This is a genomic window from Providencia sp. PROV182 (assembly GCF_028480325.1).
Taxonomy (GTDB): domain Bacteria; phylum Pseudomonadota; class Gammaproteobacteria; order Enterobacterales; family Enterobacteriaceae; genus Providencia; species Providencia hangzhouensis.
Map to the genome: position 1 here is coordinate 1 of NZ_JAMPOL010000027.1, position 115343 is coordinate 115343.

General features: G+C 40.6%; 99 protein-coding genes, 2 tRNA genes and 1 other annotated feature (1 of these 102 running past the window's edge). Of the genes, 35 read left to right on the top strand and 66 right to left on the bottom strand.

Annotation, left to right across the window (positions count from 1 at the left end):
• Positions 1-19: 19 nt before the first annotated feature.
• From yedF to exbB, 4 genes are all read right to left on the bottom strand, one after another.
• Complete coding sequence (yedF, locus tag PR834_RS17930; protein WP_004905598.1) at positions 20-259, bottom strand: sulfurtransferase-like selenium metabolism protein YedF; 240 nt, start codon at positions 257-259, stop codon at positions 20-22.
• Positions 256-1470, bottom strand: a complete 1215-nt coding sequence (gene yedE / locus PR834_RS17935; RefSeq protein ID WP_004905600.1) for a selenium metabolism membrane protein YedE/FdhT — start codon at positions 1468-1470, stop codon at positions 256-258. The genes yedF and yedE overlap by 4 nt, the downstream gene beginning before the upstream one ends.
• 1530 nt (positions 1471-3000) lie before the next feature.
• On the bottom strand, positions 3001-3429 hold the full coding sequence (exbD, locus tag PR834_RS17940) for a TonB system transport protein ExbD (protein WP_094961939.1): 429 nt from the start codon (positions 3427-3429) through the stop codon (positions 3001-3003).
• A gap of 5 nt (positions 3430-3434) precedes the next feature.
• Entirely contained in the window at positions 3435-4379 is a 945-nt protein-coding gene (gene exbB / locus PR834_RS17945; RefSeq protein ID WP_004905606.1) for a tonB-system energizer ExbB, read from the bottom strand.
• 413 nt (positions 4380-4792) lie between these two features.
• Between exbB and metC the strand changes: the two genes are divergently transcribed.
• Both metC and PR834_RS17955 read left to right on the top strand, forming a co-directional pair.
• Positions 4793-5977 (top strand): cystathionine beta-lyase, encoded by a 1185-nt coding sequence (gene metC, locus PR834_RS17950; protein WP_110592413.1) that lies wholly within the window; start codon positions 4793-4795, stop codon positions 5975-5977.
• A gap of 158 nt (positions 5978-6135) precedes the next feature.
• Entirely contained in the window at positions 6136-6813 is a 678-nt protein-coding gene (locus tag PR834_RS17955) for a DedA family protein (protein WP_004905610.1), read from the top strand.
• Between the two features lie 204 nt (positions 6814-7017).
• On the opposite strand, the gene PR834_RS17960 is transcribed toward PR834_RS17955, so the two are convergent.
• The 9 genes from PR834_RS17960 to ribF all read right to left on the bottom strand — a co-directional run bounded on the left by PR834_RS17960 (position 7018) and on the right by ribF (position 19978).
• Positions 7018-8043 carry a MerR family transcriptional regulator gene (locus PR834_RS17960; RefSeq protein ID WP_004905612.1) on the bottom strand — a complete coding sequence of 342 codons (1026 nt, stop codon included), beginning with the start codon at positions 8041-8043 and terminating at the stop codon, positions 7018-7020.
• A gap of 203 nt (positions 8044-8246) precedes the next feature.
• Positions 8247-11468: a carbamoyl-phosphate synthase large subunit gene (carB, locus tag PR834_RS17965; RefSeq protein ID WP_004905617.1), complete on the bottom strand. Its 3222-nt coding sequence runs from the start codon at positions 11466-11468 to the stop codon at positions 8247-8249.
• Between the two features lie 14 nt (positions 11469-11482).
• A complete protein-coding gene (gene carA, locus PR834_RS17970; RefSeq protein WP_153673989.1) occupies positions 11483-12646 on the bottom strand; it encodes a glutamine-hydrolyzing carbamoyl-phosphate synthase small subunit in 1164 nt (387 codons plus the stop codon).
• 445 nt (positions 12647-13091) lie between these two features.
• Positions 13092-13913, bottom strand: coding sequence for a 4-hydroxy-tetrahydrodipicolinate reductase (gene dapB, locus PR834_RS17975; protein ID WP_110592416.1), 822 nt, complete (start codon positions 13911-13913; stop codon positions 13092-13094).
• A gap of 297 nt (positions 13914-14210) precedes the next feature.
• Positions 14211-15164, bottom strand: coding sequence for a 4-hydroxy-3-methylbut-2-enyl diphosphate reductase (gene ispH, locus PR834_RS17980; protein WP_004905626.1), 954 nt, complete (start codon positions 15162-15164; stop codon positions 14211-14213).
• A complete protein-coding gene (fkpB, locus tag PR834_RS17985) occupies positions 15145-15615 on the bottom strand; it encodes an FKBP-type peptidyl-prolyl cis-trans isomerase (RefSeq protein WP_094961935.1) in 471 nt (156 codons plus the stop codon). Before fkpB ends, ispH begins: the two co-directional genes overlap by 20 nt.
• An 82-nt stretch (positions 15616-15697) precedes the next feature.
• Positions 15698-16201 (bottom strand): signal peptidase II, encoded by a 504-nt coding sequence (lspA, locus tag PR834_RS17990; protein WP_004905631.1) that lies wholly within the window; start codon positions 16199-16201, stop codon positions 15698-15700.
• Entirely contained in the window at positions 16201-19011 is a 2811-nt protein-coding gene (ileS, locus tag PR834_RS17995; RefSeq protein WP_110592418.1) for an isoleucine--tRNA ligase, read from the bottom strand. The genes lspA and ileS overlap by 1 nt, the downstream gene beginning before the upstream one ends.
• A 28-nt stretch (positions 19012-19039) precedes the next feature.
• Complete coding sequence (gene ribF / locus PR834_RS18000; protein ID WP_096864532.1) at positions 19040-19978, bottom strand: bifunctional riboflavin kinase/FAD synthetase; 939 nt, start codon at positions 19976-19978, stop codon at positions 19040-19042.
• 588 nt (positions 19979-20566) lie between these two features.
• On the opposite strand from ribF, the gene rpsT reads away from it, so the two are divergent.
• The gene (gene rpsT, locus PR834_RS18005) at positions 20567-20827 is read left to right on the top strand and encodes a 30S ribosomal protein S20 (protein WP_004914688.1); all 261 of its coding nucleotides are present in this window, start codon (positions 20567-20569) and stop codon (positions 20825-20827) included.
• A 55-nt stretch (positions 20828-20882) separates the two neighbouring features.
• Here the strand turns inward: rpsT and nhaR are convergent, their stop codons facing one another.
• Positions 20883-21803, bottom strand: a complete 921-nt coding sequence (gene nhaR / locus PR834_RS18010) for a transcriptional activator NhaR (protein ID WP_004914690.1) — start codon at positions 21801-21803, stop codon at positions 20883-20885.
• A gap of 189 nt (positions 21804-21992) precedes the next feature.
• Positions 21993-23168 (bottom strand): Na+/H+ antiporter NhaA, encoded by a 1176-nt coding sequence (nhaA, locus tag PR834_RS18015; RefSeq protein WP_004905642.1) that lies wholly within the window; start codon positions 23166-23168, stop codon positions 21993-21995.
• A gap of 389 nt (positions 23169-23557) precedes the next feature.
• On the opposite strand from nhaA, the gene PR834_RS18020 reads away from it, so the two are divergent.
• Together PR834_RS18020 and PR834_RS18025 are read left to right on the top strand one after the other, a co-directional pair.
• Positions 23558-24406, top strand: a complete 849-nt coding sequence (locus PR834_RS18020) for an EamA family transporter (protein ID WP_094961932.1) — start codon at positions 23558-23560, stop codon at positions 24404-24406.
• A gap of 121 nt (positions 24407-24527) precedes the next feature.
• Positions 24528-25928, top strand: coding sequence for an amidohydrolase (locus PR834_RS18025; protein WP_094961931.1), 1401 nt, complete (start codon positions 24528-24530; stop codon positions 25926-25928).
• A 67-nt stretch (positions 25929-25995) separates the two neighbouring features.
• Here the strand turns inward: PR834_RS18025 and dnaJ are convergent, their stop codons facing one another.
• Positions 25996-27132: a molecular chaperone DnaJ gene (gene dnaJ, locus PR834_RS18030; protein WP_112307826.1), complete on the bottom strand. Its 1137-nt coding sequence runs from the start codon at positions 27130-27132 to the stop codon at positions 25996-25998.
• Positions 27133-27243: 111 nt separating this feature from the next.
• A complete protein-coding gene (gene dnaK / locus PR834_RS18035; protein WP_004905650.1) occupies positions 27244-29160 on the bottom strand; it encodes a molecular chaperone DnaK in 1917 nt (638 codons plus the stop codon).
• A 336-nt stretch (positions 29161-29496) separates the two neighbouring features.
• Here dnaK and satP point away from each other — a divergent pair, with 336 nt between their 5' ends.
• Positions 29497-30063 (top strand): acetate uptake transporter, encoded by a 567-nt coding sequence (gene satP / locus PR834_RS18040; RefSeq protein ID WP_196725265.1) that lies wholly within the window; start codon positions 29497-29499, stop codon positions 30061-30063.
• A gap of 78 nt (positions 30064-30141) precedes the next feature.
• On the opposite strand, the gene mog is transcribed toward satP, so the two are convergent.
• Both mog and tal read right to left on the bottom strand, forming a co-directional pair.
• Positions 30142-30723 (bottom strand): molybdopterin adenylyltransferase, encoded by a 582-nt coding sequence (mog, locus tag PR834_RS18045; RefSeq protein WP_262960880.1) that lies wholly within the window; start codon positions 30721-30723, stop codon positions 30142-30144.
• A gap of 190 nt (positions 30724-30913) precedes the next feature.
• Positions 30914-31867: a transaldolase gene (gene tal, locus PR834_RS18050; RefSeq protein ID WP_036958561.1), complete on the bottom strand. Its 954-nt coding sequence runs from the start codon at positions 31865-31867 to the stop codon at positions 30914-30916.
• Positions 31868-32253: 386 nt separating this feature from the next.
• On the opposite strand from tal, the gene yaaA reads away from it, so the two are divergent.
• The gene (yaaA, locus tag PR834_RS18055; RefSeq protein WP_004905658.1) at positions 32254-33030 is read left to right on the top strand and encodes a peroxide stress protein YaaA; all 777 of its coding nucleotides are present in this window, start codon (positions 32254-32256) and stop codon (positions 33028-33030) included.
• A 191-nt stretch (positions 33031-33221) separates the two neighbouring features.
• A complete protein-coding gene (locus PR834_RS18060) occupies positions 33222-34214 on the top strand; it encodes an aldo/keto reductase (RefSeq protein WP_094961928.1) in 993 nt (330 codons plus the stop codon).
• 48 nt (positions 34215-34262) lie between these two features.
• Here PR834_RS18060 and PR834_RS18065 read toward each other — a convergent pair whose 3' ends face one another.
• From PR834_RS18065 to PR834_RS18085, 5 genes are read right to left on the bottom strand one after another with little or no spacing between them, the layout of a single operon-like run.
• On the bottom strand, positions 34263-34685 hold the full coding sequence (locus tag PR834_RS18065) for a DUF411 domain-containing protein (RefSeq protein ID WP_004905661.1): 423 nt from the start codon (positions 34683-34685) through the stop codon (positions 34263-34265).
• A 45-nt stretch (positions 34686-34730) separates the two neighbouring features.
• The gene (locus PR834_RS18070; RefSeq protein ID WP_272536840.1) at positions 34731-37868 is read right to left on the bottom strand and encodes an efflux RND transporter permease subunit; all 3138 of its coding nucleotides are present in this window, start codon (positions 37866-37868) and stop codon (positions 34731-34733) included.
• A 3-nt stretch (positions 37869-37871) separates the two neighbouring features.
• On the bottom strand, positions 37872-39140 hold the full coding sequence (locus PR834_RS18075; RefSeq protein WP_004905663.1) for an efflux RND transporter periplasmic adaptor subunit: 1269 nt from the start codon (positions 39138-39140) through the stop codon (positions 37872-37874).
• Positions 39141-39157: 17 nt separating this feature from the next.
• Positions 39158-39499 (bottom strand): copper-binding protein, encoded by a 342-nt coding sequence (locus tag PR834_RS18080; RefSeq protein WP_144140925.1) that lies wholly within the window; start codon positions 39497-39499, stop codon positions 39158-39160.
• Positions 39500-39507: 8 nt separating this feature from the next.
• Complete coding sequence (locus tag PR834_RS18085) at positions 39508-40902, bottom strand: efflux transporter outer membrane subunit (protein ID WP_144140922.1); 1395 nt, start codon at positions 40900-40902, stop codon at positions 39508-39510.
• A gap of 154 nt (positions 40903-41056) precedes the next feature.
• Between PR834_RS18085 and PR834_RS18090 the strand changes: the two genes are divergently transcribed.
• The 6 genes from PR834_RS18090 to PR834_RS18115 all read left to right on the top strand — a co-directional run bounded on the left by PR834_RS18090 (position 41057) and on the right by PR834_RS18115 (position 45474).
• Positions 41057-41740, top strand: a complete 684-nt coding sequence (locus PR834_RS18090) for a heavy metal response regulator transcription factor (protein WP_004905666.1) — start codon at positions 41057-41059, stop codon at positions 41738-41740.
• Positions 41733-43121 (top strand): Cu(+)/Ag(+) sensor histidine kinase, encoded by a 1389-nt coding sequence (locus PR834_RS18095; RefSeq protein WP_004905667.1) that lies wholly within the window; start codon positions 41733-41735, stop codon positions 43119-43121. Before PR834_RS18090 ends, PR834_RS18095 begins: the two co-directional genes overlap by 8 nt.
• 107 nt (positions 43122-43228) lie before the next feature.
• Positions 43229-43693, top strand: coding sequence for a hypothetical protein (locus PR834_RS18100; protein WP_262960885.1), 465 nt, complete (start codon positions 43229-43231; stop codon positions 43691-43693).
• Between the two features lie 209 nt (positions 43694-43902).
• On the top strand, positions 43903-44094 hold the full coding sequence (locus tag PR834_RS18105; RefSeq protein ID WP_004905671.1) for a hypothetical protein: 192 nt from the start codon (positions 43903-43905) through the stop codon (positions 44092-44094).
• 419 nt (positions 44095-44513) lie between these two features.
• Positions 44514-44744, top strand: coding sequence for a hypothetical protein (locus tag PR834_RS18110; protein WP_165879981.1), 231 nt, complete (start codon positions 44514-44516; stop codon positions 44742-44744).
• Between the two features lie 61 nt (positions 44745-44805).
• Complete coding sequence (locus PR834_RS18115) at positions 44806-45474, top strand: hypothetical protein (protein ID WP_228677479.1); 669 nt, start codon at positions 44806-44808, stop codon at positions 45472-45474.
• A gap of 126 nt (positions 45475-45600) precedes the next feature.
• Here the strand turns inward: PR834_RS18115 and thrC are convergent, their stop codons facing one another.
• The 4 genes from thrC to thrL form a co-directional block, all read right to left on the bottom strand.
• Positions 45601-46896, bottom strand: coding sequence for a threonine synthase (thrC, locus tag PR834_RS18120; protein ID WP_272536841.1), 1296 nt, complete (start codon positions 46894-46896; stop codon positions 45601-45603).
• A gap of 3 nt (positions 46897-46899) precedes the next feature.
• A complete protein-coding gene (gene thrB / locus PR834_RS18125) occupies positions 46900-47829 on the bottom strand; it encodes a homoserine kinase (protein WP_272536842.1) in 930 nt (309 codons plus the stop codon).
• A gap of 3 nt (positions 47830-47832) precedes the next feature.
• Positions 47833-50292: a bifunctional aspartate kinase/homoserine dehydrogenase I gene (thrA, locus tag PR834_RS18130; RefSeq protein ID WP_094961920.1), complete on the bottom strand. Its 2460-nt coding sequence runs from the start codon at positions 50290-50292 to the stop codon at positions 47833-47835.
• A gap of 24 nt (positions 50293-50316) precedes the next feature.
• Positions 50317-50438 (bottom strand) — a sequence feature (Thr leader region).
• A complete protein-coding gene (gene thrL / locus PR834_RS20460; RefSeq protein ID WP_071548816.1) occupies positions 50377-50445 on the bottom strand; it encodes a thr operon leader peptide in 69 nt (22 codons plus the stop codon). It overlaps the preceding feature by 62 nt.
• 1089 nt (positions 50446-51534) lie before the next feature.
• Here thrL and arcA point away from each other — a divergent pair.
• Positions 51535-52251 (top strand): two-component system response regulator ArcA, encoded by a 717-nt coding sequence (gene arcA, locus PR834_RS18135; protein ID WP_004905684.1) that lies wholly within the window; start codon positions 51535-51537, stop codon positions 52249-52251.
• A gap of 62 nt (positions 52252-52313) precedes the next feature.
• On the opposite strand, the gene creA is transcribed toward arcA, so the two are convergent.
• Positions 52314-52790, bottom strand: a complete 477-nt coding sequence (creA, locus tag PR834_RS18140) for a protein CreA (RefSeq protein WP_004905686.1) — start codon at positions 52788-52790, stop codon at positions 52314-52316.
• Between the two features lie 185 nt (positions 52791-52975).
• Here creA and robA point away from each other — a divergent pair, with 185 nt between their 5' ends.
• Positions 52976-53890, top strand: a complete 915-nt coding sequence (gene robA / locus PR834_RS18145) for an MDR efflux pump AcrAB transcriptional activator RobA (RefSeq protein ID WP_004905689.1) — start codon at positions 52976-52978, stop codon at positions 53888-53890.
• Between the two features lie 43 nt (positions 53891-53933).
• On the opposite strand, the gene gpmB is transcribed toward robA, so the two are convergent.
• A complete protein-coding gene (gpmB, locus tag PR834_RS18150) occupies positions 53934-54581 on the bottom strand; it encodes a 2,3-diphosphoglycerate-dependent phosphoglycerate mutase GpmB (RefSeq protein ID WP_004905690.1) in 648 nt (215 codons plus the stop codon).
• Positions 54582-54633: 52 nt separating this feature from the next.
• Between gpmB and yjjX the strand changes: the two genes are divergently transcribed.
• Positions 54634-55170: an inosine/xanthosine triphosphatase gene (gene yjjX / locus PR834_RS18155; RefSeq protein ID WP_004914743.1), complete on the top strand. Its 537-nt coding sequence runs from the start codon at positions 54634-54636 to the stop codon at positions 55168-55170.
• Between the two features lie 362 nt (positions 55171-55532).
• Here the strand turns inward: yjjX and trpR are convergent, their stop codons facing one another.
• The 4 genes from trpR to PR834_RS18175 form a co-directional block, all read right to left on the bottom strand.
• Positions 55533-55850 carry a trp operon repressor gene (gene trpR / locus PR834_RS18160; RefSeq protein ID WP_004905694.1) on the bottom strand — a complete coding sequence of 106 codons (318 nt, stop codon included), beginning with the start codon at positions 55848-55850 and terminating at the stop codon, positions 55533-55535.
• 375 nt (positions 55851-56225) lie between these two features.
• A complete protein-coding gene (gene sltY, locus PR834_RS18165; protein WP_262960886.1) occupies positions 56226-58139 on the bottom strand; it encodes a murein transglycosylase in 1914 nt (637 codons plus the stop codon).
• A gap of 305 nt (positions 58140-58444) precedes the next feature.
• A complete protein-coding gene (locus PR834_RS18170; protein WP_112308145.1) occupies positions 58445-58750 on the bottom strand; it encodes a HigA family addiction module antitoxin in 306 nt (101 codons plus the stop codon).
• Positions 58751-58764: 14 nt separating this feature from the next.
• Positions 58765-59046 carry a type II toxin-antitoxin system RelE/ParE family toxin gene (locus tag PR834_RS18175; RefSeq protein ID WP_004905698.1) on the bottom strand — a complete coding sequence of 94 codons (282 nt, stop codon included), beginning with the start codon at positions 59044-59046 and terminating at the stop codon, positions 58765-58767.
• Between the two features lie 223 nt (positions 59047-59269).
• On the opposite strand from PR834_RS18175, the gene ettA reads away from it, so the two are divergent.
• A complete protein-coding gene (ettA, locus tag PR834_RS18180) occupies positions 59270-60937 on the top strand; it encodes an energy-dependent translational throttle protein EttA (RefSeq protein WP_004914750.1) in 1668 nt (555 codons plus the stop codon).
• A gap of 231 nt (positions 60938-61168) precedes the next feature.
• Here ettA and nadR read toward each other — a convergent pair whose 3' ends face one another.
• From nadR to serB, 3 genes are all read right to left on the bottom strand, one after another.
• Positions 61169-62404, bottom strand: a complete 1236-nt coding sequence (nadR, locus tag PR834_RS18185) for a multifunctional transcriptional regulator/nicotinamide-nucleotide adenylyltransferase/ribosylnicotinamide kinase NadR (protein ID WP_094962742.1) — start codon at positions 62402-62404, stop codon at positions 61169-61171.
• A 29-nt stretch (positions 62405-62433) separates the two neighbouring features.
• Positions 62434-63819 carry a DNA repair protein RadA gene (gene radA, locus PR834_RS18190; protein WP_110592434.1) on the bottom strand — a complete coding sequence of 462 codons (1386 nt, stop codon included), beginning with the start codon at positions 63817-63819 and terminating at the stop codon, positions 62434-62436.
• A gap of 215 nt (positions 63820-64034) precedes the next feature.
• Entirely contained in the window at positions 64035-65012 is a 978-nt protein-coding gene (gene serB, locus PR834_RS18195; protein ID WP_112307945.1) for a phosphoserine phosphatase, read from the bottom strand.
• Positions 65013-65327: 315 nt separating this feature from the next.
• Between serB and PR834_RS18200 the strand changes: the two genes are divergently transcribed.
• Positions 65328-66101, top strand: coding sequence for an AhpA/YtjB family protein (locus PR834_RS18200; RefSeq protein WP_110592437.1), 774 nt, complete (start codon positions 65328-65330; stop codon positions 66099-66101).
• A 26-nt stretch (positions 66102-66127) separates the two neighbouring features.
• On the opposite strand, the gene PR834_RS18205 is transcribed toward PR834_RS18200, so the two are convergent.
• On the bottom strand, positions 66128-66910 hold the full coding sequence (locus PR834_RS18205; RefSeq protein WP_036958564.1) for an energy transducer TonB: 783 nt from the start codon (positions 66908-66910) through the stop codon (positions 66128-66130).
• A 179-nt stretch (positions 66911-67089) separates the two neighbouring features.
• Between PR834_RS18205 and PR834_RS18210 the strand changes: the two genes are divergently transcribed.
• The 5 genes from PR834_RS18210 to PR834_RS18230 all read left to right on the top strand — a co-directional run bounded on the left by PR834_RS18210 (position 67090) and on the right by PR834_RS18230 (position 76049).
• Positions 67090-67626 (top strand): RNA polymerase sigma factor, encoded by a 537-nt coding sequence (locus tag PR834_RS18210; RefSeq protein ID WP_004905714.1) that lies wholly within the window; start codon positions 67090-67092, stop codon positions 67624-67626.
• Entirely contained in the window at positions 67626-68612 is a 987-nt protein-coding gene (locus tag PR834_RS18215; protein ID WP_110592438.1) for a FecR family protein, read from the top strand. Before PR834_RS18210 ends, PR834_RS18215 begins: the two co-directional genes overlap by 1 nt.
• Before the next feature lie 117 nt (positions 68613-68729).
• Positions 68730-71501, top strand: coding sequence for a secretin and TonB N-terminal domain-containing protein (locus PR834_RS18220; RefSeq protein WP_272536843.1), 2772 nt, complete (start codon positions 68730-68732; stop codon positions 71499-71501).
• A gap of 62 nt (positions 71502-71563) precedes the next feature.
• Positions 71564-73270, top strand: coding sequence for an ABC transporter ATP-binding protein/permease (locus tag PR834_RS18225; RefSeq protein ID WP_004905719.1), 1707 nt, complete (start codon positions 71564-71566; stop codon positions 73268-73270).
• The gene (locus PR834_RS18230) at positions 73260-76049 is read left to right on the top strand and encodes a M16 family metallopeptidase (protein WP_272536844.1); all 2790 of its coding nucleotides are present in this window, start codon (positions 73260-73262) and stop codon (positions 76047-76049) included. The genes PR834_RS18225 and PR834_RS18230 overlap by 11 nt, the downstream gene beginning before the upstream one ends.
• A 69-nt stretch (positions 76050-76118) precedes the next feature.
• On the opposite strand, the gene PR834_RS18235 is transcribed toward PR834_RS18230, so the two are convergent.
• Positions 76119-77051 (bottom strand): hypothetical protein, encoded by a 933-nt coding sequence (locus PR834_RS18235; protein ID WP_272536845.1) that lies wholly within the window; start codon positions 77049-77051, stop codon positions 76119-76121.
• Between the two features lie 5 nt (positions 77052-77056).
• On the bottom strand, positions 77057-77788 hold the full coding sequence (locus tag PR834_RS18240; protein ID WP_272525540.1) for a hypothetical protein: 732 nt from the start codon (positions 77786-77788) through the stop codon (positions 77057-77059).
• A 360-nt stretch (positions 77789-78148) separates the two neighbouring features.
• Here PR834_RS18240 and PR834_RS18245 point away from each other — a divergent pair, with 360 nt between their 5' ends.
• The 3 genes from PR834_RS18245 to PR834_RS18255 all read left to right on the top strand — a co-directional run bounded on the left by PR834_RS18245 (position 78149) and on the right by PR834_RS18255 (position 79236).
• A complete protein-coding gene (locus tag PR834_RS18245; RefSeq protein WP_262960895.1) occupies positions 78149-78643 on the top strand; it encodes a GNAT family N-acetyltransferase in 495 nt (164 codons plus the stop codon).
• Between the two features lie 84 nt (positions 78644-78727).
• Entirely contained in the window at positions 78728-78916 is a 189-nt protein-coding gene (locus PR834_RS18250) for a type II toxin-antitoxin system CcdA family antitoxin (protein ID WP_094962730.1), read from the top strand.
• Complete coding sequence (locus tag PR834_RS18255; RefSeq protein ID WP_112307951.1) at positions 78916-79236, top strand: CcdB family protein; 321 nt, start codon at positions 78916-78918, stop codon at positions 79234-79236. The genes PR834_RS18250 and PR834_RS18255 overlap by 1 nt, the downstream gene beginning before the upstream one ends.
• A gap of 71 nt (positions 79237-79307) precedes the next feature.
• On the opposite strand, the gene deoD is transcribed toward PR834_RS18255, so the two are convergent.
• The 10 genes from deoD to PR834_RS18305 all read right to left on the bottom strand — a co-directional run bounded on the left by deoD (position 79308) and on the right by PR834_RS18305 (position 91292).
• Positions 79308-80024 carry a purine-nucleoside phosphorylase gene (deoD, locus tag PR834_RS18260; RefSeq protein WP_272536846.1) on the bottom strand — a complete coding sequence of 239 codons (717 nt, stop codon included), beginning with the start codon at positions 80022-80024 and terminating at the stop codon, positions 79308-79310.
• 300 nt (positions 80025-80324) lie between these two features.
• Positions 80325-81548, bottom strand: a complete 1224-nt coding sequence (gene deoB, locus PR834_RS18265; RefSeq protein WP_004905728.1) for a phosphopentomutase — start codon at positions 81546-81548, stop codon at positions 80325-80327.
• Positions 81549-81600: 52 nt separating this feature from the next.
• A complete protein-coding gene (gene deoA / locus PR834_RS18270) occupies positions 81601-82923 on the bottom strand; it encodes a thymidine phosphorylase (protein ID WP_181489266.1) in 1323 nt (440 codons plus the stop codon).
• A gap of 48 nt (positions 82924-82971) precedes the next feature.
• Entirely contained in the window at positions 82972-83751 is a 780-nt protein-coding gene (gene deoC, locus PR834_RS18275; protein WP_094962728.1) for a deoxyribose-phosphate aldolase, read from the bottom strand.
• 474 nt (positions 83752-84225) lie between these two features.
• Positions 84226-85509: a NupC/NupG family nucleoside CNT transporter gene (locus tag PR834_RS18280; RefSeq protein WP_172412291.1), complete on the bottom strand. Its 1284-nt coding sequence runs from the start codon at positions 85507-85509 to the stop codon at positions 84226-84228.
• Positions 85510-85814: 305 nt separating this feature from the next.
• Positions 85815-86600: a TatD family hydrolase gene (locus tag PR834_RS18285; protein WP_036958567.1), complete on the bottom strand. Its 786-nt coding sequence runs from the start codon at positions 86598-86600 to the stop codon at positions 85815-85817.
• Positions 86593-87690: a patatin-like phospholipase family protein gene (locus PR834_RS18290; RefSeq protein ID WP_004905737.1), complete on the bottom strand. Its 1098-nt coding sequence runs from the start codon at positions 87688-87690 to the stop codon at positions 86593-86595. Before PR834_RS18290 ends, PR834_RS18285 begins: the two co-directional genes overlap by 8 nt.
• A gap of 132 nt (positions 87691-87822) precedes the next feature.
• On the bottom strand, positions 87823-88233 hold the full coding sequence (locus PR834_RS18295) for a BON domain-containing protein (RefSeq protein WP_004905738.1): 411 nt from the start codon (positions 88231-88233) through the stop codon (positions 87823-87825).
• A 191-nt stretch (positions 88234-88424) separates the two neighbouring features.
• Complete coding sequence (gene prfC, locus PR834_RS18300; RefSeq protein ID WP_094962725.1) at positions 88425-90014, bottom strand: peptide chain release factor 3; 1590 nt, start codon at positions 90012-90014, stop codon at positions 88425-88427.
• Between the two features lie 213 nt (positions 90015-90227).
• Entirely contained in the window at positions 90228-91292 is a 1065-nt protein-coding gene (locus PR834_RS18305; RefSeq protein WP_004905742.1) for a tartrate dehydrogenase, read from the bottom strand.
• Between the two features lie 102 nt (positions 91293-91394).
• On the opposite strand from PR834_RS18305, the gene PR834_RS18310 reads away from it, so the two are divergent.
• The gene (locus PR834_RS18310) at positions 91395-92309 is read left to right on the top strand and encodes a LysR family transcriptional regulator (protein ID WP_272536847.1); all 915 of its coding nucleotides are present in this window, start codon (positions 91395-91397) and stop codon (positions 92307-92309) included.
• A gap of 34 nt (positions 92310-92343) precedes the next feature.
• Entirely contained in the window at positions 92344-93249 is a 906-nt protein-coding gene (locus PR834_RS18315; RefSeq protein WP_004905746.1) for a helix-turn-helix domain-containing protein, read from the top strand.
• 45 nt (positions 93250-93294) lie between these two features.
• On the opposite strand, the gene PR834_RS18320 is transcribed toward PR834_RS18315, so the two are convergent.
• From PR834_RS18320 to PR834_RS18330, 3 genes are read right to left on the bottom strand one after another with little or no spacing between them, the layout of a single operon-like run.
• Positions 93295-94248, bottom strand: a complete 954-nt coding sequence (locus tag PR834_RS18320; RefSeq protein ID WP_272525541.1) for a PDR/VanB family oxidoreductase — start codon at positions 94246-94248, stop codon at positions 93295-93297.
• 16 nt (positions 94249-94264) lie between these two features.
• Positions 94265-95713: an NAD-dependent succinate-semialdehyde dehydrogenase gene (locus tag PR834_RS18325; RefSeq protein WP_272536848.1), complete on the bottom strand. Its 1449-nt coding sequence runs from the start codon at positions 95711-95713 to the stop codon at positions 94265-94267.
• A gap of 39 nt (positions 95714-95752) precedes the next feature.
• Complete coding sequence (locus tag PR834_RS18330; protein WP_094962720.1) at positions 95753-96880, bottom strand: aromatic ring-hydroxylating oxygenase subunit alpha; 1128 nt, start codon at positions 96878-96880, stop codon at positions 95753-95755.
• A gap of 318 nt (positions 96881-97198) precedes the next feature.
• Between PR834_RS18330 and PR834_RS18335 the strand changes: the two genes are divergently transcribed.
• The gene (locus tag PR834_RS18335; RefSeq protein ID WP_197739766.1) at positions 97199-98758 is read left to right on the top strand and encodes a BCCT family transporter; all 1560 of its coding nucleotides are present in this window, start codon (positions 97199-97201) and stop codon (positions 98756-98758) included.
• Positions 98759-98845: 87 nt separating this feature from the next.
• Here PR834_RS18335 and rimI read toward each other — a convergent pair whose 3' ends face one another.
• Positions 98846-99298, bottom strand: coding sequence for a ribosomal protein S18-alanine N-acetyltransferase (gene rimI / locus PR834_RS18340; RefSeq protein WP_094962719.1), 453 nt, complete (start codon positions 99296-99298; stop codon positions 98846-98848).
• A complete protein-coding gene (locus PR834_RS18345) occupies positions 99267-99677 on the bottom strand; it encodes a DNA polymerase III subunit psi (RefSeq protein WP_036958569.1) in 411 nt (136 codons plus the stop codon). The genes rimI and PR834_RS18345 overlap by 32 nt, the downstream gene beginning before the upstream one ends.
• Before the next feature lie 134 nt (positions 99678-99811).
• Between PR834_RS18345 and rsmC the strand changes: the two genes are divergently transcribed.
• From rsmC to PR834_RS18360, 3 genes are all read left to right on the top strand, one after another.
• Positions 99812-100825, top strand: a complete 1014-nt coding sequence (gene rsmC, locus PR834_RS18350) for a 16S rRNA (guanine(1207)-N(2))-methyltransferase RsmC (RefSeq protein WP_196725610.1) — start codon at positions 99812-99814, stop codon at positions 100823-100825.
• 195 nt (positions 100826-101020) lie between these two features.
• Positions 101021-101106, top strand: a tRNA-Leu gene (locus PR834_RS18355).
• Between the two features lie 64 nt (positions 101107-101170).
• A tRNA-Leu gene (locus PR834_RS18360) sits at positions 101171-101256 on the top strand.
• A gap of 194 nt (positions 101257-101450) precedes the next feature.
• On the opposite strand, the gene PR834_RS18365 is transcribed toward PR834_RS18360, so the two are convergent.
• The 6 genes from PR834_RS18365 to PR834_RS18390 form a co-directional block, all read right to left on the bottom strand.
• A complete protein-coding gene (locus PR834_RS18365) occupies positions 101451-101705 on the bottom strand; it encodes a DUF1435 family protein (protein ID WP_004905763.1) in 255 nt (84 codons plus the stop codon).
• A gap of 118 nt (positions 101706-101823) precedes the next feature.
• Positions 101824-102354, bottom strand: a complete 531-nt coding sequence (locus PR834_RS18370; RefSeq protein WP_228677486.1) for a GNAT family N-acetyltransferase — start codon at positions 102352-102354, stop codon at positions 101824-101826.
• A 207-nt stretch (positions 102355-102561) separates the two neighbouring features.
• A complete protein-coding gene (gene phoA, locus PR834_RS18375; protein WP_004905768.1) occupies positions 102562-104001 on the bottom strand; it encodes an alkaline phosphatase in 1440 nt (479 codons plus the stop codon).
• Between the two features lie 181 nt (positions 104002-104182).
• On the bottom strand, positions 104183-105751 hold the full coding sequence (locus PR834_RS18380) for an alpha/beta hydrolase-fold protein (RefSeq protein WP_272536849.1): 1569 nt from the start codon (positions 105749-105751) through the stop codon (positions 104183-104185).
• A gap of 58 nt (positions 105752-105809) precedes the next feature.
• Positions 105810-106424, bottom strand: coding sequence for a DUF3156 family protein (locus PR834_RS18385; protein ID WP_272536850.1), 615 nt, complete (start codon positions 106422-106424; stop codon positions 105810-105812).
• Positions 106399-107889 carry an APC family permease gene (locus tag PR834_RS18390; protein WP_094962716.1) on the bottom strand — a complete coding sequence of 497 codons (1491 nt, stop codon included), beginning with the start codon at positions 107887-107889 and terminating at the stop codon, positions 106399-106401. The genes PR834_RS18385 and PR834_RS18390 overlap by 26 nt, the downstream gene beginning before the upstream one ends.
• Before the next feature lie 397 nt (positions 107890-108286).
• Between PR834_RS18390 and PR834_RS18395 the strand changes: the two genes are divergently transcribed.
• The gene (locus PR834_RS18395; protein WP_272536852.1) at positions 108287-108952 is read left to right on the top strand and encodes a helix-turn-helix transcriptional regulator; all 666 of its coding nucleotides are present in this window, start codon (positions 108287-108289) and stop codon (positions 108950-108952) included.
• 163 nt (positions 108953-109115) lie between these two features.
• On the opposite strand, the gene PR834_RS18400 is transcribed toward PR834_RS18395, so the two are convergent.
• From PR834_RS18400 to PR834_RS18415, 4 genes are all read right to left on the bottom strand, one after another.
• Complete coding sequence (locus PR834_RS18400; protein WP_094962714.1) at positions 109116-110609, bottom strand: aldehyde dehydrogenase family protein; 1494 nt, start codon at positions 110607-110609, stop codon at positions 109116-109118.
• Between the two features lie 28 nt (positions 110610-110637).
• The gene (locus PR834_RS18405) at positions 110638-111006 is read right to left on the bottom strand and encodes a cupin domain-containing protein (RefSeq protein WP_004905783.1); all 369 of its coding nucleotides are present in this window, start codon (positions 111004-111006) and stop codon (positions 110638-110640) included.
• A 50-nt stretch (positions 111007-111056) separates the two neighbouring features.
• On the bottom strand, positions 111057-112361 hold the full coding sequence (locus tag PR834_RS18410; protein WP_112307778.1) for an NAD(P)/FAD-dependent oxidoreductase: 1305 nt from the start codon (positions 112359-112361) through the stop codon (positions 111057-111059).
• Between the two features lie 338 nt (positions 112362-112699).
• Complete coding sequence (locus PR834_RS18415; RefSeq protein WP_004905785.1) at positions 112700-113443, bottom strand: helix-turn-helix transcriptional regulator; 744 nt, start codon at positions 113441-113443, stop codon at positions 112700-112702.
• 264 nt (positions 113444-113707) lie between these two features.
• Here PR834_RS18415 and uriH point away from each other — a divergent pair, with 264 nt between their 5' ends.
• Entirely contained in the window at positions 113708-114652 is a 945-nt protein-coding gene (gene uriH, locus PR834_RS18420) for a uridine-preferring nucleoside hydrolase UriH (protein ID WP_094962712.1), read from the top strand.
• A gap of 44 nt (positions 114653-114696) precedes the next feature.
• On the opposite strand, the gene PR834_RS18425 is transcribed toward uriH, so the two are convergent.
• On the bottom strand, positions 114697-115343 hold the 3' portion of the coding sequence (locus tag PR834_RS18425) for a glycosyltransferase (protein ID WP_096865187.1). It continues 340 nt past the right edge of the window; 647 of the gene's 987 nt are visible here — the last part of the coding sequence; its start codon lies beyond the right edge, outside the window; it ends in the stop codon at positions 114697-114699.

Here is a 115343-nt window from a genome sequence, read left to right on the forward strand (position 1 = left end):
AAAATATGACGCGTATTCGTTATTTTTGGATAAGATAACGAATAGTCGGCCCATCTTGCTGAATATCCAACACCGTATAACCGTAGTTTTTCGCATCTAGAGGAATATTATTAATCGACTGCGGGCAATCACTTACCACTTCTAATATTTCGCCTTTTTTCAACGATGGCATTGCTTCTAGTGTTGCTACTGCTGGATATGGGCAAGGTTCTCCGACCATATCTAAACGATAATCAGGGATAATGTCTTTATTACTCATATTACCTCCACGGATACATTAGATGCTTTTTGAGAACGTTTACGGAAAAAATGTTTTTCCCAGACCAACATCAACACAAATGCTACCGCTAATAATCCATAAGTGACTAGCAATCCACCTTCTGGTCCAAAGGTTTCAAGTAAATTAACTTTGTCAAAATCAGTCGCCAACCAAGGACCTAAATCATCCCAGTAATAAGCCAGCACCGTAGCACCAATGATATTACCAAAACCAACCCACCAATAATGGACTTGGCCCTCGACCGCACGGTACATCCAGCCCGTTTCACAACCACCAGCGAGCACAATACCGAAGCCAAACAGTAATCCACCAATCACTGCATTCGGCCCAGCCCATAAAATTTTTGGCGTTGCGCCTAACTGTACATAGCTGAAGATACCAATTGCACTGACTGCCATACCAATAATGATAGCTTTGGCCATATGTGTGCGTCCGGTGATCCACAGATCACGGAATGCGGAGGTAAAACAAATTTGCGCTCTTTCAATCAGTAACCCGAAGCCAATACCACATAAGATAGCAAAACCCATCACAGGGGAGTCTAATAAAGTATAAAAACCCCAAGCTAGTGCTAATGTGAAAATCACCATTCCTAGTTTAAAGCGTCTTTTCGCCACATTATGATTTTGTGTTAACGGCGATGCGGTGCTGACTTTTTTCAGTTTCACAGGGATGCGAAACATTGGCATTAGTGTAAATTTCGCACCAAAATATGACCCTGCCGCAGTAGCAACAGCAAAGTACCACGCGTGTAATGAGAATTGAGGGATCCCAGTAAAGAATGCGGCTAAATTACACCCCATTGCCAAACGAGCACCAAATCCAGCGATAATACCACCCAAAATAGCTTGAAAAATACGGATACGGTGCTGAGGCATTCGTAATTTAATATTATTTGCCCATAAAGCAGCGGCAAAACACCCAGCAAACATACCAATAATCATCACACCATCAATGCGATCCAATGGTGTACCTTCAAAACCAATAACTTTGAAATAGCCCCATGTCTCTGGTTCAGCGCCAAATAATTGCATGATGTGCCCGCCCCAACGCGTAAACTCACCCGTAACTGCCCAAAACGTGCCAGTCAAGCCAAAATAATAGGTTGATAAGATACCTGCGGCAATAACTGCAGGTAATGGTTTCCAAAAACCGATGAGATAGCGAGATTTAAAATCAGACCAAGTCATTGTTACTTCCAATTCATTCACGCCAGACCTTGGCAGAGAAACTCGCCGTTGTATAATTATCGTTATAAGTATTTATATCGATCCCCACAGCGAAGTGGCAACATCATACTCCGATAAATTTTTTCGTGAAGTTATTTCATCATAAAACGAGAGGCAAATTGATCTCGAGCACAGCCAGATTTAAAGAGATAGTTAGGAATAAAAAAAAAGCGCTATCTCAATGATAACGCTGGAAGTGTAGTCTTATTTTATCTATAGAAGAGTATAATATGAAATTGCCGTATTACGGCGACGCTTGCTATGCGTAGTCTGTAGTCAGCCCATTTGACTCCAGTAATAACACTTATATCACGGTCTAAATACATTTACTTAGCTGAGCTAACTGTTAAGTAATTATATCTATTTTTAATGTTAAGACCTAAATATTCACTAACTTTGTATGATTCCCAAATTAGTGTTGACCTTATTAATTCCCTAGCATAAGTAAATTATAAAAATAGATAACTCAGTATAATAAAGTATTTAAAAGTGTTTCTAAATGTTATTGATTGCATTATAGCGCAACACTTTTGTTGCGCAAGTGTTTTTTCATTTTCATGACAAGATACAGGAGAAAACACAAAATCAATTTAAATCAAAGAGATACAGCAAAAACATAAGAATGAGGCAAAATATTTAACCTATAGTTAAGATATTACAAACAATTTACATTTTTTATAAAAAAGAATTCATTTCAAATTTAAAAATAAATTTAATATTAATTAAATATATAAATTAGCTTTAAAAATATATTCCCTGGAATAATAAAACTTTTTGAACATTAATAAAATTAACATATTTTTCATTATAATTTATTAGTAGTATTTACGTAATTAAGATTTATCAACCTAAAAATTAAAAATAAAAACAACCAGACCTATGATAAACAATCATTTTTTGACCAATCTCTCTTTTATTAAATAACCGCCCTATTAATAAGGGAATATACAAAAATAGATTAAAAATAATACTTATATAAATCCTTATTGGTAACATGGTTTATTTTTAATAAAGTTTTACATCATTATTGCATTGTCATTGATAAAATAACCAGAATTAATAGGTCATTTAACTCGTATTTATAAATTAAAAAACCAAGAAAATGAATCAATATGACTAATGAGTAGGTAGAAAAAAAGGTAATATCAATAGAAATTACTATGATAAGAAAGGAAAAACACACAATAATTCATTATAAAAATTAATGAAAATATTTATTACTTATCGGGAATACAAGCGAAAACATCCAAAATAGAGTAAAAAAATGGGCACAATGGTCAAGCTACCTTATCAAATTGCGAATAAAAAGCGTCAAATAAGAATAAAATTCTTTAAAAAAAAATTAATTAGATAAATAAATGCGCTTGGATTTTCACAAATAGTACCTAAGGGAGGTTAGTAAGACACGAACTTATCTTAGTGGTATGGTTAGATCATAAAAAAACGCGTTTTACCCTTAATGATAAAACGCGTTTATATGGCTTAATCAGCTTATTTTGAGGATGATGTCGCTTCCATTCCCACTAAACCAATCTTCAAGTACCCTGATTGACGCAATGCATTCATTACATCCATCATAGTTTCATAATCAACACTCTTGTCCGCTTGGAAAAAGATTGTTGTTTCCTTATTGGAACTCGTTGCTTGGTCAAGTGTAGAAGCAAGCTGTTCCTTTGTCACAGCTTGGTCACCAATAAAAAGCTGGCTATCCGATTTAACCGTTAGAAATACAGGTTTTTCAGGACGCGGCTGCGGCTTCGCTGTCGAGGCGGGTAAGTCGACTTTAATATCAACTGTTGCCAATGGTGCCGCAACCATAAAGATAATCAATAAAACCAACATAACATCAATAAAAGGTGTTACGTTAATTTCATGCATTTCACCGCTATCGTCTTGTTCGTCACCTAAACGCATTGCCATAATAATTACCTTGCTTTGCTATTTGCCAGATCAAGATCACGCCCCAGTAACAATGCGGACTGAGCAGCGACATCCCCTACTTGACCACGATAGTTGTTGATCATACGGGCAAAAATATTATAAATCACAACCGCAGGGATAGCGGCAATAAGACCAATTGCTGTCGCTAATAATGCTTCTGCAATACCAGGGGCAACAACAGCGAGGTTAGTCGTTTGCGAGTGGGCAATCCCGATAAAGCTGTTCATGATCCCCCAGACAGTCCCAAATAGACCGACAAATGGAGAAATCGCACCAATAGTCGCCAAATAGCCATTACCACGCCCCATATAACGGCTAATCGCAGCAACAGCTCTTTCTAAACGGAATGATGTGCGCTCTTTTGTGCCTGATAAATCAGAGCTATTGGCTGATAAAGCCCGCTCAGTAACAGCTTCATTTAATAACATACGTGTAATGCTATTTGCTTTGAAGCCTTCTGCGATACTGACCGCCTCATCAAGTGACTTCACCTCAGCAATCGCTTTTGCTTCTGCTTTTAAGCGGCGACGAGCGACTAATATTTCCAAACCTTTTGAGAAAAATAGAGCCCATGTAATGACAGAAGCAATCACCAAACCAATCATAACGGTTTTAACCACGTTATCTGCATTTTGGTACATTCCCCAAACAGATAAGTCTTGATCAAAACCCCCTGTTGGTGCTTCTGTTGCAATTTCAATGTTTTCATTAACAACTGTTGTGTTCACGGCTTCGCCTTGTGCAGGCTCAGCAGGTACTGATGCAACTTCAGCACTTGGTGTCGTTGTTGTTGGTGCGGCTGAATTTACTGCCGGTTGTGTTGATGGTGTGTTTTGAGACGCAGCTGGTGTTGTTGCAGGTGTGGTTTCAGCGACTGCCGTACCCATCAAGCCGAACGCCAATAGAATAGAAGCTGTTAGTTTACGCATCAGTTGGCCTTTACTCTCTTTTTAGTGTTGTATAATAAAATTCATATCGATGATTGTGCCATTCATCGACTAACCTTTAAAAGCGAAATTTGACTCGCGCTGTCCGTCTCTTTTCAAAAAGACGGTGCTGATGATATCAAACACAGCGCGAATTGATAGTAATTATCATTAGTATTCGCGATTTTTTTATATTTTTTTGCGTTTAGACAAACATGCCCTTTTCTATTATGCGGTTATTTTTCTTAATAATTCACAGCTCAATTAAGTGTTCGTACTTAACTTTACAAAATAAAACTCACCTACGATTTGAAAGTTGAAGAATACTCAAGTTACATTTCTATCAGGATCATTTAACGTCTTAGTATAAATCACCTTTGAATTTAGCCAGTTCACACTCTGTGTAGGGAAAAATCATGGCAGAAATAAAACCTGAAACACAATTAGTCCATATTGGTCGGAACCCTAAGTACACACAAAAAGGGGTAAATCCCGTAATTCAGAGAGCATCATCTATTATTTTTGATACGCTCGAAGAGAAACGTCATGCAACTCGCCATCGTGCAAATAGCGTATTATTTTATGGGCGTCGTGGTACGCAAACTCATTTCGCTTTTCAAGAGGCCATGACAGAATTAGAATCAGGTGCTGGATGCGTCCTTTACCCATCAGGCGCAGCAGCTATCACAAATGCCATTTTGTCGTTTATTTCTGCTGGCGAACATATCCTTGTTACAGGCTCAGCTTATGACCCAACTCAAAATTTTTGCGACAATATTCTCACTAAGTTAAATATCCAAACCACGTATTTTGATCCACTCATCGGAACAGGTATCGCTGATTTAATTCAGCCCAATACGCGTATTGTATTCTTGGAGTCCCCCGGTTCTATCACCATGGAAGTTCATGATTTACCAACAATCGTAAAGACAATACGTGCGAAATCCCCTGAAATTGTGATTATGATTGATAACACTTGGGCTGCTGGTGTTTTACTTAAACCTTTATTATTTGATGTTGACGTATCAATCCAATCAGCAACTAAATATATCAATGGCCATTCCGACGGTATGCTCGGCCTTGCTGTGGCAAACCAACGCTGTATTGAAACATTGCGCGAAAATTCATATCTCTTAGGCCAAACGGCTGATCCAGACACCGTTTATATGGCTAATCGAGGACTGCATACATTACCGACTCGCTTAAAACAGCATCAAATTAATAGCTTACAAGTCGCTAACTGGTTACAACAACGTCCTGAAGTTGAACAGGTATTTCACCCTGCACTTGAGAATTCACCGGGCCATGAATTCTTTATCCGTGATTTTACAGGTGCTAATGGCCTTTTCTCTTTCCAACTAAAATCACGCTTAACCACTGAGCAATTTACCGCTTTTCTTGATAATTTTAATCATTTTAAAATGGGTTATTCATGGGGTGGTTTTGAGTCGCTGATTTTGGGATACCAAAAAGAAGATTTACTCAATATGCGGCAGTATGATTTTTCACCAAAAGAAGGAACCTTCTTCCGAGTGCATATAGGCCTAGAGCACACCGATGATTTAATTCACGACTTACAATTAGCTTTCGAAAGAATTTAAATTAAAAATCAATATATTAATTGCAGGAGCTGCGTTAAATGTTTCCTGCAATTTTTTCACTAAATGATTAATTCTTCAAACAAATCAAACTTGAACCCTTTTTTTCCTGTAATATAGATAATAAAGAAATTCGCTTTTACGCAGATACAGGAATGATTATGGAAGTCCTACGCGAAATCGTACTGGCACTTTGGCACCACGATTTCCTTAAACTCTCCAACCCTGAAGTGCTTTGGGTTATTTATACCGTACTTTTTGTTGTCATTGTTTTAGAAAATGGCGTCCTTCCCGCCGCTTTCTTACCCGGTGATACCTTGTTGATCCTTTCTGGTGCATTAATTGCCAAAGGGGTTTTGCACTTTATACCCACGATATTATTGCTAACAACCGCAGCCAGTTTAGGTTGCTGGTTGGGTTTTCTGCAAGGTCGATGGTTAAGTGAAACTAAGGTTGTGAAGCGCTGGTTAGCGCAAATCCCTGAGGAATATCACACCAAAGCAAACAATATGTTTAATAAGCAAGGTTTATACGCGCTACTTATAGGGCGCTTTCTTGCATTTGTCAGAACGATATTACCTTTGCTTGCTGGGTTATCTGAATTAAGCCACCGCCGTTTCCAGTTTTTTAACTGGTTAAGTGGTTTGTTATGGGTTGGCTTGATTGTCACCTTAGGGTATGCCCTAAACCAAATTCCTTTTGTGAAAGAACACGAGCAAATTGTGATTAGTGCTCTGATGATTATCCCAGTTATCCTACTGATTAGTGGCCTAATTGGCTCAATTGTAATGTACTGGAAACACCGCAAAGCACTCTCGAGTAGCAAAGAGAAATCATAATATGACCGAGTAATGGCCGCTAGTCAGCGGCCATTCAGACTGCTGACAAACATATTATGTTTGGCGGCAAGTCGAATAGGTTTTGAAAATAAACTAGAAAAATCAATTTATTGATTTTCGGCTGATAACACAAAGCGGGAAAAACCACGCTTTTATCCCGCTTTGTCAACAACCTCAATGGCCGCTAGTCAGCGGCCATTTGGTTTATTCAGTCATCAAACTGCTAATAGCAGAAAATAAATACTGACCAATTTCTGCTGTCATCCATGTCCCTTGAGAAATTTTGGGATCTTCACGATAAATAGCCCGAATTCTCTCTTGTAGCTCAGGATCTCCCCCCGTAAACTGGTTGAACATCGTTAACCATGTTTGTGCTAATTGTTGTACTTCAGGTGAATCTGGGGATTTTTGGGCTTTTAATGCATTATAGAGACCCGCAATTAACTCAGGCCACACCTGCCCTGAAGCAAAATAATGTTGCTGAACAAAAGCAAATTGCTCCGCGGTTAAATGGGGTTTAAACAGTGATAATTGGTATTCACTAAAACCCTCTGCAACAAATTGGATCATTGCGACAGAAATGCCTGATGAATAAGCTAACGTGTTATCCGATAAATGAATTTGATTCAGTCGTGCAAAGAAATCAGGGTTTCCTCCGGTATCTCTTTCTAACGCTGTCATCCATTCATGTGCAATTTGTTGCACCTCTGTAGATTGAGGTGTTGCACCTTGTTCCATCAGCTTGCTTACCGTTGCTACTCGCTGTTGCCACTCTTGGTTTTTCAGCGTATGCGCCGTATATAATGGCAATTGTTCCAATTCTTGAGGGGTAAAATATTTATCAAACATCGACATCATCTCCAATACAGAAAACCAATCAGCCTGAGTTAAAGTATTCCCCGTTTGCATTTGCCTGTGTAATTGCTCTAATCGATTACGTAATGTCGCCATTTGCTCCATTTGTTCCGTTAATAATGCAATTCGCTCTTGCAGCAAACTCGTCATATCTCCACTCTGGCCATCCAGTAATTCACCGATGTTTTTCAGTTTGACTCCAACTTGCCGTAACAATTGAATTTGCGTTAAACGCTCTATGCATTGCATGTTGTAAAGCCGATAACCTGCATCGGTTCTTGCAGTTGGTACCAATAAGCCAATTTCTTCATAATGATGAAGTGTACGGATGGTTAATCCTGTTTTTTCCGCGATCTCACCAACTTGAAATAGCATATGTTCCTCCTGTAATTGCGACTAAGGTTAGTGCCTCACGTTACGTGAGAGTCAATCACCACTTTGCACTTTTTATTAAAATTCCATCTTATCCATTATATCAGCAGACAATTTCCCTCTCGTCAGGAGATGGCTTTATAGAATAGCAATAAAAAAGCCCCAGTAGATTGAATACTGAGGCTTATATAGATAACGTTAAATTATTACTTAATTAATGCATGCATTTCTTGTACAGAGATTACCGTATCTGTTGGGTCTGCACTGAGCGACATCGTAGTGGCAAACCCACCATTCAACGTCGTGTCATAGTGGACTTTATAACGCAATGCACTGCGACGAATTAATTTTGAGTCTTCAATGGCTTGACGCCCTGCGGTGGTATTCACAATGTAATCATATTCACCATTCTTAATTCTATCTTGAATGTGTGGACGACCTTCATGAACTTTATTGACGAGGCGTGGGTTAATACCAGCCTCTCCTAACACAATCGCAGTGCCGTGAGTAGCATCCAGCTCAAAGCCGTGTTTTAACAGCTTAGCAGCTAAATCAACCACGCGAGTTTTATCTCCCTCACGAACAGATAACAGTGCACGGCCTGATTTTTTCATCGTCGAGCTACTGCCTAACATCGCTTTAGCAAAGGCTTCAGCAAATGTCCGGCCGACGCCCATTACTTCGCCTGTTGAACGCATTTCAGGCCCAAGAATTGGGTCAACACCAGGGAATTTATTGAATGGCAATACCACCTCTTTCACAGAGTAATATGGTGGAATAACCTCTTCCGTCACCCCTTGCTGTGCCAAGGTTTGCCCTACCATCACACGCGCTGCAACTTTCGCTAATGGCACACCCGTTGCTTTAGAGACAAAAGGCACAGTCCTTGCCGCACGTGGATTGACTTCAATTAAGTAAACTTCATTATTTTTGACTGCAAACTGCACGTTCATCAAGCCACGCACACGTAACTCAAAGGCAAGGTTACGAACTTGTTCACGCATTACATCTTGGATTTCTTGGCTAAGCGTATAAGCAGGTAGAGAACATGCGGAGTCACCAGAGTGCACACCAGCTTGCTCAATGTGTTCCATGATACCGCCGATCAGTACCATCTCACCGTCACAAATCGCATCTACGTCAACTTCAACCGCATCGTCTAGGAAACGGTCAAGTAGCACTGGCGCATCGTTAGAGACACTTACCGCGGTTTGGAAATAGCGACGTAAATCGATTTCGTCATATACAATTTCCATTGCTCGGCCACCTAGTACATAGGATGGACGAACAACCAGTGGGTAGCCAATAACAGCTGCTTTTTCAACGGCTTGCTCAATCGCTGTGACAGTTGCGTTCTGTGGTTGCTTCAAGTTCAAGCGATTAACGGCCTGCTGGAAACGTTCACGATCTTCTGCGCGGTCGATGGCATCTGGGCTCGTACCAATAACAGGAACACCGGCAGCTTCCAACGCTCTCGCTAATTTCAATGGTGTTTGACCACCATATTGCACAATCACGCCTTTTGGCTGCTCGATACGCACAATTTCAAGTACGTCTTCCAGTGTCACTGGCTCAAAATAGAGGCGATCTGATGTATCATAGTCAGTTGAAACGGTTTCAGGATTACAGTTGACCATAATGGTTTCATAGCCGTCTTCGCGTAACGCTAAAGATGCATGCACGCAGCAATAGTCAAATTCAATCCCTTGCCCAATCCGGTTTGGCCCACCGCCTAATACCATCACCTTCGGTTTAGCATTATTTGGGTTTGACTCGCACTCATCTTCATAAGTGGAATACATATAAGCCGTATCTGTTGCAAATTCTGCCGCACAGGTATCAACACGTTTATATACAGGATGTAAATCATAGCCTTGACGTAATTTACGCAGTTCTGCTTCAGAAACCCCGACTAGACTAGCTAAACGGGCATCTGCAAAACCTTTCCGTTTGAGTACACGTAAGAAGTCTTTGGTTAGGCCATTGATACCTAATTCAGCCACTTCTTCTTCTAAACGTACCAGTTCTTCGATTTGCACTAAGAACCAGCGGTCAATATTGGTTAAATTGAAAACACCATCAACAGAAAGCCCCGCACGGAATGCATCCGCAATAAACCAAATACGCTCTCCACCAGCATCTTTTAATTCACGACGGATACGAGTCAGAGCTTCAGGGTCCTCTTGAGCCACTTTCGGGTCAAAGCCTGTTGCGCCCACTTCTAACCCACGTAACGCTTTTTGCATTGATTCTTGGAATGTGCGACCGATAGCCATCACTTCGCCAACCGATTTCATTTGCGTTGTGAGTCGGTCATTCGTGCCCGCAAATTTTTCAAAGTTAAAGCGCGGAATTTTTGTCACAACGTAGTCAATGGAAGGTTCAAATGATGCAGGGGTACGGCCACCAGTGATATCATTCATTAACTCATCAAGGGTATAGCCCACGGCTAATTTTGCCGCAATCTTTGCAATTGGGAAGCCTGTTGCTTTAGAGGCAAGCGCTGATGAACGCGAAACCCGCGGGTTCATTTCAATAACAATTAAGCGCCCATCTTTAGGGTTTACCGCAAATTGAACGTTAGAGCCACCTGTTTCAACGCCGATTTCACGCAATACTGCCATCGATGCGTCACGCATGATTTGGTATTCTTTATCAGTCAGTGTTTGAGCTGGTGCTACGGTGATAGAGTCACCTGTATGGATCCCCATGGCATCGAAGTTTTCAATGGAACAAACGATAATACAGTTATCTTTTTTATCGCGGACAACTTCCATTTCGTATTCTTTCCAACCAATCAGCGATTCATCTATCAATAATTCGTTAGTCGGGGATAAATCTAAACCGCGAGTACAGATTTCTTCAAACTCTTCACGGTTATAGGCGATACCGCCACCGGTGCCTCCCATCGTAAATGATGGGCGAATAATACAGGGAAAGCCTACCGCATCGGCAACAGCAAATGCTTCTTCCATATTATGTGCGATACCTGAGCGTGCAGTGCCCAAGCCGATTTTTTTCATTGCTTTATCAAAACGTTGGCGATCTTCTGCTTTATCTATTGCATCAGCAGTCGCCCCAATCATGGTGACACCGAACTCGGCTAAAACGCCTTTACGCTCTAATTCAAGCGCACAGTTCAATGCGGTTTGCCCCCCCATGGTCGGTAATACTGCATCTGGGCGCTCTTTTTCAATAATTTTACGCACAACTTCCCAGTGAATCGGCTCGATGTAAGTTGCATCCGCCATTTCTGGGTCTGTCATAATAGTCGCAGGGTTCGAGTTAACTAAGATTACGCGGTAACCTTCTTCACGCAGTGCTTTACACGCTTGGGCACCTGAATAGTCAAATTCACATGCTTGGCCAATCACAATTGGGCCGGCACCTAAAATCAGAATGCTTTTTATATCTGTACGTTTTGCCATTTTTTTGCTCCCGATTATTGTGCGTTTTGACGAGGTGTGTTTTGACGGTATTCATTAATTAATTCAATGAAATGGTCGAATAAATTTGCCGCATCATGTGGCCCTGAGCTTGCTTCTGGGTGGCCTTGAAAACTAAATGCTGGTTTATCCGTACGGTGAATACCTTGCAATGTTCCATCAAACAGTGACTTGTGAGTCACGCGCAGTGTGTCGGGAAGTGTCGATTCATCAACCGCAAAACCATGGTTTTGCGCCGTAATCATCACCACATCTTTGTCTAAATCTTTAACTGGATGGTTAGCACCATGATGACCAAACTTCATTTTCATGGTATTAGCACCGCTGGCCAAAGCGAGTAATTGGTGCCCTAAACAAATACCAAATACTGGGATTTCTGTGGTTAAGAATGTTTCAATTGCCTTGATTGCATAATCACAAGGAGCCGGGTCACCAGGGCCATTCGATAAGAAAATACCATCGGGGTTCATCGCCAATACAGTTTCTGCTGGTGTAGTTGCTGGCACCACAGTTAAACGGCAACCACGGTCAACTAACATACGTAAGATATTACGCTTTGCACCGAAGTCATAAGCAACAACATGTAGAGGGAGTTCTTCCGCAGTTTTCGCGCCTTGCTGGCCATTTTCCAGCGTCCATGAACCTTGGGACCAGTTATAAATCTCTTTAGTGCAGACTTCTTTTGCCAAGTCCAACCCATTCAAACCTGAAAAACTACGCGCTTTTTCCAGTGCGAGTGCAACATCAGGGTTATCACCCGCAATGATACAACCGTTTTGAGCGCCTTTTTCTCTCAGTAAACGTGTTAATTTACGTGTATCGATATCCGCAATCGCCACGACGTTATGGCGTTTTAGATATTCGGATAACCCTTCTTGCCCGCGGAAATTACTGTAAACCAATGGTAAGTCACGAATGATTAAGCCTTGTGCATGAACATTTGGGGATTCTTCGTCATCAGCATTAGTGCCGACATTACCAATATGGGGATAAGTGAGAGTAACAATTTGGCGGGAATAGGAAGGGTCTGTAATTATTTCTTGATATCCGGTCATCGACGTGTTGAAAACGACTTCTCCAACTGCAGCGCCTTCTGCACCGATAGCACGCCCGTGGAATTGGGTTCCGTCTTCCAGAACCAATATAGCTGACTTAATCAAAACACCCTCCGGAGAATAATAAATCACGTTTTTTGCATATTAATTCAGATTTTACGATCTAAATCAATGCCAAAATGAGTTTTTAAGCAAATTTTTGGCAAATTGCGCGCATTCTAATGATGAGATAGGGTCTTGTCTAGAAAAAAATGCATTTTTTTCACTTTTATCTTACTTTTTTACTTAACTACCTCACTTTTAGTTGGATGAGTAGTATAAATAGCAGTAAATATGAATAAGTAAACGGTTGCAAAGCAAGATAACTAGTTTATTGATAATAACCCAGCTAAAAGAAGGAAGAAAGGATAATTAACGAGCAAAATTGAAGATAAAAACCATGAAAACACCAATTAATATCGATTTGAATAAAAATAATTCAAATCGATATTATAATAATAAATATAGATTACAAGGCCATAATTTAAAAGACAAAATAAAAAATAAAAAACTACAAATCATCCAAACTAAGCACATCTTTCATATCATATAACCCATTATTTTTAGCACAAACCCACCCTGAAGCTTTTATTGCGCCATTTGCAAAGGTCATACGGCTAGAGGCTTTATGGCTAATTTCAACTCGCTCCCCAATATCTGCAAACATTGCAGTATGTTCACCCACAATATCCCCAGCACGGATAGTTGCAAAGCCAATAGTTCCAGGTTCTCGTTCCCCTGTGTAACCTTCACGGGTATATACCGCACACTCTTTTAAGTCTTTCCCAAGTGCACTAGCAATAGACTCTCCCATAGCCAAAGCCGTACCTGATGGCGCATCCACTTTATGGCGGTGATGTGCTTCAACAATTTCAATATCAGTGTAATTTCCCATCACTTTTGCTGCTTTTTCCAGTAATTTCAGCACCACATTGACACCAACACTGAAATTTGCCGCAAAGACAATAGGAATAGATTTCGCCGCTTCGGCAATGGCTTGCTTACCTTGCTCATCAAACCCTGTCGTTCCAATTACCATGGCTTTTTGGTTTGCTTTACAAAATGCAAGATAGTGTAAAGTCCCTTCTGGGCGCGTGAAATCAATGACAACATCAAAATCATTAACAACCTGATTAAGTGAATCAACAATGGCAATACCTAGCTTACCGATACCTGCGAGTTCCCCTGCATCAGTCCCGATAAGTGATGAGCCCTCGCGCTCAATCGCGGCACCTAATTGAATTCCATCTTGTTGTTGCGCGGCTTGAATTAGCTGGCGCCCCATACGCCCACCGGCACCAACTATTGCGACTCGTACCATTGAATTTGCCATGGCTTATCCTTTTTTAATTAATGCAAATCGATAAATTTGAACTGTTGTTTAGGATAAAAAAACTATTTTTACCCATAGTTTAGAAATGATTGTGATACAGATTAACTATCCTGACCCCATTCTGCTAGCAAAAATGCATCGTTATTAACAAAAGCGTAGAGAACACGAGGATTATCAGTAAAAGTATTAATGGAGAGAAACGATGAAAGGGACTATATGAGCGATGAGCGGATAAGTTACAACAGCCGCTAAGGAATAAATCATAAAGCGGCTGTTCCTATAATTGAAATCAAATGATTAATTAATCTCTTTAACCTCAACCCTTAATTCTTTAGGGACCTCAAAGACGATATTTTCTTCACGCCCTTGCAATTCAACAACAGAGTCAGCCCCTAATTCTTTAAGCCTATCAATAACTTGTCTAACTAGAATATCAGGAGCAGATGCCCCAGCAGTTAAGCCAATAATATTTTTATCCGCTAACCATTCCGTTTTAATATCTTCCGCACCATCAATTAAATAGGCAGGTTTTTGCATACGCGAAGCTAACTCCGCAAGACGATTTGAGTTTGATGAGTTTTTAGAACCGACGACTAAAACAACGTCAGCGCGTTCTGCAAGCTCTCTCGCTGCTTCTTGGCGGTTAGTCGTTGCATAACAAATATCGTCTTTACGGGGCCCAACGATACTTGGAAAGCGAGATGTCAGCGCATCAATGACATCAGAAGTATCATCAACAGAAAGCGTTGTTTGTGTCATGAAAGAGAGATTATTTTCATCTTTCACTTTCAGTTTCCAAACATCTTCTGGGCTTTCAACAAGATACATCCCACCTTCAGGGTTGCTATATTGCCCCATCGTACCTTCGACTTCTGGGTGCCCAGCGTGGCCAATTAAAATAGCCTCTTTGCCTTTACGGCTAGCTCGTGCAACTTCCATATGAACTTTCGTAACCAAAGGACAAGTCGCATCAAATAACATGGTGAGATCGCGAGAGCGAGCTTCTTGACGAATAGCTTGGGAAACGCCATGCGCAGAAAAAATCAAAATAGACCCATCTGGTACTTCTGAGATTTCCTCAATAAAGATAGCACCACGTTGACGTAAATCATCAACAACATAACGGTTATGAACCACTTCGTGACGAACGTAAATCGGAGCACCATATATTTCTAACGCCCTTTCTACGATGCTAATTGCGCGGTCTACGCCTGCACAAAACCCACGAGGGTTAGCCATTAATATTTGCATTGTGATTCTCCAATTGCGGGTCTACTTCAAGCACTTCGACATCAAAACTAATCTGCTGCTCTGCGAGAGGGTGATTAAAATCAATAGTAATCGACTCACCTTCAATTGATTTTACTACACCTGGCATTTCACTGCCATTCATCGCCGTAAATAGCATTATCGTACCAATTTCAGGAATGCCTGTTTCTATAAAATCACGCAATGAAAAATATTGAACTAAGTCAGGGTTATGTTTCCCGAAAACAGTATCTCCGGGCAGTGAAAAACTTTTCTTTTCACCTTCATTAAGGCCAATCAGTTGGGCTTCAAGTTCTGGCGATAAGGAGTCATTCCCTAAAACAAATAACGCAGGCTTTCCTTGTGCGTGCGAGGAGTCAGCCGTAGAGCCATCTTCCAATTTCAATGTGAAATGCAGTAAAACAGAGCTCTGTGCCTGTATTTGAGTAGACATAAACCAAACCTATTTATCATAAAATTCAGCCCAGAAAATCTGGGCTGTGAGTTATTACATTCTAACCTAGTACGCTGCCATCTTATTTGGCTTTTTCTTGCTTTGATTTATCAGGTAAAAAACCTTCAAAAATGACAAGTGCCGCACCAATACATATCGCCATATCCGCTAGGTTAAATGTCGGCCAATGCCAATTACCAACGTAAAAATCAAGGTAATCGATAACGAAGCCATGGACTAAACGGTCGCTTAAATTACCGATAGCACCGCCAATAATCAATGCATAAGCAATATTTGATAGGCGTTTTTGTGCACTTTGGCGATACATCATAACCATCAAGATTACAGATATCCCAATTGCAATACCCGCAAAGAACCAACGTTGCCAACCACCTTCATCAGCCAAGAAACTGAATGCCGCTCCGAAATTTTGTGCGTACATTATGTTGAAAAATGGCATTATCGGGTGTGGCTCGTACAGATTTAGATCACTAAGCACTAATTGCTTAATGCCTAAATCCGCAACGATGATCACAATGGTCAACCATAACCAACGCAAACCGGTAGAACAAACTGGCGTCTTCATTAAGCAAACTTACGCGTTTCGCCGTTACCGGCTACGTTAGTGACACAGCGACCACAAATTTCTGGTTGCTCGCTCGAAGAACCGATATCACTTGCATAATGCCAGCAACGAGGGCATTTTTCACCCGCCGCTTTACTGAAAGCAATTTTTAGGCCTTTCAATTCGCTTTCTTGCGCATCTGCTGGAGCCGTTGCAATATCAGCGACATGGGCTTGTGATGTCAGTAAAACAAAGCGTAATTCATCACCAAGGCTTTGTAGTTTTTCAGCCAGAGCTTTATCGGCATACAAAGTCACAGCGGCTTCTAATGAGCCCCCGATAAGCTTATCAGTACGCGCTTGTTCTAACACCTTATTCACTTCACCACGAACCGCTAACAACTCAGCCCAGAAGCTGTTGTTCATTTCATTTGATTCATCTAAACCAAATAAGCCGTCATACCACTCTTCGGTAAGAACAAATTGAGCGCGTTTTCCTGGTAACTCATTCCAAATTTCATCAGAAGTAAACGACAGAACCGGAGCCATCCAACGCACTAATGCTTCAACAATGTGGAATAACGCAGTTTGGCAGCTACGGCGCGCTAAGCTATCACTTTTCGCAGTGTATTGACGGTCTTTGATGATATCCAGATAGAATGACCCCATTTCAATGGAGCAGAAATGCATTAATCTTTGGATAACAGATAAGAAATCGTACTCATCATAAGCTTTGGCAATCTCTTGCTGAGCTTCTAAAGCACGGCTCACCGCCCAGCGGTCTAAAACCACCATATCTTCTGGTTTCACCATGTCGGTTTCAGGATTAAAACCATTTAAGTTAGCCAGTAAGAAACGTGCAGTATTACGAATACGGCGGTATGAGTCAGCCGCGCGTTTTAAAATTTCATCTGAAACCGCGATTTCGCCAGTGTAATCCGTTGATGCAACCCATAAACGTAAGATATCTGCACCCAGTTTATTCATGACATCTTGAGGGCTTACTGTATTGCCTAAAGATTTAGACATTTTGCGGCCTTGGCCATCAACAGTGAAGCCATGTGTCAATACTTGGCGATAAGGTGCTTTACCTTTCATTGCGGTTGATAACATCAATGATGACATAAACCAGCCGCGGTGTTGATCTGACCCTTCAAGGTACATATCCGCTGAATTACCATGGAATTCAGGGCGTGCGTCCACAACCGCAAAGTGCGTTGAACCTGAGTCAAACCATACGTCTAAGGTATCAGGTACTTTACGATATGTTTCGGCTTCATCACCCAACAGCTCAGCAGGGTCAAGATCCCACCATGCTTGGATGCCATCCACTTCAACACGCTTAGCCACTTCTTCCATTAATTCTAATGTACGAGGGTGTAACTCTTCAGTGTCTTTATGAACAAACAACGACATTGGGGTACCCCAAGTACGTTGACGAGAAATACACCAGTCTGGGCGGTTTTCAACCATTGATTCAATACGTGCGCGCCCCCAACCCGGGATCCATTGAACAATATCAATTTCTTTCAGCGATTGTTCACGTAAACCATTTTTATCCATACCGATAAACCACTGTGGCGTAGCACGGAAGATAACTGGAGTCTTATGGCGCCAGCAGCATGGATAGCTGTGTTGAATCGCTTGTTTGTATAGTAATGCGCCTTTTTCGTTCAATAATTCAACGATAAGGTCATTAGCTTTAAAAATAAACACACCATCTAATGTTGGGTAAGTATTTGGTAAGAAGCAACCATCTGGCCCTACAGGGTTCGCTGTTTCTAAGCCATATTTCTGACCAACCACATAGTCTTCAGGACCGTGGCCTGGTGCAGTATGAACAGCACCAGTACCCGCGTCTAATGTCACATGGTCACCCAAAATTGCAGGCACATCAAAGCCCATAAATGGATGATTGAAACGTAAAAGTTCAAGTGCAGAACCCTCACACTCCCCTAGAACTGCCCACGCTTCAACCCCTATCGTTTTCATTACCTCTTCGACAAGGTCAGCAGCTAAAATGAGTAACTCACCATTTGCTTCGATTAAATCATATTTAAACTCAGGGTTTAAAGAAATCGCGCGGTTAGCTGGCAAAGTCCAAGGCGTTGTTGTCCAGATGACTAACGAAGGTGTTTTTTCGCTAACAATGCCAAATTTTTCGCACACAGCCTTGCCATCTACGGCTGGGAAGCGAACATAGATAGATGGTGAGGTTTTATCATAATATTCAACTTCAGCTTCCGCTAATGAAGAACCGCAAGCAGTACACCAGTGAACAGGTTTTGCCCCCTTCACTAAATGGCCATTTGCAATGGTTTTAGCCAATGCTCGGATAATATGAGCTTCGGTTTTAAAATCCATTGTTAGATAAGGTTTATCCCACTCACCTAAAACACCAAGACGCATGAAATCAGCTTTTTGCCCTTCAATTTGCTCTTTAGCGTATTGACGGCATTGTGCACGAAATTCAGCAGCGGAAACTTTTTCCCCTGGCTTACCGACGATTTGTTCAACTTTATGTTCAATCGGTAATCCATGGCAGTCCCAACCTGGGATGTATGGGGAATCATAGCCCGCCAACCCTTTGGACTTAATAATAATATCTTTGAGAATTTTGTTAACTGAGTGACCAATATGAATACTGCCGTTAGCATACGGAGGACCATCGTGCAGAATAAAGGTTTTCTTGCCCGATTTTGCTTTACGGATTGCCTGATACAAACCTTCTTTGTACCAGCGCTCTAACATCTGTGGTTCGCGTTTAGCGAGATCGCCACGCATTGGGAACCCTGTTTCCGGTAGATTCAGGGTATTTTTATAGTCACTCATCGATTCTCAGTTCCAATTTTCCGCTAAATTATCTGATTCCTATTGCAGTAAGATACTCTCTCGCTGCAATTACATCATTAGCAATTTGCTCCTTAAGCGCTTCCAACGAAGCAAACCGCTGCTCATCACGTAATTTCTTACGTAACACTACATCGATATGACGCCCATATAAATCCATATTTGCATCAATCAGATGAACTTCTAACTGTGTTCCTTTTCCAGATACAGTCGGACGTGTGCCAATATTTGCCACACCCGGTAAAGGCTTATCACCTAAACCGTAAACTTCTACAGCATATACACCAGTTACTGGTGTGACTAAACGTTTTAACGGTAGGTTTGCCGTTGGAAAACCTATTGTTCTACCAAGTTGGTTACCATGAACCACTCGCCCGCTAATACGATAAGAGTGCCCTAACAGGCTTTCTGCTAATTCGAGATTATTTTCTTGAATAGCTTTTCGTATCGCTGTACTGCTGATACGGAGCCCTGAATCACAAAAGCTTTCTGTATCTGCAACTTCAAAACCAAATTCACTACCCGCTTGTTGTAAAAAAGCAAAGTCCCCCATGCGATTTTTCCCAAAGCGGAAATCATCACCTATAGCGAGGTACTTTACACCAAGCTTACTGACAAGTAAGTCAGAAACAAACTCAGCAGGTGTTAATGACGCAAAGTGCTGGTTAAATTCAACACATAAGAGGTAATCAATACCACTATCTGCAAGGTATTTAACTTTGTCTCGCAAACGCGTCAAACGCGCTGGCGCTTTGTCACCAATAAAAAATTCAAGGGGCTGTGGCTCAAATATCATCACGACAGTTGGCAACCCTAACTGCGCACCCTTAAGTTTCAAATTTTGAAGTAAAACCTGATGCCCACGATGAACACCATCAAAATTACCGATAGTCAGCACGCAACCATGGTGGCACGCCCGGATATTCTGTATACCGCGAATTAGCTCCATAACAGGCTCAATACCGAGGAAATTGCAGGATTATACCTTGTACGACGCATAAGGTTAACCTTAGTTCGCAAAAGGTTTCATTAAACCCTATTTTTTTGATCTCTACACGATTTTTTCCGCACTATTTTTATGCAATTAGTGGGTTATTACGCTCCCAAGCAGAGCTATTGGATTCGAATATCAAAAACTTTGGGGTAACCAATGGATTATCAATACAACAAATTTGTTCCAAGGTCTCTAAAAATATTATATTTTTATGTTTTACACTTCAATGGTTATAACCAAACGATTAAAAAGAACAAAAAGCAACCACAACATGTTTAATTTTCATACTACCCACTGATTGACAGACTAAAAAATATTTTTACCCTTAGTTCTTTTTAAATTTCTGCCATCAATTATGCATTTTTTCACGCTAAGATCTGTATTCTTCTTATATTTGCTGATAGAATCTTGCACCATTCACAACGCATGAGCATCGAAGTACACGATGTTTATTTGCACAAATCCATTGACAAATGAAGGGCGAAAGGGCATATTCCTCGACCTTTGAATTGTCCTCAATAGAATACATTTGGGAGTTGGACCTTGGCTAATATCAAATCAGCTAAGAAACGTGCCGTTCAGTCAGAGAAACGTCGCCAGCATAACGCTAGCCGTCGCTCTATGGTACGTACTTTTATCAAGAAAGTTTACCTTGCTATCGCTGCAGGCGATAAAGAAGCTGCTCAGAAAGCATTCAATGACATGCAACCTATTGTTGATCGCCATGCTACTAAAGGCCTGATCCACAAAAATAAAGCAGCACGTCATAAAGCTAACTTAGTTGCTCAAATCAAAGCAATGTAATTTTGCTTCTTGATTAGCTTAAAAAAACCGGCTTATGCCGGTTTTTTATTTGTTACTATTTTTTATCTAAGCTATCAAGCGGAACTGAAAATAAATCTGAGAAATCTTTATTACACACTCGCTGCACGGCTGGGTGCTGGATCATTCTTTCTGCAAAAATAACGTAGTACTCTTCTTTTACGCTCTCTAAACGGCCTAACTCTACAATATCTTCGCCACCTAAAAGGTCAGGTGTATACTGCGATGGAGCAACAAAAATCGCGTTATAATGCATGCCAAATGCTTTCATAAGCGCTGCGTCATCAAACTCACCTAACACTTCTACTTGCAGGTTTTTATTTCGTATCCAAGCTAAGATATGCCTACCTAACAAATATCGCCGCCCTGGAATCAATAAGCGACGTTCCTCTAAACATTCAGGAAATGGCTTTTTAGGGATCGGCTGACGACAAAAGAAACTCATATTGCACTCGCCCAACTTCACCGAGAACAAGCCTTCTTGTTGTGATGAGTCCACAGGGCAGTCAGACAAAATCATATCTAATTTATGTTGGCTAAGCTGTTCTAATAGTAATTCATGCGTTGATTCAAAACAACGTAAATGAATTTGTTCATGCTCAACAACCGTAGTCTCTAATATTTTACTAACTAGCTGTTTTGAGAGCGTGTCTGCGACCCCAACATCAAACAATAAATTAGATTCACGGCTGTAATTGACGATATCTAGCATTTCTTGGCTAAGCATGAACATTTTATCTGCATAGCGAAAAATTAATTGCCCAAGCTCAGATGGCACCAAACCTCGCCCCTGCCTTTTGAATAACTTTCCACCTAATCGCTCTTCCAATGCTTTTATTTGCCCTGTAATTGTCTGAGGAGTCAGGTAAAGCGCTTCTGCTGCTCCGACGACAGAGCCTTCTTTACATACATGCCAGAAGTAGTAAAGATGGTTAAAATTAAGATGTGAAACCCGCATATCGATTCCTTCGGTACCGTCACTAGCTATGTAACCGCTATTGACCATACACATTTACCCGCAGCTCATACTTTTCAGAGCCTTTAAAATGAATACCGTAGTGTATTAAAAAACACACTACGGTATATCATAGATTATTAGTTCGGAAATTCTTACTAATAATTTGCAAAATTACACAATAAACTTGTACTAGGTTAGTTCTTTTTGTTTCGGTAACACTACTCTTAACATAAAGTAACCTAAAAATGCAGCTAACGTAGAACCAATCAAGATTCCTAGACGTGAATAGGTACTATACACCTCATCCAACCCATCAAATGCGAGGCCGGTTATAAAAATAGACATAGTAAAACCGATCCCACACAGTACAGAAACGGCAAAAACTTGTTTTAAGTTAATCGACTCTGGCAATTTTGCAAACCCAAGTTTTACCGAAATCCAACTAAACAGAAAAATCCCAATTGGCTTACCCAAAATTAGCCCCGCAGCGACTCCTAATGGCAGTGGGCTCAACAAACCTTCAAAAGTCACACCTTGAAGTTGCACACCCGAATTAGCAAACGCAAAAATAGGTAGAATTAAGTAAACAACCCATGGATGTAAAACGTGTTCCAATTCTTCTGAAGGTTTGGTCTGGTTAGTACCATGTAAAGGGATCAAGAAGCCAACAATGACCCCTGCTAATGTGGCATGCACTCCAGATTTCAAAATGCACACCCATAATATTAACCCAATAACTAAGTAAGCCGCTGTATTCTCTACTCTACGCCAATTCATCATACAGAGAATGGCAATACACAGTGCTGACAGCCCCAATGCAACCAAGGAAACAGAACTTGTATAGAAAAAGGCAATAATCACAATAACACCAAGGTCATCAATAATAGCTAATGCTAATAAGAACACCTTAAGTTCTGTTGGTACTCGCTTACCTAATAAGGCCATCACACCTAGCGCGAAAGCAATGTCTGTAGCGGCAGGTATTGCCCAACCTTGCTGGGTAACTGCATCTCCACCATTAAATAATAAGTAAATTAATGCTGGGGCAATCATCCCTCCTAAAGCTGCGATTGCTGGAAATATCGCTTTATCACGTCCTGCAAGGGATCCTTCTAATAATTCGCGCTTTACTTCAAGGCCGACCACCAAAAAGAAAATCGCCATTAGGAAGTCATTAATCCATAATATCAGCGGCTTATCTAAACCAAACTCTGATATTTTAATGGATACAGGAATATCTAAAAATTGCTGATAAGCCCCTTGTAATGGTGAGTTAGCCATTATTAAAGCGACTATGGCAGCAATAATCAGAAGTAAGCCCCCTGCTGCTTCTAACCTTAAAAATTTACGAATAATTGCTGTCATATAGTTAACCCCAATGTTTTTTTGAATGTTAATACTATGCTAATTATTAATTCGTAAAAAATCGTTTATTTATCGCTTAACACTCGGAATTACCGACTTATTTGGGTTAGAGATCACGGCAAATGAGAAAAAAACGTTAATTTTACTATAGACAACTTTTATAAAAACAAATAATAAATTTTGTGATAAACAGACTTTATAAATTCAACTTTTCTAGTACATCAAAATTTATCCCTTTTATTTGCACAAGAAAAACTTGCCTGTTTCTTTCTTCGATACCTTTTGTAAAAACGATAAATATGGAAGACTATTTACAAAATATTTGCCAAACGTTTCGCAAAACAATGTGTTTAGATTGCTAATAAAATACTAATGATTACAATTTAACGATGACAACTTACGTATTACTTTCTGTGCTGTTTGCAGCTTTTTGCCATGCAAGCTGGAACGCTATAGTTAAATTTGGTAATGACCGTTTTTTCGGCCTAGTCATGATTTCTGTTTTTTCTGGCGCCTTAGCGATACCAGCAATACTTTGGTTAGGCCTACCATCACCAGAAGCTATCCATTGGTTAGCGTTATCGGTACTGTTTCATATTGGCTATACCTATTTTTTAAGTCAGGCTTATACACATGGCGATTTAAGCCAAATTTACCCAATATCACGTGGTTCTGCGCCATTAATGACAGCAGTACTAGGTGCTTTGCTATTTAACGAGCTCATTCCTCTAATGGGTCTTATTGGTGTTTTGTGCATTATTAGTGGCGTAGTGCTCATTGCTTTTGCGGGTAAAAAATTCACATTGAATATTAAGGGAAAAGCACTAGTTTTTGCCTTATCAACCGCCTTCTTTACGGCTTGCTATACCCTATCCGATGGCTATGGTGCCAGAGCAAGTGAAGACCCTGTCGTGTACACACTTTGGTTGTTTCTTTTAAATGGGATTGTGTTAGCTGTACCTGGCCTTATCAAATATCGTGGTACCCTACTTGTTGGAATTCAACAATACTGGCGTTCAGGGTTGCTAGGTGGGTTAATGCAACTCATTAGCTATGGCATTGCCATATGGGCGATGAGCCAAGCACCGATTGTCATGGTCGCCGCAGTTAGAGAAACTAGCGTACTCTTTGCCATGTTTTTATCCATTGCTTTTCTTAAAGAAAAATTCAACGTCATGCGAGTCATTGCCTGTGTTGTTATTGTTTTTGGTGTTTTATTAGCAAAATTAAGTCATTAATAAAATTGTTATTATTTGAATGTTTGGTTATCAAGCAACTAATTTAGCTTTATTAAAAATCGTATTATTGCTTTTTATTTACCCATAATTGTTATATTTTCTCACCAGATATGAGGCCAAAATGTCGCTTTTAAAATCTTTACTGGCTATTTCCATTATTAGTGCTTCTTTTCCTAGTTTTTCAGCTATCCCCGCGGACACCATAATTGTAGATGGAACCATCTTAACAATGGATGCTAAAAAGCAGGTTATTGACCATGGTACAGTTGTCATCAAAGGCAATAAAATTATTGCGGTTGGTGGCCCTGAACTTGCTCAAAATTATCAAGCACCTAATGTCCTGAATGTTAATGGCGATATTGTCATGCCAGGGCTAATTAACACTCACACACATGCATCTATGACCGTGTTTCGTTCCTTAGCTGATGATGTGCCAGACCGTTTACACCGTTATATTTTCCCATTAGAAAATAAAATGGTTTCCCGTGAAATGGTACGAGTTGGGGCCAACCTTGCGAATATTGAAATGATTAAAGGTGGAGTCACAACTTACGTTGATATGTATTACTTTGAAGATGAAGTGGCTAAAACCGTTGATAAAATTGGACTAAGAGCGGTTCTTGGGGAATCAGTGATTCAATTTCCCGTCGCTGATGCAAAAAATGCAGATGAAGGTATCGATTATGCAGTCAACTTTATCAATCAATACAAAGATCACCCACGTATCACCCCTGCTTTTGCGCCTCATGCGCCTTATACCAATACAACAGAGCATTTACAGAAAATAGCAAAATTATCTCAAGAACTTAATGTTCCAGTAATGATCCATCTGGCGGAAACTGACCGTGAACAAGAAGAAATAGCCAAACGTACAGGAGGGAAAAGCCCTGTACAATATATGGCTGACATTGGCGCACTGAATAATAAAGTTATTGCAGCGCACGCCATTATGGTTGATGAAAAGGATATGGATCTACTCAAGCAGTATGATGTCGGCGTTGCGCATAATATCAGTGCGAATACTAAGTCTGCTAAAGGTGTTGCCCCTGTGACAACCATGCTGGAAAAGGGGATCCGCGTTGGTTTGGGAACGGATGGACCAATGTCGAGTAATACGCTAACGACGTTAAATGAGCTAAATTTAGTCGGTAAAATTCACAAACTAGCCAATAAAGATAGAGCAGCGATGCCACCAATCACTGTTGTTGAGATGGCGACCATGGGCTCTGCGCGGGTATTACATATGGAAGACAAACTCGGCTCTCTCGAAGCAGGGAAATTAGCTGATATCATTGTTATTGATACCAAATCACCAAATATGGTTCCTATGTATAGCCCCTATGCCGCATTAGTCTATGGCGCAAATGGAGCCAATGTTCGCCATACTATTGTTGATGGCAAGGTATTGATGCAAGACCGTAAAATACTGACTGCTGATGAAAATACAATTATCAAAGAAGCTCAAGATTTTGCCAGTAAAGTCCGCGAAACTGTGGTTGCTAGTGGTGAAGTCGTAAAATAAGATAAAAAAATGGCTGACTTGGCAATATGCTCAGTCAGCCATTCTAGCTTTTCCAATTATTAACTAATTATTTATTAGTTAAATCATCAAAGAATTTCTTAACGCCATCTAAAAAGCTTTTAGAGCGCGGGCTGTTCTTCTCACCACTCTTTCCACCTAGTGATTCACCAAACTCTTTGAGCAACTCTTTTTGTTTCTCATTGAGTTTAACGGGGGTTTCAACAACAATGTGGCACATTAAATCACCTTGCAGACCACCACGTACCGATTTCACACCTTTTCCTTTCATACGGAAAATTTTACCAGTTTGGGTTTCTGCTGGGATTTTCAGTTTTACACGGCCATCAAGGGTTGGTACTTCAATTTCGCCCCCCAGTGCTGCATCAGCAAAATTAATTGGAACCTCGCAGTGCAGGTTATTACCATCACGCTCAAAAATATTATGAGGCAACACATGAACCTGAACGAATAAATCTCCTGCTGGTGCCCCGTTTTCTCCGGCCTCACCTTCTCCTGACAAGCGAACACGGTCACCTGTATCTACACCTGCTGGAATTTTAACTGACAGTGTTTTATATCTTTCAACACGGCCATGGCCATGACATTTGTTGCATGGATCTTTGATAACTTTACCGCGACCATGACACGTTGGACAAGGCTGTTGTACAGAGAAAAAGCCTTGGCGCATATGGACTTGGCCCATACCGTGACAGGTTGAGCACGTATCCGCACTAGTTCCTGGTTTCGCACCATTACCATGACAAACGTCACAGGTTTCCAAGGTTGGAATACGGATTTCTTTGGTCACTCCACGGACAGCCTCTTCGAGAGTCAGTTCCATGTTGTACTGTAGGTCAGAACCACGGCTTGGGCGCTGCTGTCTGCGGCCGCCTCCAAAAATATCACCGAAGACGTCACCAAAGATATCACTAAAGTCTGCGCCACCACCGAAGCCACCGCCTCCGCCCATTCCACCTTGCTCAAACGCAGCATGACCATACTGGTCATAAGCCGCACGTTTTTGCTCGTCAGAAAGAACTTCGTAAGCTTCTTTGATCTCTTTAAATTTATCTTCTGAACCTTTATCACCCTGATTACGGTCAGGGTGATGCTTCATCGCTAAGCGCTTATAAGCACGCTTAATATCTTTATCCGATGCATTTCTTTCGAGGCCTAATACCTCATAAAAATCTCTTTTTGCCATTTAATTTTACCCTTAACATGCGGAACGGGCGTAGAGTTGCCTCGACGCCCGTATCCGGTATCAGTAACCATTAACTATCATTTGCTATAGTTACTGCGCCCGCTAAGGGCATTATTTTTTGTCTTTGTCGTTAACTTCTTCGAATTCAGCATCAACAACATCATCATCTTTTTTCGCTTCTGCGCCAGCGCCAGCTGCACCGCCCGCTTGAGCTTGTTGCTGTGCGATTTCCAGAAGTTTTGCAGATGCCGTGACTAAAGCTTGGATTTTCGCTTCAATATCCGCTTTGTCTTCACCTTTTGCTGCTGCTTCTAATTCAGAAGTTGCTTTTTCGATATTCGCTTTATCTTCAGCTGGTAATTTATCACCGGCTTCTTCGATTTGTTTACGAGTACCGTGAACTAATTGGTCAGCTTGGTTACGAACCTGAACTAGCTCTTCAAATTTACGGTCAGCTTCAGCGTTTGCTTCTGCGTCACGTACCATTTTTTCGATTTCCTCATCATTCAGACCTGAAGAAGCCTTAATGGTGATGTTTTGCTCACGTCCACTATTTTTATCTTTAGCAGAAACATGCAAGATACCATCCGCATCGATATCAAAAGTCACTTCGATTTGTGGCATACCACGTGGTGCAGGTTGAATACCATCTAAGTTAAACTGCCCCAGTGATTTGTTGTCACTTGCGCGTTTACGCTCACCTTGCAGAACATGGATAGTTACCGCTGCTTGGTTATCTTCAGCTGTTGAGAACACTTGGCTATGTTTAGTTGGGATAGTGGTATTCTTCGCAATTAACGAAGTCATCACGCCACCCATGGTTTCGATACCTAAAGACAGAGGAGTTACGTCAAGTAACAGAACGTCTTTAACATCACCCGCTAAAACACCACCTTGAACTGCCGCACCCATTGCAACTGCTTCATCTGGGTTAACGTCTTTACGTGGTTCTTTACCAAAGAAATCAGCAACAACTTTTTGAACCATTGGCATACGTGTTTGACCACCAACTAAGATAACATCGTTGATTTCGCTCACGCTTAAGCCTGCATCTTGCAGAGCAACTTTAACTGGCTCCATAGAACGCTTAACTAAATCTTCTACCAGTGACTCTAATTTCGCACGAGTCACTTTAATATTCATGTGTTTAGGACCTGTTGCATCTGCTGTAATATACGGCAGGTTAACATCTGTTTGTTGTGCAGAAGACAGCTCAATTTTCGCTTTTTCTGCAGCTTCTTTCAGACGTTGCATTGCTAACGGGTCGTTACGCAGGTCAACACCTTGTTCTTTCTTAAATTCTTCAACTAAGTAGTTGATTAAACGTGTATCAAAGTCTTCACCACCTAAGTGTGTGTCACCATTGGTAGCCAGAACTTCATACGTTTTTTCGCCATCAACTTCATCGATTTCGATGATTGATAAGTCGAATGTACCACCACCTAAGTCATAAACCGCGATAGTACGGTTACCAACTTCTCTGTCTAAGCCATATGCTAATGCAGCTGCTGTTGGTTCGTTAATGATACGTTTTACTTCTAAACCAGCAATACGGCCAGCATCTTTAGTCGCTTGACGCTGAGCATCGTTAAAGTAAGCAGGTACAGTAATAACTGCTTCTGTTACTGGCTCACCTAAATAGTCTTCTGCTGTTTTCTTCATTTTTTTCAGAACTTCAGCTGAAACTTGTGGTGGAGCCATTTTTTGGCCTTTCACATCTAACCAAGCATCGCCGTTATCAGCCGCAATGATTTTATATGGCATGATAGAAACGTCGCGCTGAACTTCTTCGTCTTGGAAACGACGACCAATCAAACGTTTAATTGCAAATAAAGTATTTTCTGGGTTAGTCACTGCCTGACGTTTCGCTGGCTGACCAACTAAAATTTCACCATCTTGAGTGTACGCAATGATGGAAGGAGTAGTTCTATCACCTTCGCTGTTCTCCAGAACACGAGCTGTAGTACCATCCATAATTGCAACGCATGAGTTAGTTGTACCCAAGTCGATACCAATAATTTTACCCATCTAAAACGCCTCCAAAGGAATTCTTTTCACTATGATTTCGATATCAATCTATATGAGGCTCAATATTTCATTTTCAAGGGAGTTTTCACTCTGAGCCTAAATTATTTTTCAATACGCAATAATTTGGATTGATATCAGTTGATGCTTTTAAGATGGGGTCACAAATTCATTCATCAAGGGGGAGAATCAAAAAAATTTGCATTTATTGCAAAAAAACCTGTCTTGTGATCATGGTTTAAACAATTAAAACTGCGTATGATGCGCCGCCGCTGTCACTTTGGCAAAACCTTTTTGTTTTTTATCTATTTGAATTTTTTATATTTTACCAGAGGTTATATGCAGTCTAGCTCTCTTGCAAATCCAGGCCCACTTGGTTTACTAGGCTTTGGTATGACAACCATCCTGCTGAATATGCATAATGCAGGTTTTTTCCCTCTTTCATCCGTTATTTTAAGTATGGGCATTTTTTATGGTGGTATTGCTCAATTTATTGCAGGTCTGATTGAATACAAAAAAGGCAATACATTCGGTGCAACTGCATTTACCTCTTACGGTATGTTTTGGATTGCATTAGTGGGGTTATTATTTTTGCCTTCAATGGGATTAGCCGAAGCAACTTCACCTGAGTTTTTAGGTGTTTTCCTCGCTATTTGGGGAATTTTTACCTTTTTCATGTTTTTAGGAACCTTCAAAGCTAATTTTGTTTTGCAATTTGTCTTTGGTAGCTTAACTGTATTATTCGCTTTATTAGCGATTGGCAATATTACGGGAAATGCAGCATTACTAAAATTTGCTGGTTTTGAAGGAATTATCTGTGGCGCAAGCGCATTTTATTTAGCGGTCGCAGAAATATTAAATGAGCAATATGGCAAAACGGTATTACCGATTGGCCAACGTGGTTAAATTTAACTAACGTATGTGATTTTATGCATTAAATATTATTAATCAGGTGAGCTAAGCCTCACCTGATTACATCGCAAACTATTCAGGACGAATTGCGGATTTAGGCCTAAATGCCTTCACAACCGTAGAGTCTGTTTCTACATATGGGCCGTCAAGCAATTGAATACAATAAGGAACACTGGCAAAAATACCAGAAACTACCACATTCCCTTCTTTGTCTTTTAAACCTTCCAGAGTTTCCGCGATCGCTTTAGGCTGCCCAGGTAAATTTAAAATCAAAGCCTGGTTGCGTATTACCCCTACTTGGCGTGACAGTATCGCAGTAGGGACGAACTTTAGGCTAATTTGGCGCATTTGTTCGCCAAAACCTGGCATTTCACGGTCTGCAATCGCAAGGGTTGCATCAGGCGTGACATCACGGCGAGCAGGTCCTGTGCCGCCTGTGGTTAGGACTAAATGGCAAGCAAACTCATCCACCAGCTCACATAATGTTTGCTCTATCATGATTTGCTCATCAGGGATCAGGCGAGTTTCGATACGAAAAGGGGTTGTCAACGTTTTCGCTAACCACTCTTCTAATGCGGGAATGCCTTTGTCTTCATAAATACCACTCGAAGCACGATCAGAAACGGAAACCAGACCTATGCGCAATTCATCCATACAAACCTCAAAGAAATTATTCAATCAAAAACTGTTCACTTAATAATAAACAGGGGCAATATCATACCATGATGAACGATTGCATAAAGCGCCCTTGATTTTATATCTTGAAATTGAGAACTAACTCAATGAAAAATAGGCATAAAAAAACCCAACCAACAGGCTGGGTTTTAAGGAAAAATGAAATAAATTACAGTAAGTCTGCAATCATTTTTTCTAGTTTTTCTTGGTCTACTGCAAACTTACGGATACCGTCAGACAGTTTATCAACCGCCATTGGGTCTTGGTTGTGCTGCCAATAGAACTCTGCTTCAGTCAACTTAGCGCCTGGCTCTTTAGTTTTACCTGTATCAGTCAGTTTACGTACTAATTCACCTTGTGATTCAGACAGCTCTTTTAATAAGCCTGGAGAGATAGTTAAACGGTCACAACCTGCTAGTTCAATGATTTCACCCACGTTACGGAAGCTTGCGCCCATAACCACAGTTTTATAACCGTGAGCTTTGTAGTAGTTGTAGATTTCAGTAACAGAAACCACACCTGGGTCTTCATGTGGTGCGAATTCTTTCTTATCTGTATTCGCTTTGTACCAGTCAAGAATACGGCCCACAAATGGAGAAATCAGGTATACGCCCGCTTCCGCACAAGCACGCGCTTGAGCAAAAGAGAATAATAAAGTCAGGTTACAGTTAATGCCTTCTTTTTCCAGTTTCTCTGCAGCACGGATACCCTGCCAAGTTGAAGCCAGTTTAATCAGAATACGGTCATTGCTGATGCCTGCATCGTTATACATTTTGATTAAGTGACGCGCTTTAGCAATACAAGCTTCTTCATCATAAGACAGGCGCGCATCAACTTCAGTAGAAATACGACCTGGAACTAATTTCAGAATTTCCAGACCGATATTAACAGCCAGCTTGTCACAAGCATCAACAATTTGTTGCTCGCGATTATTGCTTTGCTTACGAGCCCATTCTACCGCTTCATCAATTAATTTACGGTACTCAGGAATTTGTGCAGCATTTAAGATCAGCGAGGGATTTGTGGTCGCGTCTTGTGGTTTGTAAAGCTTCATCGCTTCGATGTCGCCAGTATCAGCAACAACAGTTGTCAGACTACGTAATGAGGTTAGTTTATCGGTCATTTCTTTAATCTCGTTGTTATACCCGTCATATTCCAAGTTGTAGCGGTGGTTAGCTACCTACAATTCTTGCGACTCTTGTGGTGTAGGCTAACAAACTGCAACTTGAATTACTTTGCGTATTATAAAGGAATTGTGGCTATCGCCGCACCGTCTACAGATAATATCATGCATCCATATTGCTGCAAGCAAGTAAATCTAGTCAAAAGCAACTATTTGATTGGCAATCGATTTCGCTAGCCAATTAGAAACTGAATCCTTTTAGCTAGTTATATTGTGCTATCATTGTAATTAAAGAATAATATTGGTTTGGCTTATCGTATCAATTAGCCAATTAGGAAGAATTTTTGCTAAAGTAAGCAGTATCATTCTTTATAAAGGGTCAAGTCATGCTTATTACAATTTCACCTGCAAAAACATTAGACTACGAAAGCCCACTTGCGACACAGCAGTTTACTCAGCCTGAATTACTTACTGAGTCACAAAAATTAATTAATGTCTGTCGTAAATTAACCCCTGCAGATATTGCCAGTTTAATGAAAATTAGCGACAAGCTTGCGGGGCTCAATGCTGCCCGTTTTGCAGAATGGCATGCGGACTTTACCCCAGAAAATGCACGCCAAGCGATCCTTGCCTTCAAAGGGGATGTGTATACGGGTATGCAAGCAGAAACCTTTTCTCAAGACGATTTTGCGTTTGCTCAATCTCATTTACGCATATTATCAGGTCTTTACGGTATCTTAAGACCGCTAGATTTAATGCAACCTTATCGCTTAGAAATGGGAATTCGATTAAAAAATACCCGTGGAAAAGATTTATATGAGTTTTGGGGAGACATCATTACCAAGCAATTAAATCACGCATTAGCGGAGCAAAAAGATCAAATATTAGTCAACCTTGCCTCAGATGAATATTTTAAATCGGTGAATACAAAGAAATTGGACGGGCAAATTATCAAGCCTATTTTCCTTGATGAAAAAAATGGTAAATATAAAGTTATCAGTTTTTATGCAAAAAAAGCGCGGGGTTTAATGAGCCGCTTTATCATCCAAAATAAATTAACGAAAACAGACCAACTAGCTGATTTTAATTTAGAAGGCTATCAATTTGATGAAAGCCAATCTAAAGGTAACGAGCTGGTATTTACCCGCTCAGAGCAAGCCTAATATACAAAACGTGGGGATTGGTACGCAGCCGATACCCACGAATGCCAAAATACTTCACGCTTTTTTCGGGCTCTATCACAATTTACTCATAAACCTTCTAGTCAAGAACAAATTAGCATTGATTCCTCAGCCTACTTTTTAGCTTTATGACAGTATAAATTGAGTTTTACCCACTATTTTGGAGGTGAAGTATGCCTTATGTTGCATCATCAAAGCGCTATACTGAAATGGAATATCGTTTATGTGGCCGTAGCGGATTACGCTTGCCACTGATTTCATTAGGGTTATGGCACAACTTTGGCGATAACAAACCCTTTGATAATTGCCAAGCCATGCTTCGCCATGCTTTTGACCTTGGGATCACCCATTTTGATCTTGCTAATAATTATGGGCCACCACCAGGCTCTGCCGAAAGTACATTTGGCAAAATTATGCAGCGGGATTTTCTGCCTTATCGCGATGAAATGGTTATTTCATCAAAAGCGGGTTTCACTATGTGGGACGGCCCTTATGGTGACTGGGGAAGTAAAAAATACTTAGTTGCAAGCCTAAACCAAAGTTTGAAGCGAATGGGATTAGATTATGTAGATATATTTTATCATCATCGACCTGATCCCAATACCCCACTAGAAGAAACCATGGGAGCGCTAGATCTCATTGTTCGCCAAGGAAAAGCCCTGTATGTGGGGATTTCTAATTACCCAACCAATTTAGCCAAAGAAGCCATTAATATTCTCAATGAATTAGGAACCCCTTGCCTGATTCACCAACCTAGATATTCCATGCTAGAACGTACTCCCGAAGAAGATTTACTCGATTTACTGGAAGAAGAAGGCGTTGGCTCTATCGCATACTCTCCATTGGCTGGTGGGATATTAACCGATCGCTACCTTAATGGCATCCCTGCTGATTCACGTGCTGCAGGTAATCCTTCTTTGCCCCCAGAAAGACTCACGTCAAACATTTTATCAAAGGTTAAACAACTGAATGAACTGGCAACAAAAAGAGGACAAAAGCTAAACCAAATGGCATTAGCATGGCTACTGAGACACGACAGGATCACTTCCGTTCTCATTGGCGCAAGCCGTATCAGCCAAATTGATGATGCAATGGGGATACTAAAAAATCGTAATTTTACGCAAGAAGAGCTCAAAGCCATCGAATTAATATTAGAAGGCGAATAAAACACACAAGTTGCAGGATATCCTGCAACTTAATAAATTTTATCTCAATTAACGATATTCCCCATTTGCTTTAAACTGCACCACAGAATAAGGCTGAGTACGGCCATCTGGCTGCTCCATCCCTAGGCTACCAATTGGCATACCCGGAACAGAAATCCCTACCACATCCGCTGGTAAGGCATCAATCGCATCAAGACTGCTGACAGGAACATGGCCAACAATCACTTTACCTTTGTATTTAGCGATATGACAGCTGCGTAAGTTATAAGGCACATTCAGCTCATCATTCAGTTTGTTCAACTCATCATAACTGATTTCATTGACCACAACGTCATACCCTGCTTTTTTAACTCCTTCTCCCCATAATTGGCAGCAACCACAGTTTGCATCTTTATACAATTGCACGCTCTGGTTTTGAGAAAATGCAGAAAATGACAGTAAAAACATTCCACCTAAAATTATCTTCTTCATTGCTATTTACCTTATCAATAATAATGACTAGTACTTAAAAAGTGTCTATTTTTTATGGCGTAACTGACAGATTAATTTATAAGCCGCAGGAATGATAAATAGGGATAATAACGGTGCAGTTATCATTCCACCAATCATCGGTGCAGCAATACGGCTCATCACTTCTGAACCGACTCCTGTTCCAAGTAATATTGGCAATAAACCGGCTAAAATTACGGCAACTGTCATGGCTTTAGGGCGAACACGTAAAACTGCGCCTTCATATAATGCACGGTCTAAATCTTGGTTTGATAGCTTGCTTATTCCTTGCTGTTTTTCTTTATCTTCGATTGCATGGCGTAAATAAATCAACATAACTACGCCAAATTCAGCCGCGACACCTGCCAATGCAATAAATCCAGTTCCTGTTGCAACTGATAAATTAAAGTTCATCCAATAAAGGAACCAAATCGCGCCCACCAAAGCAAAAGGTAAACTTAATAAAATAAGTAAAGCTTCACTAAATCGTCTAAAGGCTAAATAAAGCAGTACAAAAATAATCATGATGGTCGCGGGAACCATTAACATTAATTTTTGGTTAGCCCTTTCGAGTAATTCAAATTGCCCCGTAAAGGAATAGCTAAGACCCGGCCTCATTTGAATATTATCTTTTATTGCTGTATCAATATCTTTAATAACAGAAACCATATCACGATCACGTGCATCAATATAAATCCAACTAGTCGGTCTGGCGTTCTCTGTTTTCAACATGGGAGCGCCCATATTCACGGAGACATCAGCAACATCACTAAGCACAATTTGCTGTTTGCTTGGCGTTAAAATTGGTAATAACTTCATCGCAGATACACTATTTCGGTAATCTTGAGGATATCTTATGCTAATTGGGTAACGCTCAATCCCTTCAACTGTTTCCCCAATCATTTCCCCACCAGTGGCCATTGAAATATACACTTGTACGTCGCTGACACTCATACCAAAACGAGCCGCTTTTTCTCTATCAATTTTGACATCAATATAGCGTCCGCCTACCAACCTCTCAGCCAAAACTGAAACCACCCCCGGTACCGATTTTGTGACTTTTTCAATTTCTTGGGCTAGTGAATCGATTTCTTCAAGATCCCTGCCTGATACTTTAATACCTATAGGGCTTTTGACTCCCGTAGATAACATATCAATACGGTTACGAATAGGTGGAACCCATAAGTTTGCAACCCCAGGTAAACGTACAGTTTCATCGAGCTCATCAATAATTTTTTCGAGTGTCATTCCTTCTCGCCACTGTGCTTGCGGCTTCAAACGTATCGTTGTTTCAATCATTTCCATCGGGGCTGAATCCGTTGCTGTTTCAGCTTTACCAACTTTTCCAAATACCGTATCCACCTCTGGAATAGTTTTGATTAACTTATCCGTATTTTGTAGTAAAAATGCCGCTTGTGCAGGCGAAACACCCGGTAATGTTGAAGGCATATAAAGTAAGTCACCTTCATTAATTGCAGGAAGAAATTCACCACCTAAATGTTTTAATGGCCATATCACCGTAAATAAAGATAAGAAACCAATTAATAAGGTGGTTTTCGGCCACGCTAATACCTTAATTAAAATAGGGCTATAGAGTGAGATCAACCAACGATTCAGTGGGTTTTTATTTTCATTTGGAATATTACCGCGGATCCAATATCCCATTAGAATTGGAATAACAATCAGCGCTAAAGCCGCAGCACCCGCCATGGCATAGGTTTTTGTGAATGCAAGTGGACCAAATAAACGGCCTTCTTGCCCTTCCAACGTAAAGATAGGAATAAAAGACAATGTGATAATTAATAAACTGATAAATAATGCAGGCCCAACTTCAACAGCGGAATCCGTAATAACTTTCCAACGCTGGGCATTATCAATGACTTTATCTTCATTTTCATGTTGCCATTTTTCTAATTTTTTATGTGCATTTTCGATCATAACAATGGCGGCATCCACCATGGCTCCGATCGCAATTGCAATGCCCCCTAACGACATAATATTTGCATTTATTCCTTGGTAGCGCATGACGATAAAGGCAATAAATAATCCAAGGGGCAAAGAAATAATTGCCACGAGAGCAGAACGGAAATGCCATAAAAAAACGGCACACACTAATGCGACAACAATAAATTCTTCTAGTAACTTATAACTTAAATTATCAATCGCGTTATCAATAAGAATGCTTCTATCATAAGTCGTGATAATTTCGATGCCTTCCGGCAAGCTAGCACTTAAATCTTCAAGTTTCTGTTTTACATCCTGAATCACATTACGTGCATTTTCACCAGAGCGAAGCAGAATAATTCCCCCAACGACCTCTCCTTCTCCATTTAGCTCAGCAACCCCACGACGCATTTCGGGGCCTTCCTGTATTCGAGCAACATCTTGTAGGTAAATAGGTACACCATTTTCTGGCGTTTTTAGGTAGATTTTATTGAAGTCATCAATAGATTGAAGATAACCACTTGCTCTAACCATATATTCAGCTTCAGCAATTTCAATCGATGAACCACCAGCTTCTTGGTTAGCCATTTCAACGGCCTGTTTTATTTCAGGTAATGTCACTGAAAATTGGCTGAGCTTGAGTGGGTCAACTAAGATTTGGTAAGATTTAACCACACCGCCAACGGTTGCCACTTCTGAAACATTAGGCAAAGCCTTCAATTCATATTTCAAAAACCAATCTTGTAATGAACGTAGTTCTGCTAGATTATGTTTTCCAGTTTTATCCACTAAAGCATATTCAAAAATCCAACCAACACCTGTCGCATCAGGGCCAATGGAGGCTACTGCACCTTTGGGTAATTGGTTTTGGACTTGATTTAAATATTCTAAAACTCGTGAACGAGCCCAGTATAAATCTGTATTATCTTCAAAAATAACATAAACATATGAGTCACCAAATGCAGAAAACCCCCGCACCGTTTTTGCTCCCGGCACAGATAGCATCGTCGTCGTTATCGGGTAGGTAACTTGGTTTTCGACCAGTTGCGGCGCTTGCCCTGGATAAGTGGTTTTGATGATCACTTGTACATCAGATAAGTCAGGTAATGCATCAACTGGTGTACTGCGAATGCTCCAAATACCCGCAATGACTAAAAACACGACTCCCATTAACACTAGAAATCGGTTAGCAACCGAGCGTCTTATAATCCATTCCAACATACTCTACTCCTGAGATTTATGTGATGAATGATTAGATGACGCTGATACTTCAGGAAGCGCTTCCATCTTGGCTAATGCACCAGCAATATTCGCTTCAGAATCAATCAGGAAAATACCCTGAGTCACTATATGCTCACCCACTTGTAAGCCTTCAGATATTGCTGTCATTTGTTGAGATTCACTCAGCACTCGTACTCTTTTGGGAATAAATTCACCATTCTCACCAACAGCAATAACATGCTGTTCTTTCCCAGAGTCCACAATGGCTTGTGAAGGGATCAATAAACTTTCATTACCTTCTGCAACTAAATTTAAATATGCTGTCATACCTGGTTTTAATAAATGGTTAGGATCAGCAATTTCTGTACGAATATTAATTGTACGACTTGCTTGATCTGCACTGGGTAATATCAACCAGTTTTTTACAGTAAATAACTGCGAAGGATAGGCAGGAATAGAAACTGTAAATTGTGTTTGTTGATTAAGTAATTCAGCAACTGACTGAGGAACAGATGCATTAATCCATAATGGATCTGTTCCTTGTATTTGTGCGATAACGACTTCTTTGGATACATTCATCCCTAAACGTAGATTAAGTGCAGTAATTACCCCAGAAATAGGAGCTTGAATAGTAAAACGTGTTTGCACTTTTCCTGTTTTAATAAACTGAGAAAGCGCGCCTTCTGGCATGCCATTTAAACGTAAACGCTCAATGACACTATTAAGATCTTGTTGGCTCGCATTCATTTGCTTAAGCGCAAGATATTCGCTTTGTGCTTCAACCCATGCAGGGATCGTTAGCTCAGCAATAGGAACGCCTTTTTGGATCCTCTCACCTACTGTGAATGGATAAACTTTTTCAACAAAACCATTTTCGCGTGCTTGTACAATAGCAAATTGATGGTCATTAAACGCAATTTCGGCTGGAAATGTTAAGTCATAGTTTAATTTCCCCCACTTCACATCCACCGTTTTAAGCCCTAAATTTTGTGTCTGTGTTGGGTTAATTGTTACCCCTTTGCTATTCGCTGAAGCCAAGTTTTCATCCGCATATTTAGGAACAAGATCCATGTCCATAAAAGGGGATTTCCCTGGTTGATCAAACTTGGTATTGGGATACATGGGATCATACCAATACAATACGGTGCGTTCTTGTTTTTCAACTGATTGGCTATTATTTTCTATAACGAAAAAATAACGGTAAAATAAAATTGAAATAACGCTCGATAAAATAATTACCAATAGCAATTTGGTCAGTTTAACTAATGACATAACATCTCTCTACCTATTTAGTTTATTTTTTCGACGGATTTCAACATTGAAAGATTACCTTGTTGTACAAATGAAAATTTCAATTCATCATTTTCTTGTAAACCGTTGATCATATTTTCATCTTCATATGTAAAACGCATCGTCATTGGTGGCCAACCAATGCTTTCTATTTCTTTATGATTTATCGTTAATTTTTTATTATCTTTGTCAATCGAGATTAGCTTTCCTTCAGTGTTAATTGTTGGTTCCGCCGCTTTTTCTGGATAAATAGAGTGATTATGTTCAGCTGCATTTGCATAGCTGGTTGCTGTTAATATCGCCATTGAAATTACAAAAAATACCGTATTTAGTTTTTTCATTTTTACCCTCATGATTTGATTAATCCGCCACCTAATGCAGAGAATAAATTTATTTCATTCTTCTGCTGTTCTATTTTCAACATCAATAAGTTTTGCTGTTCTGTAAATAAGCTACGCTGCGCTTCGAGAACATCGAGATAACTTAAACCACCATATCGATAACTTGCTTGTTTCTGTGTTAAGACGTTTTGTAGCGTGTTGACATATTGCTCTTGGGAGATAAGTTGTTTTTCTAAACTCAATTTGATCACTAAGGCATCTTTCACTTCTCGAAACGCTACTTGAATACTTTTTTCGTAATTAGCAATCGCTTTATTTTTTCTAATATTTGCCAACTCTAAATTTCGGCTATTAGTCCCCCCAGTAAAAATAGGTAACGTAATTTTAGGAATAAAATTCCAAATACCATTTGAAGAGTCAAATAACCCCGTTAAAGAATCATTACTGTTTGCAACTCCCGTATTAAAGGAAATAGAAGGAAAGAAAGCCGCTCTCGCTACACCGATGTTGGCATTCTCAGAAATAATGTTTTGCTCCGCAGCCATAATATCCGGGCGCTTTAGCAATATTTCAGAAGGAATATCTGGAGGTGTCGTAATTAAAGGATAGTTTGGCTCGTAGCGTCCTAGATCTAAGTTTATTTTTGTTGCATAGTCATTTGTCAAAAAATTCAGTAAATTTTCATTTTTTGCAATTTCACTTTCAATTTTTTCGATATTAATAGAAATAGACTGTACTTGCCCTTTAGCTTGTTCTAGGTCTGATAGTGCGGCTTTTCCTGCCGCCACTTTTTGCATTACAATCGATTGACTATTGAGATAACTTTGTTTCGTCTCTTGTGCAATTAATAATAGCTTTTGGTTATACACCACATCTAAGTACGCTTCTGCTACCGTTTTAATCGTGATAATTTGTGTCGCACGGCTCATCTCTTGAGAAGCAATAAACTTTGCTTTGTCTGCATCAGATAAATTTTTGATACGCCCAAAAAAATCCAGCTCATAGCTGATATCAATGCCTACGCTGTATTTCTTATTAAGGGATGACCCGGTCTCTAACGACTGACTATAATCACCACTCATCGATGAATTAACTTGAGGATATTTTTCTGCCCCCGCGAGCCCAAAACGTACACGAGCTTCCTCTACATCTAACGCAGCAAGGTATAAATCGCTGTTTTTCTCTAGTGCAATTTCTATCACGTTTTTCATTTGAGGGTCTTGAATAAACTGTTCCCAACTAGGGATCAATAATTCAGTTTGAGCCTGCTTTGCTGCATCAGAAAAATGACTATTGAATTGATGAGGTAAATTAAGGTTAGGGCGTTGATATTCAGGAGCGAGCGAAACACAGCCCGTCAAAGTTAAGGCATAAGCTATTATTAATATTTTTGGGGAATACATGGTATAGCCATGCCTCTAGTAATTAAAATTGGAGCTATAGTAAAAAAGACCTCCTGTTAGATTGATGACATGAAAATGACAAATTTGTCATTTTACATTTCGTTGCTGTAGTGCTTAGAATGGCTGCATTATTTACCCAGCTGATAGGTCTGAGATGAAATTACTTATTGTTGAAGATGAACATAAAACGAGAGAATACTTGTCTAAAGGCTTAAGTGAGTCCGGGTTTATTGTTGATGCAATCGAAAATGGTATTACAGGCCTGCATATGGCCACAACTGAAGACTATGATTTAATTATTCTTGATGTGATGTTACCTGATATTAACGGCTGGGAAATTGCAAAGAGCTTACGCAATTCAGGAAAAAATACACCAATACTGATGCTCACTGCATTAGGTAATGTTGAGCATCGAGTCAAAGGACTAGAGTTAGGTGCTGATGATTATCTCGTTAAACCATTTGATTTTTCGGAGTTACTCGCTCGAGTAAGAACTTTATTACGCAGAGGCAACAGCAGCATCCAAAAAACACAGTTTACCATTGCTAACTTGCATGTTGACCTGATTAAGCGACGCGTTACCCGTGAAAATGATAAAATTATACTCACCAGTAAAGAGTTTTCTTTATTGGAATTTTTTATTCTTCACCAAGGTGAAGTACTTTCTCGTTCTCTTATCGCTTCAAAAGTGTGGGATATGAATTTTGATAGTGATACCAATGTGATTGATGTAGCAGTGAAAAGATTAAGAGCTAAGATAGATCAAGGCTATGAGCCTAAATTGATCCATACCATTAGGGGAATGGGCTATTTACTTGAGATCCCTGAAAATGATTAAATTTTTTCGATCTCCTGTCTCAATTTCAATTCGTCTTATTGTTTTGATCAGTATTACTCTCTCTCTCGCCTTGTTACTATTTAGCTCGATCATGATCAATTCGGTTATGTTGCATTTTAAACAGCAAGATGAATACACACTTAACCAGTTGAACCTAACGATCCGTAGCTTGTTAAATAACAATACAGACTCACAAAGTGAACAATATGCACGTATTAAAACCATTATTAATGAGCACCAAGACATTACTATTTATCTCATTGATAAAAAAGGAAATGAATTAATATCTCCCAATGCAACAGATAAGCTCATTACGTACTTAAAAAATTATGATCCTCATAAAAATAACCAAGAAGAGCTTAAAAATTATCGCCTATCTGAAATTATTATTCAGGTAGATTCCCCTTCAGAGTCTAAACAATATCGGTTGGTTACTGCATTATCATTAAATTTTCATCATGATTATCTGAGTTCATTAATAAATAATTTAATTGTCAGCGCTATTATATTGTGCTTATTTACTATTCTTGTCGTTTATTTCCTTGTAATTAAAGGATTAAAACCCCTTAAAGATGTGAGCGATGAAATCAAAAATGTCACTTCCGAAAACTTAAGTGTGCGTTTAGACCCTGATTCTGTACCTAATGAATTAAAACAATTAACAAAATCATTTAATCAGATGTTAGTCAAAATTGAAGATGTTTTCGTAAGACAAACGAATTTCTCAGCAGATATAGCTCATGAAATGCGTACACCTATCACTAATTTAATGACTGAAACCCAAATATCTTTGAGTAAAAATCGCAGTAAAGAAGAACTCGTTGAAGTGTTATATTCTAATTTAGAAGAATATAACCGTCTATCACGAATGATCTCTGATATGCTTTTTCTTGCTCAAGCAGATGATAATAGGCTTATCCCTGAAAAAAAAGTTATTAATATTAAAACTGAAATAGAGCTCATATTTGATTATTTTGAATATCTCGCGGAAGAGAATGAAATAAAGCTTAAACTGATTGGTGATACAGACCCTATTATGGCCGATAAAGATATGTTAAGAAGAGCAATTACTAACTTAATATCAAATGCTATCCGCTATACCCCAAAGGGGGATTCTGTCAGTATTAATATTTCGAATGTAAAAAATGGTATTGAATTAATTATCAGCAATCCCGGCATAAAAATACCAGAAGAACATTTAGCAAAACTCTTTGACAGATTTTATCGAGTAGATAAATCAAGGCAAAGAAAAAATGAAGGGAGCGGAATTGGGTTAGCTATCGTCAAATCAATCATATTAGCGCATAAGGGAAGAATCACTGTAACATCAGATGATTTTTCAACACGTTTTACTGTATTTTTACCTAAGGAACCAAATTAAATATCTACCATAAATGGCAATTCTGTCATCTTGTTGTCAGTATTCAGACAGAAATAAAGCCTTATTATAGTTACAAGATAAATTATCCAACTTAATAAGGATTTGTAATGAAAAAAATTATTTTTGCTTTAACACTTGTGATTGTAACAACACATGTAGCAACCGCTCAAACAGAAAAAGAAATACATTATAATGCAGCGAATGCATTAAATTTCACTGAGAACAATACATCGTATTCTAATCAAAAATCGATTAATGACCACTTGAGTAAGGCGGGTATTTCAGTCAACGATAATATCAACTCAACCCAATCATTTCTTCAATTAGATAGACATACTCAAGCTGCTACCGCATTGAATTTTACTCAAAATAGTACCTCCCCAGCAATGCAGAATATGATCAGTAGCCACCAAAGCCAATCACCTAACTATAAAAAATCGATGGTAAAAGTTGCAAAACCATTTTCCGATATGAATGAAAATGAAAAAGCCGTCACCATGTTAAACTTTCATAAAAATAGTTCATCTGCTTCTATACAAAGTAAAATAATAGGATATTCAAAAAATAATTAATTAGAACTTTAAAACCATATTATTAAATAAATATTAATATGGTTTTAAATTAAAAAAATAAAATTTAGTTATAGACACAACAAATAGATTTTTATTTGACCAATTTCATTTTTTATTACTAAATTAATTGAATATTTATTGAACATCAAGAAAAATAAGTTATTATTTCTAGGCAGTTCATTTCAATACTAACTTTAAAAGGTGATTATATGTTTAAAAAATCAATCATATTTGCATTTTTATTATTTCCAACTCTCTCTTTCGCTACTCCTATTCTTCCTTTCCCACCAGAGCCACCTATCCTAGATATAGACGTAAACGTAGCCTATAACGGGGATGATGATGATGTTTGGTTTAACGTAAAAGGAGATGATGATGATGTTTGGCTGAACATCAAATAAAATTCAGAAGACATCAAACAAAGCTTAAGGTAATTCCCTTCATAATATATAGCCTTATATCCTTTTAATATACTACATTAGGAAACATAGGCCTATATGCTGTTAAAATCAATGGTAAAGTGGAATTGTATTTTAATATATTCCACTTTACTATCCTACCCCATAAAACCCTAATCTTATGATAATTAATTTTAAAACAAAACATTACCTGGCAAATTATTAATTAATTATCTCAAATGATTCATTATTAATAAATCATTTAAAATACGCACAAAAAAAATAAATAATGTTATTTTATATTAACAGTGAACCAAATTTAATTTCACTCTTAGATGAAAATATTAATTACTTATTCAAAATCATGAATTACAATTTCCTTGCAGTTCACTTCAATTTAAACTTTTAATCGAGGATTTTATATGTATAAAGCATCTATTGTCATAGTATCTTTATTATTCCCAATTCTAGCATCTGCAACTTCTTTCCAAGAAAAATATTCTGACAATACTTCGACTTATTCTACTACTTATGAACAAAACCATGGAGGAAATGGAGGGAATGGCGGTCACGGTGGTAATGGAGGAAATGGTGGTAATGGAGGGAATGGCGGCCATGGTGGTAACGGCGGTAATGGCGGCAACGGTAGATAATATATCTCGTCACTAAATATTTCCCTCCTCACTCGATGAGGGGGGAACGGAGGAATTTATCATGTATAAAAATTACATTTCACTTGGCGTCTTATTAATTAGTTCTATTTCATTTTCAGCATACTCTCACTCCTTATTTAATACTCCATCTAACTGTTTATTAAAAAATGAACTCAATATTAATGAAATTAATAATAAAGTATGTTCCATACTCCATGGCCAATATTACTATTCTAAAATTTTTAGCTTTGTAAGTTATGGACAAAACGGAAATTCGGGTCACGCTGGAAATGATAGTCAAGGTGGCCATGGTGGTAACGGTGGTCATGGTGGTCATGGTGGACACGGTGGTGATGGCCAAAATGGAGGGAATGGCGGAACAGGATCAAATAACGGTAATGGTAGCAATGGCGGAAACGCAGAAAAAGGCAGTAATGGCAATGGAGGAAATGGCGGTAATGGCAGTGTAACTGGAGGTGATGGCGGAAATGGCGGTGATGGAGATGGTGGTGGTAGTGGTGGGAACGGCGGGAATGGAACTGTAAATGGCAATGGGGGAAATGGGGGACATGGTGGAACTAATGGCGGTAACGGAGGTAATGGGGGCAACGGCTCTGGTAGTGGTAATGGTGGCAATGGGGGCAATGGTAGCCAAGGAGGAAAAGGAGGACGCGGTGGACCTGATGGCGGTAGAGATGGGCACGATGGTATTAGCATTAGCTCAATGTGACAAATAAATCCGTTAGAAGTGAATAAGTGATGTGGCAATATGAAACCATATAATTATCTTTATAAAAGATGGTATTACCAATAAAAACGGAAGCTTTCGCTTCCGTTTTTCGTACATTTGCAATTTTTATTGCTTAGGTGCTAATTTCATTAAAAATGCGCGTAATTGTGCAAAGTCAAATGGTAAAAAGTGTGAGAGGAGTGGTAGTTCCGCACGCTCTGCTAACTCTTTCGGTAAAGGTATTGCCTTATTAAGAATTTCTTCAACACTTTCTTTAAACTTAGCTGGGTGTGCCGTGCCTAAAAACAGCCCGTATTCACCTTCTTGCAACTGGTCACGAAGCACACGATAAGCAACCGCAGCATGTGGCTCAGATAAATACCCTTTTTTATCTAATTCACGTACTGTCTCTTTAGTCACGTCGTCACTCACCGCTCCATGGCCTAATTCATCAAGGGACCAACCTTTACGGCGGAATAACTCTTCAATACGAGGCCAGTTGTTTGGCTGGCTAACATCCATGGCGTTCGATAATGTTGCCACAGTTTGCTTTGGTTTCCATTGCCCATCAACAAGGTAACGCGGCACAGTGTCATTTACGTTAGTTGCTGCAATAAAGCGTTTAACCGGTAGGCCCATTGATTTAGCTAATAAACCTGCCGTAAGGTCACCAAAATTACCACTCGGAACCGAGATCACTAATTGATCACGTTTTTCTGCTGGGATCTGCGCGACGGCTTCGAAGTAATAACAAATTTGAGCTAACAAACGACTGATATTGATCGAGTTCGCCGAGTTTAAATACAACGCCTTTTTCAGCTCTTCATCATCAAATGATTGTTTTACTAATGCCTGGCATGCATCGAAGTCATCTTTAATCGCAACCGTATGAATATTTTCACCCAGCGTGCAGAAGAGTTTCTCTTGCAGCGGGCTAATTTTTCCTTCTGGATAGAGAATAACAACTTGCACGTTCTTAAGACGATAGAATGCGTGTGCAACCGCGGCTCCTGTATCCCCAGAAGTGGCAGTCAAAATGGTCACCGGCTGCTCACCAGCTACTTGGCCCAATGCCTGAGCCATAAATCTGCCACCGAAGTCTTTAAATGCGAGTGTTGGCCCATGATATAACTCCAACGTTGCTACATCATCTTCAACCTTAGAAACTGGCGCAGGAAAAGCAAACGCGGTTTTAACACGTGCAGCTAATTCTTCTTGTGGAATTTCATCACCAATAAAGGCACTTAAAATTCGGCTGCTACGTGTGACGAAATCTAATTTTAATAATTCGTCGATTTCAGCCGCTGTAAACTCAGGTAAGTCTTGAGGAAAAAATAAACCTTGCTGCTTACCTAACCCCTGCTTAACCGCTTGTGCAAAACTTACTTGTTCATTGTTATCTTTTAAATTATACAGTTTCATTATTTACCCTATTGTCCTTGCCCCGGCCAGATCCAAACGGCAGATATGCACAAAGCCTTCATCATTCTGAATATAATGTTGTTGCAAGTAGCTCGCCATTTTTTCAGCGATATGTTTCTCATCGCAAATAGCAAACAATGTTGGCCCTGAGCCAGAGATACCACAAGCCAATGCACCGATTTCTTTTGCATTTTGACGTGCTGCCGCAAAACCGGGTAATAATTGTGTACGATAAGGTTCTGCGACAACATCTTGGATCATCGTTGCGGCAAGTAACGGCTGGTTTGTATGGCATGCATGAATAAACCCTGATAAGTATCGGCCATGGTTTACTATATCGTGGCGTGGATAGCTATCAGGCAGGATCGCACGCGCTTCTGCTGTCGATACCTTAATTCCAGGGTAAGCCATAACCCAATACCAATTTTCAAATGCAGGTACAGGCTGAGAAATAATGCCATTTTGTTCGATAATCAGCTGCAAACCACCTAAAAAACACGGTGCGACGTTATCATAGTGCACACTTCCTGAAATACGCCCTTCGAGCTCCCCCATCATGCCAAGCAGTTGAGTATCATCGAATGGTTTCTCTGCAAATTCGTTGAGCGCCATCAGTGCAGCGACAACAGAACAGGCGCTAGAACCGAGCCCTGAACCAATTGGCATATTTTTTTCAAGCGTGATCGCGACATTTAATGGCCTACCAAGGCGCTCACAAAACAACTGCCAGCACTGGTAAACAATATTGTGTTCATTTTTCTTCGGCAGCTTAGCAACGAATTTTCCTTGATTCGTCAGGGAAAAAGTATCCGCAGCTTCAATTGTTACACAATCACCTAATAGTGAACCGTCAGCAGGCGAAACAGCTGCCCCAAGGACATCAAACCCGACGCTCACATTACCAATTGAAGCCGGTGCATAAACTTTAATCACTTATTAAACTCCCAATTTCCATGAAAGGGTACGCAGCATATCCGCAAATACACCAGCAGCAGTAACATCATTACCTGCGCCATAACCTCTTAATACTAAAGGAATTGGTTGGTAATAGCGTGTATAGAAAGCCAGTGCATTTTCACCATTTTTAACCTTGAAGAGTGGGTCATTACCATCAACAGCGACGATTTTCACTTGGCAGCGCCCTTCTTCAATCAGCCCAACATAGCGTAACACTTTTTCTTCCGCTTCTGCGGCTTTTATACGCTGTGTAAATTGCTCGTCCAGTTGTGGCAAACGTGCCATAAACTCAGAAACAGGGCCACTGCTATCAAAGTCCGAAGGTAAAACAGGTTCAATTTCAATATCTTGCAATTCTAAATGATAACCCGCTTCACGCGCTAAAATTAATAATTTACGCGCAACATCCATACCTGATAAATCATCACGAGGATCTGGTTCTGTGAAACCTTTTTCTTTCGCAAGTGTTGTGGCTTCTGATAAAGACATACCTTCGTCTAATTTACCAAAAATGAATGATAAAGAGCCTGATAAAATTCCGCTAAAGTGAACCAGTTCATCCCCTGCATTCAGTAAGTTTTGTAGGTTTTCAATAACTGGCAACCCTGCACCTACGTTAGTGTCATAGAGGAATTTACGTTTCGAGGTTTCACTTGCCGCACGTAATTGATGGTAGTAATCCATCGATAATGTATTGGCTTTTTTATTCGGTGTAACCACATTAAAGCCGTCTTTCAAGAAATTGACATACTGCTCTGCGATTTCCTGATTTGATGTGCAATCAATAATGACAGGGTTCAAGAAATGGTATTCACGTTCTAAGCGAATTAAACGGCTTAAACTAAATGGCTCTTTCGCTTCCGCTAGCTCCGCTTTCCAGTTATCTAAATCAATCCCTTGCATATCCGTTAACATTGCGCGTGAATTTGCAATACCACATACACGCAGATCAATATGCTTTTGTTTTAACCATTGTTGCTGGCGGTGAATTTGTTCAATTAATGCATTACCAACACCACCCACACCGATGATAAAGGCTTCGATAACTTGCTCTGCATTAAATAGCATTTGGTGACATAAGCGTACCGCTGTTGTGGCAGACTCATTGGCAATAACGGCAGAAATAGAACGTTCAGAAGACCCCTGTGCGATAGCGACAATGTTGATGTTACCGCGAGTTAAAGCCGAGAAGAAACGCGCCGAAATGCCCTTCAAAGTGCGCATTCCATCCCCCACAACTGAAATAATCGCTAACTGCTCCATCACATCCAGTGGATCAAGTACGCCATCTTTCAGCTCTAAGTAAAATTCTTCTTCCAGTGCAGCGCGAGCTCTCACTAACTCATTTTGCGGAACACAAAAACTAATACTGTATTCCGATGAAGACTGTGTGATCAGAACGACAGAGATCCCTTTGCGAGACATGACGGAGAAAATGCGAGCAGCCATCCCCACCATCCCCTTCATTCCGGGGCCGGATACGTTGATCATCGCCATGTTATTCAGATTGGTGATCCCTTTCACTGGCGTGCTTTCATCGGTTTGGCCATCACCAATTAAAGTACCTGGAGCGCTTAAATTAGTGGTGTTTTTTATCAGGCAAGGGATTTGGAATTGAGCAATTGGGGCGATGGTACGAGGGTGAAGGACTTTGGCTCCGAAGTAGGATAACTCCATGGCCTCTTGGTATGACATACCTTTTAACAAACGCGCATCAGGCACCAAACGCGGGTCACAAGTATAGACCCCATCAACATCAGTCCAAATTTCACAACAATCAGCACGTAAGCAGGCCGCTAAAACCGCAGCAGAATAATCAGACCCATTACGGCCTAATACTACTAATTCACCTTTTTCATTACCCGCTGTGAAACCTGCCATTAAGACAAAATGATCTTTCGGTATATTTAAATCGGCAATACGTTTAGTTGACTCATTTATATCAACCGTAGATTCAAGATAATGACCTTTCGCGAGTAAGCTCTCAACTGGGTTAATAACCGTCACATTATAGCCGCGTGCTTTTAGCACTGATTCCATAATGGCGATAGAGAGCTTTTCACCACGGCAGATAATTGATGCGTTAATGCTGTCCGGACATTGCCCGAGAAGAGTAATACCATGCAGTACTTGTTTGATTTGTGCAAATTCTTGTTCTGTCAGTTTTTTTAACCGATCATATTCAAAACCAGGTTGTTTTTCTTTTAATCCTTTTAAAAGGTTAGCAAAAATCATTTCAGCATCATTAACATGCGTGATGACATCTTGTCCTGCAACCGTTTTTTCAATCATAGCAACCAGATGGTTTGTGATTTTTGCTGGTGCAGATAGCACCAAAGCCACTTGTCCATCTGCTAGTTTACTTTCAGCGATGTCAGCAACATTCAGTACTCGTTCGTCATTTGCAACCGAAGTACCGCCAAATTTAAGCACACGCATGGTATTCCTCTCCTGAATTAACACCAAAAAAAAGCCCGCATCGGTTAAGTATGCGGGCTTTTTCATTTTTATTTTTTGGATGCGTCAGCCCGCCCCGTTTCCTGTGGTTACGGTGGTGGTGGTAATAATAATAGTCAGGCTGATATTACGCATAGATTCTGTCTGTCTCTTAGATTCTTTAAGTTTCTCCCTATACGGTTAAAGCAATTGGTATATTTTGTCAAATTTATTTGCAAAACATCCCTTTTTTCTCCCTTTTTTTATTCGATAAATTATCTGCCAGCACGAAAAAATCATTCACAAAAAGACACTCATTACATAAAATGCAGTGTTAAAAACCAAGATAACAAAGATTTAAAGATTAATAATTTTTTACTCAATAAAAAACCAAAATGACTATTAAATAGGCAATAGAGATAACCTTCAGTAATTTCCTGTGAAGAGAATCAAGATGAGAAGATGAGCAACAACGACCAGCTTAATTGATGCATTCAGCAGCTATATTTCTTATCATTTACCCCCATGTTCATCAATACATGAGCGCCAATAGCAACAGATTACACAAGTACGTATTAATACTTAGCCTCATGATTTTTTCATTCGTTTAAATTACAAACAGATATTGTGAAATTGTTAAAAAATAGTCACATCAAAACAAAATAAGTATTTTTCCTAATTAAATGAAACAAAAAATTACAGACTAAATATTTACATCCCGTTATCTCTAACAAGATAAATTTTTCACCTTTTTTTGTAGCAAAATAACATTTCAAAATTGGAGGTAAGTCACAAATTAAACATTATTTATGATGGTATATTTAACCCATTGAAGACTATATTCATTAATACCCAGCCGAAGCCCCCTTGGGTATCAACTATTCCCCTTTTTTAGACGCTATCTGATTCCTAAACACTGCATTAATTTATATAATTATCTACCTAACAATTTTTGTTAACGTGCTACAATTGATTTTGATATGTATCAACAAAAGTTAGTTTTTTAGGTGGTAAATGCAGTATTAGCTGTTATATTGCTGTTAACAGTACAATATTGGGAAAGTGCTTATATTTTGGCTTGTTGTTAAAGTCTTTTGCCCAAAATGGCAACATAATGGCACTATTGAATTTCAAAACAAATTTATACTCATAAACGTGTTTTTCCAGAGAAAAATATCAATAACCACCTAACTGGAAACGGCTTGTGAGTTCAGTATTTTTATTTTAATACTTTAGGTAGCAACTATGCAGACCCCACACATTTTGATTGTTGAAGATGAAATTGTCACACGCAATACGCTTAAAAGCATATTTGAAGCGGAAGGCTATGTGGTTCATGAGGCAACTGATGGCGAAGAGATGAATAATGTTCTCTCTGAGCATGACATCAATTTAGTCATCATGGATATTAATTTACCAGGTAAAAACGGTTTACTACTTGCTCGCGAACTTCGTGAACAAGAAAGCATTGCGTTAATGTTCTTAACAGGACGTGATAACGAAGTCGATAAAATCCTTGGCCTTGAAATTGGTGCTGATGACTATATCACTAAACCATTTAACCCACGTGAACTGACTATTCGTGCGCGCAACCTACTGTCTCGTACTATGAATTTAGCGGGTGGTACGGAAGAACGTCGTTTAGTGGAAAGCTATAAGTTTAATGGTTGGGAATTAGACATCAACAGCCGTTCATTAGTCAGCCCTGCTGGTGAACACTACAAATTACCACGTAGTGAATTCCGTGCGATGCTACATTTCTGTGAAAACCCAGGAAAAATTCAGACTCGCGCAGACCTGCTGAAAAAAATGACAGGCCGTGAATTGAAACCACATGATAGAACTGTTGACGTAACGATCCGTCGTATTCGTAAACATTTTGAATCAACACCTGATACGCCAGAAATCATTGCAACCATCCACGGTGAAGGCTATCGCTTTTGCGGTGATTTAGACGAATAATCAATTTTGAATTGATATTCAAAAAACCGGCTAAATAGCCGGTTTTTTATCATCTTAATTAATCACCAAGGCATAATCGGTACTGCACTTAACGCATTTTTTGGTGAGCCGTCGATCATCTTATCTGAATAAGTCAAATAAATTAATGCATTACGTTTTGGATCGTAAAAGCGTACAACCTGTAATTTTTTGAAGACTAAAGACGTTCGTTTTTGAAAGACAACTTGCCCTTTCGTCGGTTTGCGTTTGACACGGTCATTTAGCTCAATTGGCCCAACTTGCTGACATGAAATGGCAGCATCAGAGGTGTCTTCTGCTAAACCTAAACCCCCTTTGATCCCCCCTGTTTTTGAACGACTTAAATAACAAGTCACATTGTCAACATCAGGGTCATCAAATGCTTCAACAACAATTTTATGATCAGGGCCGAAAATTTTAAAAACAGTATCGACTGAACCGATTTCTTCAGCAAATGTGATGCTCGGCAACGCTGATAATAATGCTGCAAGTACGATATTTTTTAATCTGGAACGACGCATACTGAATTTCCTATTCAACTAAAAATCGATAAAACCTCGTAGTGGCACAAGATTTATTATTCACTTTCTTAACTAATTATCAAATACAACTCATTTACTATAAACGAAAAAGATAACTTGATATAGAATAGCAATTCATTGATAGATTATATCTGTTCTATAAGTCGCATTGGCTGGGGATATACATGGATCAAACTAATATTATTCGCGACTTGCTTCGCTGGATAGATGACAATCTGGATAAACCACTCTCGCTAGATAATGTTGCCGCAAAAGCGGGCTACTCTAAGTGGCATTTACAAAGAATGTTCAAAGAGGTGACAGACCAAGCGATTGGGGCTTATATTCGAGCTAGAAGGCTTTCTCGTGCAGCGGTTGCATTGCGGCTAACAAGCCGACCAATTCTTGATATTGCTCTGCAGTATCGATTTGATTCGCAACAAACTTTTACTCGAGCCTTTAAAAAGCAATTTAACCTAACTCCAGCGTTTTATCGTCGGAGTGAAGAATGGTGCGCTGCAGGTATTTGCCCACCGATTATTTTAGATAATCACACCAATATTGAACATGAATTCCTACAAATGCCAGCACAAGAGCTGGTTGGCTTGGAACAAAGTTGCTCTTATGCACTAGAAGAGTGGTCGACCGCTTGTTCCCAAATGCGCCAAACATTTTGGCACTACTATTTGGATAATACGACGACTATTGCGTCTGAAGTTTTTGGCTTGCACCATGCCATTCATAATCCAGAAAAAGAAGATGAACAAACGGTATTCTATACCACTGCGGTAAAACCTGAGGATGCGAGTTTTAACACTGACCAGTACACGAGTTTAACGTTACCAAGTGGCCATTATGTTAAATTTTCGTTCAATGGGACGCCAACTCGAGATGCATTACAAGAGTTTTTGTACCAAATTTATGGCGTATATTTGCCTAAGCTGAATTTAACGCGTCGACCAGGTTATGATATCGAACATTATCGATTAAAAAACATCGATTTACGTCATATCACCCCAGAAAATGATGACCCCAAGACACACATCGATACCTTTGATTATTATGTACCAATCAAAACAGGTTCGACCATAACCCCTTAAAGCAGAGGAGTTTCAGTTTGTTGAAACTCCTTTTTCTAAATAGTTAACCTTGTTGCTCATCGAGAGCTGGCTGCGATAAGTGTGTAACCTCACCGGCTGTTTCAACTATCCAACCATTCGCAAGCCATGGGCTATTTTGGTAATCAACACGAGATAACGAACAGTTACGTAAACGTAGACGGCGTTCTGAATAGGCAGGAACCCCCATAATACGGCTAATTAACGTACTTAGCGCAATACCATGGCTAACAATCAGTGGGCGGCTACCTTCAGGCAAATCTAAACAGCTATTTAGTGCTGCAAACATACGTGTATACAGCTCCTCCATTGATTCACCCTCTGGAATTCGTCCTCCACGAGTGCCATCAATTAAGCTTTTGCGCCACTGTTCTTCCTCTGGCGTTAACGACTCTATTGCTCTTTGTTCAAGAACGCCCATATTTAGTTCACGTAGACGCGGTTCTGTGGTAATTTCACATTCGCATACACTTGCAATTATTTGTGCAGTTTCCAGTGTGCGTCCCATATCACTAGTGATAATATGGGTAATGCCTTCTGACTTTATCCTCTCAGCCACCTGCCTTGCTTGCAGTCGTCCAGTGGCGGTCAGAGGGCTATCGGATTGTCCCTGGATGCGACGAGCTAAATTCCATTCAGTTTCGCCATGGCGAACAAGATAAACCTGTAACATAGATGTGTTCCGTTATTACTTTTCGAAGTATGTGTTCAAAGGAAAATAATTAATGTACCAAGTTATAGCTGCAACGACTAATCCTGCCAAAATTAAAGCGATTCATCTTGCTTTCGATGCTGTTTTTGGGGCTGGCAGTTATCAAATTGAAGATATTAATGTCGATAGCAGTGTTCCACAGCAACCTATCGGTAATAATGAAACCCGTACTGGGGCTAGACAGCGCGTTATGGCCTCTAGGCAAGTTCGCCCCGAAGCGGATTTTTGGGTTGGTATTGAAGCAGGTATCGAAGACGATATGACATTTGCTTGGATAGTGATTGAGCATAAGCAAATACGCGGCGAATCTCGCTCTGCCAGTATTATGATCCCAGAAAAAATTCTGGCGGGTATTCGTGAAGGCCGCGAACTCGGTGATGAAATGGCCTTTTTAACAGGCATCGATAATATCAAACAACAAGGTGGTGCCATTGGTTTTTTCACTGATGGGGTATTAACTCGCACTAGTGTTTACCAACAAGCCTTGATATTGGCTTTAGTTCCCATAAAGCATGAAATTTATAAAGAGCTAAACCAAGTAGAAGATTAATTATACTTAAAATAATTAAAATTGCATGTGCGATTAAACACCACTCTTTTCACACTAAAGTATGGGAGACCATACTTTTTTTATGCCTATTTATCTAAAATATAAATACCCTTTATATTCTAAATAGCTCGGATTGTGGGAAAAAAGCGGCAAGAGAGCAGCAGCATACACAAGTATGTGACTAGGGTTAGCAAACGTAGCCAACACCCCTACAATTTGAAATACAATAAATACCAATACGCTAAATAGTTTGGGTTGTGGCTAGGCGGCAAGTGAGGTTATCCCGATGAGCATACACAAGTATGCGATTCGGGTAACCGAATGCAGCCAACAACGCCACAGCGCAAAATATGACGCGTATTTTAGAGAAGTTGCTGCTCTAACCACTCCTTCACAGAAATAGGCGCTGACTTTAAGCTATTCGAACCCCGAGTAATAGTTGCTATTCCCACTCCTAGCTCATTTTTCAGTTCTCTTTGGCTCATTTCACCGCGCATCAGTTCTTGTACAATTTTAACGCGAGTCGCTAACGCTGTACGCTCATCTGGCGTGAGTAATAACTGAAGAACTGGCAGATGAATATCTTGTTCAAATGCCAATTGTAATAAATTCACAAAGCGCAGCCAGTCAGCGTTCTCATCGGCAGTCAGCGCCGGGTCATGTTGTTGATTTGCTGTCATCGTTTATCCACCCATACTATTTAACTAGTACAAATAATAACACACTCTTATTAGAAATCATCAACCAAACGCTTTTCAAGCTTCAACAATACAAAAAATAACCAAATTTCATTTAGTTACTGCGTTAATACGCTAAATAGTTTGAGTTGTGACTAGGCGACCAGCGAGGATAGCTCGGGGAGCATACACCTGTATGCAACTAAAGCTAACATACGAAGCCCCTATAAATCGAAATATAAAAATATGAATACTCAAAATAGTTCGGATTGTAGGTAGGCGGCAAGTGATGCTAAGCCCTAGGAGCATACACAAGTATGTGACTAGGGTTAGCAAACGTAGCCAACACCCCTACAATTCGAAATATGAAGAGTATTTTTAGTATTTCATATTCCATTCATTCGAAAGCAACACCTTACTATTCTTCTGCCCCATAAAATGTCGATAAAATAAATCATACGATAGAACATTTTTCACATAACCGCGGGTTTCTGAGAACGGGATGCTTTCAACAAATGCGACTGCATCAATACGCCCACCACTGTTACCTAACCAACGAGTCACACGGGATGGGCCTGCATTATAAGCCGCACTGGCTAAAATACGGTTATTACCAAATTGCTGATAAACATCTTCCAGATACGCCGTCCCTAGTTCAATATTGGTCGTAGGATTGGTCAACTGGCTCGCATTCACATAATTAATACCTTGCTTTTGTGCGGTATGTTTTGCTGTCGCTGGCATCAACTGCATCAAACCTGTCGCACCAACGGGCGAGCGAGCTTGTGGGTTCCATGCACTTTCTTGGCGAGCAATGGCCATTGCATAGCTTTTTTGAATATCTTTCGACTTGGTATATAAATTGAATTCTTTATCCCATGCTAATGGGAAACGTTCTTCTAGGTGATCCCAAAGTTTAGCTGTGATAGTCGCTTGAACACTGAGGTCAGCCCATTTATTATCAAACGCATAACGAGCCAATTGCTCTTGCTGGTTTGCTGGCAGCGATGCCACTAAACTCACCCATTCAGAACGAGCGAGGTTGTCTAGCTCCCAATACATTAACTCTCTAACCCGCTGAACTTCTGGGAGTTTATTAATGCTTGAGTCTGGCTTAACGGCCGATTTAACATATACGGGGTAATCAATTTCTAAGACTTGTGCTGCGACCATTGGGTAGAAGCCACGCTTTTCCGTTAATTGGCGAAGTAACGTCTCACCTTCTGCTTTTTTTCCTGCTTCAATTAGCGTGATAGCCTGCCAATATTGCCACTCTTCTTTATTTTTAACTTCTGCTGGCAAACGTTTTAACCATGAAGCGACACCGGTTTTATCACCAGCTCCCAACGCTAAACGAACACGACGCTCTTTCAATGACGATGAATTACTTTCTTGAATGGTCTCATCACGCCATTGGGCCTGTTCAGGGGTCACATCACCCATATATTGCCAAGCAATACTGTCTTTAAGTAACTGCTTTTCTGCCATATTCATTTTTTGTGCAGAACTTATGCTATTAAGTACTGTACGAGCCGCATCAGGAGATTGACGCGCATAACGGCTAAAGGCCGCGATGGTGGCTTGGCGAGTAAAATCCGTTGGCGTCATCGTTTTAGCGAATGTCACGACTGAAGCAGGGTCATTTTGTAATTTCACTAGCGCATCACCAATCGTTTTATAACTGGTTGGTAAGCGTTTTGCTAAATAACTAGCAATCGATGTATTGCCCTCTTTTATGGCTAAATTAATACGTTCAAGGGTCATCTCAGGGGTTAAATAACCCGCTTTTTCCCATTCGTTAAATAATTTATCACAAGCACTCGGCATTGAACGGCCATTTAACCAAGCTTTTTCTGCCCCTTGCCAAGCAACTTGTTTATTTCCCACAGCCCAATTAGCAAAATAAAAATTACATTGGGCTTCGGCAGGTTTTGGCGCCTCAGGGCTAAATTCAAGCAACGATTTCCACTCTTGGCGGCGAGCTAGTTCGTTGACAAAGCGTGTTTTGAGATTTTTAGCGACAGGCAAGGTTGGGTAGGTATTAATAAACTCCTGAACTTGTCGTGGCGAGATAATATCCAAGTCTTGAGTTAACTCACGATAAGCGAGATAAGGGTAAAGTGGATAATCATGCAAGGTCGGCAGCAAGCGCTCGACTTCATCCATTTTATTGGCATCCCATGCAACCTTAATTGCCTGATAACGCTCCCGTTGTGCCTGTAAGGAATCCGCCCATACTGCGCTGGAAACCAGCAACATTGTCACAGGTACTGCCGCTAACCAACCTTTCATATTCACTCGCTCCATCGCTAAACTAAAGTCAAAATACAGGAAAGACCTTAACCTATATATACCCCAAATAATTCGAGTTGCAGGCAAGCGACAAGCGACAAGCGAAGATAGACAGGGAGCATAGATAAACTATGCGACTCGGCTAGCTGAGCGTAGTCACTTATACCTCAACGAAAAGCGCTGCGACTTGAAGGATTATGGGTATATTAAACATATATCAATAATGTTAATGCTACCGAAAGTTTTTATTTAGTAACAGCAGAGAGTTCTTGAATTTTTCGACTTTACAGTCTTTTACGTACCATTCAGTCCATGAATGACTTACAACCTTCCCTCCGCGGAAATAAAGGTTTAATGGCGGGGCGTTTTTCCAAAGAAGCTTGCCAAAGTTCATACTGGGCTTGCATCTCAACCCACATTTCAGCACTGGTTCCGAGTGCCATTTCTAATCGTATCGCCATATCTGCCGAAATACCGCTATTACCGTTGAGAATACGCGAGAGAGTTGTACGTGTTACCTCCAATGCTTTTGCAGCTTCAGTGACTGAAATACCCTCTAAATATTCACGTAAAACGATACCCGGATGTACTGGATTATGCATTTTGCTCATTATGTTCACCTTACTTAATGATAATCTTGATAATCAACGAGAATGGCATCTTCACCCTCAAATTTAAATGTGAGTCGCCAGTTTCCATTCACTGATATTGCCCAATGATGCTGCAAATCTCCCCGTTTTAATTGATGGAGATTCCAACTTGGTGCAGACATATCTTGTGGTTTTTTAGCAACATTGAGCGCAGTCAGTTGTACCCGTAACTTTGTTATGTGCTTCGATTGAATACCAGACGTAATGCCCATTTTAAAAAAGTGTTCAATTCCTTTATGTTTAAAACTTTTTATCATGGCCAACTCCTTGTATAGCGTATAGACACACTATACACCCACAAATTGATAATAGAAAGTCATCAAGCTTGTATCACTGAGAGGGATGGATGATCTTCTGATGTTCAGGTATAGTTCTAGAAAATTATATAGCTGTTTATTAAATGCTTTTCAGCCTAAGCTTGTTAAAGCAAAAATAGACTAAAAAACTAAAATTCCCTTTACAAATCAAAAGGTAAATAAATTGGCTCAATACGTCTACAGTATGTATCGGGTTGGAAAAATTGTTCCACCGAAACGTCATATTTTAAAAAATATCTCTCTGAGCTTCTTTCCGGGGGCTAAGATCGGTGTTTTAGGTCTTAACGGTGCCGGTAAATCAACGTTACTGCGTATTATGGCGGGTATTGATACCGATATCGAAGGTGAAGCACGTCCACAACCGGGTCTGAAAATCGGCTATCTTCCGCAAGAACCGAAGCTAAACCTTGAGCACACCGTACGCGAAGCTGTTGAAGAAGCGGTTAGCGAAGTGAAAAATGCATTAACACGCTTAGACGAAGTTTATGCAGCTTACGCGGAAGAAGGGGCAGATTTCGATAAACTCGCGAAAGAGCAAGGCGAGTTAGAAGCCATTATCTCCGCACAAGATGGTCATAATTTAGACAACCAATTAGAGCGAGCGGCGGATGCACTGCGCCTGCCAGCTTGGGATGCTAAAATTGAAAACCTTTCTGGGGGTGAACGTCGTCGTGTCGCCATTTGCCGCTTACTACTCGAAAAACCCGATATGTTGCTGCTCGATGAGCCAACCAACCACTTGGATGCCGAGTCTGTTGCCTGGTTAGAGCGTTTCTTACACGACTACGAAGGTACTGTTGTGGCTATCACGCATGACCGTTACTTCTTAGATAACGTCGCGGGTTGGATCCTCGAACTTGACCGTGGTGAAGGTATTCCTTGGGAAGGTAACTACTCTTCTTGGCTTGAGCAAAAAGATGAACGTTTGGCGCAAGAAGCCTCCACAGAAGCCGCTCGTCGTAAATCTATCGAGAAAGAGCTTGAGTGGATCCGCCAAAATCCAAAAGGCCGTCAGGCTAAAGGTAAGGCGCGTTTGGCTCGCTTTGAAGAGCTCAATAGCGTTGAATATCAAAAACGTAATGAAACCAGCGAGCTATTTATTCCACCTGGGCCGCGTTTAGGGGATAAAGTTATCGAGGTTGAAAACCTAAGTAAATCTTATGGTGATCGCGTTCTGATTGATAACCTGAATTTCTCAATCCCGAAAGGGGCAATTGTGGGGATTATCGGTCCTAACGGTGCAGGTAAATCAACGCTGTTCCGTATGATTTCAGGCCAAGAGCAACCGGACTCCGGCTCAATCACGTTAGGTGATACCGTGAAAATTGCCTCTGTTGACCAGTTCCGAGATGCGATGGACGACAGCAAAACTGTCTGGGAAGAAATTTCCAACGGCCAAGACATCATGCGTATTGGTAACTTTGAAATTCCAAGTCGCGCTTATGTGGGTCGCTTTAACTTTAAAGGCGTTGACCAAGGTAAACGTGTTGGTGAGTTATCTGGTGGTGAACGTGGCCGTTTACACTTAGCCAAATTACTGCAAGTGGGCGGTAACGTCCTGTTACTCGATGAACCAACCAACGACCTCGACGTTGAAACTTTACGTGCGCTGGAAAATGCCCTGTTAGAGTTCCCGGGCTGTGCCATGGTTATTTCCCATGACCGTTGGTTCCTTGACCGTATTGCAACGCATATCATTGATTACCAAGACGAAGGTAATATTACGTTCTTCGAAGGTAACTTCTCTGAATATGAAGATTACAAAAAACGGACGTTAGGCGCGGAAGCGTTGCAGCCACATCGTATGAAGTATAAGCGTATGACCAAATAAATATTCTTCATTCTTCGGATTGCAGGGGTGTTGGCTTCATTTACTAACCCTAGTCACATACTGGTGTATGCTCCTAGGGCTTAGTTTCATTCGCCGCCTACCTGCAATTCGAATTATTTTGAATATTATTATTTGTAGCTTGATCTCAGATCTTATAAGAAATCGTTCTGACTTGCAGAGCAATATCATAGAAACAGCGGTATCATTAGATGCCGTTTTTATTGGATAACTTTATAAATCATCTAGCATCAATAGCTGCTGAACGAGGGTGACGCACTCCAAGAAGCGTGTGTCATAATCTGAAGATTCTACACGCACAAATTCAATATTGTTTTTCTTAAGCATTTCAATGAGTAAGCCTTGGAAAGCTTTCCGGTCTTTATCACTCCCCAAGCTTCTTAAACCATCAGCTACCCAAGGAGTGTTATTCTCTAAAACTATGACTAAATCGAATCGGTATTCGTCTATCAATGCCTGAACAAATGGGTGCTCTTTGCCTTCATAGCGCAAACAAAAAGCTTGAGTCGTGACAAAGTCGGTATCAATAAATGCGACTTTATTAGCATATTTTACTGCAAAATCAATATATTGAGCGTGTCCCAAGGCGATTTTGTCGTAGTCAGAATATTGCAATGCCATCTCATCACCACCTAAGTGACTAAACACATAGTCTCGGCCATATTCCCATGCACTGGATGTATTGAAAATATTGGCTAACTTATTGACTAACGTCGATTTACCACTTGACTCGCCACCAAGAATAGCGACTTTACGCACAAAAAAGGGTTTCACTTCAGTTGGAATATATTCCCAATAACGAAACGGCGCCTGACGAATTTGGTTACCGCTAATATTCATAAACGTGCGCTCAGGGTCAATCAAGATGGTTTCGATACCTAAGTATTTTTTATACCGCGGCACGTCATTCACTTCCCCTGAATAGATAAAACTTGGATTAATATTATGCTTTTTCAAAAAACCTTTCATTCCATCACTCCACACTTCCCAACCGTGTGGATATGGCTCTATACCATTTTCATCAAATGAGTGAATATGAATATTTTTTTGATATTTAAAAGTTTGTAATAACCAGCGTAAACGGTCGCTTACTGTGGGTTGTTGAGACATAGAACTGTTAACAAACAAGTCTTTATCACGGGGTTCATCATGGCAGAGAATGACGTGGAGCTCATCGACTTGGCTACATGCCCGTTGAATCAAATAAATATGCCCAGTATGTAATGGATAAAATTTGCCAAACACCACGCCAATCGTTTTTTGCTGAATAGGGTACTCAAGGCCTAGAAAACGATGCAATGCCGCGATTTTTTGTGCGCTGGGGCTTTTAATTTTGTCGTTAATCAACTGGCTGAGATAGCCTTTGGTCATATCTGTCGCATCCGCAACTTGCTGGAGCGTGTAACCCGCTCGTTTGATTGCGTTTTTAAGATAGTCAAATTCAGCCATGTATTTTCCTTTTACCCTAGATTAAAAGCTTATAGTTCATCCAAAATACTTAATGCGTCCGCTAACTTTTTCACGCCATACACTTTCATATCTGGCGGTGATTTCTTTGGCATATTCGCATGGGGCACAATAGCACGCTTAAAACCATGTTTTGCTGCTTCAGAGATACGTTCCTGACCACTTGGAACTGGACGAATTTCCCCTGCAAGCCCCACCTCACCAAAGACCACCAGATCTCTAGGTAATGGGCGGTCGCGAAAACTCGAAACCAAAGAAAGTAATAGTGCTAAATCCGCACTGGTTTCAGTTACTTTTACCCCACCCACGACGTTGACAAAAACGTCTTGATCTGACATTTGCAAGCCACCATGACGGTGTAATACTGCCAATAAAATGGCCAAACGATTTTGTTCAAGCCCGACCGCAACACGCCGTGGGTTAGACATCATCGAATGGTCTACTAGCGCTTGGATCTCCACCAGCAGCGGTCTTGTCCCTTCCCATACTACCATCACGGAGCTACCTGAGGTAATTTCGTCACCACGACTTAGGAAAATTGCAGAAGGATTACTGACCTCTTTAAGCCCTTGTTCTGTCATGGCAAATACGCCTAACTCATTGACTGCCCCAAAGCGGTTTTTATGGCTACGTAAGGTACGAAAGCGGTTATCCGCATCGCCATCTAGCATGATAGAACAGTCAATACAGTGTTCGAGGACTTTAGGTCCTGCTAATGAGCCATCTTTAGTGACGTGGCCAACCATAATAATGGCAACGCCACGGGTTTTCGCAAAACGGGTAAGGTAAGCCGCGGTTTCCCTGACTTGTGCCACACTGCCCGGAGAGGATTGAATATCTGCCATATGCATCACTTGGATGGAGTCAATCACCATCAGTTTGGGCTGTTCTTGCTCCGCTGTTAAACAAATTTGCTCAATACTGGTTTCTGACAGCATATTGAGTGAGTCAGTCGGTAGCCCTAAACGGTGCGCTCGCATCGCAACTTGTTGAAGTGACTCTTCCCCTGTCACATATAAGGTTTTCATTTCACGGGACAACAAACACATGGTTTGCAGCAATAAGGTACTCTTACCCGCTCCCGGGTTACCTCCAATTAGGATAGCACTGCCCGGTACGACTCCCCCGCCAAGTACGCGGTCAAACTCTTTAAACCCTGTAGTAAAACGAGGAAGTTCTTCAAGGCTAATTTCAGACAGCTTCTGAACCTTACTTACCCCAGCCGCATTACCTGCATACCCCGTTAAACGGTCAGTACGTGATGAAGAATTTGTGGAGGCCAGACGCACTTCCGTAATGGTGTTCCATGCATGACAAGCACTACACTGCCCTTGCCAACGCGGATAATCCGCCCCGCAATCATTACAGACAAATGCCCTTTTAACCCCTTTCGCCACAGCAAACTCCTCTTAAAATTATTCTGTATTACAACCGACGAACCACAGCACTCAAAATGATCTTAAAATTTTGAATACTAATTTGGCTTAATATTCAAAATGGATGGTGTTGTAGCAAGGCGGCAAGTAAAGCTAAGCCCTAGGAGCATACACAAGTATGTGACTAGGGTTAGCGAGCGCGGCCAACACAGCTACAGCGCAATCCATGACGAATATTAGCGTTCTTCGTGTTTGAGGCCCCCACTCAACACACACATCACCCCCATCAGATCTGCATGACGAATCGCAACCTTCGCCCTTGCATACACCTTTGGTTTCGCATGATACGCAATACCCAGCCCTGCTTTACGGATCATTTTCAGGTCATTTGCCCCGTCACCGATGGCAACAGTTTGCTCAATGGGAATTTCCAGTTTTTCAGCCAATTTAACCAAGGTTTGCGCTTTATATTTAGCATCTACAATTGGGCCTTTGACTTTGCCTGTTAACTTACCATTTTTGACTTCAAGTTGATTAGCAACCGCCGCCACAAGTTTCAATCGCTGTTGCAAGTTATTAGCAAAGAAAGTAAAACCACCGGATGCTATCGCAATGTGCCAATTCATCGCTTGTAACTTACGCACAAGGTTCGTTAAGCCCGGCATTAAAGGCAATGTTTCCATCACTTGGTCAAGAATAGCGACGTCGGCACCTTCAAGTAAGCTAACGCGTGCTCGTAAACTTTCCGTAAAATCGAGTTCCCCTAGCATGGCTCGCTCGGTCACTTCAGCAACCTGCTCCCCTACCCCTGCTAAGCGAGCAATTTCATCGATACATTCAATTTGAATCGCTGTCGAGTCCATATCCATCAGTAATAGGCCCGGTGAACGCAAACGTGGAATTTGCCCTAATGGCACGACATCTAATAAACATTCGTCAGCGAGTTTTTTAATTCGAGGTGTAATACTCCCAGCGATTCTGACCACTTGGTAGTCATCAATACGCCACGAAGAGACAATTACGATAGCGATCCCTAATCGCTGTTGGAAATTACTGATACGCGCTTTATCTAAGCCGCGGCCATATAATAACCACCCACTGTCCCCAGCACGATAATCCAATGGCATCACTTCTTCACCACTTAATGACAATGGCAACCCTGGCCATTTTTGGATTTCGTCGGGTAGATAACAATAGGTCAAGCTCGTTGACATGAAAATTAGCTCCTGTAATCGATATACTCGTCATACTTCAAGTTGTCTGGTTGTTGACTACGCTCAGCTAGCCGAATCACATACTTATGTATGCTCATCGGACTATCTTCGTTTGTCGCCTACATACAACTCGAATTATTTAGAGTGTAACTTTTTTATAATGATAAGTTGCGAGCAGCCGAACGAAGCCACTATACTAAATTTTAAGGCTTTGTGACCTTATGTATTTACTGTTAAAACTGAAGATAACCCCATATTCGCTAAAGTATAACGGCATCTTTATACTCAAAATAAGTCGAGAGCACCAATAAAGCAATGAAACTTACCTTTAGGCTCCACAAAACAGTCATTATCGTTATCTGCGTTGCGTTGGTAACTTTACTTATGCATGGTATTTCTTATTTAGGAAATAGCCAAAACCAAGGCAGAATTGAGCAATTTAAACAATTGACTTATGTTCTTGCTGAGCAAGTTGCTTTCAGCTTATCTGATTATATTGTTCCCGGCAGTAAAGATTTTAATTTAGAGCGAATTAATGCCAATTTAAATAACGTGGTGAAAGATAGGTATATTTTAGATGCCAGTATCTATACTGCCAGTGGCACACTGGTCACTCAAGTCGGTGAGCCGACAACGGTAAAAGAACGGCTGGCCATCGATGACAACTCCTCACTACAAAATTTTCAATACCAGCTTGTCGTTCCCATCCAAGGCACAAAAGAGCCGAAAGGCTATTTGCGTTTAACCATTGATACGGAGCTCCTTGCCGCTGAAATTCAACAAGCGGATAACAGCACCAATGTATTACGAATTTTTATTCTACTTGCCTTATGTATTGGCTTCGTTTTAGCAAATACATTACTGCGTTTAAAGAAAAAGAAAGGCCACAAGCAAGCCCCTCCGCTCGTCGTTAATACAGAGGAAAATCAAGATGATAATGGAGATGACGACAGTAATGAAGATGGCAAGCAAGAGAGCAAAGGAACGCCAGCCGCTAAGCCAGCGCGTTTAAAACGAAAAAAAGAACCTCGTCCTTATCGCCCTAAGCGACCGACCCCAAAAAACAGACCAAATTCACCTGATAAATAGCCCTAAAAAGGGCTATTGAGTTGAATTTAAATAGACGTTGTATCGAATACGATTGGCGCAATAAACTCGACCCGGCCATCGACTAGCAATGTCTCTGGCGGGGTAGGAAAAGGCGCAGCACGTGAAATTGTCGCCAACGCTTCTTTATCCAGTATTTTCGTACCGGATGAATTCAATAAACTGGCGGCAATCACTTCACCCCGACTATCCAAAACCACTTTTATATGAGAGACCCCAGTTGAGCGGTAACGCAACGCTGCACGTGGATAGCGTTTGGTCTTAGCTATCCGCTGATGAACCTCACTTTGCCAACCTTGGTGCCCACTCACTGCCGCAGACGCATTACTGGAGAAATTCGCACTGCTACTGGATTCACTCCCTGATGCAGGGGCGGAAGTCACCATCGACTCCTGCGTAGTTACAGGGGCTTCGTCGATCACTTTTTTCTCTTGTGGAATTGTCTTTTTTGGTGGTCGTTTTTTCTCACTGACTTTCGTCAATGTGCCATTATCTACGATCGCAGTTTCAGGTAATTTATCCACCTTTTCAACCACTTCAGGTAATGATTCCTCACGCGTCGTCATGTGTTGTTTAGGGGCATGATTGATTTCAGGCTCAGCCTGCTGTTCAAGCTGATAAACACCCAGCTGCAACGAGATTGCTGGTGGTAATACCCCGGTCTTAGGAATTGAAGAGGTAAACCATCCAATAAAAATGATTGCCAGTGTTCCATGGAAAAGACAACTTAAAACCAAACCGCCTAGTGGACGGAAAATCGGGCGCTCTAACTGGCCCGTCATACTGCTCATATTCTGCCTCACGACTTTATTTTTTGCAGATTATAGGCATAATACAAACAAAAATGATATTCATTATTATTAGTAAAAACACAATTATTAAAATAAATTATTGATTTAAATAATAAAGTAATCTGAGCAGATTATTAATCAGCACAACTGTGCTCTTTTATGACATTAACACCAGTAAAATGACTATTGATAAATCTCTTGCCCGTAAAATTAGCGGTGCGTATCAGTCAACATATAGCCAACTTGTGCGCTTTTTCCGCAATCGGCTAGATAACAGCAACGATGCTGATGATTTATCACAGGATGTGTTTACACTATGGCTAAACCGTAAAGAACAAACGCCTGTAAAAGAGAGCCGCGCTTATCTGTTTAAAATTGCGAATCATGTTTTGATTGACCATTGGCGACGTAACCAGCGCCAAACTAAATCAGAAACATCCATTGATGATGTTACTCATGAACCGCATTTTGAACAAAGCCAAGTTGATCCCAGTGAAATCTTGGAACATCAGCAACGCATCCAACGGCTAAGCGAAGCGCTTGAAACGTTACCACCCCGTCGACGAGAAGCATTTTTGCTGTATCGTTTTGATGGCTTATCTCAAAGCGAGATTGCTGAGCGAATGGAAATTTCAATCAGTATGGTGGAAAAACATATTGCGGCGGCGCTTGTTCACTGTAAAAAACACCTTGATAATCAGGGCAATAATTCGTAATGACACACGACTCTTTGCAAACATCAGATGATGAAAGCCGCATTGATGAAGAAGCCGCGCTGTGGTTTACCCGCATGCACAGCCAACGTATCAGCGCCCTTGAAACAGAGCAATTCAAACAATGGATTGCTGCATCACCTGAACATGCAAAAGCGTATGATGCCATTGCTGGACTATGGCGCGATTTTGATCACATGCCGCGCCCTGCTAGCACAATACTTCCCAAGGAAAAACGCCCTTTTTTTCGCTTATGGCGCCCTTTGGGCAATACCTTAGCAGCATTTTTTATTGCGGCTATTTTGTTTTTGCCATACAGCCACTTACCTTCGATGTTGCTCAATAATATGACCTTAGTGGCAACGGATACGCCTAAAGAAGTTACTTTACCTGATGGTTCCCAGCTGTTTCTTAACCGCAATACCCGGATTCATGTTGCCTATGAAACTCCAGTACGTAACCTGTATCTGGAACAGGGAAATGTTTATTTTAAAGTCAAATCCAACCCCTATCGGCCTTTTATAATTCAAGCTGATAACCGGCGTATTCAAGTGGTGGGAACAGAATTTGAAGTGAACAAAGTCGCTCAGCAAGTTGCCGTTAATGTCAGCCAAGGCATTGTCAGTTTTGAAGATGCAGCAAGCAAACAACCCGTTTTCCTACTTGCTGGTGACAGTGCAGTCAGTCAATCGCCGAACAGCCCAATCGCTCGCCAACACATCAACCCGCTAGATGTGGCTCGTTGGCGTTTTGGTGAATTAATTTTTGTCGATAAACCACTTTCAGAAGTCCTCGATGAACTTAAAAACTATTCATCGATAAATATCGAGCTTTCTCCCGCTCAATTAGCGAAGAGTAAAATCTCAGGTCGCATCAATACCCATCAGCCAGAACAGTTTTTTCAAGCCCTTCCTTCATTACTTCCGGTACAAGTCGTCTATCGAGATAAAAATAACGTATTGATTATTCAAAATAAAAAAAATAAATAAAAAATATTTTCATTTGCAGGTGAGGATAATTCTCATTTCACCCTCTTCTTAACTAGTCATCATTTTGCTGACCTATTTTCGCACACTTTTTGTGCAGCTTAAGAATAAGGGATAACCATGTCTATTCAGTTTACTCAAAGCCGATTAAGGCCGCTCGCCCTTGCTATTGCGGTGAGTAGCGCCATTGTTTGTCAGTCTGCATCAGCACAAGAACTCGCATTTTCACTACCAGAACAATCACTGGCGACCTCAGTGGCTGAAATTAGCCGCCAAGGCCAAATTCAATTGATTTATGATAAAGGTCAGTTAAATGGCTTACGAGCACCTGCCTTGTCTGGTAACTACTCCGCTCAAACCGCATTACAAAAAATACTCATCGGTAGCGGCTTAGAGTTAGTCAATGAAAATGGTGTTTTCGTTATTCGTCAGCAAAATTTAAGCCAAGGCACATTGGTATTACCGGAAACTCAAGTCTCTGGCGTTGTTCAGAATCACCCCGCAACAGATATTATGTCAGCACCGCAATATGTGACGTCTGAAGAGATTAGCCAGAAAAATACCGGTGATGGCAATATTACGGATTTGATGAAAACTAACCCTGCTGTCCAGTTTGCCAATAATGACAGTAACTCGATGAACCAAGGGGAAATCAAGCCTTCCCGCATCTCAATCCACGGTTCAAGCAGCTACCAAAACGCCTATCGCCTTGATGGAGTGAGCTTTAACAACGATTTTGACCCCGCAGACAGTGGTCTCGGTGAAACAGCTACCCGTCTGAGCAGTAGCGACCAAGGGATCTACATAGACAGCCGTCTGATCGACAGCATGACAGTGTATGACAATAATATTCCTGTCGAATTTGGTGGATTTACAGGGGGCACCGTTGAGGTGAACAGCCGCCGCTGGCAAGGGGAAAATAGTGCTCACGCCTATTACCGCTTAACCCGCTCTGGTTGGAATAATTTGTTTCACGATTCATCGCAAGGGATTGATACGACTAAGAATGATACGGCAAATCCTGCTCGTTTCCAAAACCGCTATGATAAAAATGACTTTGGTGGCTGGTTTGAATTAGGAGTGAGTGAAAATTCAGGATTAGTTTTCTCCGCTTCACGTCGTAGTTCGACTATTCCGATGACAGTCACGGGGGGTGAAGCCTTTGTGCTGGAAAATAACCAAGTCGAGCCTATTTTTTCTGATTCAGGTAAAAAAAATCAGCGTCGTACTTCAGATAATTACTTTTTAAAGTATTCACTGGATTTATCCGATAAAAGTTCATTAGATTTATCTGCTAATTACGCCTCTTACGATAGCCGCTTATTTTCTTCGTCTGTCAGCAATTCTGGCTATGATTCAACCCATGATGGATTAGGTTTTACCGCTGTATTTAAACATCAGTTGGATTTAGGCCAATTTGAAATCACTGCTAATACACAAGACTTAAAAGATAACCGTAATAACGACCAGAAATACTCCCTAACGATCAGGGCATTCGACGACAATTGGAATATGATTGAACGCAATAGCGGAGGTCTTGGCGACTTAGAGTCTAAGCAAAAAACTCACGGACTAAAAACCGTGATGCGTTTTAATTCCCAAGAGGATGCGCTTGGATTAACACACCAACCAACACTCGGAGCTGAGGTAAATTACACCAAAGGCACCTATATTCGTGATCAAGACTATTTCCGTTACACCTACACTGGCAATATCATTGATGATGATTTATACGATGGTTACTTAAGTAATGTTACTCGGTTTAAAAAAGGCTCGTACTCTGCGGATTATACCAATTACGCCATCTTCCTTGATGACAGTATTCAATATGGCAAATTGAGTCTGCGCCCTGGAGTGCGTTTGGATCGCGATGATTTTGTCAATCGTACCAATATCGCCCCACGTTTAAGCGGAACCTACGATGTCTTTGGTGATGGCGCAACCCAATTAATAGCGGGAGCTAACCGTTATTATGGCCGCTCAATGCTCACTTATGCATTATACGGTGCACAAAATGACGGTATGCAAAATTGCATGGGCTGGGACAAAAATTTCGCGTGTTCACTTAACCCTGACAATAACAATTGGGATAATCAAAAAGACTATGAAGGGTTAGATTCACTCAAAACCCCCTATAACGATGAGCTGACTTTAGCGCTACAACAAGAAGTTCTTTCTACCACATGGCGTTTACAATATGTGCACCGTGAAGGCTACGACGAAGTCAGAAATCGCACTAAGTACGATAACCCTCGTGACCCAAGTACTCGTAGTATTCGCACCTTTGATAACGGTGGGCGCAGCTCCCACGATACCGTTACATTATCGGTGAAAAATAGTCAACCGTGGGAATGGGCAGAAGCTTCTCATGTCATGAATGCCTCATTCACTTGGCAACAAAGTGAAAGTAATACGCCAAAAGACTCAGGCTACAGCGCTTACGATCCTGCCAATAAAGTGAATCTTAACAAAGTCTGGTATGACGGTAAGGTCATCGATGCGTCAAAACTGCCTTCAACCAGTTTTAACTCACCAATAAAATTCAATTTTGAGCTGACCAGTGTCTGGGACGAATATGACCTCACTTTATATAACCGATTGCAATGGTGGGGTGCACGTAGTCAAGCCGTCCGTTATGACAACTCTTACTATAGCGACCCTGAAGTTGGTCAATTACGTAAGTACACCAAACAAAACTTCGCCAGCAAATATACGTGGGATACCCGCTTAGGTTGGAAGCCTGAATTCGCTCATGGATTTGGTTTCTCGGTTGAAGTGAATAATATCTTGAATAATAAAAATATTGCTGACCGCTTCGTATTTGAAGATCGCGTATTGAAATCTTACGATCCGGGCCGTCAGTTCTGGTTACAAGTCAATTACGACCTGTAATTCCCAGCAATGTGAGCAATAAAACTCGTTAAACAATTAAAACAACAAATGAACAAAACGTCATGAAGACACTGAAACAATTTTTCTATTTAGTAAAACCTTTTTGGGGGCAGCGTGCTGCCCTTTTGTGCTGGATACTGCTGTTTGCCTCACTCGGGCTCACACTGTCATCTGTGTGGTTCAACGTCAAAATGAACATGTGGAACGGCGACTTTTATAACGCCCTACAAAAACTCGACGGCCAAGCCCTATATGGACTGTTGCAGTACTTTGTGATCTTAGTTAGTGGGCTGATTTTTGTCGTTGTGATGGGTAATTACCTAAAACAAATGCTGATTATCCGCTGGCGCAAAGGCATGACTGAGCAAGTACTTAGCCGTTGGTTATCCCCCAACAGTAAACATTACCTGTTAAGGCTGACATCACAAGAACCGGATAACCCAGACCAACGTATCGCTGAAGATATCCGTTTACTGATTGAATCAACATTAAATTTAGTGGTGACATTCCTTCACTCAATGCTAACGCTGATTTCATTTGCCGCCATTCTTTGGACATTGTCTGGCAGCCTGTCGTTTAATTTTGCCGATAGCGACTGGACCATCCCCGGTTATATGTTCTGGGCTTGTATCATCTACACCCTCATTGGTATTGCGCTTACCCAATGGATAGGTTTTCCGCTACGTCGCTTGCATATGGATAAACAGCGCCGCGAAGCGGATTACCGTAGCTCGCTAATTAATTGCCGCCAACACGGTGATGCCATCGCAGGGCAACGCGGTGAAACTCAAGATAGAAAAGAACTGATGGGGCGCTTTGGTGAAATTATCAGCAACTGGAACCGCCTTATTCGCTGTGAAAGAAATTTATCTTTTTATACAGTGGGTTACCAACAAGTTACCGCTTTAGCGCCTGTATTACTCGCACTGCCTAAATTCCTTGCGGGTGAAATCATGTTAGGTGGCTTAATGCAATTGCGCCAAGCCTTTACCAGTGTTGCGACTTCACTCGGTTGGTTTATTTTTGCCTATAAAGAAATCGCCGCATGGCAAGCCACGGTCTCCCGTTTATACAACTTTGTGGTTTTATTGGAAAACGATAACAAAGCGGTGGTTACTATCGACGAAAAATCGCCACCTCTGGTGGCTAAGTTATCCATTTCTACCGCAGACAACCGCTGTTTAATTAATTCCGTGAATATCACCGCCAAACAAGGTGAATTAACCTTGATTAGTGGCCGTTCTGGCATTGGAAAATCCACCTTATTACGTACGCTAAGTGGGCATTGGCCTTTCTTCAACGGTACTATTAGCCGAACAGAAAAAGTTATGTGGATCCCACAGCGTCTCTATTTACCAATTAGTCGGCTTGATAGCTTATTAGCTTATCCCAAAGCGGCATCCCAATTTAGCCAGCAAGATTTTCAATATGCATTGATGTTAGTCGGTTTGGAAAAACTGCATCATCAATTAGCACTCGAAACCGATTGGAACAACCGCCTATCTGGTGGAGAACAGCAGCGCATTATGTTTGCGCGTTTATTGCTCAACCGACCAAAACTGCTTTTATTGGATGAAACCACCTCCGCCCTTGATGAAAACAGCGCATTAGAACTCCTCGCTCTATTGAAAGCTGAGTTACATGACAGCGCCATTGTTTTGGTTAGCCATCAAAGCTTCGTTGCTCAATTTGCGGAACAACAAATATTGCTCGTTGAACCTGCGAGTGAAAAATCCTTAAATACAGGAACGCCTGAATATGCTTCATAAAATTACCTTCGCCACATTAATAAGCATTCTGCTCGGTGGCTGCGTAGGCAGTACATCGGTGAGCCAAAATTCAACCTCATTGTTACCTGTGCGCGGTGACCTTCAACACTACCAACTCGACAATGGGCTGCAAGTTTACCTTCTGCAACGTAATCAACCTGGAGTTGAACTGCGTTTATTGGTCAGTAGCGGCTCATTACAAGAAAATGAACAGCAGCTTGGCCTCGCACACTTTACTGAACATATGGCGTTTAAAGGCACCAAACATTTTCCGGGAACCACGGGGTTCAAACAACTGGAACACCAAGGACTTAAACTCGGTAGCCATGTGAATGCGATCACCAGTTTAAATTCCACACTATATAAATTGTCACTCCCCGAAGCCACGACCGCACAAGTCGCCACAGGCTTACAAGTGATGGCCGATTGGGCATCAAATATGACCTTTGACCAAGAAGCCTTCGAAAAAGAGCGCCCTGTGATTGTCGAAGAGTGGCGCCTACGCCAAGGGATGGGCTATCGCATCAATGACAGCTTAGAAAAATTACGTTACCACGGTAGCCGTTACGTCGATCGCAACCCAATTGGCTCATTAGATGTGGTACGCAATGCTCCGATTGAGCAAGCGAAAGACTATTATCAAACATGGTATCAGCCTCAGCGAATGTCACTATTAATTATTGGTGATTTCAATAGCTCATCAGTACGCAATCAGGTTAATAATTTATTTGCGCTCCCTAAACCTGAAAAAGTGGCAAAAGATGACCCTCAGTGGAAGCAATTTACTAGCACAACCAATATGTTAGTCCAAGGTGTGTTTGATAAAGAGCAAGGGGCGCGTTATGTGCAATTTGCTTTACAAAAGGATGTTAGCGCACCGCTAAATACCCGTTTAGGGCAGTCGGAAGATTTACTGGATAACCTCTGGTTAGCTATTTTAAACCAACGTTTCTCCGTTATGGTGGATAACGGCATTTTGCCGTCGATTAGCATCAATGAACAAGGGGCAATGTTAGATAACCAGCGCTTACAACAGTTGATGATCATCCACCCGAAAGGTAATGATTACCAAGGTGCAACTGAGATTTTATTTACAGAGTTACAACGCCTTGCTACTGAGCCGGTTACCCAAGAAGAACTTGATTCTGCAAAGCAAGCCATGCTGAAAAAATTTAGCCTGCAAGCCGCTTCAGAGCAACGTTATAGTAATGAATATTTAGCAGGGCAACTGACGACGGCGCTTGAATATGACATGCCAATGTGGAATAAGCGCCAACAGTTAGATAACAGCTACCAGTTAATGAAATCCGTTAAGCCGCAAGACTTACAACAGCATGTTGCTAAGTTCCTACAAACTGCTTCCCCGCGTTTAGCATTAATTGGACCTGATACTGATGCCTCTGCGATTGATAAATCAGTATTTAATCAGCAATGGCTTAAAATACGCCAAAGCACGCCGGGGCCATTTACGCTGCGCTCCAAAGCCATTCAACTGCAATTACCCCAATCCATAAAAGGCAGTATTGTTGAGCAATCTAAGCTCCCCGTTGAAAAAGCGGAACATTGGACTTTGAGCAATGGCATTCAGGTAATTGTTAAAACAGACAAAAACCTGAAAGATGATATTCAATTTAACTTGCAATTACCGGGTGGCCGTTCGTTAGAAACACAACAAACGGCAGGTTTAACGGATTGGGCGTTGAAACTTCCTGAAAGCAGCGGTTATGGAAATTACAGTGCGCGTGATCTGGCTCTGCTGGCAAAACAAAACCAAATTAGCGTTCGCCCATACAGTGAATTGCTGACACATGGTTTTCGCGGAAAAGCCCCTGTCGATAACCTCGAAACGGCGCTACAGTTACTCAATTTAAAACTCACCGCTCCGCAATTTAGTGGTGAAAAATTAGAGCAACAAAAACAATCCTTTGCTTTAAACTTATCCAAAACTCCCGTAGAACGCACTTTCCTTGATAATATCAATAAAGAAAGCTATACCCACGGTGAATTTTTAGTGATTAACCCACAGGGCAGCTGGCAACAATTTACTGGCCAGCAGCTACAACAAGCCAACCGCCAATTACTCACGTCAACTGCAGATATGACACTGGTCATTACAGGTGCAATGAATAGCCGTGATCTAAAACCTCTGTTAGAGCAATGGGTTGCCTCACTGCCACACAGTAACCAAAAACTGGTATCTCGCGACCAAGGGATCATGCCAAAAATGACCAGTTTTAATAAAACCTATCCTATCAGCAGCAGTGATAAAAGCATGGTGAGCATTCAATTCGCCTCACCCGCCGTGTGGAACCAACAAGACAGCTTAGCGATTCAATTAATTGATACTATTGTGAGCCAACGCTTACGCGGTGAACTACGTGAAAAAGCCAGCGGGATCTATGCATTAGGTTTCTCACAGATGTTAGCGAAAAAACCGCAACCTTATTACCTCGCTCGCTTGAATTTCACCACCTCACCTGAGCGTGCTGAAGAAATGACGCAAATTGCCCAAAAGACGATTGGTCAAATTCGTCAAACGGGTATAAGTGAAAAAGAATTAACCGAAGCAAAAAATATTTGGCTCACTGAAAATTCACAAGTCACTGATAGCTCGAGCTATTGGACTGAGGCTCTAGCGCAGATTGCCAGCGATGATGGGCAATATCAGCGTTTAAACCAAGAACAAGATATTATTCGCCAACTCACGGTTGAGGATATTAACCGTTTAGCACATCAATATTTAGGGCAGAATTCAAAAGTGTTTATGATGACGCCTTGATATGAGTAAAAATTAGCCCGTAAATACAACGGGCTAATTTGTCTATTTTCACATAAATAAAATTAACAATTAATTTTTGGAAAATAGCCTTCGTATATTATTAATCATTCGACTGAATACATGTGAAATTATTTTTTTTAAACTCACTTTCTTCATTAACTCTTCTGTATCTCTATTTTTTTCAGGTTCCAATAACTCTATCTTACTTGCAACACTGAACTTTTCATTTCCCTTCAATTCGTTCACTCTATCCATTGAATAAACGTTTATGAAATCATTAACCTTATCAGCAATGTTTTTATGAGTATAATGTGATACTTTTTGTATTAAATCGTATGAAGACTTAAAAACATCTTCAATTGAATCTTTTTTCAAAAAATCTATAATTGCCATTTTAAATTCATTTAATTTACGTGGTGTAATATCCTGTAATTCAAACACGGATTTTATGGCATACAAAATTCGACTCATCGGACTGTTATTCTTTCTAATATATAACTCATGCTCATCCAAATATTTATCAATAATATTATTAATTTTTTCACAAACCAATTTATTATCGTATTTTTTTAGTATGTTCTGTGCATTGAACATTTCTCTTTCAAAGAATTCAGGGGTTTTACTTGACTTTAACTCATTAAATTTCGCCTTAATTTTAGACTCAATCAAGTTTAATGACCTTCTCGAGATTCCATTAAAAGGCACTTTAATTTTAATCGCTTCCTCTATCGTATGACTAGCAAGAATCTTTTGAAATTTAGGTTCTTTTTCACTTGATTCAGTCTGACTTAATTTATTTTTTCTTATTGAAAATCCATTGACCATACTATTTATTTTATCAGTAACTACCACAATATTCAGTTTATCAACCCGCCCTTTACAGTGCTCCATCTTTTCTATAGATTCATTATTTATAGAATTACTTTCTATTGGCACATTTTTTTTTAGTTTCTGATTATATGAATCGCTATTGTATGCATTGGAAGCAAGCCCTTGCTCCAAAGTACCTACTTTTTTGTTTTGTCACTTACCTCATTCTGTATCATTGTTTCTTCTGATATTACTGCTATATTTCCTTTACTCTCTAGGAACTTTTCTTTATCAGGTCGAGAAGTTTCAGCATTCTGCTGAACTAACTGAGTATTTGAACCTACAGGATATTGATCTTTAGTTTCGATATGCGGAGCTAAAACTTTGTTTATCATTTCATAAACAGTTTTACTTCTACAGCTTAATGCTAAAACTTGAGCTTCAAGCAATGTTGATTTAAACTCTTCATTCGACATTATTTTTTTTGCATTTTTTACTATTTCATCAATCTTTTTAATTGACTTCTCATCAATAGATTTATTTTTCACTTTGAGTGAAATAGCTTCGCATAATGAATGTTTTTTGGTATTAATAGCGTTTAATTTTTTAATTAAACTCGAGTAATCCTTATTATCATTCGGTCTTAACGTTTTTGCCTGTTTAATAATAATACCTCGGATGCCATCGCAAAAATCTTGAGAATTAAAACCATGAAGAGATTTATTTATATTACCTATTATTTTATAATATTTTTTAGCATCAACCTGAACACTAACTTTCGAAATATTACTATGGAAACAATCCTTCAACAATACATCAGTACTATCTATCAATTGATAACTAGAACAATAATCAATTATTTTATTAGTTAAATCAATTCCACTTCGGGAATAATCAATTTTCCCATAACAGGATTTTTCAGCACCCATGACTTCCCCTTAATTTACAATCATTAACAAAACCATTTTATCTCAATAAATTATGAACCTCATCTGCGATAGGATAATCACTACTTAAATCATTTTTATTTATATTGAACAAATCAAAAAATGCCAATTATAAACATTGAAAGTTAAACTCTAAATACGCATTCAGACATAATCCTAAATTAATTTAAACTAAATTACTCATAATAGTATAAGCTTCTATTTATTTTTTATATCAAATAGCGATTGCAAAATAGTTATTTTATTTCATCATTTTCATATGATAACTCTTATATCTCATTGACATAAAATGAATTTAATGTGATTAATATTCTTGTAAAAACAACGATAATGAGAAAAGTAATGAACAACATGACCATCCGCAGAGCAACGCTGGACGATGTCCCGGCAGTTACCCAAATGCACGCTGCCTATTCGGCGTATGCCAATACGTTACAGCTGCCATACCCAGCAGAAAGCACATGGGAAGCTCGCCTAAGTGCAAATGATCCGCTGGTAACGCAATTTGTCGCAGAGCTTAACCAAGAGATTGTTGGCTTACTGGTTATTCATCAACCTAGCCAAGTGCGCCGTCGCCATGTCGCTACTTTCGGAATTACCGTTAGTGAAGCCCACCAAGGCAAAGGCATTGGCTCACAACTGATGCAAGTGATGGTGGATTACTGTGACAACTGGCTGAATGTCCATCGCATAGAGCTAGAAGTATTCGCAGCAAATGGCAGTGGCATTGGGCTGTATGAAAAGTTTGGCTTCGAGCTAGAAGGCCGCATGAAAGATTATGCATTTCGTGATGGGCAATATGTTGATGCCGTGATGATGAGCCGGATAAAAAGTTAGTCTTAAAACGCCCAGCGCAGTTGCCAGCATAGTGGTGCTACCCTAAAGTAATACCCATCTTATCCACTTAATTTAAGGTAGCCCATGAAAACGCAAAATCATTTCACTGAGATGCAAAATAAGGCAAACCTACAACAAGATTTTCCCCTTACTATCAAACAAAGCTCTGATGCCAAATGGAAAGAAAAAAATAGAACAAACATTGATAGCTTTAACGAATTTGAACAACAAGCAGGGCTATTTACTGATGATAATGAGTATGGGGTGATTTAATGCCTCAATATGCTGTTTATCGTAATAAATCAATCAGGTCGAAAGACCAATATCCTTATCTTATTGATATCCAAAATGACCTACTGAGTGACTATCACTCACGTGTTATCATGCCTATATCGCCATTATTGCATAACAATTCACAAGTTAAGGCTCTAACCCCTGTGGTTTATATTAATGGTATTCACCATGTAATTATCACTAAATCCATAACCACTATTTCCATTAATAAACTTAAACCACGTGACCTCGTCTGTATCATCCCAAATGTTCATGCAAAAATTATTTCGGCTGTTGACATGATCATTTCGGGGATTTAGAACTTTTATTTCACAAAAAATGCCACGCTATACGTGGCATTTAAAAAATCATATCTGTATTGAGTTAACGACTATTTGTCACCTAGCAACACTGAATCCAATGCAATCTCAATCATTTCATTGAACGTGGTTTGACGTTCTTCTGACGTTGTTTGTTCGCCAGTTTTAATATGGTCAGAAACAGTACAAATCGTTAACGCACGTGCGCCAAACTCAGCAGCAACACCATAAATACCCGCAGCTTCCATTTCAACACCCAAAATGCCGTATTTTTCCATCACTTTAAACATATCAGGATCTGGTGAGTAGAATAGGTCTGCTGAGAACAGGTTACCCACACGTACATTCACGTTTCTTGCTTTTGCCGCTTCAACTGCATTATGGACTAAGTCATAGTCTGCAATCGCTGAGAAATCATTTTCTTTAAAACGTTGACGGTTAACACGAGAATCAGTACAAGCACCCATACCAATTACAACATCACGCAATTTTACGTCATCCATTACTGCGCCACATGAACCAACACGAATAATCACTTTTACACCGAAATCAGTGATCAGTTCTTTCGCGTAAATGGAGCATGAAGGGATCCCCATACCGTGGCCCATTACCGAAATTTTACGGCCTTTATAAGTCCCTGTAAAACCTAACATGCCACGCACATTATTGACTTGGCGAACATCCTGAAGGAAAGTTTCAGCGATGTATTTTGCACGTAATGGGTCGCCTGGCATCAGAACGACATCAGCGAAATCACCCATTTCTGCATTAATATGTGGAGTTGCCATGATTATTTCCCTTTAAACGATTAAATATTTTCAAATGAATAAGGTGGCTTCCCACCTTATTATTAATAATCTGTATCTTACTGGCCTAAGCAATTTGAATCGCAGCCAACGAACTACTGTTAGCCGATTACCCTTCAATAGCTTGCCCATTACCTTTAATTCCCCGCCATTACCCTAAATAATTTGAGTTGTAGCTAGGCGGCAAAGAAAATCATCCCTATGAGCATACATCAGTATGTGATTAGGGTGGTTTTATGCAGCCAACACCGCTACAGCTCAAAGTATGACGGGTAATGGGTGTTAGAGCATTGGTTTACCGTAATCCATCGGCGACAAATCAAAGTATTTCGCGACAGTCTGGCCAATATCTGCGAAAGTTTCGCGATGACCTAATGAACCTGGTTTCACTTTTGGACCATAAATCAACACTGGGATGTGCTCACGGGTATGGTCTGTACCTGGCCAAGTTGGGTCACAACCGTGGTCAGCGGTTAAGATCAGAATGTCATCTTCTTTAACCAACTTCATCAGCTCTGGTAAACGACGGTCAAATAACTCTAATGCTGCTGCATAACCTGCCACATCACGGCGGTGGCCGTATGCAGAGTCAAAGTCCACAAAGTTAGTGAAAACGATGGTGTTGTCGCCCGCTAGTTTCATTTCTTCTACCGTTGCATCGAATAGCGCATCGATACCAGTGGCTTTAATTTTCTTGGTGATACCGACATGAGCGTAAATATCCGCAATTTTACCGATAGAAACAACTTCACCTTGTTTTTCATCAACTAATTTTTTCAATACGGTTGGTGCTGGTGGCTCTACCGCTAAGTCATGACGGTTACCTGTACGTGTGAAGTTACCCGCTTTGTCGCCAACAAATGGACGCGCGATAACACGGCCAATGTTATAACCGCCTTTGGTTAACTCTTCACGCGCTATCTCACACAGCTCATACAGTTTGTCTAAGCCATAAGTTTCTTCGTGACAAGCGATTTGGAATACGGAGTCAGCTGAGGTATAGAAAATCGGTTTCCCGGTTTTCATATGCTCTTCACCCAGTTGATCCAAAATAACCGTACCTGATGAGTGGCAGTTACCTAAGTAACCCGGTAAATTCGCTTTCTCAACTAACGTATCCAGTAACTCTTGAGGGAAACTATTTTCTTCATCAGAAAAATATCCCCAATCGAATAACACAGGAACACCTGCGATTTCCCAGTGGCCTGATGGCGTATCTTTGCCTGAAGAAATTTCGCTCGCATAACCATACGCACCAATAATTTCTGCATTAGGGTCAAGACCTGCAGGGAATGAACCGCTTGATTCTTCTCCTGCTTTACCTAAACCTAATTTTGTTAAATTAGGTAAATGCAGAGGCCCTTTACGACCAATATCCGCTTCGCCACGGGCGCAAGCATCTGCGATGTGACCCAATGTATTGGAACCTTCATCACCAAATTTATGTGCATCATGTGCTGCACCGATCCCAAAGGAATCCAAAACCATAATAAATGTGCGTTTCATATTTTTCTCCTGCGGTATTTTTAAAACGATATACCACTAAAATCTATTTGTATTACTCGCTGATTTGGCGATAAACCATTGGTGTTGTTTCAGGAGATTTGTCTCCAATCACCATCGCTTCACGCACTTCTTTCGCCGCTTCTTCCCACGCTTTTTCACTATTTGCATGGATAATTGCCAGTGGCGTTTGGGTATCCACTTTGGCGCCTAACGCAGCGATATCACTCAAACCAACGCTATAATCAATTGGGTCTGTCGCTTTACGGCGACCACCGCCTAACGTCACTACGGACATTCCCAGCGCACGTGTATCCATTTGCGTGATAATGCCATCTTTTGGTGCATAAACGGCTTTGCTCAGTACCGCAGTCGGCAGGTATTTGTTGTAATTTTCAACAAAATCAGCAGGCCCTTTTTGGGCTGCTACCATACGGCCAAACACTTCTGCCGCTTTACCATTGTCTAATACTGCCTGTAATTTTTGGCGTGCTTCTTCGCGGTTTGCTGCTAATGAACCAGATACCAGCATTTCTACACATAACGCCATGGTGACTTCATAAAGACGTGGGTTACGGTATTCACCCGTTAAGAATTGAACCGCTTCACGAACTTCAACTGCGTTACCTGCGCTGGAAGCTAGCACTTCATTCATGTCAGTCAATAATGCGGTCGTTTTACAACCCGCCCCATTGGCTACTTTAACAATAGACTCTGCTAGCTGTTCTGACTTCTCATACGTTGGCATAAATGCACCAGAGCCGACTTTAACGTCCATCACTAGAGCATCAAGGCCTTCAGCCAGTTTTTTGCCTAAAATTGAAGCCGTAATTAGCGGAATTGAGTCCACTGTCGCGGTAATATCACGGGTCGCATAAAAACGTTTATCAGCAGGCGCCAATGAGTTAGTTTGCCCAATAATTGCCACCCCGACATCTTTGATAATGTCACGGAAACGAACGTCATCCGGGAAGATATCGAAATTAGGGATCGCTTCAAGCTTGTCTAGTGTTCCACCAGTGTGGCCTAAACCACGGCCTGAGATCATCGGTACATAACCGCCACAAGCAGCGACCATAGGGCCAAGCATCAGTGAAGTCACATCCCCCACGCCGCCAGTTGAGTGTTTATCAACTAATGGGCCATTGAGATTGAGTGATTTCCAGTTCAGAACGGTTCCTGAATCACGCATTGCTAACGTTAATGCAACGCGCTCAGGCATGGTCATATCATTAAAATAGATAGTCATTGCCAATGCAGCAATTTGACCTTCTGAAACTGAGTTATCGCGAACACCATTGATAAAGAAACGAATTTCTTCTTCGCTTAATGGCTTACCATCACGTTTTTTACGGATAATTTCTTGTGCCAGAAACACAATATTCTCCTTTAAAGTCGAATTTATCGGCTAACAATATTGCGAAAATTAATAACTGCTGCTTGATTTTTTAACGTCAAAACCTAGCGTATTTAATAAATTTGCTAATAGGCTAGAAGCACCAAAACGGAAGTGGCGGCTATCTGCCCAATTGTCACCTAAAATTCGTCCCGCTAACGCTAAGTATTCTGCTGCTTCTTCTGCGGTACGTACACCACCAGCAGGTTTAAAGCCGACTGTTTTTTCAACGCCCATATCACGGATGACTTGCATCATGATTTCCGCGCTTTCTAATGTTGCATTAACAGGTACTTTACCTGTCGAAGTTTTAATAAAATCAGCGCCCGCTTTAATTGAAATTTCAGAAGCCTTACGGATTAGTGCTGCATCTTTTAACTCACCTGTCTCAATGATTACTTTCAGCAACACATTCGCAGCCGCACAAGCGTCTTTACAGGCTTTCACTAAATCAAAACCAATTTGTTCATTACCCGCAATCAGCGCACGATAAGGGAAAACAACATCAACTTCATCCGCACCGTAAGCAATTGCTGCTTTGGTTTCAGCTAATGCGATATCAATATCATCGTTACCGTGTGGGAAATTCGTAACCGTTGCAATACGCACATCTGGAGTGCCTTGCTCACGTAATGTTTTACGTGCAATGGGAATAAAACGAGGGTAAATACAGATTGCAGCGGTATTGCCTGCTGGGCTTTTCGCCTGATGACACAGTGCGATGACTTTCGCATCAGTATCGTCATCATTTAAAGTGGTTAAATCCATAAGTGACAGCGCGCGTTGTGCGGCCGCTTTTAAATCAGTCATATAACTCTCCAACGTTGTTAATTCTTCAGAACGACACGTTCTTTGTTGGCGAGCGGGCTTGGTTCCTTAAAGATGCTAGTCGGATTCTTTCCGAACTGAGCAGCTGAGATCCTTCTCACCGCATCATGCCCTAGAGTCCTAGACTCTGAGAACTAGCAGTTCCATAGCAGCTTACTAATGCCTATTTGACCATGGAATGATGCCATTTTATGTGCTACAAATCACATTAATCGACTGAATGTTACATTATTAAAATAAAAAATGTGATATAGATCAAATTATACCATCTATCGCCATCAATTCTTCTCTCAAATGGCTTTTTCAATATTTTCTGTATCATTAATTGACTAAGTTAAGAATAGTTGAAAATTTACGATTGATATAAAAAGTCATAAAAGAATATAACGAATCAAAATGAAAACGGAAGGATTAATCCCCTTCCGTTTAATTGGATTAGTTGATAGCAAATATAAATTAAATTACGGCTGCTGCGCCTAACGTTAAGAAAAAGCCAGCAATGGTTGCACTCATTAAGTTAGACAGGGTACCAGCCATAACCGCTTTCATACCTAAACGAGCGACATCACCACGGCGATTTGGCGCCATTCCGCCTAAACCACCGAGTAAGATAGCGACGGATGAAAGGTTAGCAAAACCACATAATGCAAACGAAATAATCGCTTTAGTATGGTCGGAAAGCACTTGTTTACCTGCCGCCAGTACTTCAGCATCCGCTTTCATGTATTCACCGAAGTTCATGAATGCGACAAACTCATTCACAACAACTTTTTGGCCGATAAAAGAACCGGCAATTGTCGCTTCACTCCACGGCACACCAATCAAGTATGCGATTGGGGCAAATAGCCAACCTAATAATAATTCCAGTGATAATTGTGGATAATCAAACCAGCCACCAATACCACCTAAGATGCCATTGATCAATGCAATCAAAGCAATAAAGGCCAATAACATTGCCCCCACGTTCAGCGCTAGTTGCATCCCTGATGATGCCCCAGAAGCAGCCGCATCAATAATATTGGCAGGGCGTTCATCTTCAGCGACTAAATCTGTCGCATCAACCCTATCTTTTACATCTTCTGTTTCTGGAACCATCAGTTTGGCGAATAATAAACCACCTGGAGCGGCCATAAAGGAGGCAGCAATCAGGTATTCCATTGGTACACCCATTTGGGCGTAGCCCGCTAAAACTGAACCTGCTACAGAAGCTAAACCACCACACATAATGGCAAACAGCTCTGATGTCGTCATTGTTGCAATATAAGGGCGAACAACCAATGGTGCTTCCGTTTGCCCAACAAAGATATTTGCTGTTGCAGATAACGATTCTGTTCTTGAGGTTCCCAATATTTTTTGCAGACCACCACCAAGAACTTTAATCACTAACTGCATGATCCCTAAATAATAAAGGACAGCAATTAATGATGAGAAGAAAACAATAATTGGTAAAACGCGGAAAGCGAAAATAAAGCCACCGCCACCAAACAGTTCAAACATTTTATCGGAAACAAGGCCGCCAAAGATGAAGCTCATCCCATCTTGACCATATCCAATAACTTTAGAAACCGCGTCAGACATCCCTTGGAGCACACTACGCCCCGCTGGAACATAAAGAACAAATGCACCAATGGCTAATTGAATTAAAAATGCGCCGCCAACTGTGCGTAGTCTAATTGCTCGGCGATTGCTGGAAAATAGAATAGCTATCGCGATAAGTACCGCCATTCCGATAATACTCATAATGAGCTGCATGGAAGGATCCCTGTTCACTTTATTTTAGGTTGATATATAAGGAAACGTGTAAGTCACCTTGACTCTTAATTTGATGATTATACCTAGTCATCACCAATAACCCGCAATACTCATCACAAATACATACTGCAATAAACAACAAAAATTCACATAATGTGACAAAAATCACAAAATCCATTCAGTTTAATCTGGAAAGGCACTAAAGTCCCAATTAAGCACAATAAAAACCGAATAGATTTTAATAGCCAATTAGTGAAATTATATAAATATTATTTATGATTCTGTATGCGGTTTTACTTGGTGAGATTAAATAACGACAAACTATTGTTGTAAAGTTGTTGGGCTATTTCTGCAGGGGATTCGTGGCGAAGCTCACATAATGAACGAAAAACCCACTCAATACGTTCAGGACGATTTGGTTCGCCTTGAAAACCTGAAACTGGCATATCAGGGGCATCCGTTTCGAATAATAATGAAGTCAAAGGGAGTTGCGACATCACATGGCGAGTTTTATTCGCTCTGTCATAAGTAATTGTGCCACCAACACCAATATAATAGCCAAGTTTAACAAAGGCTTGGGCTTGAGATAGACTGCCGGCAAAACCATGCACAACGCCACGAGCTGGGACATCAAAACGACGTAGCATCGCAGCTAATGGGTCATGGCTTTTACGTGAATGTAAAATAACTGGTAAATCAAACTGTTTCGCTAACTTTAATTGTGCGGACAACACCACTTGCTGGCGCTCAAATTGCGGGTTTTGCATATAGAGGTCAAGCCCAATCTCCCCTATCGCCACACACTTTTTATTCTTTTTAGCTAGATAATCAGTCAATATATCAATATGTTGCTCTTGAAACTGACTCAAATATAACGGATGAAACCCCATAGCGGCATGCAGCTGCGGGTACTGCTGTGCCAGTTGCCAAACTCGTGCAAAATTATCCATACTCACTGTAGGAATGATAATATCACTCACCCCACTTTGTTGAGCAAGCTGCAAACTTTCAGTGAAGGAATCACTAAAAGGTGGGAAATCAAAATGGCAATGAGTATCAATAAATTGACGTTTAGCCATCACGATTTTCATTTGCGGATATTGCGGCCAAAGGCATTGAGGTAACAGGCTCCGCCGCCAATTCAGGAATGAGCTCATTCGGTACTTGTGGCTCAAGCTGAATATCTAATGGGTTAGACTCAATTTTCTGTGCCAAAGTATGGCTAAAGCGATTTGTGTTGTGGTCAAAGGCATCACCCAGTGCTGCAATAAAATAGCGACCACACCGGCGCCCCGTATGGTAATCTTGATTAAGCGAAGATACCTTACTACCCAGCGCACTACTTTTCAGTGGAACAGGTGGATAAATCTCAAAGACCTGTACATCTTTTGGTGGGTTTTCAATAAATTCTTGTGTTCTACGGTAGCTTTTCAGATGAACTTTTAGCATCGCGGCCATACGTTGTAGGCCATTTTTATCCCCTTCCAGCCACCGAGTCATTCTTTTCACCCATTCAGGGGTAAAATACATTTGGGAAGGAACGGTACGGATCACCACAATAGTCTCTGCACCGCGGCGGTATGCCTCTTCAACTGGGATAGCAGCACTAATGCCACCATCTTGGTAAAGCGTGCCATCAAATTCGACACCTTCACGATAAAAGCCCGGAATAGCGCTGGATGCACGAATAATATCGAGCCAGTTGTCTGCGTCAGGCTTTAGAAAAGCAGCGGAAAAATCATCACTGCGGCTTGCTCCCATATAGAATTCACGGCCTGAATTTAATAAATCGAGCCCTGCTTGTATACGTAATGGGAATTCTTTTGCTGTGGTGTCGACGAGCCAATCTAAATCAATCAGATGGCCGCCGCGGATAAAGCGCAGTGGATTGAAAAATGCCGAATTAGTCGTATAACGCGTGATCACACGGCGAGCATAACCTGCTTGCCCACAAATATACGCAGAAAGATTTTGAGCCCCAGCTGAAGTGCCTATCATCAGGTCAAAAGGGTTGAAATCAGAAATAAGAAACTCATCCAGTACACCCGCAGTAAAAATCCCTCGTTGACCACCACCTTCACAAATCAGAGCAGTTTTTCCCGAGTTGATATTATCAAAGAATGCAAGCGGCTCAATCGTGCCGAGTGTAACTGAAACGTGTTTTCCCATAATGCCTCTGAATGACAGAAGTTCACTTTAAATAGCTCAAAAACAGAATGAGCTTCCCTTTGAAAGCCCATTCTATCCGCATTGTACAATAAATATTCAGCAATATGAGCTATTGAGACATTTATTTACTGATTAGTTAGCGATGACTAAACCATTTTGTACTGATTTTACCCCATTAACTTGCGATGCCACTTGGGTAATTTTATCAATTTGATCGGCTGATTTAACAAAGCCTGATAAGTAAACAACACCATTGACTGTTTTTACTGATACGCTGTTACTCGAAATACCTTTCGTACCCAGTAATTTTCCTTTTACATCCGCCGTAATCGCGGAGTCATCAATGTAGTCACCGGTGTTTTTAGCGCCACTCGAAATGGCATTCCCAGTATCTTTACCTGCCATTTCAACGGTCTTAGATGCACTGTCCCAGGTTTCTGAGGCTTGTTTTTTCAAAGCGCTATCTGATGATGAGCTACAAGCCGCGAGCGCCCAGCTCAACCCAATAACTCCTAACAAACTCAATAGTTTTGCTTTTTTCATAAAAACCTTCCTTTCACTGCAATGGACAACGAATAATATAGCCTAAGTAAAAAAACATAAAAAATAAAGAGAAAGGTGATAAAGACAGAATATTCTTGATGATAAGCATAAAAAAACAGGGAAAGTTGCTTTAAATGAAGTTCGAAATAAGATGACCCACTAACTATGCTAGTCGTGGGTCATAAACACAATTAGTGTTCGCGTGTTTTGCGGAATTTAACGTCAGGGTAACGTTCACTAGTCAGGTTCAAATTCACCATAGTCGGTGCGATATAAGACAAGTTGTCGCCACCATCAAGGGCTAAGTTTTGCTCATTTTTGCGTTTAAACTCTTCGAATTTCTTCGCATCATCACACTCAACCCAACGCGCAGTAGAAACGTTAACGGCTTCATAAATAGCTTCAACGTTATATTCGCTTTTCAAACGCGAAACCACCACGTCAAACTGCAGCACACCTACCGCACCAACAATTAAATCATTGTTAGTTAACGGGCGGAACACCTGTACTGCGCCCTCTTCAGATAACTGAACGAGGCCTTTTAACAGTTGTTTTTGTTTTAGCGGATCACGTAAGCGAATACGGCGGAATAATTCAGGGGCAAAGTTAGGAATACCCGTAAATTTGAGCTCTTCACCTTGTGTGAAGGTATCACCGATTTGAATCGTACCATGGTTATGTAACCCAATGATGTCCCCTGCATAGGCGTTTTCGACCTGAGAGCGATCCCCCGCCATAAAGGTTAAAGCATCAGAAATGACCACGTCTTTTTTGATGCGCACTTGGCGTAGTTTCATGCCTTTTTCATAAGTACCTGAAACTATACGCATAAACGCAACACGGTCACGGTGTTTCGGGTCCATATTTGCTTGGATTTTAAATACGAAACCAGTGAACTTTTCTTCTGTCGCATTAACTTGGCGTAAATCTGTTTGGCGCGGTTGTGGCTGAGGAGCCCATTCCACTAGGCCATCTAGCATATGGTCAACACCAAAGTTACCTAACGCTGTTCCGAAAAAGACAGGGGTTAATTCACCCTGCAAGAATGCGTCATGGTCAAATTCATGAGATGCCCCTTGAACCAATTCCAACTCATCACGTAACTGTGCCGCTAATTCATCACCTACGGCAGCATCAAGATCTGGGTTATTCAGCCCTTTAATTATACGGACTTCTTGAATAGTGTGACCTTGGCCTGTTTGGTATAGGATTGTTTCATCGCGTAATAAATGATAAACACCCTTGAATAATTTACCACAACCAATAGGCCATGTGATTGGACAACAAGCAATTTTCAGCTCATTTTCCACTTCATCCATTAATTCCATTGGGTCACGAATATCACGGTCCAACTTATTCATGAAAGTTAAGATTGGAGTGTCACGTAGACGAGTGACTTCCATCAGTTTACGTGTCCGGTCTTCAACCCCTTTACCCGAGTCAATCACCATCAAGCAGCAGTCAACTGCCGTTAATGTACGATAAGTATCTTCAGAGAAGTCTTCGTGACCTGGGGTATCCAATAAGTTAACAAGACAATCATTATAAGGAAACTGCATAACAGAGGTGGTAATCGAAATACCACGCTGCTTTTCCATTTCCATCCAGTCAGATTTAGCGTGTTGGTTAGAGCCACGGCCTTTTACCGTACCAGCACGTTGAATAGCGTGCCCAAACAATAACACTTTTTCGGTTATTGTGGTTTTACCCGCATCGGGGTGGGATATGATAGCAAACGTTCTGCGTGTGCTAACTTCATGGAGAAAGTTCTGATCTGTCATTTAACCGTTCTTTTCGTTTATATACAGATTTGTATAAGCATTCGAAGAGGCTCAATGTGGCTCTTGGCGTCGCAAATCCGTCTTGTTAATCAAAATTGGCGGATATTTTCGCAGATCTTGGGGGTATTAACAATCAAAGCATCGAGGAACAGGCAAAACAGTCCCTCGATGGCTCACTAAATTGACTCAATAAACACCGTCTTTATGCATCAACTAAGCACTAACCAAACGGGCTATTTCATCCCCTAACGCCTGCGTACTGGCATCGCCGCCCATATCACGAGTCAAATGTTGGCGCTGTTTAATCGCTGTTTCTACTGCGGACATAATCGAATCATGCATTTCAGGACATCCCAAATGCTGCATCATCATGGCGGCTGCCCAAATCGTACCAATCGGGTTGGCAATATTTTGCCCTGCGATATCAGGTGCTGACCCGTGAACAGGCTCAAACATCGATGGGAATTGTTTTTCTGGGTTAATATTGGCCGAGGGTGCAATCGCAATAGTTCCCGTACAAGCAGGCCCTAAATCAGACAAAATATCGCCAAATAGATTTGACCCTACAATCACATCGTAGAACTCTGGCATTCTCACCAAGTTTGCTGCAAAAATATCAATATGAAATTGGTCAACTTTGATATCTGGGTATTGCTTCGCCATTTCGGCTACACGGCTATCCCAATAAGGCATTGAATGAAATAGCCCGTTGGATTTCGTCGCTGAACTTAAATGTTTTTTTTCACGTGACTGCGCCAAATCAAAAGCATATTTTAAGATACGGTCAGTGCCTTTACGGGTAAAAACGCTTTGTTGCAGTACCATTTCTTCATCCGTACCTTCGTACTGAATGCCGCCAATCGCAGAGTATTCCCCCTCAACGTTTTCGCGCACGACATAAAAATCAATATCTCCCGGTTTTTTATCTGCTAATGGGCATCTAATGCCATCAAATAAACGAACAGGACGCAAATTAACATACTGGTTAAAAGCACGACGGATAGGTAATAACAGCCCCCATAACGAAATATGATCAGGAACACCAGGGAACCCTACCGCACCGAGAAAAATCGCATCAAATTTTTTTAATTGTTCTAAACCATCTTCAGGCATCATACGCCCTGTACGGTGATAGGTTTCACACGACCAATCAAAATGGGTAAAGTTAAGTTTTACATTGTGTTTATTGGCTGCCGCTGCTAATACTTTTAATCCTTCAGGGATCACTTCGGTACCAATACCATCACCAGGAATAACCGCTATGTTAAATTGTGACATTGTGAAAACCTCTGATAAATGAATTATGTCTGTTTGTTCTCCAGTTTAGGGGTTGCTGTGATAAAGTATAGATATGAAGTGTAATCCTTAGGTTTACAAACTATGAACAAGCTTCCTTCGTTAGAGGATATCCGCGTTTTTGTCACGGTTGCCCGTTTGATGAGTTTCTCTCAAGCCGCATCACAGCTGTTGGTATCCCCAGCTTATGTTTCTAAACGCATTAAGTTGCTAGAAGAAAATTTAGGACAAACTTTATTTTTTAGAACGGCTCGCTCAATTAAGCTGACTCACGAAGGGCAAATTATTTTACGTAGCAGTGAAGTGATGCTAGCTGAATTGGAACAGATGCAACAACAACTCAACGCCTGTCGCGAAGAGATCCGCGGCAATCTACGTATCAGTTGTAGCACAGGGTTTGGCAGTACTTATATTAACCCGTTTATACTCACATTACGGGGGAGTCATCCTTTATTAGGCATTGATCTCACTTTGACCGATAAGTCTGTCGATATTATTAGTGAAAACATTGATGTTGATATCTGTATTGGCGGTACGATAGCTGAGCAATTTATTGCTAGGCGAATTGCACAGAACCAGCGTATTCTGTGCGCTTCTCCAACCTACTTAGCAACACACGGCTACCCAAAATACCCACAAGAACTGGAACAAAAGCACTTTTGTATTGCGATTAAAGAACGTAACCAAGCCCCCGCGGTATGGAAGCTTGAATACCAGCAAGAAAGTATGACGGTCACTCCCAATAGCAAATTAACCGTCAATAATGGTGAAGTCGCCAAGCAATGGTGCTTAAGTGGTGAAGGGATCCTATTGCGCTCCCAATGGAGTGTGCAGCCTGAGTTACAGTCAGGCCAATTAGTACGAGTGTTACCGCAATGGCATCAAACTGCAGATGTTTATGCTGTATATTCGAGAAGTCTCCGAACGAGTGCTAATCTTAGAGTCTTTATCGAAAATCTAGAGCAATACCTTGCTACTCACTTATCACATGGTTTTTAGTTAACTCCATAAGTTATAAGGTAAACATGAATTGATGACAGAAACAGAGACATTCAAAGAACGTTTGTTGAAATTGCTAAAACAGAAAAAAATGAGTCAATTAAAAGCCGCTGAAGCCCTTGGTGTTTCCCGAACGGCGGTTAACAAATGGACGAAAGGTGGCATGATTGATGAAGATAATCTTGAAAAGCTCGCCACGTTATTGGATGTCGACAAGATATGGTTGAAATACGGTGAGTATACCAATAACCAAGTCACTGTTAGCAATTCAGGCGTCATGCGCAACATCAACGAAGTCCATCTTCAAGAATCCGCAGATATCGTGACCTGGGAGTGGGACTTATTAACGGGGGAATTGAACTACTCGGACAACGTTGAAGCTGTTTATGGTATCAAAATCACCAGTAATGAAGATTTCTGGGCTTTAATGAGCCATGACTCCAAAGAAAAATTGGTTAATGGATATTCCAAAATTATTCGTGAAGGCGGTGCCCATGAAATGGATTTTAAAATTAACTGGGAAGGCGATTACCGTTGGATCACATCCCGAGCAACAGGAGTCAGAGGCCCTAATGGCAAAGTGACAAAGCTGGTTGGGATCAGTTTAGACAACACCGAACGTAAGAATACCGAACTACGCCTACGTAAAATCAAATGCTATTTTGATGTATTATTATCTCATTTCAATCATTTAGTCGTATTTACAGATAAAGCAGGCGAAATATTAGCCAGCAACTTACACAATCAATCGACTGAAATAGATTACCTTGAACTACAACGTTTATTATATCAATTAGTGATCAACCATAAGCCATGGTTAGATGAAGTATTTCGTACAGGGCGTGGTCAAATCGTATTTCAAGACAAACAAATTACGGCTTATCAACACTTTAATGATGAAAAACAGCCTTTTTTAATGTTTGAATTAAAAGATATTTAAAACAGGTATTTTGCCCCACTTATGGCCTAAGCGGGGCAACTTTGATTATAAATCAAGGACTAATCGTTTAGATTTAGCTCGCGAAACGCACAACATCATCGTTTTCTGCTCAGCTTTTTCATTATCATCGAGGTAGTGGTCACGATGATCAGCCTCTCCCTCAAGTATTGCCGTTTCGCAGGTTCCACAAACCCCATTACGGCATAAACATTCCACGTTAATGCGCTTATCTGCTTCGATTACCTGCAAAATAGACTCATCTTTACCGACTTCCAAACTAAAGCCTGAGCGTTGGAAATAGACTTCAAATGAATCCCCTTCGCTGGCAACTTCGCCAAAATTTTCAAAATGAACCTGTGATTCACCCAAGTGCTGATGACCCTTTTCAATCACCTCATTAATTAATGATTGAGGGCCACATACATACAGATGGCTATTACTTCCTTGTGCTTTAACTAACTGTTCGACAGACATTCGCTGCCCTTGGCTACCGTCATAAAGAAATAAACGCGAGCCAATACGCTGTTGTAAATGTTCAAGAAATGCCGCCGTTGTACTATCACGAAAACAGTAATGAAGTTCAAAATCCATTCCATTTTCTTCTAATTCATAGAGATAAGAGAGAAAAGGCGTGATCCCAATCCCACCGGCGATCAAAATATGCTTACATTGGTTATCCGGTGCTAACGAGAAAAAATTCTGTGCTGGGGACAAATACAAGCTATCCCCTGGCGATAGCTGCTCATGCATAAATGCAGAACCGCCTTTCGAGTTTTCATCACGCAAGACAGAAATACAATAACTGCCACACTGCTGCGGGTCGCTGATTAACGAATATGCACGTTGCAAACCAGCCTGCTCGCCCATATGAACGGTAATGTGACTGCCTGCGCTAAAAGGCATTAGCGCGCCCTCTTGTGCAACAAACTCGAACATTTTAATATTTGGGCTAATTTGCTCAATTCGACTGACATTGACTGCAATTTTTTGTTGGTTCATCACAGTGCCCCTCTCATCATTCAATATCTAAACACAGATACTTAGTACTTAAATAATCCTCAATACCATATAGAGAGCCTTCTTTTCCTAAACCTGATTGTTTCACTCCACCAAAGGGAGCAACTTCATTAGAAATTAAGCCTGTATTGATACCGACCATGCCACTTTGTAGTTTTTCAGCTACACGATATACACGACTCACATCACGAGAAAAGAAATAAGCCGCTAAGCCATAAATCGTATTATTGGCGCGAGTAACCACTTCATTTTCATCACTAAAACGAATCAATGTTGCAATGGGACCAAAAATTTCCTCATGAACAATCTTCATTGAGTCATCAACATCAACAAGGACTTTTGGATTAAAGAAATTGCCATACTCCGCTACTTCATTACCTAAGGTTAATTGGCGTGCACCTTTCGCTAGTGCATCCTGTAATAACTCATTCATACCATCAATGGCACGTGTCGTTATCATAGGCCCAATATCAGTTCCTGCTTTAAGGCCATTACCGACTTGCAATTTAGCGACTTCTGCAACGAACTTGGTCTGAAATTCATCGAAAATCGTATCTTGAATATAAAAACGGTTCACACAAACACAGGTTTGCCCACCATTGCGAAATTTGGCTTGAACCGCACTTTTTACCGCTTTATCGATATCAGCATCATCAAAAACAATAAAAGGCGCATTTCCTCCCAGTTCGAGTGATGTTTTCTTAATCGTCGATGCGCACTGCTCAGATAGAACTCGGCCAACTTGCGTTGAACCGGTGAACGAAAATTTACTGATAAGCTCATGTTTAGTTAGACGTTCGCCTAGAACACGAGAGTCCCCAGTAATGACGTTAAATATTCCAGCAGGAATGCCCGCTTCATCTGCTAACTGTGCTAAGGCAAGCGCCGTAAAAGGCGTTTCTGTTGCAGGCTTAATGATGATACTACAACCTGCGGCCAGTGCTGGAGCTGCTTTACGGGTGATCATCGCTGCGGGGAAATTCCACGGAGTAATCGCACTACACACACCGATCGGTTGTTTAATCGTTGAAATGCGGTTACTTCCCACTGTTTGCGGGATGGTTTCCCCATAAACACGTTTCCCCTCTTCCGCAAACCATTCAATAAAGGAAGCGGCATAGCGAATTTCACTTTTTGCCTCATTCAGTGGCTTACCTTGCTCGAGCGTCATTAAACGCCCAAGATCATCAACATGGGCTTCAATCAGCTCAAACCAGCGGCGTAGAATGATAGAACGCGCTTTAGCAGTCAGCTTACTCCAACCTTCCATTGCAGAATAAGCATATTCAATCGCCTCATCCACTTGTGTTGCAGACAGGCTGGGGATCGTTCCCAGCACAGATTGGTCAAAAGGATTAGTCACAGGGATTTTTTTATCTGAATCAACCCATTGCCCATTGATGTAACATGACTGACGAAATAGTGCAGGGTGAGTTAAATGATGCATTTGTGACTTCTCCTTTTATTTTTATAATAAATAACGTGATTACTCAGTGTGCGCACCAGCGACGATTTTATGGAAATGGGCAACGCCGTGCTCGCTGATCCCGCTACGTTGCCTATCTGCCATAATGCGGCCTTGGCCACGATAACCCCGTGAGCGTAATCCTTTTTGTACACTTTCTACCAAGCGCAGATCTTCTGGGCGGAATACGGTGCGATACCATTCCACTAAGTTTTTCTGATATTCAGTCAGTTCTTCATTGAGGAAATAAATATCATAGTGCTGCAAGGTTTCCCCTGCGTTCACTGGAAACTCATAAATTACCGTCATGAAATCCCCGCCTGGAGGCATATTGAACATGGTGCTTGGCCAAATCCAAAAACCAAAAAAACGTGGGTCTAAAACAGATTCATCAAACTGATAGGAGGATTCAGAGGGTTTTGCCTTGCCAATTTGAACAGTCCAATTATCCAATAATTGGTGTTCGTATACGTTGACATCCACGGAACTGGCGAAACTCACATGATTGGTTGGGCAGTGATAACATTCAATATAGTTATCAACGATAGTTTTCCAATTAGCAGGAGTATGGCTAACAAAACGCGCTGCCAATTTTAAATCGCTAATGACTCCACAAGCTTCTTGCATTTTTTCGGCTAAGCCAGGAAGTTGCTCTTCAATAGGCTGAGGATCACCTACAGTCATATTTACATAGATAAACCCTGCATGTTCAATAACATGGAAGCTACTTAATGACATTGCATCGGCTTCAAAATTATTCACATTTTCACAATTAGTCGCATGTGCTAATTGGCCATCTAGCTTGAATGCCCACGCGTGGTAAGGGCAAGTAATCACATTTTTGACTTTGCCACTTTCACCGCTGATCAACTGGTGTCCACGGTGTGGACATACATTATAAAAGCCACGTAATACATCATCACGACCACGAACAATCACAAGGCTTTCGCCAATGAGCTCACGAGTGATATAGGAATTTTTTTCTTTTACTTCACTAACATGAGCGACACAAACCCATGAATTAGCAAATATTTTTTCTTTTTCATACTCAAAAACATCATTAGACGTGTAATAACGCGCAGGGATTGTCCATGCGTTATCAATATCAAGGTGATCATTAATCGAAATGACTTTAGCTGCATTGCTCATAATTGCCCTCACTTATGTAAACTTATAGTTAACATCTTTTTTAGGAATGTTAATGCAGATCGCATTAATGATCAAATGAAATATTGATAATTTTTTAACCAAAAACGATTAAATTAATAATAACAATCAGTTAAATCAATCACCCTTAACTCACCTGTTAATGATTGGTTAATTTCTTGTTGACTGCACAATCTTTGCATGGCTATTCTTTGTAAACCAAAAGTAGCATCTAACAAAAAGTACCCTTAAAACACAACGAGTATTCCCTGCAAGCCAACTCTCATAAAAGAAAAATAAGTGAGCAACTGGAGAAGAGGTATGATGAATCACAAAAAATCCGTATTTTACGTGTCGCTAGCTTTTAGCCTAGCGTTAATCAGTTTTGGTGCATTTATTCCTGATAAGCTGGAAGCTTTTTCAAATTCCGCCTTAAGTTTTATCTATAACAATCTAGGTTGGTTTATTCTAGGTTCCGTTTTTATCTTTTTCAGCTTCTGTATGTTTCTTGGTTTTTCCAAATTTGGTCACATACGCCTTGGCGATGACAATGACAAACCGGAATACCGTACAGTCACTTGGATTGCGATGTTATTCAGTGCCTCAATTGGTATAAGTTTGATGTTCTGGGGGGTAGCAGAGCCTGTTTCCTATTATATCAGCCCGCCGATTGGCCAAGGTTCAACAGAACAGTCTGCTAAAGCAGCCATGCAATATGTCTATCTGCATTGGGGTGTTTCTGCATGGGCCTGTTATGCGCTTGTCGGTGTAGCTTTAGGCTATTTCCAATTTAGAAAAAAACTACCATCTTCACTCAGCTCTGTTTTCTATCCATTGATTGGGGATCGGATCTACGGCTCTGTCGGGAAATGGATCAATATATTGGTGATGTTATCCGTCGTCATTGGTATCGCCACATCATTAGGCTTTGGTACACTACAAGTTAACAGTGGTATGAATTACTTATGGGGATTGCCCATTAGTATTTATGTACAAATTGGTTTGATTGCTATTATTACTGTTGTTTATATTGCTTCGACGATTTCCGGGTTACAAGGGGCAATAAAACATCTATCAAACTTAAATATCATACTTGCTCTCGGATTAATGGCATTTATCTTTCTATCTGGTCCAACCCAAACTATCTTAAAAGTTTTATTCCAAGGTATTGGAGACTACGTCCAAAATTTTGTCAGTATGTCATTTCGTACTGAACCCTATAATGACGGTACTTGGATTGCTAACTGGACACTGTTTTACTTTGGTTGGTGGATAGCATGGGCACCGTTAGTTGGCAGCTTTGTGGCTCGTATTTCAAAAGGAAGAACAATCAAAGAATTTATGATTGGCGCAGTATTTATTCCTGTATTAAGTGCTTTTGCATGGTTTGCAGTTATGGGCGGTTCTGCCATCCATTTAATTCAAAACTTAGGGCAAACCGCACTAGCAGATGCTGTAAAAACCGATGTCACATCTGCACTGTTTAAGTTCTTAGATTATTTCCCTGCATCGACATTTATTAGTGTCTTAGCTATTGCCTTGGTACTGATTTTCTTTATCACATCAGCTAACTCGGCGGTATTTGTACTGGGAATGGTCAGTGAAAATGGGAACCCAAATCCGTCTCATGTCACTAAAACCATTTGGGGTGTCATTATTGCAGCAATCGCGATCGTACTAATTATGACCGGCGGATTATCCGGTTTGCAATCTGCACTGGTCGCCATGGCTGTACCGTTATCCATCATGATGCTAATTATGTGTTATTCCACATATAAAGGCCTCAATGAAGAAGTTAACGCACAAGCTGCGGCAAAAAAAGAGTTAAAAGATAATATCCAACTAATTAATAAACCTATTCTTCCTGAAATTGAAAAATAGTCGTCCATAAAAGCACAAAACCCCAATATGTTATGACACATATTGGGGTTTTAATTATATTAATAATAAATTATTCGTTACTTAAATTTATTCATCAGAAAATAGAGTCAAAGCAAGTACTAAAGCATCTTCTCGGCCTTTTTTAGCAGGGTAGTAATCTTTACGTACCGTCACTTGGTGAAAACCTAACTTATCGTATAGATGCAAAGCAGATGTATTTGATTCCCTCACTTCTAGCCATAACGTGAGAATGCCTTTCTTTACAAGTTCTTCGATGAGCTGTTCTAGCAACAAACGGCCATAGCCTTTCCCTTGGTAATCAGGGTGTATGGCAATATTAAACAAAGTCGCTTCATCAAGAACACACTGTGTTATTGCATAACCAATAATCTGATTATTAACGGATATTTTTATGTTATGGTACTTTTCCCCTTGGTTCCCATAAAAAACTCGCTCAGTCCATGGAAAATCATGGCTTAACTTCTCAATTAAGTAGGCGGTTGCGAGATCAGATTGCTTTAGTGTTGAAATTTTCATCATATTGATAAATTTGTTTCCATAGTGCCCGTTTAGCGCTATAGCTTGTACTTAGCTCAGACAAAACAGGTGAAGTAAACATGACTTTTGAACCTTCAGGCTGGATTTCATCACCTAATACCCAACATGGTGTTATTATTGGTGTTGGGATTAAACCTAATTGCTCTGAATTGACACAAACCACATCGTCCTGTGCAATATTCATGGAAAGAAAAATATCTTTTAGCAATTGGCTATTTAAATCAAGGTTCTCATCAGTAATAATAATAAGCTTAGTCGACGCTGGGATCCTTACACCACGCTCACCACGTAACACGGCAGGATTTCTCACCATCCATTGAGTGATCCCCATTTGTTCTAAAAGCCTGTCACGTCGTGTCATTTGATTTTCCAGTCGCAATTTTACAACCACATCTTATCAAAGGGGATTAATAGCGCCAACAGAGCAATGCTATTTCTCTTATCTTTGGTAAGATGGTCATAGGTTTTTTTATTATTTTAGGAGATTGACAGAATATGTCATTACTGACACCTGCCAGCGAAGTTATTCAACGCCATCTCGAACATTTTACAGATCGTCATGTCATTTTGGCTGGTGACATTCAGGATGAACTCGCTGCAACCTTAGAAGCAGCTAGTGTTCGTGTCATCACCAACCAGTATCATCACTGGCAACGCTTACAACCGTTAATGGGCGATATGGCGTTATTCTCTGCCACAACACCCGCGGAATTTATCCAGCCTTGCGATACTCTCATTTATTTTTGGCAAAAAAACAAGCAAGAAGCCTGTTTCCAACTCGATGACCTCTGTACTCACCTCGCTGCGGGTAGCCAAATTTTTATCGTTGGCGAAAACCGTAGTGGTGTTAAAAGCGCCGAATCCATTATGGAAGGGATCGCTAGCTTACAAAAAATTGACTCAGCACGCCGCTGTGGCTTGTACTATGGTGAATTAGAACAACCGACAACCTTTGATATTGCTCGCTGGTGGCGTCATTATCAGATTGATAATGTTAAAATTAACGCACTGCCAGGGGTATTTAGCCATAATGAGCTTGATATCGGTAGTGATCTACTGTTATCAACGCTAACTGATCCAATGAGCGGCGATCTGCTTGATCTAGCTTGTGGTAATGGGGTGATCGCCGCAGTTCTCGGCTCGCAAAACCCAGAGCTAAAACTCACCTTAAGTGATGTGAGTGCGTCTGCGCTAGATTCCGCTGCATCCACTCTTGAGGCAAACAAACTGGCTGGCGAAGTCATCGCGAGTGATGCTTACTCAGATATTAACGATAAATTTGATTGGATTATTTCTAACCCTCCATTCCATGATGGCCTAAACACCAGTTATCGTGCGGTTGAAAATATGATTTACCAAGCCCCTAAATACCTGAAAAAAGGTGGCCGTTTGCGGATCGTCGCGAATGCTTTCTTACCGTACCCTGATTTACTCGATAAAGCATTTGGTAGCCATGAAGTACTTGCCAAAACGGGAAAATTCAAAGTTTACCAAGCGGTTAAGCGTTAGTTTATTCGCGAATAAATTAGACTAAAGCACAATTTTTCATACGACTTAATGGCGGGTGAACCCTTACCGGCCATTTTTTCATCAATCAAAAATACTACATAAAAAAATTATTGACGTTCGTCGAAATTAGCCTAAAATCCGCAACACATTATTGCTGGTTAAAAGCATTGATGAATCAAAGTTTAGTTAGGTATTGCGAGGGTGGCGGAATTGGTAGACGCGCTAGCTTCAGGTGTTAGTGTCCTATGGACGTGGGGGTTCAAGTCCCCCCTTTCGCACCACTAACTTTGGATAAATCACATTAATGTAGTATTGATGTGACAGTAGTATTGATGTGACAGTATTGCGAGGGTGGCGGAATTGGTAGACGCGCTAGCTTCAGGTGTTAGTGTCCTTCGGACGTGGGGGTTCAAGTCCCCCCTTTCGCACCACTGGTCAGTCATTTTTTTATAACATCTTGCCCTTTTGACCTTCTCTGTAATGCTAACACTGCCTTATCTGACTATTTACTATAAGACAATAGTAAATCATTTGAATAAACCGTTATATTGAATACCATTCAATTATCAATATCTTTCGATACCACTTTCTTCTGTTCTATTTAATTATTAATTAGATTATAGAGCTACCTTTGTAGTACAAAGGCCATCATAAAACATGCAAGTGAAATCACAGCTGGGATAATCAATAAACGACGAGAACCGCGATTAAATAACATCCCTGCAGTTGCTACCATCATGATAATCATAATGATTTTTAGATTATCTAAGCCCATATTATTGAGTACATAAGCAATGCTCAACAATATCACAGCAAAGACTCCCCAAAGGCCAGCGCCTATACGCTTTAAACCTGTGGTTTTTGATATGCTAGTTGGCATAGTGACCTCAACACTCTTAAATGATAATGATTATCAATAATATCTAGTTTTTAGTAAATTTCAATGCTTTTTTTATTCCACTCCCTATAAATTAACACTTATTTTACAAAATAAAAACTTACGAAAATAGATAAATAAAATGAATATCTTCGGGCTCTAATGCAAATAATTCAGGATCAGGCTGTGCAATTAAGGTGCAGCCTAGGTGTTGATAAAAATGCACTGTATTTTCTGAAGGCGTTGCAGAAATATATAAGCCCTTTGCCCCTTTTTGTATCGCCATTTCAGCGCATTGTTGGAATAACATCCCTGCTAAACCTTGGCCACGGTACGAGTGGCTCACATGCAGGAAAGATAATTGCATTAAATTTTTTTGCTCACCGCGCCACACATTATCTAAACTTGCGGCAGCAATTAGCTTGCCCTGCTCAAAAACCCCAAGAAATATCGCCCCTTGGTCATAACTTTCCAACAAATGAGGGGTATAGGTTTCAGGTTCACCTTCTGGCCAACCTTTCATATCAAACCGTTGTTTGGATAGCACCAATTCGCCATTTTGATACAGATAAAGGTTTTCAATTAATTCAGTGCGGTCGATAGACCAAACAGATGGGATTTCATCTCGTTGTAGTTCGCGAACTTCTCTCATTATGCCATTCTCATTATTTGTGCCTATGAAGAAGCACATTTATTGTTATCAGATGATTCAATTTCTCAAGATAACGGATAAAAAAAGAAGTGCAAATATTTAGTAAGTTTATTGAGGAACGGTTGAAAAATAAGGAGAAAATATACTAGAAAATAAAAAAATCCCCCGCAACATCCTATTGCGGAGAATTTTCACTACAGGGTTGGTTTATTGCTTCAATCCCATTGCATCGCGCATGGTAAAGAACAAATCAGTTTGGTCAGTTAGACCCATTACATTTGCCGCATGTGGGCCATAAGCCGCCACACGTAACTGAGCACCGGTGTGCTCTTGAGAATCATCTTCTTCAGAGTTACCGTAATTTACCACCATCACAGAGCCGTCTTTAGTAATCAACGCTTGCGTTAAGCCCGTTGATTTTGTTCCTTCTGGAATAATTTGGCTTGAATGTGAATGGTCAGCAGTCACGATAACTAATGTATCACCATGTTTTTTAGCGAAATCTAAGCCGACTTGTACAGCTTGGTCGAGAGCAACAGTTTCACCAATTTGGCCACATGGGTTTGCTTTATGGTCTTGCTTATCGATAGAGGCACTTTCAACCTGCAAGAAGAAACCATTTGGGTTGACTTCTAACAGCTCAATCGCTTTTTTCGTCATTTGAGCCAATGTTGGTGCATTAGGGTCTAACTTCGCATTCGGTTTACATTCCAATGGCGCATTGTTGATATTACCGTAGTGAACCGCTTTCGGGCCTTCCCATGCAACGGTCATGTTACCATCATGGAATAATCCCAGAACGGGTTTATCTTGATTTGCGACTTTGATGCTATCTAATGTTTTAGCATCACGCACAATATTGTACCCACGCTCAATAGCCTGTTGTTCCAGAGTTTTGCCTTTGTAGTCACCCGCCTTTGCTTCTTGTTTGAAGCTCTTAGCGCCACCACCAAGCGTGACATCAGGACGAGTTACCAACAGTTGTTCTGAAATTGAACCACGACCGCCATTTTCTAGCGCGTTAGCCGCACATTTTTCTGTTGTTTCCTCAGGGCCATAACATTTACGCGCACTCACATGCGAAAATTGCGCAGCAGGCGTTGCATCTTGAATCTCGGAAGTTGTGACGTTACCCGTCGCTTTACCATTACGTTTAGCTATCTCAATTAATGTTTCATGATCATTACCAAATACATCAATCCCTAACGCACCATTGTAGGTTTTCACACCGGAAGACCACGCGGTGGCAGATGCCGCAGAGTCAGTTACATAGTCGGGTTTTTGTGTTTTTTTATCTAACGCATAATGGGTATATTGGCCAGTGATTGGCAGGGCATCAATACCTTTAAAGAACCCTGAAGCGCCTTCTGCATAGTTACGAGCAACAGTAATCTCAGAGTCACCCATACCATCACCAATAAATAAAATCACATTTTTGGCTTGGCCATTGTGAAGTGCGGCTTTCATGATATCAGTTTGCTCTGTCGCTAAACGACGCGCACCACCAAATTTGGTGATATCACCTTGCGCCGCACGGTTTTCTGACACCGCATCATTTTTATCAGCCGCGTAGGCAGGGACTGTACTCCCCAAAATTAAAGTACTTACCGTGACAGCTAAAAGGGATTTCATAAAATTACCAGTCATAACTGTTTCCTTGCCAATCAATAATGAAAAGAGAAGATGTATATTTCAAATAATGAAAGGCATGCTAAAGGAGCCAGATGACAGTTGAATGACGCTTTTATGGCGAAATGAAGACGTTAGTCATAAATGTAAAAAAGCAGCTAAATATAAGCTGCTTTTTGTGAATGAGCGTTAGGGCTATTTACCATTGTGACGCAAGTTGGTTTGTTCCCTCATAAAGCGTTTCACACCAAGAAACGTAGTCGTGCCCGCTAGGGAGTTCAATGGCATCAACTTGATAACCTTTATGTTTTAGAACATCGAATAACCGATAGTGGTTTTGAATAATTCCCCCCCAACTACCACGTTGTTCAAAAAGGCCAGCCTCAAGGAAAAAACGGATCGGTTGTGTTGGCATCATTTCGATTTCACGAATCAACCATTCAGGGTCTTTATCCTTCGGAGCCCACCAATAAGATCCTGACATGCTAATGACATTACCGAAAACTTCAGGATGCTGTAACGCATTCCATGCCGCCCCAAGCCCTCCATAACTGGAACCCGCAATAATCGTATGGCTTGCAGGTGCTTGAATTCCCATTTCCGCGAGTTGGGGCATAAGTTCATCCGCCAGCAACTTAGGAAAGGCATCATTAGGAGGAAGCTCATCACCACGACGCGCTGAATTGATGCTATCCACAAATACAATATTCATAGCAGGAAAATTCCCCTGATTTATCCACTTATCAAAAAATTTCTCCATCTGATAGTCTTTCAGGTAAATTTGCCCATCTAATAACACCAATAGCGCCGGAGCTTCCATTGGTATATTAGGCTGATAAACCGTTATTTTTCTTTCGTTTTTTAATACCTGGCTCGTCAACGTAAATGTCTCTAAACGGCCTTTAATCTGCCTGTTTTCTACATCAGGGAAGTGACATTGGCGTATGTTCGGTACCAATGATAACAACGAAAAACGGTTATATTTATCTACGCGTTGCGAAGGAATAACATGAGAATTATAAGGATCAGACTGCGCTGTGACTAAAATCGCTTTACGTTGAGCAAAGCCGCCCTCAGGCACAGAAGGTATATCCGGTGCAATTTTATATTGTGATAACGTATCATTAGGAATGATAAAAGAACGATACCAAATATCCGTTCCCGCCAAGTGGGCCATTCTTTCGTGATTACCTGACGGCGCCCCTAGAATATAGGCATTTGCTTTCGCGCCACGCCAAAGAAATGTCACGCGTTTTTGTCGATTTGAAAACGCCTCAACCAGGGGGGTTCCTTGCGCGGCGACAGCTTGCCAAAATGCGCTTGTATCACCATTTTGATAATGTTCATCAAGCAAACTTTGTAGCATCGGGCTAATAGGTTCATTATCTTTTTTAATGGCTAAAGGCTGATACTGGCTGATGTCAAACTTTAATTGCCAAGGTTTACCCGGCTCACCATTCAACGCTAGATAATAAACCCCATTTTCTGATACTACATAATCTGCGCTATGGGGCTCTTGTACTGAACCATACTCTTGCAATGCACGCACTGACTGCTTATTGGAATCCAATAACAGGACCTTGGAAAGACCTTCACCACGTTGTTTTATAAAATCTTGCTGTGATACTTCAAAAGATAAGCAACTATGACCTTCGCTATCATGCACCCCTTCAGCAAAGGAAAGCTCAGATAAACGTATGCAGTCAGAATGCGTTGCCATTGCAGCAGATGACAACAACATACAACCTAAAAGAGGCAAAGATTTCACATCAAATTCCAGCGAGTCAATTGATAATAATTATTACTATCAAAAAACTCTTTTAAACTCAATGGCTCACAGCACGTTTTTCCATCAGTTGGTTAATTAACTGCAGCGCACTCAATAAATAATAACGTTGTTTTTGTATTAATCTCAAATAACGACGAGTCGCTGGGATGCGGCTCACCATTTCTGATGCCGTATAAGGCTCTATTTCACAACGCCAACGGCCACTGCTAAACTCTATCTTGCAATGATTAAATTCCAGCTCTTCTAATGTTTGCCGAATAACGGGATATTCATTCAACCACTCGATAACTTTATGACCATCCATTTGTTTCGATACGAAATGGATATGTTTTTTCTTTATACTCCCACGGGTTTTTACTTCAATTGTTGCATTGATATCATTAGTACACTGGCCAGATACCGCAAAGCGGCTATATACGATAAAAGCGAGAAACAATTTTCTTGGTCGCTCAGTTACCTCAATGGTTAGCTCAGGCGCAGGCTGTACAAGGAGCACTCCAGGTGCTCCCCACTCACATGGATAAGGCGCCATGTCCTTTTCAACACGGTTAAGTGTCAATCCTGTTTGATATCCGGCAGGCAAACGTTGCTGAGTGAGCTTACCGATTCTTTCCCACAAAGATGGTTTAGGCGAGGTTACGTAATGGCTCAAGTTGGCCTCCTTCCATTTCTTCATCAGCAAAGGAATTCGATAAAACGGATTCAACATCTACAGGTTTAAATGGGTTAACTTTCTGTACGAAAACAGTCCAAATTAATGCATATCCTGCTGTTAAACCTAACATAATGGCAAAGGGAATATAGACATCCGACTTATTCATGCCAGGAGGAGTGATATACACAATAGCTAAAATAATTCCGACACTCGAAATAATTTGCGGTATAGGGAAAAAAGGCGAACGATAGGCACGATGTAAGTCAGGTCGACGAATGCGCAATAACACCACTGAAATCGTTACCAACAAGTAAGCCGTCCCCCAAGAACACACCGCCGCCAGTACCAATGGAATAATACGGTCAAGGTCACCTTGAATAGCAAAAGCATGCAAACATGGGATCATCACGGCGACTAAAATACCGAATACCGGGGTTTTGAAACGCGGGTGTAAATAAGCAAAAATGCGTGGTAATGCCCCATCAAGCGCCATTCCATAAAGAATACGAGGTACCGCTGCCATTAACGTATTAATGGTTGCTCCACCAGCCAATAATAATGCGACACCTATCCAATACTTCCCAAACTCGCCCATGACAATTTCAGCGAATGCAGGGATTGCCATCGGTGTTTCAAGTAAGCGTGTGCCTGTTTGCGGGTCAACGACCACATTTTCCACTTGGTTCGCTAGAGCTGCACCGAATAACACCATACAGAGTGCGACGCAGAATAAACCCGTGGTCATCGCGCGAGGGATCACCTTGGCAGAATTTTTAATTTCAGGCGCCATTGGAGTAACAAGTTCACAACCAACAAACATAAACATTGCCATCCCCACAAAACTAAGGATGAGCGTTGGATCCGTATTAAGTGGCTGACCGAACCAGCCGTCCATATCGACATGAAACGGCAACATCAAACCGCTCACACTAAAAATCACTAACGTAGACCACATGGCGAATGTCAGTACAACCTCGACCTTACCAAAGGCCTCAATACCAAATGCATTTAAAATCCCAAACGTGACAACTAATCCCACGCCGACCATCCAAGATGAATTACTGGTCTCTAGGACAGTATTGAGATGCTCAAAGTTAACGAGCGCCATAATTCCTGAAAGGATCGTTTCGGCAGTTCCTGCAAACACATGCACAATCAAATAAGCCGAAAGTGCGCCAGTTATCGCCCAAAAACGCCCCATTCCACACGATATATAGTCATATACCGACCCTGAAGTTGGTAGAATAGCCGCAGCCTCCGAAAATGTGGTTAGCTGAGCTTGCATCATAATGAAGCTGAATAACACCGCTAGGGCGAATGTATCACCACCAATACCGAATCCACTCGTAACGGTTAAAATAACGGGGCTAGCCATAATCAAGCCGGCAGAACTCGCCAATGTGGTCGGAAAGCCAACTTTCCCTTTTTCTAAATGTGTCGACAATTTTGAGGATAAATTCATTTTACATCCCTCTCACTCTCTACCCAGTCATGAATGTGAATTTTTTGTAAAAACAAAGTAACTACATATCCACTATAGAAATAAGCCTAAACAGGCTGCTATCGTCCTAAAGAACGATACCTAGAGAGAGGGGAAATAAAATGCAACTCGCGAAAAGTACCCATATTTTGAAGGGCAAAAAAAATAATCAAAGTAATATCAATATGTAGCAAATAAATCACTCATTAATATATTAATAAATAACTCCCTAAAGATACCAAAAAGCACCAAATCAATATTTATGGGGTTTTCATCAGTTTTAAATACTGCAATCAACTTCACGTTATTAATATGTTTATTTTATGTTAACTTCATTAAGAGGCATGATAATAATTCGATTAATACGCAAGGGAATATGATGACTTCACCATTATTCGAGCCTCATCAACAAACATTAATTGATTGCTGCCTAAATACCATTGCTCATATTATTCCGGTTTCCGCATTGGTGTATTACCTCGTGAATGATCATTGCCAGCCAGATAACTACGTTCTTCATGGGATCTCAGCAAAAATGCACGAAGAATATCTCACTTATTTTCACCAATTAGACCCTTTGCACCCTGACCATTTTCGCAGTGATGACTTACGCTTAGTGAGAATGGATTCTGAAATACGCCAGCAAAATCAGGCTTTTTTCCATGATTTTATGCAGCCAAATAACATGGCTGATATGGCAGAAATATTTATTCGCCGTAAAAATAAAATTATTGCGGGGATTTCGGTGCTGCGAGACAGCCCATTTAACCAGCAAGAAATCATGCGATTAAATGCTATCTTGCCTGTCGCTGAACTAATGACATTCGATGTGTTACCCGACTCGCTAGTGTCTTATACCCCTAAAGAACAAGAAATCATCCATTTAGTACGGGAAGGCGCAAGTAATAAGCGAATTGCATTATTATTGGGAGTTTCACTATCAACAGTGAAAACCCACTTACGCAATATCTTCACTAAAGCGAATGTGACGAACCGAACCGAGCTTGTATCATCAGGGTTTATCATTCGCCAAGAAAAGCTCTAATTTGTTTAACGACCACCTACGGCATCTATTTTCATCGCTTTCTCGACAATTAATCATTATCCACCTTCTTCATAACTCACGCTTTTACTTTTCCTGTATTGAAATACAAAAAAAACCGGCACGATGGCCGGGAAATGTTGATTAATTAAATATAAATCGAACACTAATAACGCACCATGACAGATTTTAACTCTGTGTAATACTCAATAAAGGCGCTACCAAATTCACGGCCAATACCCGATGACTTAACACCACCAAATGGGACTGCTGGGTCAAGGAAGGTATGCATATTCACCCATACGGTTCCCGCTTCAATGCGCGAAATCATACGCATCGCTTTACTGAGATCATTTGTCCATAAACTCGCAGCTAAACCAAATGGAGTGCTATTCATCATCTCAATAAGTTCTTCTTCATCATCGTAGCTTAAGAAAGTCCCTATTGGCCCAAATGTTTCCTCTTTCATCAATACATCATTTGGGCTATTAGCACGAATAATGGTTGGAGGCACAAAATACCCAGCACCTGCAATGGGCTGACCACCATAAATAATTTCACTGCCATCTTGGCGAGCTTTTTCAAATAGACCTAAGATTTTTTCATAATGCGCTTTATTTGCCAACGGCCCCATTTCGGTTGTTTCATCTAATGGAGAACCCACTTTCATCGCAGACAAACGCGTTTTTAGTTCTGCTAGTACTTCATCCATCAATTTAGAGGGAATATAGAACCGCTCAGCAGCCGCACAAATTTGTCCTTGATTTAGATATCCCGCTTCAATAATCCCATTAACAATTTTTTCAACCGGTAGGTCAGCTAAGAATGCAGCGCCGTTTTTCCCACCAAGTTCAAGTGTGACTCGGGTTAATTTACCTTCCATCGCTGAGCGCCCTACCGCCAGACCTGTTGGTACTGAACCCGTAAATGTCACTTTAGAACAAAGTGGATGATGAATCAGTGCAGGTCCAACTTCACGACCACCACCATTCACGATATTAATTACACCGTCAGGTACCCCTGCCTCTTTTGCTAATTCCACCACCCTTAGCATAGTTAGCGGGGTAAATTCACTTGGTTTCAACACAATCGTGCAACCGCATGTTAAAGCGGCAGCTAATTTCCAAATGGAAATCATGATCGAAAAATTCCAAGGAATGATACCGGCGACAACGCCAACGGGTTCACGCTGAGTAAATGCAGAATATTTCTCACCATTAAAAGAAGGCAATGAGACATTCAATGTCTCTCCACTGATTTTTGTCGCCCAACCGGCAAAATAACGCAAGAACTGGGCAGATGAGCCCACTTCAAGAAAACGAGATAATTGAATGGTTTTACCTGAACATAACGTCTCTAGCTGGGCTAATTCTTCAAGGTGTTTTTCAAGTAGGTCAGCAAGGCGGTTTAAGCAATTCCCTCTTTCCATTGGTGTGGTATTTGCCCAAACCCCTTTAAATGCGGTATGAGCCGCATCCATTGCGGCATCAACTTCGGCTAAAGTCCCTTCTTTTACTTTAGCAATAACCTGTTCAGTGGCAGGGTTAACAACATCAAAAAAAGTATCGCCCTTGCCAGAAACCGGTAACCCGTTGATAAAATGGCCGTGTTGACGCTTCAAGAACTCGCTGACTTCTGGTAATAGGGTTAACTCACTCATTGTTATCACTCCACTCAATAGAAACTAATTAGGCATTTACACAAGCTAGGTAATGTTTTACGAAGCGTGGTACATCAATTTCCCATAAAACTTCGGTACCTTTCGCAGCAAACCATGTATCACCTTTATGGTATTCAACCGTCACACCGGTTTTCACATCCGTTAACTTCACCGAACCTTCATGGACTGTCGCCATTTCATCAAATGGATACACCATTTTGAACTTACCTTTAGTGCAAGCAAAAATACCACAGGTTAGATTATCCGTTGGTTCACCGTGGATCATCGCAACACTCGCTTGAGGATCGCCTTCAACAACCACAGAACCTAAATTTGTCACGCTACCAATATTTAATAGTTCTGGCAGTGGTTTGTTTAACAGTAATGGACTAATCATAATTTTTTACCTTTAATCGATTTAAATAAACTAGTTAGGCGGATAACGAATTAACGGCGACCTTGCCAATAACCGGATGTTTGATGCATTATTTTTGCCAGTGAAACAATCACATTACGCATGCTATCTTTACCAATAATATTGGCGTGCGGGATAGAACTCATTAAGTCATAACGATGAGAACCTTCTACCATCCCTTCAGCCAGAACTTTGCACACAATCTGGCTAGGCGTAACACCAAAACCTGAATAGCCCTGCGCATAAAACACATTTTTATGTTGTGGTAATGAACCAATTTGTGGAAATAAATTTGCACTACATGCCATTGGTCCACCCCAAGCTAATTCAATTTTGACATCTTTGAGATAGGGAAAGACTTTTAGCATTAGGTTACGATTCCATGCTTTAAGGTCAGATGGAATGTATTCAAGAAAATGCGTTGAACTACCGAATAAGAGGCGATTTTCATTCGTCACTCGGTAGTAATCAATAACTGGACGAATATCACTATAAGCACCACGGATTGGGCTAATTTGCTCGATCAATTCATCAGGCAGCTCTTCCGTCATTAATTGATATGCATAAGTATTAATGGTCTTAGGGTAAATCGTCGGCTCAAGGCCATTTAAAAATGAATCACAAGCCCACAGCATTTTTTGTGCTTTGACCGTTCCCATCGCAGTTCTAACCTTGATGGTATTACCATACTCAACATTTAATACTTGGCTATTCTCAAATATTTTAGCGCCATATATTTCACTAACCGCTTTCGCTTCACCTAACAATAAGTTCAATGAATGTACATGCCCACCGCCCATGTGTTTGATACCACAGGTATAAGCATCAGAACCAATAATCTGTTTTAGTTCTGAGCCACTGTAAAATTCAATTTCTTCCTCAGGATCGACAGACTTGAAATCTTTTAGCCAACTACGCAAGGTCTTTTCTTGGCGCTTATTGCTTCCTAAGTATGCATAACCACGGCAAAAGTCTGCATCAATATCATATTTAGCGATGCGATCACGCATGATCCCTGCGCCCATATTACTGAGTTTAAAAATTGTTTCTAAACCCTCTGGCCCGACATATTTTTTAATTGCATCGATATCATGACCAATACCCGCCATCACTTGGCCGCCATTACGCCCTGAGCCACCGTAGCCAAGATGCCGTCCTTCCAAAATAGCGATATTGGTAACCCCTTTCTCACACAACTCAAGTGCGGTATGGATCCCAGAAAAGCCGCCACCAATAATCACGACGTCAACATCAAGATCTTCCTTTAATGTAGGAAAACGTAAGTCATATTTCTTAGTCGCAGCATAGTAAGTTAATGATTCTACTTGGTTATTCATTATGGATACCCTGTTTAGTATCTTTCGATAACCTGATTATCTTAACCTTACATTAACAATTACATATCCCTTTAGGGACATTCGAAACATAAAGTTAACAATTGTGATGCAAGTAGAATATTTAAATTATAATAAAATTTATAAAATCAAAAAATATAAGATTATAAACAATTAGTTATACAACTATTACCATATTAATAATGATGATTATTAATTGAATTTTAGTTTATTAAGGTCATCTAGACAAAAACAAAAAAATAACGCAGCAATAAAAAAGATAACAGCCATAAAACACTTTTAAATCATTAGGTTAAAATAAATATAAAAACACATTATACTTAGCTTAACCTATTCATTAATAAGTTAAATAATTCAACCTGTGAATTAATACTTAATTTTTGATAGATATTCTTACGGTGATTTTTCACTGTCCCTAAACTAATGAAAAGTGCCTGTGCAATTTGTGGTGAACCTTTGCCCGCTAAGATTAATTCGACAACTTCACACTCTCTCGGTGTTAACCCAAATCGTGTTTGCATGTCTGTATTTTGGTAGTGATTCGACACCGAAGAAGGAGAAACATCTTTATGAAGTTTGACCATACTACGAATGATATCGAAGGCGTCTTTAAGTGGCGCTTGCGTATATTTTTCCGAGAAAAAAGGCCTATCTTCATTACCAAAAAAAATACCTAACTGCCTATTAGTTGAAATATCTAACAGCAACCCTGCCTCATCGCACCACCCTGTTTTACGATAAAAATTGAGATAATAGTCTGTATGATAAAATCCTTTAGGTGCGAGTTCTTTTAGTGTTAATACTTTAGAAGCCCCGCCTTTTTGGATTTCTTGGTAGAATGGGTCCATTAAATAAGCACCTCGTTGATAGATTCTGTTAATACTATCGCTATTACGGCGCTCTACTTTGGAAAGAAATCGAGGTGGAGCTCCTTTTTCAAAGGAGTAAACAATCGCATTATCGAATGCAATAAGTGAAGACAACCATGATAATAAATTAGGATAAAACTGATTAGTTGCAACAGAATCAATAACATCAGGTAATCTTTCTAGATAGTTCTCCATTCTGCCTCCTCAATCATTAAGTCGTTAATAAAACCATCTGGGCGGTTTCATTTATATTGCTTAAAACTACATAAAGAACACATTATCTTTATAAACTCAACACGATTGTTATTAATATGTTAATCACATCACTCTCCATTAGTAACCCTAATGAATAATTTCATTACATTAGTATTCATAAAAATAGAACTTACATCACATAAAAATAAATATATCCATATATTATGTCAATTAAACGTAAATAACCTAATAAATGGAGAAATAATGTCTAACAATAAAATTATTATCGATTGTGACCCCGGCCACGATGATGCAATGGCAATTTTCTTAGCATTAGGCAATTCAAATATAGAGTTACTTGCGGTAACTACAGTCGTCGGAAACCAAACATTAGATAAAGTTACTCATAACGCACGCGCAATTATGGAATTCGTTAGTGCAAATGATATCCCTATCGCCGCAGGTTGCTCTAGGCCACTAGTGAGAACAATACAGACTGCGCCAGAAGTTCATGGTACAACAGGCCTTGACGGTACTCATCTCCCCGATCCCAAGCTCCCTATTGATCAGCGCCATGCTGTTGACCTAATTATTGATACACTCAAATCACATCCGCCTAAAACAATTACTCTCGTTCCTATTGGGGGGCTAACAAATATTGCTTTGGCAGTGAGAAAAGCACCTGAAATTGTAGAATTAGTAAAAGAAGTTGTTTTAATGGGAGGAGGCTACCATACAGGCAATCGAACTGCAGTCGCTGAATTCAATATCCTTATAGACCCTGAGGCTGCTCATATCGTGTTTAATGAAACTTGGCCTATCACTATGATTGGGTTAGATCTTACACATCAAGCAAGGCCAGACGACCAAATAATGGAAACAATTGCAGCGTTAAATACACCTGTAAGTGATTTTGTTGTTGAATCCCTAAATTACTACACTGCAGGTTACCGCAGACGTAATGGCTATACTAACCATGCCCCTGTCCACGACCTATGTGCTGTTGCTTATGTTATCGACCCATCCATAATGGAAACGATTAAAGCTCCGATTGATATCGAACTGCAAGGTGCTTTAACAACGGGTATGACGGTGACTGACTTTCGCCACCCCGCTAAAGCAGATTGCCACACGCAAGTCGCTACAAAGTTAGATAACCCAAAGTTATGGGATATGTTTATTGCTTCTCTAAAGCAATTAGCAAAATAGAAACAAAAAAGGTAGCCTATAAAAATAGCTACCTTTTCAGTAAATTATGATTTGATAATTTCTTTTAGTTTTGTGTAACGTCTAATTAATCGCCATTTTAATTTTACTGTAGTTGCATGCGCCCACACAATTTGCCAATAACCCTTATCAAAAAATAGTTGTACCATTTCCTTCTGTACATCTGGTGATTTGATGGCTAATAGCGCTTGAATCACCCCTAAGCCTTCCTTTCCTACCTGCCATAAACAAGCAGGGGCTTGTTTAACTTGTTCAGGATAACGCTGGTAAATATTTAACAGCATATCAATAATCTTCAAATAGGTTTTTATCTTACGGACTGAGCGCTCATCACCACTCAATGAGTGTGAAACAGATTGGTTATGGATTAAATATCGATAGTATTGTTCATTAATAAATTGCACGCGCTTTGCTACGAGCAACACTTCTGTTGTCCAAGGAATGTCTTGGTGATGTAATTTGGGCTCAAAGAAAAATTTGTGTTGGCGCAACATGTCTAAACGATATAAATTCAGCCAAGTTACATGCAAAAACTTGCGTGAACTTAAGCCAATTTCAAGCCACTCAGGGCCTGAAATCACCCCAGTTGACGGGACTTTATTCGGTGGGAAAATTGCCTTTGGAGCATCGCCATTAGTATAAACATAAGTCCCATTACAAGTTGCAACATCGA

What these genes read in the sequence shown, in the direction of transcription:
- yedF (WP_004905598.1), bottom strand. Translation starts at nt 259, where the DNA reads ATGAGTAATAAAGACATTATCCCTGATTATCGTTTAGATATGGTCGGA.
- yedE (WP_004905600.1), bottom strand. Translation starts at nt 1,470, where the DNA reads ATGACTTGGTCTGATTTTAAATCTCGCTATCTCATCGGTTTTTGGAAA.
- exbD (WP_094961939.1), bottom strand. Translation starts at nt 3,429, where the DNA reads ATGGCAATGCGTTTAGGTGACGAACAAGACGATAGCGGTGAAATGCAT.
- exbB (WP_004905606.1), bottom strand. Translation starts at nt 4,379, where the DNA reads ATGCGTAAACTAACAGCTTCTATTCTATTGGCGTTCGGCTTGATGGGT.
- metC (WP_110592413.1), top strand. Translation starts at nt 4,793, where the DNA reads ATGGCAGAAATAAAACCTGAAACACAATTAGTCCATATTGGTCGGAAC.
- PR834_RS17955 (WP_004905610.1), top strand. Translation starts at nt 6,136, where the DNA reads ATGGAAGTCCTACGCGAAATCGTACTGGCACTTTGGCACCACGATTTC.
- PR834_RS17960 (WP_004905612.1), bottom strand. Translation starts at nt 8,043, where the DNA reads ATGCTATTTCAAGTTGGTGAGATCGCGGAAAAAACAGGATTAACCATC.
- carB (WP_004905617.1), bottom strand. Translation starts at nt 11,468, where the DNA reads ATGGCAAAACGTACAGATATAAAAAGCATTCTGATTTTAGGTGCCGGC.
- dapB (WP_110592416.1), bottom strand. Translation starts at nt 13,913, where the DNA reads ATGGCAAATTCAATGGTACGAGTCGCAATAGTTGGTGCCGGTGGGCGT.
- ispH (WP_004905626.1), bottom strand. Translation starts at nt 15,164, where the DNA reads ATGCAAATATTAATGGCTAACCCTCGTGGGTTTTGTGCAGGCGTAGAC.
- fkpB (WP_094961935.1), bottom strand. Translation starts at nt 15,615, where the DNA reads ATGTCTACTCAAATACAGGCACAGAGCTCTGTTTTACTGCATTTCACA.
- lspA (WP_004905631.1), bottom strand. Translation starts at nt 16,201, where the DNA reads ATGAAGACGCCAGTTTGTTCTACCGGTTTGCGTTGGTTATGGTTGACC.
- ileS (WP_110592418.1), bottom strand. Translation starts at nt 19,011, where the DNA reads ATGAGTGACTATAAAAATACCCTGAATCTACCGGAAACAGGGTTCCCA.
- ribF (WP_096864532.1), bottom strand. Translation starts at nt 19,978, where the DNA reads ATGGAGCTAATTCGCGGTATACAGAATATCCGGGCGTGCCACCATGGT.
- nhaR (WP_004914690.1), bottom strand. Translation starts at nt 21,803, where the DNA reads ATGCGGGTTTCACATCTTAATTTTAACCATCTTTACTACTTCTGGCAT.
- nhaA (WP_004905642.1), bottom strand. Translation starts at nt 23,168, where the DNA reads ATGACAGCAATTATTCGTAAATTTTTAAGGTTAGAAGCAGCAGGGGGC.
- PR834_RS18020 (WP_094961932.1), top strand. Translation starts at nt 23,558, where the DNA reads ATGACAACTTACGTATTACTTTCTGTGCTGTTTGCAGCTTTTTGCCAT.
- PR834_RS18025 (WP_094961931.1), top strand. Translation starts at nt 24,528, where the DNA reads ATGTCGCTTTTAAAATCTTTACTGGCTATTTCCATTATTAGTGCTTCT.
- dnaJ (WP_112307826.1), bottom strand. Translation starts at nt 27,132, where the DNA reads ATGGCAAAAAGAGATTTTTATGAGGTATTAGGCCTCGAAAGAAATGCA.
- dnaK (WP_004905650.1), bottom strand. Translation starts at nt 29,160, where the DNA reads ATGGGTAAAATTATTGGTATCGACTTGGGTACAACTAACTCATGCGTT.
- satP (WP_196725265.1), top strand. Translation starts at nt 29,497, where the DNA reads ATGCAGTCTAGCTCTCTTGCAAATCCAGGCCCACTTGGTTTACTAGGC.
- mog (WP_262960880.1), bottom strand. Translation starts at nt 30,723, where the DNA reads ATGGATGAATTGCGCATAGGTCTGGTTTCCGTTTCTGATCGTGCTTCG.
- tal (WP_036958561.1), bottom strand. Translation starts at nt 31,867, where the DNA reads ATGACCGATAAACTAACCTCATTACGTAGTCTGACAACTGTTGTTGCT.
- yaaA (WP_004905658.1), top strand. Translation starts at nt 32,254, where the DNA reads ATGCTTATTACAATTTCACCTGCAAAAACATTAGACTACGAAAGCCCA.
- PR834_RS18060 (WP_094961928.1), top strand. Translation starts at nt 33,222, where the DNA reads ATGCCTTATGTTGCATCATCAAAGCGCTATACTGAAATGGAATATCGT.
- PR834_RS18065 (WP_004905661.1), bottom strand. Translation starts at nt 34,685, where the DNA reads ATGAAGAAGATAATTTTAGGTGGAATGTTTTTACTGTCATTTTCTGCA.
- PR834_RS18070 (WP_272536840.1), bottom strand. Translation starts at nt 37,868, where the DNA reads ATGTTGGAATGGATTATAAGACGCTCGGTTGCTAACCGATTTCTAGTG.
- PR834_RS18075 (WP_004905663.1), bottom strand. Translation starts at nt 39,140, where the DNA reads ATGTCATTAGTTAAACTGACCAAATTGCTATTGGTAATTATTTTATCG.
- PR834_RS18080 (WP_144140925.1), bottom strand. Translation starts at nt 39,499, where the DNA reads ATGAAAAAACTAAATACGGTATTTTTTGTAATTTCAATGGCGATATTA.
- PR834_RS18085 (WP_144140922.1), bottom strand. Translation starts at nt 40,902, where the DNA reads ATGTATTCCCCAAAAATATTAATAATAGCTTATGCCTTAACTTTGACG.
- PR834_RS18090 (WP_004905666.1), top strand. Translation starts at nt 41,057, where the DNA reads ATGAAATTACTTATTGTTGAAGATGAACATAAAACGAGAGAATACTTG.
- PR834_RS18095 (WP_004905667.1), top strand. Translation starts at nt 41,733, where the DNA reads ATGATTAAATTTTTTCGATCTCCTGTCTCAATTTCAATTCGTCTTATT.
- PR834_RS18100 (WP_262960885.1), top strand. Translation starts at nt 43,229, where the DNA reads ATGAAAAAAATTATTTTTGCTTTAACACTTGTGATTGTAACAACACAT.
- PR834_RS18105 (WP_004905671.1), top strand. Translation starts at nt 43,903, where the DNA reads ATGTTTAAAAAATCAATCATATTTGCATTTTTATTATTTCCAACTCTC.
- PR834_RS18110 (WP_165879981.1), top strand. Translation starts at nt 44,514, where the DNA reads ATGTATAAAGCATCTATTGTCATAGTATCTTTATTATTCCCAATTCTA.
- PR834_RS18115 (WP_228677479.1), top strand. Translation starts at nt 44,806, where the DNA reads ATGTATAAAAATTACATTTCACTTGGCGTCTTATTAATTAGTTCTATT.
- thrC (WP_272536841.1), bottom strand. Translation starts at nt 46,896, where the DNA reads ATGAAACTGTATAATTTAAAAGATAACAATGAACAAGTAAGTTTTGCA.
- thrA (WP_094961920.1), bottom strand. Translation starts at nt 50,292, where the DNA reads ATGCGTGTGCTTAAATTTGGCGGTACTTCGGTTGCAAATGACGAACGA.
- arcA (WP_004905684.1), top strand. Translation starts at nt 51,535, where the DNA reads ATGCAGACCCCACACATTTTGATTGTTGAAGATGAAATTGTCACACGC.
- creA (WP_004905686.1), bottom strand. Translation starts at nt 52,790, where the DNA reads ATGCGTCGTTCCAGATTAAAAAATATCGTACTTGCAGCATTATTATCA.
- robA (WP_004905689.1), top strand. Translation starts at nt 52,976, where the DNA reads ATGGATCAAACTAATATTATTCGCGACTTGCTTCGCTGGATAGATGAC.
- gpmB (WP_004905690.1), bottom strand. Translation starts at nt 54,581, where the DNA reads ATGTTACAGGTTTATCTTGTTCGCCATGGCGAAACTGAATGGAATTTA.
- yjjX (WP_004914743.1), top strand. Translation starts at nt 54,634, where the DNA reads ATGTACCAAGTTATAGCTGCAACGACTAATCCTGCCAAAATTAAAGCG.
- trpR (WP_004905694.1), bottom strand. Translation starts at nt 55,850, where the DNA reads ATGACAGCAAATCAACAACATGACCCGGCGCTGACTGCCGATGAGAAC.
- sltY (WP_262960886.1), bottom strand. Translation starts at nt 58,139, where the DNA reads ATGAAAGGTTGGTTAGCGGCAGTACCTGTGACAATGTTGCTGGTTTCC.
- PR834_RS18170 (WP_112308145.1), bottom strand. Translation starts at nt 58,750, where the DNA reads ATGAGCAAAATGCATAATCCAGTACATCCGGGTATCGTTTTACGTGAA.
- PR834_RS18175 (WP_004905698.1), bottom strand. Translation starts at nt 59,046, where the DNA reads ATGATAAAAAGTTTTAAACATAAAGGAATTGAACACTTTTTTAAAATG.
- nadR (WP_094962742.1), bottom strand. Translation starts at nt 62,404, where the DNA reads ATGGCTGAATTTGACTATCTTAAAAACGCAATCAAACGAGCGGGTTAC.
- serB (WP_112307945.1), bottom strand. Translation starts at nt 65,012, where the DNA reads ATGTCAACGAGCTTGACCTATTGTTATCTACCCGACGAAATCCAAAAA.
- PR834_RS18200 (WP_110592437.1), top strand. Translation starts at nt 65,328, where the DNA reads ATGAAACTTACCTTTAGGCTCCACAAAACAGTCATTATCGTTATCTGC.
- PR834_RS18205 (WP_036958564.1), bottom strand. Translation starts at nt 66,910, where the DNA reads ATGAGCAGTATGACGGGCCAGTTAGAGCGCCCGATTTTCCGTCCACTA.
- PR834_RS18210 (WP_004905714.1), top strand. Translation starts at nt 67,090, where the DNA reads ATGACTATTGATAAATCTCTTGCCCGTAAAATTAGCGGTGCGTATCAG.
- PR834_RS18215 (WP_110592438.1), top strand. Translation starts at nt 67,626, where the DNA reads ATGACACACGACTCTTTGCAAACATCAGATGATGAAAGCCGCATTGAT.
- PR834_RS18220 (WP_272536843.1), top strand. Translation starts at nt 68,730, where the DNA reads ATGTCTATTCAGTTTACTCAAAGCCGATTAAGGCCGCTCGCCCTTGCT.
- PR834_RS18225 (WP_004905719.1), top strand. Translation starts at nt 71,564, where the DNA reads ATGAAGACACTGAAACAATTTTTCTATTTAGTAAAACCTTTTTGGGGG.
- PR834_RS18230 (WP_272536844.1), top strand. Translation starts at nt 73,260, where the DNA reads ATGCTTCATAAAATTACCTTCGCCACATTAATAAGCATTCTGCTCGGT.
- PR834_RS18240 (WP_272525540.1), bottom strand. Translation starts at nt 77,788, where the DNA reads ATGGGTGCTGAAAAATCCTGTTATGGGAAAATTGATTATTCCCGAAGT.
- PR834_RS18245 (WP_262960895.1), top strand. Translation starts at nt 78,149, where the DNA reads ATGAACAACATGACCATCCGCAGAGCAACGCTGGACGATGTCCCGGCA.
- PR834_RS18250 (WP_094962730.1), top strand. Translation starts at nt 78,728, where the DNA reads ATGAAAACGCAAAATCATTTCACTGAGATGCAAAATAAGGCAAACCTA.
- PR834_RS18255 (WP_112307951.1), top strand. Translation starts at nt 78,916, where the DNA reads ATGCCTCAATATGCTGTTTATCGTAATAAATCAATCAGGTCGAAAGAC.
- deoD (WP_272536846.1), bottom strand. Translation starts at nt 80,024, where the DNA reads ATGGCAACTCCACATATTAATGCAGAAATGGGTGATTTCGCTGATGTC.
- deoB (WP_004905728.1), bottom strand. Translation starts at nt 81,548, where the DNA reads ATGAAACGCACATTTATTATGGTTTTGGATTCCTTTGGGATCGGTGCA.
- deoC (WP_094962728.1), bottom strand. Translation starts at nt 83,751, where the DNA reads ATGACTGATTTAAAAGCGGCCGCACAACGCGCGCTGTCACTTATGGAT.
- PR834_RS18280 (WP_172412291.1), bottom strand. Translation starts at nt 85,509, where the DNA reads ATGAGTATTATCGGAATGGCGGTACTTATCGCGATAGCTATTCTATTT.
- PR834_RS18285 (WP_036958567.1), bottom strand. Translation starts at nt 86,600, where the DNA reads ATGGCTAAACGTCAATTTATTGATACTCATTGCCATTTTGATTTCCCA.
- PR834_RS18290 (WP_004905737.1), bottom strand. Translation starts at nt 87,690, where the DNA reads ATGGGAAAACACGTTTCAGTTACACTCGGCACGATTGAGCCGCTTGCA.
- PR834_RS18295 (WP_004905738.1), bottom strand. Translation starts at nt 88,233, where the DNA reads ATGAAAAAAGCAAAACTATTGAGTTTGTTAGGAGTTATTGGGTTGAGC.
- prfC (WP_094962725.1), bottom strand. Translation starts at nt 90,014, where the DNA reads ATGACAGATCAGAACTTTCTCCATGAAGTTAGCACACGCAGAACGTTT.
- PR834_RS18305 (WP_004905742.1), bottom strand. Translation starts at nt 91,292, where the DNA reads ATGTCACAATTTAACATAGCGGTTATTCCTGGTGATGGTATTGGTACC.
- PR834_RS18310 (WP_272536847.1), top strand. Translation starts at nt 91,395, where the DNA reads ATGAACAAGCTTCCTTCGTTAGAGGATATCCGCGTTTTTGTCACGGTT.
- PR834_RS18315 (WP_004905746.1), top strand. Translation starts at nt 92,344, where the DNA reads ATGACAGAAACAGAGACATTCAAAGAACGTTTGTTGAAATTGCTAAAA.
- PR834_RS18320 (WP_272525541.1), bottom strand. Translation starts at nt 94,248, where the DNA reads ATGAACCAACAAAAAATTGCAGTCAATGTCAGTCGAATTGAGCAAATT.
- PR834_RS18325 (WP_272536848.1), bottom strand. Translation starts at nt 95,713, where the DNA reads ATGCATCATTTAACTCACCCTGCACTATTTCGTCAGTCATGTTACATC.
- PR834_RS18330 (WP_094962720.1), bottom strand. Translation starts at nt 96,880, where the DNA reads ATGAGCAATGCAGCTAAAGTCATTTCGATTAATGATCACCTTGATATT.
- PR834_RS18335 (WP_197739766.1), top strand. Translation starts at nt 97,199, where the DNA reads ATGATGAATCACAAAAAATCCGTATTTTACGTGTCGCTAGCTTTTAGC.
- rimI (WP_094962719.1), bottom strand. Translation starts at nt 99,298, where the DNA reads ATGATGAAAATTTCAACACTAAAGCAATCTGATCTCGCAACCGCCTAC.
- PR834_RS18345 (WP_036958569.1), bottom strand. Translation starts at nt 99,677, where the DNA reads ATGACACGACGTGACAGGCTTTTAGAACAAATGGGGATCACTCAATGG.
- rsmC (WP_196725610.1), top strand. Translation starts at nt 99,812, where the DNA reads ATGTCATTACTGACACCTGCCAGCGAAGTTATTCAACGCCATCTCGAA.
- PR834_RS18365 (WP_004905763.1), bottom strand. Translation starts at nt 101,705, where the DNA reads ATGCCAACTAGCATATCAAAAACCACAGGTTTAAAGCGTATAGGCGCT.
- PR834_RS18370 (WP_228677486.1), bottom strand. Translation starts at nt 102,354, where the DNA reads ATGAGAGAAGTTCGCGAACTACAACGAGATGAAATCCCATCTGTTTGG.
- phoA (WP_004905768.1), bottom strand. Translation starts at nt 104,001, where the DNA reads ATGACTGGTAATTTTATGAAATCCCTTTTAGCTGTCACGGTAAGTACT.
- PR834_RS18390 (WP_094962716.1), bottom strand. Translation starts at nt 107,889, where the DNA reads ATGAATTTATCCTCAAAATTGTCGACACATTTAGAAAAAGGGAAAGTT.
- PR834_RS18395 (WP_272536852.1), top strand. Translation starts at nt 108,287, where the DNA reads ATGACTTCACCATTATTCGAGCCTCATCAACAAACATTAATTGATTGC.
- PR834_RS18400 (WP_094962714.1), bottom strand. Translation starts at nt 110,609, where the DNA reads ATGAGTGAGTTAACCCTATTACCAGAAGTCAGCGAGTTCTTGAAGCGT.
- PR834_RS18405 (WP_004905783.1), bottom strand. Translation starts at nt 111,006, where the DNA reads ATGATTAGTCCATTACTGTTAAACAAACCACTGCCAGAACTATTAAAT.
- PR834_RS18410 (WP_112307778.1), bottom strand. Translation starts at nt 112,361, where the DNA reads ATGAATAACCAAGTAGAATCATTAACTTACTATGCTGCGACTAAGAAA.
- PR834_RS18415 (WP_004905785.1), bottom strand. Translation starts at nt 113,443, where the DNA reads ATGGAGAACTATCTAGAAAGATTACCTGATGTTATTGATTCTGTTGCA.
- uriH (WP_094962712.1), top strand. Translation starts at nt 113,708, where the DNA reads ATGTCTAACAATAAAATTATTATCGATTGTGACCCCGGCCACGATGAT.